Origin of the sequence: Lysobacter sp. 5GHs7-4, assembly GCF_021284765.1 — a bacterium.
Classification (GTDB): Bacteria; Pseudomonadota; Gammaproteobacteria; order Xanthomonadales; family Xanthomonadaceae; genus Lysobacter.
This window is the reverse complement of record NZ_CP089924.1, coordinates 2,958,131-3,073,473: the sequence shown is the minus strand read 5'-3', so window position 1 is coordinate 3,073,473 and position 115,343 is coordinate 2,958,131. Positions and strand designations below refer to the sequence as shown.

Genomic DNA, 115,343 nt, shown 5'->3' with positions numbered 1-115,343 from the left:
GGTGTGAGCCGCGATGGAACTCGGCTACCGGTGGACAGGCCGATGCACCGCCCAATCCCGGCCCCAAAACGCAACGACCCGGCCGAAGCCGGGTCGCCGATACCGCGTATGCAGCGCCTGCGCTTACTGGCGTACCCAGGTCTGGGTGCGGCCCAGCAGCGAGAAGCCCATGAAGCCGCGCACGTCCAGCTTCTTGCCGCCGTCGACCGGCGTGATCTTGACCGAATAGACCTTGCCGCTGGCCGGGTCGAGAATCTTGCCGTCTTCCCAGCTGTCGCCGTGCTTGCGCACGCTCCACAGGATGACCATGCCCTCGACCGGCTTGTTCTTGCGGTCGCCCGAGCACTTGTCGCAGACCGGATTGGGGCCGCGGTCGGACTGCAGCACCTTGGTCACGCGGCCGGCCAGGCTGCCGTCCTTCGCCTCGTAGATTTCGACCGTCGACTTCGGCTTCTGGGTCTTGTCGTCGATCGTCACCCAGGTGCCGACCGGCGTGTTCTGCGCGAACGCCGCCATCGGCAGCGCGAGCAGGAGCAATGCAAGCAGTTTGGTACGCATGTTCCCCTCCCAGGGATAGGCATGATTCCGACCGGGCGGCGCCCGCGCGGCTGACCTTCTTTATACCGCATCCGTCGGCGTATGGAAGGCCGGGCCAGCGCGGCCCGGCGGCCGGCGTTTAGGCAAAAAGAAGCCCGGCTTGCGCCGGGCTTCTGGGGACAACGTAAAGCGTGGATCAGTTGAACTTGTACTCGACCTGGGCCGAAATTTCGCGGCCGGTCGGGCTGAACGAACGCCAGAAGTACGGGTAGCTGTTGAAACCGCGATCTTCCGGATGCAGCTTGTTGAAAACGTTGTTCACGAACAACGTCAGCTCCAGCTTGTCGGTGATCTGCTTGCTCACGTTCGCGTTCCACACGATGTACGGTGCGATACGGCCGGTTTCCTGCCAGTTCGGCAGGCTGCCGTAGCGGATCATGAACAGATTCGAGGTCCAATCGCCCTTCGACCAGCCCATCGACGCACGGATGCGGCTACGGAAATCGAAGTTGCCCGGATCGTCGCGCCAATCCTTCTCGACCGGATCGGTCGCGACCAACTGGCGCTCGCTCTTGAGCGTGTGCGAGTAGGCCAGGTTCCAGCGGAAGTCGCCCCAGCGGTCGGTGTCCATGCGGTAATCGACTACCGCATCGATGCCCGCCACATGCAGCAGCGACTGGTTGACCGGGCCGCTGCGGATGTTGGTCACGCGGTCGGTCGGTTCGCCCGGCGCCGGAGTACGGGTGACGCGGCTCAGGATTTCCTGGCAGAACGCCGAGTTCGACGCGAACGGGAACGGCCTACGCGTACGGGTCAGGCCGGTACGGCAGCCGCCCTCGTTGTCGATGATGTAGGTGCTGCTCAGCGTGGTGACCGCGCCTTCCAGTTCGATGTCGTAGTAGTCCACGCTCATCGACAACGAATCGCCCAGATCCCACACGAAGCCGGCGCTCCACGACTTGCCCTTCTCTTCTTCCAGCGAGGGCTCGCCCTGGCTGGTGGCGAACATCGAGTAGGTGTAGGTGGTGGTGGTGCAGCCCGACTGGCCCGGGGTCAGGCCGGCGTTCAAGCAGCGATAGGTATCGAGCACGTTGCTGAAGCTGCCGCTGCCCTCGTTGTAGACATAGTGCATGTCCGGTGCCTTGAAGCTGGTGGCGTAGTTGCCGCGCACCAGCAGGCTTTCGAGCGGACGCCATTCCAGACCGGCGCCCCAGGTACGGGCATCGTCGACGTTGGTGATGTCGTCGTACTTGTCGTAGCGGCCGGACAGGCTGAGCTTCAAGGAATCCAGCACCGGCACGGAGAACTCGACGCCGAGCGCGTAACGGTCGCGATCGCCGCCGCCGTTGGTGCCGGTCAGGTTGTACACGGTGCGGTTGGTCGGCAGGATGCCGTCCGGCGACTTGAGGTCATAGCCCTGCTGGGTGCCTTCCAACGTGGCGGCGAAGCCCAGCGGGCCGGCCGGCAGATCGAACAGATCGCCCGACAGCACGAAGCTGCCCTGGGTGACCCAGGATTCGGCTTCGTACTTCAGGATCGACGACATCGAGCGGTACTGCTCAGGCGTCAGCGGGGTGTAGAAGCGATCCAGGTTGATCAGGTAGCGCGGCGTGCCGGTGGTATTCAGGCGCGGACCGAAGAACCAGTCGGTCAGAGCCGAACCGTCCAGGCGCGGACGGGTGCGGTCGGCGCGATACTCGGCGCGTCCCAAGGTGAAGTCCCAGTCGAAGCGCTCGCCGAAGGTGCCGCGCGCGCCGACCGCCAGGTCGATCGACTTCTCGTTGAACTTCTGCATCGTCGCTTCCAGGCCGCCCACTTCCTGCGGCGTGAGGATGCGCTGCAGGGTGACGTTGGTGTTGATGCCCGGGTTGGTCGCGAAGATCGTGGTGAAAGTGCCGGTGCCGTCGATGTGCGGACCGTTGAAGAACTCGACGCCGCCGCTCAGCTTGGACTTCGAGTTATAGCCCTGCAGGCTGCCCCACAGCTCGATGCCGTTGTCCAGGTTGTAGGTGCCGTAAACGTAGGCGGAGAGGTCGCGGTTGCCGTTGGCGATGGTCTGATAGCCGACATCGTCGTAGTAGCCGCAAGCCTGGCCCAGCGTGGTGACCACGCCGGTGGTGGTGTTCTGCGAGCGGAAGGTGTGGTCCACATATTCGCCGCCGAACTTGGCGCAGGTGCCGGCCGGCGGAGCGAAGTAGGAATTGGCACCGCCGGTGGAGCGGCTGATGCGCAGGGTGCTGGCGGGCTGGTTGCCCAGGAAGCCGGGGAACGGGTTGTCGCGGCGCGAATCCATGAAGTCGCGCTGGTAGGCCCACATCGGCTCGTCGGCGAAGTACTCGAACGCGTAGGTCACGCTCCAGTTGTCGCCGGTCTTGCCGCCGACCCACTGGATATCGCCGAAGTCGCCACCGCCTTCGCTGGTGGTGCCGCCGCGGACCTTGACCGTGTTGCCCTCGTAGTTGGTCTTCAGCACGACGTTGACCACGCCGGCCACGGCGTCGGAGCCGTAAATGGCGGACGCGCCGCCGGCCAGCAGCTCGATGCGGTCGACCGCGGCGGCCGGGATGGCGCCGAAGTTCTGGAAGTTGCTCTGGCCGTTGTACGGGAACGGATAATCCGCCGCGCGGCGACCGTTGATCAGCAGCAGGGTGCGGCCCGGGCCGAGGCCGCGCAGGTTGACCGGGCTGCCGTTAGGCGTGAAGCCGCCGGCCGAGTTCAGTTCGTTCTGAACCGCGCCGCCGTTCTGGGTCAGGGTTTCCAGCGCGTCGAAGACGGTGGTGAAACCTTCCTTCTCGATCTGCGCCGAACTGATGATCGTGACCGGCGACGGACCTTCGATTTCCGCGCGCTTGATGCGCGAACCGGTGACGACGACGCCTTCGATGTTGGTCGGCTTGTCGCTGCCGGCCGGGGGCGTCGTTTGTTGCGTGTCCTGAGCAGCCGCCGCTCCGGCGGTGGTCAGGACCAAGGCGCTGATGAGCGCCGCCGTCAGCCTGCTGCGCTGCAGGCCGTGTGCGTTGCGAACTGCCATTAGGTTGTCCCCCAAAGTGAACTTGACGTGTTGCTCTGTTTGCCGACCTTGGCATGAAGCTGTCCCCTTATAGGCGAACTTAACATGGGGTTAACGTCCATGTCATCACGCCATCACACTTTTTTGGCATGCGCGAGGCGTTATGTAATATGTTGTTTTGTATGGATTTTATGCTTTATGGCAATGTGAAGTTGTAATTTTGTGCACTCGTAACGACGAGGTTGGGCCGTGGGAGCGTATTGAGCCGGCCCAGCTCGCCTGATCGGGCGCACACCGCCGGCCGTTGGGGGCGCTTGCGACCCTCACCCGGTGCCTTGCGGACCCGCATGCATCGCGCCCATAAAAAAAGCCCGGCTTGCGCCGGGCTTTTTCTGTTGCGTTTTGCTTGGATCAGAACTTGTACGACAGGCGCAGGAAGAACGCGCGGCCGTACGGGTCGGCACCGATGAACGGGTTGAAGAACGGATAGCCCGTGTTGCTCGGATCCTTGCGGTGGGTGTTGTCGAGCACGTTGTTGACGACGAACGCGGCTTCCATGTTCTCGCCGAACTTCTTCTCGATCGACAGGTTGTAGAGCATGTACGGCTGCAGACGGGCGCCGTAGTACACGCCCGTCACCGCATCCCGACCGGAGGCTTCGGCCGCATTCGGCGCCGAACCCAGACGCTGACCGAACACGGTCGTCGTCCAGTCGCCCTTCTCCCAGGTCACGCTGCCGCGCACGCGGCTGCGCTGGTTGTCGTTGTCCAGGCGGTCGCGGTAGTCGATCAGATCGTCTTCCTCGAACTGCCTGTACTTCTCACCCAGGCTCAGGCTGTAGGCCAGATTGAAGTCGAAGTTGCCCCAACGGTCCGTGTCGAAACGGTAGCGCCAGGTCGCGTCGATGCCGGTGTTCTCCGAGCGCGACGCGTTGATGTAACCGGCGCGGACGTTGACGACGCGGCCGTCCGGGTTGCCCGGGGCGACCTGACGGGTGACGCGCGACACGATGTCCTGGCAGAACGCCGAGTTCTGGCCCTGCGGGACCGGCGAACCGTCCGGCAGCGTGCCGAGACGGCAGTTGGCCTCGTTCTCCAGGATGTAGTCCAGGCTCAGGCCCGTGGCCTGGTCGTCCAGGACGATCTTGTAGTAGTCGACGGACATCGACATACCTTCGATCAGGTCCAGCACGAAACCGGCGGTGAGCGACTTGCCCTTTTCTTCCTGCAGGTCGGGGTTGCCGACGGTCTGGTTCAGCGTCTGGTACTGGCTGGGGTGGTTGTTGGCACGGCACTCGGTGACCGTGTCTCCGCCACGGCGGCAGCCGTAGTAGTCGACGATGCCGGCGAACGAGGCGACGCCTTGCGCGAACACCAGCGGCATGTCCGGCGCGCGGAAGCTGGTGGAGTAGTTCGCACGCAGCAAAAGGCGCTCGATCGGACGGAACTCCAGGCCCAGGCCGTAGGTGAATGCGCCGTCCACCTGGGTGATGTCGTCGTACTTGTCGTAACGGCCGGCCAGCTGGGCGCTCAAGGTATCCAGCAGCGGCACGCGGAACTCGGCGCCGATCGCGTAACGGTCGCGTTCGCCCTGGATGTTGCCCGAGCTGACCAGGTTATACGGCGTGCTTGCGTCCGGCGTACGTGCGGGATCGGTGCGCGGATCGCTCTTGAGGTCGATGGTCTGACGGCCGAACTCCATGGTGCCTGCGAAGCCCACCGGACCGGCCGGCATGTCGAACAGATCGCCGCTGATGACGAAGTTCGCCTGCGCCGACGTGGTGTGGCCCTTGTTGACCACGCGGGTCGACATGCTGCGGTACTGCTCCGGGGTCAGCGGCGTGTGCCAGCGATCCAGGTTCAGGGTGTGGTGCGCATAACCGTAGTCGTCGATGGTCTGCGGGCCGAGGAAATAGTCGTGCACGGCCTTGGCGAGCAGGCGCGGCGAGTCCGACTTGTAATCGTAGCGGCCGTAGGAGGCCGACAGATCCCAGTCGAAGCGGTCGCCGAAGTCGCCGCGCAGGCCGGTGGCGAAGTCGTAGCTCTTTTCCTTGTACTTGGTCACCACGGCGGTGTTGCCGCCGACTTCCTTCGGCGTCAGCACGCGCTGCAGCTGGACATAGGTGCCCAGGCCTTCATCGAAGTAGAAGCTGGCCGGCAGGAACGGGTCGCCGGCGGTGCCCCAGAACTCGGTGCCGCTGCTGGAGGTCGACTCAGAGTTGTTCAGCATCAGGCTGCCCCAGCCCTGCATGCCGTTGCTGAAGTCGTAGGTGCCGTAGGCGTAGCCCGACATGGCTTCGCGCTTGTTGGACAGCGAGCGCGATGCGACGGAGTCGTAGGAGCCGCAGATCTGGCCGCGGGTGGCGGACAGGTAGGGCGAGAAACCGAAGCGGTCGCAGACGGCGTCGCCCGGGTAGTACGCGGCGCGGTTGCGGTTGAGCAGGTCGATCGCGACCAGCGACAGGCTGGGGCCGACGCGGTTGCCGCGCGGACCGTCGCGCAGGTCGTCCATGAAGTCGCGCTGGGAGGCGAAGATCGGCTCGTTGTAGCTGTACTGCAGCGCGTAGGTCGTGCTCCAGTTGTCGCCGACGCGGCCACCCGAGTACTCGAGGTTGACGCTGTCGCCGCCGCCCGCGCCGGTCGTGCCGACCGTGCCGCGCAGCAGGTTGCCGTCGAAGTTGGTGCGGGTGACGATGTTGACCACGCCCGCGACCGCGTCCGAACCGTAAATGGCCGAGGCGCCGCCGGCCAGCACTTCCACGCGCTCGATGATCGAGGACGGGATGGCGCCGACGTTCACCGAGGAACGGTCGCTGTTGTAGGGCTGCGGGTAGTCGGCGATGCGACGGCCGTTGACCAGGACCAGGGTGTAACCCGGGCCGAGGTTGCGCAGGTTGACCACCTGGGCGTTGGGCGTGAACCCGTTGACGGCGAGGTCGCCGGTGAACGAGTTGGTGGTGTTCTGGGTCAGCGACGACAGCATGTCGGAGACCGTCTGGAAGCCTTGCTTATCGATGTCGTCGCGGCTGATGACGGTGACCGGCGCCGGGCCTTCGATCTGCGCGCGCTTGATGCGCGAACCGACCACGGTGACGCCGTCGACGTCGGTCGGCGTGTCGCTGGCAGGCTGAGGCTGGGCAGGCGCGGCGTCCTGGGCGAACGCACCGCCGGCGGCGGGCGCGATCAAAGCCGCCAAAAGTGCTGCAGTCAGACGGCTGCGCGGCAGCCGCTTCTCGGTTACTTCCATGAGTTATCCCCTAACTTTTTGGATGGTGGGCCTGTCCTTGGCCATATCTATGTCAGTCAATCCCCCCGACAAGGCCGAACGTAACATGGCCTTAACGTAGTTTGCATGTGCTTATCGAACGGACAGACTAGGCAAAGTGTGCCGAACCGTTTTGGCGCAACGGGGTGGGGGGGTGATGGCCGCGTTCCGTTGCGCGCTCAGCGAGGCTTGCATTAATCGGTCTGAAGAAAAGGACTCAATGGGGAGAATGTGTGCCGGCAGGCCACGGCGGTCGAGTGCGTGCCGGAGCGAGTGTCCCAACCTGGGCACTGCTATCGCTGCGTCGGGCGACAGGTGGATGCGTAAATAACGTACCGAACCTTTTATGGAATGCACGTCCGCCGACGGATTAACTTCCCGCCGGAAAAAAAATGAGCGATGGCGCGCAGGCGGTTTCAGCGGGCACCCAACTGGGGTCGATTCTTCGAATAAGGAAAGCGCTCGGCGATAATGGTTCGGGCGATACCGAATGCAGCCGGCGGTTCGCGTAAACGCCGCGTGCGGTGGGTCTGGATCGCAACGGCGCACCACGCCAGCGGTGTCTAGCGCTGCTTAATGCTTCGCGATTCGAGGGGCGTGCGATCGTTCCGCTATCGGACTCGACTGACCGGAGGAAGCGCCGCGCTATCATGGCGTCTCGCGTGCCCAAATGCTGTCCAGGCACATTCGATGCGCTTCCCCCTAGGTGATTCGTTGAACGAACAATTGCAAACCAGGATCGCGGCGCTGCCGCTGTCCGACACCGCATTCAGCCTCGCCGAGGCTGGCGTCAAAGTGCGTGCCGCGGATGCGGACGGCCGCGTCGCCGTGTCCATCGGCGCCGGTTTCCCCTTGCAGGGCCTGGAGGCGGACCTGCGCGAGCGCATCGCTGCCGTGCTCGCCGCCGAAGGCAAAACCCTGGCCACCCTGGAACTCACCACCCGCATCACCTCCCACGCCGTCCAACCCAACCTGTCCCCGCTGGAAAACGTGCGTAACCTGATCGCGGTCGGGTCGGGCAAGGGCGGGGTGGGCAAGTCGACCACGGCGGTGAACCTGGCGCTGGCGCTGGCGGCCGACGGGGCGCGGGTGGGGGTGCTGGACGCCGATATCTACGGCCCCAGCGTGCCGACCATGCTGGGCCTGAGCGGCAAGCCAGACAGCCCGGACGGTAAGACCATCGAGCCGATGCGGGCGCACGGGATCGCGGCGATGTCGATCGGGCTGCTGGTGGAGCAGGACACGCCGATGATCTGGCGCGGGCCGATGGCGACCTCGGCGCTGACCCAGTTGCTCAACGAGACGCGCTGGGGCGAGCTGGATTATCTGATCGTGGACCTGCCGCCGGGCACCGGCGATATCCAGCTGACGCTGGCGCAGAAGATTCCGGTCGCCGGCGCGGTGATCGTGACCACGCCGCAGGACGTGGCCACGCTGGACGCGCGCAAGGCCTTGAAGATGTTCGAGAAAGTGCAGGTGCCGGTGCTGGGCCTGGTGGAGAACATGGCGGTGCACGTGTGCTCGAACTGCGGCCATGCCGAGCATGTGTTCGGCGAGGGCGGCGGGGCGCGCATGGCGGCGCAGTACGAGGTGCCGTTGCTGGGCAGCCTGCCGCTGGAGCTCGCGATCCGCGAGCAGGGCGACGCCGGCGTGCCGGTGGTCGTGGCGGCGCCGGACTCGGCGGCGGCACGCGCCTACCGGGCCGCGGCGCGCAATCTGGCGGTGCGGCTGGCGCTGCGGCCGCGGGTGGCGCCTTCGATTTCGGCGTCCTTGCTGGGCTGAGCCCGGCCGGCGGGCCGGCCCCGGGCCGGCTCGCTTACAATCGCCGGTCACGGCGCTTTCGCCCCCGCACGCCCCCGAGACCCCTGCATGAGCATCAAGTCCGACCGTTGGATCCGTCGCATGTCCGAGCAGCACGGCATGATCGAGCCGTTCGAGCCCGGTCAGGTCAAGCATGCCGCCGACGGCCAGCGCATCGTCAGCTACGGCACGTCGAGCTACGGCTACGACGTGCGCTGCTCGCGCGAGTTCAAGGTCTTCACCAACATCAACTCGACCATCGTCGACCCGAAGCACTTCGACCCGGGCAGCTTCGTCGACATCGAGAACGACGTCTGCATCATCCCGCCCAATTCCTTCGCGCTGGCGCGTACCGTCGAGTACTTCCGCATCCCGCGCGACACGCTGGTGGTCTGCCTGGGCAAGAGCACCTACGCGCGCTGCGGCATCATCGTCAACGTGACCCCGCTGGAACCGGAGTGGGAAGGCCACGTGACTCTGGAGTTCAGCAACACCACGCCGCTGCCGGCGCGCATCTACGCCAACGAAGGCGTGGCGCAGATGCTGTTCTTCCAGTCCGACGAAGTCTGCGAGACCTCGTACAAGGACCGCGGCGGCAAGTATCAGGGCCAGACCGGCGTGACCCTGCCGCGTACCTGAGCTGCAGCACCACGGTCGCAAGGAAGGCGTACGCATGGTCGAAGACGAGAATCCCTACCGCAGCCCGCAGGCGGCGCTGTCGGATCCGGTGACGGAGGACGGCGAGCTGGCGAGCCGCGAGGGACGGCTGGGCGCGGCGATTCTGGATACGATCATCGCCCTCGTCATCACCCTGCCGATCATGTACTTCGGCGGCTATTTCGATCAGATCGAAACCAACAGCGAGGCGGGCCAGATGTTCATGCCGATCGGCGTGCTGGCCCTGTGGGGCGCGATCGGCTTCGCCTTGTTCGTGCTGATCCAGGCCTATCCGCTGCATGCCAGCGGCCAGACCTGGGGCAAGCGCGTGTGCAAGATCAAGATCGTGCGCATGAATGGCGCCCAGCCGAGTCTGGGACACCTGTTGCTGCGCCGCTACCTGCCTATCAATGTCATTTCCATCGTGCCGGTGCTGGGCAATGTGTTCGGCATTGTCGACGTGCTGATGATTTTCCGCGCCGACCGCCGCTGCGCGCACGACTGGATCGCGGACACCCGGGTGGTGCGAGCGCACTGAGCGCGCTCACGCAAGCCGGCGGAGCCATCGCGACTCACGTCGCTCCCACAGAAAGCGAAGGCGTCGCTGCTGCCCCGGGAGCGTGCGGCTCAGGGCTTCTGGTAAGTCACGAAGAAGCCCTGCAGGTCGCCGTTCTCGATGTAGGGCTCGACGCTGACCACGTTGTAGCCGCGCGTGGTGAAGGCCTGGTGGGCGCGGCTGAGGTTGTTGGCGGCGCCTTGATTGCGAAAACCCCAGCTGGCGTCGACCCACAGGGTGACGGCACGCAGATCCTTGGCAACGGCTTCCTGCGCGACCTGGTCGGGGTTTTTGTCGAACAGGCCGGCATGGGCGGCGGGCAGGGCGAACACGGACAGGGTGCAGAGCAGGGCGGCGGACAGGCGAGGATGCATGGCGTTCTCCAGGGGATGCGATGGGGCATGTTCGCTGCTGGCGGGAGAACGGGAGCGGAACGCGGTCGCGATTTACGGCGTTGTGTGCGCCGAGCGCGTAGCCGATCTCGCTCTTTGCGGGGATTTGCCTTTCTTCGCAGCAAATCCCCCTCAATCCCCCTTTTTCAATGGGGGAAGACAAGCGCGGTGCCAAGGTTAGCGTTCGCTGCCAGCAGCGATGCAGGGGTTCACCTACGTCCCTACGCCATCACGCGCTGCAATTCCCCCCTTTGAAAAAGGGGGGCTAGGGGGGATTTGCTTTTGCTTGGAGCAAATCCCTCAACCCCCCTTTTTCAAAGGGGGAAGACCAGCAAAGGGGTGGATCAGTGCTCGCTGCCCGCCGCGATGCGCTGATCCACGCGCACCGTCAAGGCGGTCGCCAGCGCGATGCGCAGGCCTTCGACCACGGTGTCGACCGACAGGCTGGGTGCGCCCGGATGGCGCGCGGCCTGGTCCGGCGAGTAGGGAATGTGCACGAAGCCGCCGCGCACCGGGCCGTCGCGCAAGGCGTGCATCAGGCCGTAGAAGACGTGGTTGCAGACGTAGGTGCCGGCGGTTTGCGAGACCTCGGCGGGGATGCCGGCCGCGCGCAGCGCCGCCAGCATGGCCTTGATCGGCAGACCGCTGAAGTAAGCCGCGGGGCCGTCGGCGATCACCGGTTCGTCGATCGGGCGCGCGCCCTCGTTGTCGGGGATGCGCGCGTCGTCGACGTTGATGGCGATGCGTTCCAGGGAGAGCTGCGCGCGGCCGCCGGCCTGGCCGATGCACAGCACCAGCGCGGGTTCGCTGTCGGCGATCGCCTGGCGCAAGGCCTGCAAGGATGCGCCGAACGCGACCGGCAGGCAGCGCGTGACGACGCGATGGCCGCGGATGGATTTGCCGGCCAAGCGCTGCACGGCCTCCCAGGCCGGATTGCTGTCCTCGCCGCCGAAGGGCGCGAAGCCGGTCAGCAGTACCGTCGGTTTGCGCGCGCTCATCGGAACGCGATCCAGTACATCAGCAGCACGTTGCAGGCCAGCAGCAAGGCGCCGGTGGGCCATTGCGCGCGGATCACGCCGTAGGGATCCTTCAGTTCCAACAGTGCCGCCGGCACCAGGTTGAAATTGGCCGCCATCGGCGTCATCAGGGTGCCGCAGTAACCCGAGAGCATGCCGATCGCGGCCAGCGAGGCGGCCTCGGCGCCGTGCTGCTGCACCAGCAGCGGCAGGGCGATGCCGGCGGTCATCACCGGGAACGCGGCGAAGGCGTTGCCCATGATGATGGTGAACAGCGCCATGCCCAGCGCGTAGGCGACCACCACCACGAAGGGGTTATCGACCGGAATCACCGAGCGCACCACCGCCGCCGTGGCCTGGCCGACGCCGCCGGCCTCGAACACGCTGCCCAGCGAGGCCAGCAACAACGGCAGCAGCGCGGCCCAGCCGATCGAATCGACCAGGCGGCGCGATTGTTCTACGCCGCTCCACGGAGTCTGCCGGGTCAGTCGGCACGCGGCCGCCAGCGCGATCACGCAGGCGACCGCCAGCGAGACCAGGGTGACGTTGGCGGTTTCCAGCAAGGGCGTGGCGCCGAATTGGATGCGCTTCAGGCCCAGCGCGCCGATCAGGGTCACCGCCGGAATCAGCAGCGCGGGCCAGAACAGGCGATTGCCCAGGCGCCGCGCTTCGGTGTGTTTTTCCTCGGCGCTGCTCTGGTGGTAACGGCCCATACGCAGACCGCCGAAGCCGGCCAGCAACGCCAGCAGCACCACGATCGCGCCGACCAGCTTCGGCGGCAGGCGTTCGGCGGCGAACAGCAGGAACGACAGCAGGCCCCAGAACAGTGCGGTGGTGTGGCGGCGCGCATTGTCGCGGTCGCGCCAGCCGCGCCAGGCCAGGGCGGCAAGGTAGGCGCCGAGCAGCCAGTAGACGTGAGTGAGGGTGATCATGCCGGCGGCGCCTTCGCGTCGGCCGCGGCGATGCGCTTGGCCAGGCGGCGCTCGAAACGCAGGATGCGCACGGTGTGTATGGCAAAGGCGCAGACCGCGGTGGGGATGCCCCAGAACGCGATCTGCAGCGCGTCCAACTGGATGCCGTGTTCGGCGTAGAAACTTTGAATCAGCAGCACCGCGCCGAAGGCGATGAAGATGTCCTCGCCGAAGAACAGGCCGACGTTATCGGTGCCGGCCGACATGGCGCGGATGCGCTGGCGTTCGTCCTCGGGTAGTTCGCCGTGGCGGACCTGGGCCGCGCCCTCGGCCATCGGCGCCAGCAGCGGGCGCACGGTCTGCGGATGCCCGCCCAGGCTGGTCAGGCCCATGGCGGAGAACAGCTGGCGCATCAGCAGGTAGGCGATCAGCAGGCGGCCCATGGTGGCGCCGCGCAGTCGGGCGATCCAGGCCTGGGCGTGTTCCTTGAGGCCGTGGCGCTCGAGCAGGCCGATCACCGGCAGGGTCAGCAGGAACAGCAGCAGGAAGCGTTTGTCGGTGAAGGCCTTGCCCAGCACTTCCAGCACGTCCAGCGGCGACAGCTGCGCGGCCAGGCCGGTGATGAAGCCGGCGGCGACCACCACCAGGGCGGGATTGAGGCGCAGGGCGAAGCCGAGTACGACGGCGGCGACGCCCAGCAAGGGCCAGTAGTTCATGTGCGAATCCTGCTAGCGAAATTTTTTGGTCGACTCAAAACGTTTACGGGCAAGCTTGACCCTATGCTGCGATTTCCTTGCCCCGTCATTCCCGCGAAGGCGGGCTTCGCTTTACTTCGACGGAGTCGAACATCCAGTGCCTTCAGAGCGTGGCGCCACGCATGTCTACGGTTCCATCGAAGCGATGGCGTTTGAGAGCAAGTCGCTCCAGTGGTCGCGTCATTGCATCCGAGCTACTGGCTAAAGTCCCTGGATTCCCGCCTTCGCGGGAATGACGGCAAAGAAAAGAGCGCTGAGCTCTCGGAGTGCAATCATTCGCGACGGTAATCACGGGCGATCGACCGCCAGGATGCGCACGCCATCGGCCTCCAACGCGGCGCGCACCGCGCGCGCGAACGCTGGCGCGTCGGCGCGGTCGCCGTGCAGGCACAGGCTGTCGGCGCGCAAGCGCAGGACGCTGCCGTCGGCGCAGATCACTTCGCCGCGCGTGGCCAGGCCGTGCACCTGCGCGATCGCCTCGTCCAAGGTCTCCAGCACGGCGCCCGGTGTGCCGCGCGGCAGCAGGCGCCCGTTGGCGGCGTATCCGCGCTCGGCGAACACTTCGTGCACGGCATGTAGGCCGGCGGCCTCGGCGGCGGCGGTGAGTTCGGAGCCGGACAGGCCGAACACCGACAGCGTGGGATCGAACGCGGCGACCGAGCCGACGATGGCCTGCGCGACGATGCGGTCGTCGGCGGCCAGGTTGTAGAGCGCGCCATGCGGTTTGACGTGGCTCAGGCGCAGGCCCTCGTCGTCGGCGATCGCAGCCAGGCGCGCGAGCTGGCTCAGCACCAGCATGCCGATCTCGTCGCGGTCCAGCGGCAGCACGCGGCGGCCGAAATGCTCGCGGTCTTCGTAGCCCGGATGCGCGCCGATCGCGACGCCGTGCTGGCGGCACAGGCGCAGGGTCGCGCGCATGGTCGCCTCGTCGCCGGCATGGCCGCCGCAGGCGATGTTGGCCGAACTGACGTAGGGCAGGATCGCGGCGTCGTCGCCGCAGCCCTCGCCGAGGTCGCAGTTGAAGTCGATGCGGGGGCGGTCGGAATCGGTCACTCCGCGATGATGCCTCAAAGCGGCGTGGACACGCCTTAGTTGTCCTGGCGGCGATTGCGCCTGAACAGCAGGCTGATGCCGACCACGATCAGGATCGCCGGCCACCAGGTACGCATCAGTTGGCCCAGATGGAGATCGGTCAGGCCGAGATTGTTGAGCAGAAAAATGGTGCCAACCACGATCAGGACGATCGGGGCGATCAGATGCGGTCTCATCGCAAACTCCGTTTGGACGCTGTCGGCAGGCTAAACCAGACGGGCCGCCGGTGGGCGGCCCGTCGGTCGGATTCAGCCGCCTGCGGCCGGCTTGGCGGCCGGTGCGGCCTCGGCCGGAGCCGCTTGCGCGGGCGCGGCGGCCTGCGGCGCCTGCCACAACTTGGCCTCGGCAGGACCGCCCATCATCTGCCCGCGCACCAGCGGCACCGGCGGGCCGCCGTAGCTCAGGAACTGGTCGTGGAAGGCCTTCCAGCCGCTGCGGCCGCCGCGGCTGGCGGTCCAGTCCTCGCGCAGCTGCATGATCATCAGCTTGCCCAGGGTGTAGTTGAGGTAGCCCGGATCGTAGGTGCCGCGCGCGGCCTGCTGACGGGCGTTGCCCGGGTCCTGGAAGGCCTTGTCCTTGAACATCTGCTCGGACTGGGCGACGGTCATGCCGCCGGTGTGCAGGCCGATCGCCGAGATGAAGCGCACGTCGCGCAGCAGGGCATTGCTGAGCTGGCCGATGTGGATCTCCGGCGTGGCGCCGCCGACGCCGGCGTCGTACATCATCTCCTCGGTGTAGTGCGCCCAGCCTTCGGCATAGGCGTAGCCGACGAACAACTGCGCGAACTTCCACTGCGAACGATTGGCGTGCAGGAACTGCAGGAAGTGGCCCGGCCAGACCTCGTGCGCCGAGGTGAACAGCAGGTCGGCCTTGCCCGGCACGTAGGCGTCCTGCTCGGCCTTGGGCCACTTCGGATCCGGCGGGGCGATGTAGTAGACCGAGGGCAGGTTCTTCTCGTACGGGCCCGGGATCTCGATGTAGGCGAAGTTGGTGCGGTTGAACGGCGGCGCTTCCTCCACCCGCGCTTCCTCGGTGCCTGGAATCGTGACCAGGTCCTTGTCGACCAGGAACTTGCGCAGATCGACCAGCTGCGCGCGCGCGCCTTCGACCGCGCCGCCCTGCGGCTTGTCGGCGTTGACCTTCTCGATGCAGGCGTTGATGGTCTGGCCGGCGGCGTACTGGTCGCAGGCGGCCTTCAGCGCGGCCAGATTGCGCGCCAGGTCGGCCTCGCCGATCGCCTTGAGCTGGTCCAGCGGAATGTCGACGCGCTCGGTGGCTTTGAGCATCTTGGCGAAGCGCTCGGCGCCGATGGCGTAGTCCTGGGTGGCCTGCGGCTTCTGCGCGCTCAGCCAGTCGGACAGGCCCTGCATCGCCTCGATGGCCTGGGCGTTGGAGGCCTTGAAGCGCGCCTGCAGCGCGGCGTCGGGCACTTCGGCGAAGGCCTTGGGCGCGTCGTTCTTGAAGAACTCGGCGAGTCCGCCGAAGACGATGTTGCCGAACTCGATATAGCTGGCCGGCAGCGGGCCCTTGAGGTTGGCGCGGATCTGCTCGGCGGCCTTGGGCAGGGCTTCCTGGTACGCGGCGAACGCGGCCATGCGCTGCGGCAGCGGCGCGTAGGGCCGGGTCAGGTACATGCTGGGCGAGAGGTCGCCGGCGTAGAAGGCCGGGTTCTTCTGCGGAAAGCCCGAGTCTTCCAGGTAGAACAGCTGGCCGTCGATCACCGACAGCGCGTACTCGCGCTGGAAGCGCTGCGCGGGTTCGAGTTTGTCGTCGCCGAAGCCGACCAGCTTGGCGCGCTGCTCCTTCAGCCAGGCGCCGGTGGCGGCCATGGCCTGCGGCGACCAGTCGGGCAGCTTGCCGTCGAATTCGTGTTTGCCGGCGTTGGCGGCGGCGGTGGGGTAATGCTGGAAGTAGCCGTCGATGAAGGCGTCGACCGCTGGTTGCCAATCGGCGTTCGCCGTCGCGGTCGCCGCAGGGGCGGTGGCGTCGGTGGCGGGTGCGGGCGTTTCGGGCTTGCAGCCGGCGACTAGCGCGACGGCGATACAGGCGGACAGCGACAGCAGGCGCAGGCTGGGCATTGCGGTTCTCCGGTAAGAACGGCGGGGCGTGAGCGGCGGAACTGAGCGGCCGACCGGTCGCAGGACCGGTACCGCCGCCGATCCTCGGCGCCCTGACCGCGCTTGACCAGTGTCTTTCAGCCTATCCGGCGCTCACCGCGTTGCGCGCGGGAGCGGTGCAGGCGGCGGCTTTGCGGTTGGTTTCTTCGATGTCGGCGCCTGCGATGAAGCCATCCTCGACCGCGTTCGGCAACCGGCCGCGGCCTTGCAACCCGTCGCGGTACGCGTGCACCGCCCGCGCGATCGGCGCATTGGGCGTCAGTGCGGCCGACGCGATGCGGACCGCCTCGGCCAAATCCGCATCGGCCTGCCCGCGGCGGCAATCGCGCAGCGCCAGCACCGAGCGATAGGTCAGCGCTTGCGTCAGCAGCCCCGCATGAACGCGCTGGTTACGGTCGCTTCGCCGCGCGTCCGGCGCCGCGGGCAGGAAGCCGCGCTCGCGTTCGACCACGGCGGCGAAGCCCGCGTCGGCCTGGGCATCACGGCCGCGCCGGAACAGCAGCAGTTGCTCGTAGTAGGCCGCCTGCGAGGGCTGCGCGTCGCCCTGGGTGGCGTAGCGCCGGGTATCGACGCGCGATTGGATGAGCTGGCGTTCGGCTTCGTCCCATTGCGTCGGCGCGCCGTACAGCAACAGGCCGCGCACCAGTTGTATGCGGTCGTAGGGCGCCGGCAGGCCCAATGCCTGTTTGCCGGCGATCACGCGCCGCAACAGCGCGCTGCCCTCGGCGATGTCCTGTGGCCGGCGGTAGCGGTCGGGCAGCAGCAGGAGATCCTTGCCCAGATTGCCCTGTGCGTTCAGCGTCAGCTCCGCGCGCGGTCCCTGGGTGCGTTCGAGGATGCCGATGGCCTCGGGCAGCAGGCGGACGTTCTCGCGCGGATCGCGTGCGATCGCCCAGGCGCTGGCCGACAACGCCCAGCCGTACTCCGGGTGTTCGCGGCCGTAGGCGCGCTCTATCGTCGCCAACGCGGCGCGCAGCGCCGCCGGCGATTCGACCTGCGGATAGCGGCTCAAGGCCACGCGCACGCGGGCGCGGGCTGTCGAGGGGTGGGCATCGCCCAGACTGTCACGGCGGCGCTGCAGCAGGGCGTCGGCCAGCGTGCGCTCGTGCGGACTGATGCGCCGGGCGTTGAGCAGCACGCGCTGCTCCAGCGCATCGTCGGCGAGGACCGGGTGGGTCGAACGGACCAGGGCGATGGCTTCCAGCGCGTCGCGATCGGCCTGCTCGAACCGATACAAACGGCTCAGGAAGTTCGAGCGCAGTATCAGCACCTGCGCCAGCCACTCCCGATGGCCGGCGCCCAGCGCGCGCATCTGCCGCACCAGGTCGTCGGCCGTGGCCAACGCGGCCAGGGTCTTGCCCTGGCCCCACTGCGCGCGTGCGAGTTCGGCGCCGAAGGTCACCCGGGTCATGCGCGCCTCGGTGCTGCTTGCCTCGCCCAGGCGCTGCAGGCGCGCCAGCGCGCGCCGTTCGGCCTCGGCCTGGCCGTTGCCGGTATTGAGCATCGCCACCCAGGTCGCGGCGACGAAGTCGCCCTGGTCTTCCGCGTCGCCGAGCGCGGTTTGCGCCTGCGCGGCCAGGGCTTCGGCGCGGCGGTACTCGCCGATGACGGCGTAGCTGCGCGCCAGCGTGGCGAGGCTGCGCGCGCGCAATTGCGGCTGATCGTCGAGCGGCAGCTTGCGCAGCTCGCGTTCGGTGCGTTCCAGCAGCGCGCGCGACGAGAACGGCACCGATCCCAAACCCGACAAGGTCGCCGTGCCCAGGGTCGAGGCGAACAGCTGACTCACCGCCTGGCTGGCCTCGAACGCGCGCGCGGCCCGGCGTTGCTGCCAGTAGGCCGCGCCGATGCTGGCGCACACCGCCAGCAGCACGGTGACGCCCAGCGCGGCCGCGATCGGATTGCGCTGACGCCATTTGCGCGCACGCGACCGCCAGCCGCCCGGTGCGGCATGCACCGGTCGGTGCGCCAGCCAGCGCTGCAGGTCGTCGGCGAACTCGCGCACGCTGGCATAACGGTCCTGCGGTTGCGGTGCGACCGCCTTGAGCGCGATGGCCGACAGATCGCCGGCCAGCGCGCGCCGCAAGGCCGAGACGCTGGCGACGTCGCGTCGCGCAGCGAGCGCCCGGTCGTCGTCGCCGAGCAACCGTTCCATGGGCTGCGGCGCCGGCCACTGCGGGAGTGCCGCGGCTGCCGGCAGCAACTGGCGCAGGTCGTGCATGGGCACGGGCCAATGGGCGCAGAGCAGGCGATAGGCGAGCACGCCCAGCGCGTACAGATCGGTCGACGGCGCGCCCGCGCGGCGCCCGCGCATTTCCGGCGCCGCGTAGTCCGGAGTGACCGCGATGCTTTCGCCGGGGGTGGCGAAATGCGTGGCGATGCCGAAATCCAGCAGGTGCACGCGGCCGTCGTCGTCGACCAGCAGGTTGGAAGGCTTGATGTCGCCGTGGACCACGCCCTGCGCATGCGCGTAGGCCAGCGCCTCGCAGGCCTGGATCAGCAGTTCGACGCGTCCGCGGACGGTCGTGCGGCGGCCGTCGCACCACGCGTCCAGGGGTTGGCCGTCGACGTAGCGCAGCGCGAACCAGGGTTGCCCGTCGTCGCCGACGCCGCCGTCTATCAGCGGGGCGATGCCGGGGTGGTCCAGGCGTGCCAGCAGGTTGCGCTCCTCGCGGAACGCGGCGACCAGCCGTGGCGTCGCCAGTTCGGCGCGTATGCATTTGAGCGCGACGCGCCTTTCGTACTCGCCATCGTCGCGCCGCGCCTCGTACACGGTGCCCATGCCGCCGCGTCCGATCACGCGCTGCAGTCGCCAGGCGCCCAGGCGCGTGCCCAGGCGCGGATCCTGCGCGGGTTCCGTCGCGTCGTCGGGCGCCGGTTCGGACTGTTTGCCGGCGAGCACCTCGGCGGGCGATCGGTCCAGCACGCCGATCTCGTCTGCTTCCAGCAGCGAGCGCAGGGCGGCGTGCAAGGCCGGATCGCGTTGCATCAGTTCCCTGAGCGCGCGTTCGCGTTCCGCCGGTGGCAGGTCGGCGTACTCGTCGAACAGCGCCAACGCGCGGGCGGTCGGCGCGGTCACGGCCCGCGACGCCGGCTCGTGCGCCGCGGCCTCGGCCGACCGGGGCCGGCACGCTGCGCTGCAAGAAGACGCTTGCTCAGAGCGTCACCCCCGGACCCGCCGCGCGTCCAGCGGCTGTCGGGTACGGACCGATGCAATGGCGTGCGCGTCATGTCCGGATGGCTGGGTCATCGGCGATGTGTCTATGGATTGGGCCGTGATTTGCCTGCCGTGATACGCCTATTGACGGCGGTTTGTCCAATGCGTGCCCGCCGCCACGGATGCGGTGTGGAAGGAAGGCGTCGCGCTGATGTCGGGCGCGCATGTGCCGGCACCGGTTGGGCGCGCAGGTGCTGGATTTCGAGTGCGTTGCGCGTGATGCGCGCTGGACTATGCGGCGCGAATTACGCGCCCAGGCGCGTTGCAATGGCCCATTCCAATCGCGCACGCTGCGCGCGTGCGGCGGCCGCGGCGGCCTGCGCTTCGGCCGCGTTGCAGGCGCGGAATCGCAAATGCTGGTTGGGGCGCAACTGCGCCAGCCGCGGCAGATCGGCGGCGATCACATGGCCCAGGCGCGCGTAGCCGCCGACCGTCTGCGCATCGGCCAGCAACACGATGGGGCGGCCGTCGGAAGGCAGTTGGATCGTGCCCGGTGCGACCGGCTCGGACAGGCCGCCGGCGTCGGGCGCCTGCAGCGCCGCGCCGTCCAGGCGCAGGCCCTGGCGGTTGCTGGCGGCGTGCACCTGCCAGGGCTGCCGCGACAGCTCTTGCGCGGGCGAGCGCATTGCCGCGGCTTCGCTTGCGATGTAGCGGATCGGTTCTTGCGCAAGCTGGCCGGCGCGCGGGTCGATCCACCACGCGGTCGCCTGTGGCGCGGCGACGTCGATGCCGGTGTGCGCGCCGATCGGCAACCGGTCGCCCTTGCGCAAAGCGCGGCCGTCGACGCCGCCGAAGCCGCCGCGCAGATCGGTGGCGCGGCTGCCCAGGACCGGCGGCACGTCGATGCCACCGTACACCGCCAGCCAGGCGCGCGCGCCCTCGCGCATGCCGCCCAGCGCGAGCGTGCCGGCGGGCAGCCCGACCGGGCGCGCCAGCGGCAGCGCTTGGCCGTCGAAGCGCGCTTCGCAGGCGGCGCCCAGCACCGCGATGCGCAGCGGTTGCGGCAGGCGCAGCGTCGGCCCTTGCAGGGCGAATTCCAGCACCGCGGCACCGGCATGGTTGCCGACCAGCGCATTGGCCAACGCCGCGCAATCCGGGTCCAGTGCGCCGCCACGGCCGACGCCGAGATGGCGCCAGCCGTCGCGGCCCAGGTCCTGCACCAGGCTCAGCGGGCCGGCGTTGAGCACCTCCATGCAGGCGTCGTCACGCTTGCGGGCCGTACTCACGGCGCGGCTTCCAGGTGCTCGAACTCGGCTGGGTCGATCGACCGGAAACGCACACGGTCGCCGGGTTGCAGCAGGCTGGGCGCGGCGCGCGCGGCATCGAACAACCGCAGCGGCGTGCGCCCCAGCAATCGCCAGCCGCCGGGACCGGGGCGCGGGTAGATGCCGGTCTGCGCGCCGCCGATGGCGACGCTGCCGGCCGCCACATCGGTGCGTGGCGTGGCCAGGCGCGGCAGCGCGAGTTCCGGCGCCAGGCCCGACAGGTAGGGGAAGCCCGGGGCGAAACCGATCATCGCCACAGTGTAGAGCGCGCCGCTGTGGCGTTCGGCCAGCGCCTGCGGCGACAGACCCAACTCCTGCGCGCTGGTGTCCAGGTCGGGGCCGTAACGGCCGCCGTAGGCGACCGGAACATCTACGGTGCGTCCCGCCGCGGCGGCCGTGGCGGCGTCGCCGGCCGCCGCGCATTGCATCAGCAACCACTCGCGCGCGTCATCGGCGCCGACCTGGGCGGGGTCGAAGAACAGCGCCAGGCTGGCGTAGGCGGGCACCAGGTCGCGCAGCCACGCCGGTGCGCACGCACGCAGCTGCGCGCACCAGGCATGCACGCGCGCGTTCGCGTCCGCATCGATGGCCGATCCCAGGCGCAACAGCCAGGCGTCGTCGGCCAGCGCCTCGCAGTCCGGCGCGGCGGCGCTCACGTCGCCAGCGCGTCCTGCAGGGCGCGGATGCGCCGCACCAGCGCCTCGGGCGAGTAGGGCTGGGCGGTGGCCATGCCCCACACCGGGCGCGGCCAGGCGATGTCCTCGCGGAAGCGCGCGATCACGTGCACGTGCAGCTGCGGCACCAGGTTGCCCAGCGCGGCCACGTTGAGCTTGTGCGGCGAAAACGCGTTCTGCAGCGCGCGGCTGGTCACGGCGATCTCGCGCATCAGCTCGATCTGCTGCGCCTCGTCCAGATCGATCAGCTCCACCGCGTCCTCGACGCGCGGCACCAGGATCAGCCAGGGGTGGTTGGCGTCGTCCATCAGGCGCAGCTCGCACAGCTTGAACTGGGCGATCGGGTGGGTGTCGTCCGCCAATTGCGGGTGCAGGTGCCAGGCGTTCATTTCAGTGCGTCCGCGAAGAAGTCCAGGGTGCGCCGCCAGGCGAGCTCGGCGCTGTCTGCGTGGTAGTCCGCGCGCAGATCGCAGTTGAAGCCGTGGCCGGCGTTGTAGAGATAGATCGGTGCGGTCGGCAGCGCCGCGCGATGGGCGTCGATGGCCTGCGGCGGGATGCTGGCGTCGCGTTCGCCGAAGTGGAACAGCATCGGCGCGCGCGTGGGTTCGCCCAGGAACGGCACGGTGCGCGCGCCGTAGTAGCTCACCGCGGGCAGGCCCAGGCGGGTATTGCACAGGAAGGCCAGACTGCCGCCCCAGCAATAGCCGACCGCGCCGGTGCGCAGGCCTTCGTCCTGCAGCCGGTGCGAGGCCACGCCGGCGATATCGATCGCGCGGTCGAAGCCGACCGCGCTGCGCAGCTCGCCGCCGCGCGCGGCGTCGTCGCTGCCGTAACCCAGCTCGACGTGCGCCTGCACCGGGGCGAACAGGTCCGGCGCCAGGGCGACATAGCCGGCCTGGGCGAAGCGCTCGGCCACGGCGCGGATGTGCGCGTTGACCCCGAAGATCTCCTGCAGCACGACCAGCGCGCCGCGCGAGGGGCCGGTGGGTTCGGCGCGCCAGGCCGCGACCGGGCCGTGCGGGGTGTCCAGATCGGTCCAGTGGCCCATGGGCGGCCTCCGTTCAGCTGCGGGAATCCAGTCCAGTTTAGCGCCAGGGCTATAATTCGCGACCCCGGCCGCGTAGTTCCGCCCGCAGCCGCGTTACCGCCTTCCTCACTCAGCCAGTACGTCCGGCCTCGCGCGCATGCGCAACCGCGCGTCCCGCCAGGCCTTACCGCATGTCCCTAGCCAATCCCAAAGTCGGTTTCGTCAGCCTCGGTTGCCCCAAGGCCCTGGTCGATTCCGAGCGCATCCTCACCCAGCTGCGTGTGGAGGGCTACGACATCGTGCAGAGCTACGACGCCGCCGACGTGGTGGTGGTCAACACCTGCGGCTTCATTGACTCGGCGGTGACCGAGTCGCTGGACGCGATCGGCGAGGCGATCGCCGAGAACGGCAAGGTCATCGTCACCGGCTGTTTGGGCAAGCGTTCGGAGCTGATCCGCGAAACCCACCCCGACGTGCTGTCGATCAGCGGCCCGCAGGACTACGCCAGCGTGATGACCGCGGTGCACAGCGCGCTGCCGCCCAGGCACGACCCCTTCGTCGACCTGGTGCCGCGCCGCGCGTTCGAGGGCGAGGAGGGCATCGGCGTCAAGCTCACGCCCAAGCACTACGCCTATCTGAAGATTTCCGAAGGCTGCAATCACCGCTGCAGCTTCTGCATCATTCCCTCGATGCGCGGCGACCTGGTCTCGCGCCCGGTCGACCAGGTGCTGCGCGAGGCCGAGAAGCTGGCCATGGGCGGCGTGCGCGAGCTGCTGGTGATCTCGCAGGACACGTCGGCCTACGGCGTGGACGTGAAGTACGCCGAGCGCGAATGGCGCGGCAAGACCTACCAGACCCGCATGAAGGCGCTGTGCGAGGGCCTGGGCGAACTCGGCCTGTGGACGCGCCTGCACTACGTCTATCCGTATCCGCACGTGGACGAGATCATTCCGCTGATGGCGCAGACCGGCGCCAACGGAATGCCGATCCTGCTGCCGTACCTGGACATCCCGTTCCAGCACGCCAGCCCGCGCGTGCTCAAGCTGATGAAGCGGCCCGGCGCGGTCGACAAGACCCTGGAGCGCATCCAGCGCTGGCGCGGCATCGCGCCGGACATCACCATCCGCAGCACGTTCATCGTCGGATTCCCGGGCGAGACCGAGGCCGAGTTCGAGGAGCTGCTGGACTTCCTCGACGAGGCCCAGTTGGACCGCGTCGGCGCGTTCGCCTATTCGCCGGTGGACGGCGCCCAGGCCAATGCGCTGCCCGATCCGCTGCCCGAGGAGGTCAAGCAGGAACGTCTGGCGCGCTTCATGGAGCGCCAGGCCGAGATCTCCGCGGCCAAGCTGGAGGCGAAGGTGGGCAGCGTGCAGCGTTGCATCGTCGACGCGCTGGACGGCGAACTGGCGATCGCGCGCAGCATGGGCGACGCGCCCGACATCGACGGCCTGGTGCAGATCCAGAACGGCTTTGAGGCCGGCTTGCAGCCTGGCGAATTCGTCGACGTGCAGATCATGGGCAGCGACGAACACGACCTCTACGGCGAGGTCGCGTTCGAGGATTGAGCCGGTTCTAGGCGGTGGCCCAGGTCGCCGCGGCCGCCGCCGCGGCCATGCCCGCCAGGCCGGCGCCCACATGCAGCGCATAGCGGCGGTTGCCGCTGGCGAAGGCCAGCACGGTCTTGGCCGCGGCGCTGGCCGCGAGCAGACCGACCACGCCCCAGCGCGCATGGTCCAGGCTCAGATCGCCGGCCTGGGCGAGCTGGGCCACGCTGGCCGCGGCCGCGTGCAGTTCCGCCAGCGCCACCAGCATGGCGGTGACCAGGGCGCCGGTATCGCCGAACAGATGGCGCATCCACGCCGACAGCAGCAACACCGCCGCGATCACCGCGGCCAGCAACAAGGCCTGGCCCAGCCGGAACGCGCGTGCGGGCGGCGCCTTGGGCAGCGCATCGCTGCCGGCGCCGCGGTGCAGTCCCAGCGCGGCGGCGACCACCAGCACCGACGCCGCGGCGGCCAAGGGCCAGGCGCTGGCGCGCAACAGCGTCGGCGCGGCGGTGCCGATCACGCCCGCGAACAAGGCCAGCGACGCCAGATTGGCGAGCAGCACCGCCGCCGCGGATACGCCGGTCAGACCGGCCTCGCCGCGGCTGCGTTCGCCGAAACCCGCCACCGCCGCGGTTGAGGACGCGAAGCCCGAGAAGAAACCGGCCACCGGCAGTCCCCAGCGCGCGCCGACGCCGCGCAGGGCGATATGCCCCAGCATGCCCACCGCCATTACCAGCACCACCAGGCGCCACAAGGCCGACGGCACCAGCACGCCCCAGGGATCGACCGGTGTGTCCGGCAGCAGCGGCAGCACGATCAGCGCCGCCGCGGCCAGCAGCAGCGCATCCTGCAGTTCGCGCTCGGACACGACCTTGCGCGCGAAGGCCTGCAGCGGCTGCTTGGCGAACAAGAGGCCGGCGACGATCACGCCCAGGCCCGCGGCCACGGCCGGCTCGCCTTGCGCGTAGGCGGCGAGCAGCGCGGTCGCCGGCAGTGCGACTTCGCCGGTCAGGCCGGGATCGTCCCCGCGCGTGGACAGATAGCTGGCCAGCGACAGCGCGCCGATCACTACCACCAGCGCCGCCAGCACCGCGGTGCCCAGCGGAACGGCGACGGCGGCCGCGATCGCGACCACCGCATGCGTGCGCACGCCGGCCACGGCGGTGCGGTCGCCGGCATGGGCGCGCTCGCGCACGACGCCGATCAGCAGGCCGATCGCGATCGCGCTGAGCAGGCCCTGCCATCGGGCGTCGAATTCCAAATCGCATCTCCGGTTGTCGCGGTCATCTTAGGCGGCGCGCGGCGTGGCGGTCATCACCGGCCTGTCCTGGACGATCCCGATTTCGCGTCAACCAGGGAAGCGGCGCAGGCGTAGGATCGGCGCCAGGGACCGGCACAGGGGATGGACGATGCAGCGCGCTATGACGATGTGGGTGGGGATGGGGCTGGTGCTGGCGTTCGCCGGCGCGGCCTGGGCGCAGGAGCCCAAGCTGGAGCCGATGACGACCCAGATGTTGCTGGACTATCTGCCCGACGACTCGCACGTCGAGAATCGCCTGGACGGCGACTTCAATGGCGACGGTATCGGCGACACCGCCTACGTCGGCGGCAACGACGAGAAGCGCCTGCTGAAGGTGATGCTGGGCTACAAGGACGAACTCGACTGGGGCCATTCGCCCACGGGCGAGGCCGAACTCGAAGTCGCACCTCTCGGATCGGCCTCGCTGTCGTTCAAGAAGGGCGTGCTGATCGTCGAAGACCTGACCGGCGGCACCACCGCCACCGCGACCACCTACCGCTATCGCTACGACGCGCAGACCCAGCGCATGCGCCTGATCGGCCTGGACGCGGAGCGCTACAGCCGCACCAACAGCCACGACAGCCTGAAGTTCAGCTGGAACCTGTTGAACGGCGCGCGCATCGTCCAGCGCGGCCACGTCAACGACAGCGGCCAGGGCGACGAAGCCTATCGTTACGGTCCGGAGCGCAAGCTGTCGAGCAAGTCCGCGCCGGTGTACATGGAGGACACGCCCAGTCCTGATGCGTTGTTGGATGCGGAGGCGGGCGCGGGCGGTTAGCCCGCTCGTTCGGTCGCCCGATTCGCCGACGCTGTCCTTTATTCGCGACGCCCTTCCAATCCGTCATCCCCACGAACGCGGGGGTGCCGTGACTTCAGCGCCATCTCTCGATCCGTCATCCCCGCGAAGGCGGGGATCCAGTGACTTTAGCGCGCCGCCATGCTCTCGCGGCTCAACTGCCCTCGTACCGCACTTCGACGATCGCAAACCGCGTCGCGCCGCCCGGCAGTGCCGCCTCGAATTCGTCGTCGACGCGCTTTTTCAGCATCGCCCGCGCCAGCGGCGAATCGATGCTGATATGCCCCAGGCGCGCATCGGTCTCGTCGGGCCCGACGACGCGATAGCGCTGCAGATCGCCGCTGGCGACATGCTCCACTTCCACCCAGGCGCCGAAATACACCGCGTCCGGATCGCTGGGCGCGGTCTCGACCACCTTCAGCGCGGGCACGCGCTTGCTCAGATAGCGCACGCGGCGGTCGATCTCGCCCAACTGCTTCTTGCGATAGGTGTACTCGGCGTTCTCCGAGCGATCGCCCTCGGCCGCCGCGGCGGCCAGGGCTTTCACCACTTCAGGACGTTTGACGCGCCATAGCTCGTCCAACTCCTGTTTGAGCCGGTCGAAGCCCTCCCGCGTGATCAGCGCGGTGCTTTGCTGCGCGGGAGGTCGCCATCGGCCCATGCGCGCTTACTGCGCGGCCTGGCGCTTCAGGCTGAGGTTGGCCTGGCTCTCGATGGCCTTGCCGTCCTTGTCCAGCGCACGGATCTCGTCGGCCGAAACGACCTGGTACAGGCGGTCTTCGTCGCTCTTGCTGTTGGGGTCCAGGCGGATGCGCGCGCCGGCTTCCTCGGCGGTCCAGGTGCCGTCGCCCTTGGTGTTGCCGTCCTTGCGGTCCTGATAGACGTCCTCGACGGCGTAGGTGCCATCGGCCTTGAGTTCGAGCTTGGTGTCGATGCCCGGGCAGTCGGCGCAGGGCAGGGTGCCGCTGAAGGTGCCGGCGAAGGCCTTGGCGTCCAGCGCGGGCACGGCCGGCGGCGCCGGTTCCGGCGTCGCGGCCGGGGCCACGGCGGCATCCGCCGCGGGCGCCGCTGCGACGGGTTCGGCCGGCTTCTTTTCGCAGGCGGCCAGAGCGATCACGGCGGCGCTGGCGAGCACGAGCAACTTCGGATTCATACGGTCAGGCTCCTTGTGGACGATCGGAACAGGGGTTGGGGGAACGGATGGCGGCGCGGCCTTACTTGCGCCCGCCGAAAATGCCGCCCAGCAGTCCGCGCAGGATCTGCCGGCCGATCTGATTGCCGACGGTGCGCGCGGTCTGCTTGGCCATGGTCTCGACCATGCCCTGACGGCGCTTGGTGCCGAACACCGCGTCCTTGACCGACTGGCCGAAGCCGCCTTCCTCGGCATCGTCCTGTTCGCGGGTCTTGGCCGGCGGGGCCTTGGCCTGGACGGCGGCGGTTTCGGCGCGCTTGCTCAGCATTTCCGCGGCCGACTCGCGGTCGATCGCATTGTCGTACTTGTGCCCGACCGGGCTGCCGGCGCGCACCTGCGCGCGCTCGGCCTCGCTGATCGCGCCCATGCGGCAACGCGGCGGCGCGATCAGGGTGCGTTCCACCGGCATCGGCACGCCCTTGTCCTGCAGGGTCGACACCAGCGCCTCGCCGGTGCCGAGCTTGGAAATCGCCTCGGCCACGTTCAGCGCCGGATTCGGCACGAAGGTCTCGGCCGCGGTCTTGACCGCCTTCTGATCGCGCGGCGTGAACGCACGCAGCGCGTGCTGCACGCGGTTGCCGAGCTGGCCGAGGATGTCGTCGGGCACGTCGTCGGGGAACTGCGAGCAGAAGTACACGCCCACGCCCTTGGAGCGGATGATGCGCACCACCTGTTCCACGCGCTGCTGCAGCGCCGGCGGCGCGTCGTCGAACAGCAGGTGGGCCTCGTCGAACACGAACACCAGCTTGGGTTTGTCGAGATCGCCGACCTCGGGCAGGTTCTCGAACAGCTCCGACAGCAGCCACAGCAGGAAGCTCGAATACAGCCGCGGCTTCATGATCAGCTGTTCGGACGCGAGGATGTTGATCATGCCGCGGCCGTTGGGCGCGGTGCGCATCAGGTCGGTCAGTTCCAGCGCCGGTTCGCCGAAGAAGGCGTCGCCGCCTTCCTGCTCCAGGCGCAGCAGCGAGCGCTGAATCGCGCCCACCGACTGGGTGCTGACCAGGCCGTAGGACGTCGAGATGTCCTTGCGTTCCTCCGCCACCAGCGCCAGCAATGCGCGCAGGTCCTTGAGGTCGAGCAGCAGCAGGCCGCGGTCGTCGGCCAGCTTGAACACGATGTCGAGCACGCCGGACTGGGTGTCGTTGAGTTCGAGGATGCGCGACAGCAGGGTCGGGCCCATCTCGCTGACCGTGGTGCGCACGGGGTGGCCGAGCTTGCCGAACAGATCCCAGAACACGGTCGGGCTGGCTTCGGAGGTGTAATCGGGTACGCCGAGTTCGGCGACGCGCGCCAGCAGCTTGTCGTTCGGGGTTCCGGCGACGGCCAGGCCGGCCACATCGCCCTTCACGTCGGCCAGGAACACCGGCACGCCCAGGCGCGAAAAGCCTTCGGCGATCGTCATCAGGGTCACGGTCTTGCCGGTGCCGGTGGCGCCGGCGACCAGGCCGTGGCGATTGCCCAGCTTGGCCTGCAGGTAGACCGGGCCGCTCTCGGGCGTGGTGACCGCCTTGCCCAGGAGGATGGCGTTCTGCGTCGAGTCCATGTCCGCGTCCGTTGGAAGATGCGCCGATTCTAGCCTCAGCCCCGCGGCGGCGTGGCGTGGCTGGAGCAGGCAGGATGAACCGGCACAGTGTCCGTGCTCACGCTTCCTTGCCCCGCATGGACCCCGCGGCTACCCTGCCAGGACCTTCGCTGCCCTTGTCGTCCATGCCCGCATTTGCCTCTGCTTGCCGCGCCTTCGCGCCCGTCGCCGTTCTCGCCCTGACCGCGCTGTCCTTCGATGCCAGCGCCCTGTCCAAACGCGATCAGGCCGCCGTGGACGCGCTGAACCAGCGCATGCAGGCCGCCGAGGCCAAGTACGGCGCCGCGCTGGTGCAGATCCGCAACGCCAACCCGGAGGGGCAGAAGCTCAGCGACGCCGCGCTGGAGGACATGGAGGACGTGATCGCGGCCTGCAACAAGCAGAAGGGCTGCCAGCTCACCACCTTGCTGACCAGCTACAAGCGCCTGCTCAAGGCCAATACCGATGCCGAATCGCGCGCGCAGGCGGGCGACGAGGACGAAGAGGCGCCGTTGGGCGAGGACTCGTCGCTGGCCGCGGACGTGCCGCAGGCCGCGCGCGCGGCCGCGCTGCTGAACGCCGACGGCCAGCGCTTCGTCAAGATGGTGCAGTACAACCCGGCGGTGCAGGCCGGCATCCGCCGCTGGCTCACCGACATGCGCGGCTCGCTGATCCAGAGCCATGAGAACTACCAGTACCTGCGGCAGATGATGTGGCCGCAGTACGAGCGCGCCAACCTGCCCGAAGCGCTGCTGTTCGGCATCATGGCCAAGGAGTCCAACGGCCGCGTGCATTCGACCTCGCGCGCCGGCGCCGCCGGCCCGATGCAGTTCATGTACGCCACCGGCAAGCGCTTCGGCCTGGGCGACGACGGCACCGGCTTCGACACCCGCTACGATGCGCGCGCCTCGGCCCAGGCCAGCGCCGAATACCTCAACGAGCGCCTGGCGGTGCTCAACAACAGCATCGAGATGTCGCTGGCGGCGTACAACGGCGGCGAAGGCCGCGCCCAGCGCGTGTTCAACGCCAGCGGCGGCGGCAACTTCTGGGAAGAATCGGTGTACAACCAGTTCCCGGCCGAAACCCGCGACTACGTGCCGATGGTGATCGCGGCCGCCTGGCTGTTCCTGCATCCCAAGGAATACGGCCTGAGCTTCCCCAAGATCGATCCCAAGCCGGCCACTTTGCGCCTGAGCCAGCCCAGCTCGATCTACCAGCTCACCATCTGCCTGGGCAACGGCGGCACCCGCGACGGCTATATGCGCGCGCTGCGCAACCTCAACCCGCGCTACCAGGCCGACAGCTACCTGGCCGCGGGCACCAGCCTCAACGCCACCACCAAGATCGTCGGCCTGTACAACCGCTGGTGCCTGCAGGGCGCGCGCGCCGATCTGGCGCGCACCCTGATGCTCAGCGACCCGAGCACGGCGATCGTGCGCACCGGGCCGGTGACCATGGTGGCCTCGGCCGAGGCGGGGGATCTGGGCGATGTCAGCGCTGGAACGCTGACGGCTCAGGAGGCGGCCAAGGCCAAGCCTCGCGACAAGGAAAAGGCCAAGCCCAAGACCTATCGCGTGCAGCGCGGCGAAACCCTGACCTCGATCGCGCAGAAGTTCCAGTGCGACACCGGCCAGCTGGCCAAGCGCAACGGCCTGAAGGCGCCGCGCTATGCGATCCGTCCGGGGCAGGTGCTGAAGGTGGACGGCTGCAAGTGATCGCGTAGCGATGACGTCCGCCGAATCCGAGCCTGGCGAGGCGCCGGCCACACCGGTCGCGCCTTTGTCCGAGCGGGCCAACCGGTGGATGCGGCACCTGTCGGGCGCATTGTTGGGCGTTTGCGCTGTCGGCGCCTTGTGGGCGTGTTACGGGGCTGTTGCGTCGCATGTGCGGAACTCCGAGCTCCTCGCCGCCTTAGGGCTGTGGCTAGTGATGTCGGTCGCCGCAGTCGCGATCCACGAGTTCGGACACTATCTCGGTGCCCGCATGACCGGCATGACCGTACTGGCGGTAGCGGTGGGCGCGGTCGAGGCGGTGCCGGTGGTGGGCGGCTGGCGCTTGCAGTCGCGTTCGCCGCATGCGACGTCCGGCGAGGCCGGCGGCTACGTGATCGCATGTCCGGATCCCGAGCGCCGATCGCGCGCCGACACCGCGATACTGCTGTTGGCGGGGCCGCTCTCGAACCTATGCGTCGCCGTCGTCCTCGCCGTGGCGATGCTGAGCTTGCCGTCGTCGCCCTGGCAATCGGCATGCTTCGCGTTCGCGCTGCTGAATTTCGCCGGTTTCGCCTGCAATCTGCTGCCTTATCGCACCAGGACGCTGTTCACCGACGGCCTGCAGTTGCTGTACCTGCGTCAACCTCGGTCCGAGATGGAACCGATCGCGGTCGCTTGGCGTTTGGTCGCGCGCTCGTACCGCGGCGACACCGCTGAGGAGTTGCCCGAGGACGAGTTGCGCGTACTGTCCGATCACGCCGATCAGCTGCCGCTGTCGTACGAGTGGTATCGGCTCAAGGCCTCGCAGAACCTGGGCCAGTGGCAGCACGTAACCGAGTGGGAGAGCGCCGTGAACCGCCAGGTCGCGCAGGTCAGCGACGCCGCGCTGGCGCAGTTGAGCCGGGCCTTCCTGCCGCTGCTGCGGGCCGAGATCGCGTTCAGTCGCAGCATGGCCAGCGGCGATGCGGGTTACGTCGAGGCGGTCGGGCTGGCGCGGGATGTGCAGCGCGAAGCGCCGCATCTGATGCCGCGCCTGCGTGCACTGGCGGCCGGTCTGCGCGGCGATGCGGCCCGCGCGGCCCGCGAGCTGGAACTGTCCCGGCAGGCGGCGGAAACTTCGATCCAGGTCGCGCTTCGACGCAGCGAGGCGCGACTGCGCGCCTACGTGCAAGCGACCATCAGCGCTGATCCCGACGCACACTGACAGGAGTCCGTTGTGTCCCATTCCGAGTACGACCGTGCCGCCTCGAACCGCGGCTGGCTGATCGCGGTCGCGAGCGTGGCCGCGTTGGCCATCGCCGGCGCGATCGTCCCCTGGCCCTGGCTGCACTACCTCGCCAAACCCAGCGCGACCTTGCTGGTGCTGGCGATGGTGGCGCGCACGCCGTCGACCGAGCGCGGCTACCGCCTCGGTCTGCTGATGGGCCTGGCGCTGTCCACCTTGGGCGACGTGTTCCTGATGCTGCCCGGCGACTGGTTCGTGTTCGGCCTGGGCAGTTTCCTGTGCGCGCATATCGCGTACCTGCTGGCGCTGACCCGGCGCGCGCGCCTGTTTGCGGCGACCTGGCCGTTCCTGGCCTACGCCGTCTTGGCGGGCATCGTGTTGTCGGTGTTGTGGCCGCATCTGCCGGCCGAATTGCGCGTACCCGTGGTGATCTATGTCGCCGTGCTGGCCGCAATGGCGGCGCAGGCCGCGGCGGTGTGGTGGCGCCGACGTACGCACGCGACCGCGCTGGCGGCGCTGGGCGGCCTGAGCTTCGTCGCCTCCGACGCGACTTTGGCAATCGACCGTTTCGCTGCGCCGTTCGCCTATGCGAGCGTCGCCGTGTTGGCGACTTACTGGGTCGCGCAGAGCTTGATCGGCTTATCGGTGCGCGAGCGCTGAGCGCCTTGTGGCGGGTCGCCTGCCATCGCTGGCCTTGAGGCGACGCGTGCCCGCAATCGTGCTGCACGGCGCTAAGGCGCGTTTCTTGCGCCTGTTTGCGGGCTTGTTTGCTGCGAGAAGCCCGTGATACTACTGCCGCACCGACCGGAGCTTCGGTGCTATGGCTACAGGACGTGATTTTGCTTGGTTCGCGCTCGCGGCGCTGCTGGCACTGCCGGCCTGCACCGCCCATCCGCCTACAGGCGCCGCCGCCGCGGCAGCTTCGGTCGCCGAGTTTGCGGGCGACTGGGGCTATCGCCAGTCCTGCGGCTGGCAGCACAGCGCTCATCTCGAACTCAAGGCGGCCGGCGCGGCCGTGACCGGCAGCTGGGACGACGGCACCCAGACCAGCGGCGACAGCGGCCAGCTGCTGGGCTCGCTGCGCGAAGGCCGCCTGTATCTGCGCTTCTGCAGCGAGGATGTGGCGGCCGGCAAGCCCGGTGCCTGCCCCGACTTCGGCCGTGAATCCGACTATCTGACGCGCGAAGGCGACACCCTGGTTTGGTTCCGCGCATCCGGCACAGGCCATCAGCCGTACTTGAAGCTGCATCCCACGGACAGCGGCCGAGCGCCGCCCGACGACACCCGCGGCTGCGAAGACGCCGCCGACTGACCGCGCAAGGCCAAGGAGGCCCGGCGATGAACCGACCCGCAGAGCAAGTCGCACCCGATGCCGCCGCGGCGGCGGCGCGCCCGCTGACCGACGCCGATATGCGTGCGGTCGCCTATTTCGCCATCGGCGTGGGTTCGGAGGGCAGCGTCGCCGGCCGCGACGTGTCCAACCGGCTGTCCTTCGCCGGCAACCGCGACTCCGCAACCGGACGCATGACGCCGGTAGGCAACAGCGGCTACTCGATCGGCACCCTGCAAACCGATCTGGGCGCGCACCCCGAAGTCGTGCCTTCCTTGCTGGATGCCTATCAAACCTGGGCGGCGACCCAGCCGCCGGGCATGGCGCTGACCGCGGCCGAGCGCCGTCAGGCCACGGCCGATTTGGGGCGCAACGGCGATGCGATCAGGGAGCAGGCCGGTCGCCCGATGGATGCGCGGATCGAGCGCAACCTGGGTACTTTCCTGCGCTCCGATGCCGGCATTACCTATATCCACGACCGCGACGTCGCCCAGGTCGAGGAACTGATGACCGGCACCTTGGCGCAGGTGCGCCAGACCGCCTTGTTCCGCAACTCCACACCCGACGACCAGATCCGCCTCGCGGCCATGGTCGCCAAGGTCGAGAATCAGAGCGGCGACCGCTGGGCGCCGGGCCTGCTGCGCGACATGAACAACGGCACCCACGACAGCGTCGACGACGTCAGCCGCGCCGTCGACCGCATGCGGCCGCGCGCGACCGGCGACTACATGGAAACCGGCCGCGACGCCACCCTGGCCGGAGCCGAAGTAGTGATCGCGTTACGCAACGCCGATCAGCGCAGCCCCTTGCACGGTCCCTGGCAGAACGTATTGGCCAATCCGCTGATCAGTCCGTTGCAGACGGGACAGGATCAGGCGCGCCCCAACCTGAGCGCCGAATACGGCACGATCAAACAACTGTTCCTGCAGAAGGAGCAGGCGCCGGCGTTCATCGATGCGCTGGATCGCGGCGCGGGCTACGCCTATGGGCGGCCGCAGCGCGAGGGCAACAGCAACGCCACCGCGGGACTGTACGCTCAGGGCGATGATTTCGTGTTGTGGAACCGCGACGGGCCGGGTCGCGCCTACCTCGATGGCCAATGGTCCGAGGTGTCGCGCAACGACCTGAGCCGGGTGCGCAACCGCGACGGCACCACCGATTTGAACCTGAGCCACGACGGCAACCGCAGCCAGCTGCTGCACGTGGATCCGCGCGTGCCCGGCTTGCGCGCCAGTCTGGACGCGAACTCGCCGACGCTCGAGGAGCGCGCCGAGCATCCGTTGCTGCGCCAGGCTCGGGATCAAACGCGGGGCTTGGACGGCCAGTTGGGCGCGGTGAACGCCGATGCGCGCGCCTGCCTGGATCTCAATGTGGCCTGCCTGGCCGCGCAGAACAGCATTGGCCGCATCGATCACGTGCTGCTGGGGCGGGCGGCGCAGGGGCAGGAGCAGAACCTGCTGGTAGTGCAGGGCGAGCTTGCCGACCCCGCGCGGCGGATCGCGGCGATGCCGCTGGGCGAGGCGTTGCGTGGTCGCAGCGAGGAGTTGCAGCAGCGCCTCGACGCCGCGCCGCTGCAGGCCGAGACTCAGGAACAGCAGCAGACGCAGCGCGCTAGCCGTTCCATCTAAGGCGGTTGCGGGCGCAACGATGACCGCAGGTTTCGGCGGCGCGTGTGGCTGCGCCGCGAGCCGCGCTTGTGCAGCTTTGCGCATTCAGCCGCGACGCAGAGGAAACCGTCCGAAAACGGCGAGTAAACCCTAGGGCACGGGCGCATACAGAGCGCGCGTCGCTGCAACGCGGCGCGCATCTCTATCGACACGTCCACGCCGATCGCGCTCGCGCATCGCGACGACCGCGTTCGGCCCGAAGGAGCCCGATCATGAAGCGTTCGCTGCCCGTTTCGTTGTTGAGTCTGAGCCTGTTCGCCGCCGCTGCCGCGCAGGCCGCGCCGCCGCGGTACCGCATCGACTATCTGCCGTCGTTGGGCGGGTCCAGCACCGCCACCAGCATCAACGACCTGGGCTGGGTGGCGGGCCGCTCGACCCTGACCGCACCGCCGCCGTCGCACCGTCATGCCGTGCTGTGGCGCGGCGGCAAACTCACCGACCTGGGCACGCTGGGCAGTCCGGAGCGGCAAAGCGCCGTGGTGTGGCCGGTGAAGAACGTGCGCGGCCTCGTCGCCGGCATCGCCGAAACCGATGTGGTCGACAGCGAGGACGAGAACTGGAGTTGCTCGGCCTTCCTGCTCGGACGTCCGGCCGGCGCGCCGCGCTATCAGTGCCTGGGCTTCGTCTGGGAGGGCGGACGCATGCGCGCCTTGCCCACGTTCGGCGGCACGCACGGCTTCGCCACCGGCGCCAACAACTTCGGCCAGGTCGTGGGCTGGGCCGAAACCACGGTGCGCGACCCGGTGGGCTGCACCTTGCCGCAGAAGTTCCAGTTCCGCGCCGCGCTGTGGGAGCCGCGCCGCAACCGCCTGCGCGAACTGCCGCCGGTGATCGCCGCCGGCGACACCGTGAGCGCGGCGACTGCGATCAACGACCGTGGGCAGGTGGTCGGCATTTCCGGCATCTGCGACGACGCAGTCGGCAAGTTCAGCGCGATCCGAGCGGTGCTGTGGGAGCGCGATCGGCCGACGGTGCTGGGCGATATCGGCGGCCAGGCCTGGAACACGCCGATGGCGATCAATCCGCAGGGCGACGTGGTCGGCTTCGGCAATCAGTCGGTCACCGAGGAAGGCGCTCCGGATTGGGGGGCGTTCCTGTGGACGCGTCACGACGGCATGCGCGCCTTGCCCAAGCTCGCCGGTCATCTCAACGCGCAGGCGAACGGCCTGAACCTGTGGCGGCATGCGGTGGGGCGGTCGTGCACCGATGCCGGCATGTCGGTCTGCGATGCCGTGCTGTGGCGCGACGGCGGCGTGCATCGGCTGCGCGATCTGATCGCGGACTTTCCCGCCGCCGGGCCGCGCCTGACCACCGCGACCGATATCGACGATTTCGGCCGCATCAGCGGTCAGGCGATCGATCCGCAGACCGGCGCGGGTTTGGCCTACGTCGCCACGCCGGTGTACTGACGCCTGGCGACGACGCCTTGGTCGCGCGCGCGGCCAAGGCGCCAGCGCCAGCGTGGGCGCCGTTACCGCGCAAGCTCGCTCAGTCGGCTCGCGTGGCCAGCACCTGTCCCAGGCGCACCGCGGTTTCCGCCGCCAGCGCCGGCGACAGCGTCGCCACACCCGGCGGCAGCAGCACGATCACGGTCGAGCCGTAGTTGAAGCGCGCCATCTCGGCGAAACGCTCCAGCGCGATGTCGGCACCACGATAATCCTTGACCGTCACGGCGTCGCCGTAGCGCGGAATCTCCACGCCGCTCCATACCGTCTCCACGCCCGAGACCAGCAGCGCGCCGACCATCACCAGCGCCATCGGGCCGAAATCGGTATCGAAGTGGCAGACCAGGCGTTCGTTGCGCGCGAACAGCCGCGGCACGTTGCGCACCGCATCCGGCCCGACCGAAAACAGGCGGCCGGGCACGTGCACGGTTTCGCGCAGGCGGCCCGCCCACGGCATGTGCACGCGGTGGTAGTCCTTGGGCGAGAGGTACACGGTGGCATAGACGCCGTTGGCGAACGGCTCGGCGGCGGCCTCGTCGCCCAGCAGTTCGGCGGCGGTGAAGGACTGGCCCTTGGCCTGGAAGATGTCGCCGTCGACGATGGGGCCGCACTGGCTGATGCGGCCGTCGGCGGGCATCAGCAGGCTGCGCGGATCGGCGTCGGGTACGCGCGCGCCGGGCTTGAGCGCGCGGGTGAAGAAGGCGTTGAAGGTCGGATAGGCGCGCGGATCGGGTTCGGCGGCCTCGGACAGATCGACGCCGAACTTGCGCGTGACCGTGTCGATCAGCCACTGCTTGGTCGCCGGACGGTCGGAATAGGCCAGCGCACGCGCGATCGAGGACAGCAGGCGGTGCGGCAGGACGTAGGTAAGCGTGGTCAGCAAGCTCACGGCGTGGCCTCGGTCAGTGCGGCCATGTCCGCGGCGATGCCCTTGGGGTCCAGCGGCGGCTGGATCAGGCCGGCCATGCGGCCCTGCGGGTCCAGCACCGCCATCGACGCGCTGTGATCGACCGAGTACTGGTCGGCGCGCGCGCCTTCCGGCGGCGGCACCTTGGCGAACACCATGCTCAGCGATTTGGCGAAGCGCTCCAGCGCCGGCAGGTCGGCGGTGGCGGCCAGGGTGTCCTTGTGGAAGGCGTGCGCGTACTCGCCGATGCGGTCGGGCGTATCGCGTTCCGGGTCCACCGACACGAACAGCACGCGCGGGCGGCGCGCCTCCGGAATCGACGCCCACTGTTTCTGCGCCTGCGCCATTTCCGCCAGCGTGGTCGGGCAAATGTCGGGGCAGTGGGTGAAGCCCAGGAACACCAGGGTCCAATGGCCCTTAAGCTCGCCGGGCACCAGCGGCGTGCCGTCGGACTGCCGCAACGAGTAGTCGGGCAACTCGCGCGGCGGCGAGAACAGGCGCACGACCTGGGTCTGCGGCCACTGCGAGGGGGTGGCCGAGCCGAAGTGGCGCTGCGCGGCCCACAGGCCCAGTGCGGCGGCCAGCGCGGCGACGAGGACGATGACGGTGGTGCGATTGAACATGATCGGTCCGGCGAGGGTATCGCCGCCATGATACCGGCCCGGTCGCCCGGGGCGGGTGCGGCATAGCGCCGCAGCGTTAGTGGCGGCGGTCTTAGCCCTGCGGCCGCGTGTCGGCCGCGGCGCGCGAAGCGTTCGCCCGAGGTGTTTGCAGCGGCTCGGAAATATCCCGCGCGGCGGCTTTCGCTGCGCTCGATCTCTGTCTTTCGAGTGCACTTTATAAGGTTTCAAAGGTGTTTCGACATTATGGTCGTGGCATCGTTTGGCACTTAATAAAAGTAACGATTAAACGCTTTGTCCGCGTCTGCGCATTGCGGCAGAAAATATCCCTTGCGCCGCGCTGAAAAACCCGGCACAACTGGGGTCGTATCGGCGCAGTCCAAGGGATTGGCTGCGCATAAATTGATTAATGTTTGAGTATTAATTGCGCATTATCTTGGCGCGGTCCTGGTGCGAAAGGAGAAGCTGATGAAAGGGACGATTCACGAGGCGAGGCGTCGAGTGGCGAGGCGCAAGCGCCGTTGCGCGATCGCGATGCTGCTGCTTTTCGGTTTGGCCTCCGGCCCGGCCGCGGCGCAACTGGTGGTGCAAGACCCCACCCTGATCGTGGGCCAGGTCCGGCAGACCTTCGCCGACGCCAAGGAGTTCGGCCTGCAGGCCAAGCGCTGGGGCGAGACCTACGACCACTACAACAAGACCTACAACCATTACCGGCAGCAGCTGATCCGTCTGCAGCGCCTGAACTTCGGCGACCCGCAGATGGAGGACGGCTTCCCCGAACGCGACCTCAACTACGGCATGGAAGACCTATGCCCGGCCCAGGGCAGCGGCGAAGGCGGCATACGCGAGATCGCTACGCGCGTGTTCAAGCCCGCGCAACCGCAGATGGACGGCGCGGTGCTGGACGAGCAACAGAAGGTCTGCCAGCGCCTGGTGCAGGCCGAGAACGCCAAGTACAACGAATCGGCGCGCATGCTCAAAACGCTGATTCAGCGCAATCGCGATTTCCAGGCGTTGCAGCAGCAGCGCGACCGCGTCGGCCAGGAGCAGGGAGCGCTGGCCGCCAACGACAACGAGGTCCAGCGCTTCGTCGCCCGCATCACCATGGACCTGGACTACTGGCAGGCCCGCATGACCGCCTACCACAGCTACATCGAGTCCTTGAAATGGGATCAGGCCCGCCTGGCGAAGCGTGCGATGCGCGGCAAGAAGGGGCAGGGGCTCGACGGCATCGTCGGGCATGTGGTTCAGGCCGCGGCGTTGAAGGCGGCCTTGAGGCCTTGATGCCGACGCGGCGCGCGCAGCGCCGCGACATCTTTCGTTCCAGGGAACCCGCACCGGCAGGGAGTGCAGGATGCAAACAGCGATGGACTGGGGCCGTGGCATCGGGCTGGGCTGGGACGCGTGGTCGCCGCGCGTGGCCGGCATCGGCGACTTCGCCTTCTTCAAGCTGGTCAACGACTACCTGAGCGTGAAGGTCGATCAGTTCGGCCTGGCACTGATGGGGCGTTTCATGGCCTGGGCGACCAGCATCGCGCTGACCCTGGTCACGCTGTGGATCCTGATCGTTGGCTACCGCATCGTCACCGGCCAGTCGCGCGAGTCGATGGTGGCGCTGATCACCCAGCTCACGCGCATCGCGGTGATCGTGGGCGCGGCGACCACCATGTCGGTGTTCGGCGGCGATCTGCATCGCGGCTTCACCCACGACCTCGACCGCGAGGTGCACGGCATATTCACCGGCGACAACGGACGCAGCTCGGCCGATGCGATCGACGAGAACCTGGCCTACATGCAGGTGGCGCTGGGCGCGATCGACGCGGTGCAGATCGTCGACGGCGACCAGCAGATGTACGACGAGAAAGCGCGCGCGATGCTGTTCGCCGGCCTGGGCACCGCCAGCCCGCCGATGACCGCCGGCGCGATGCTGCTGCTCTACAAGTTCACCCTGGCCTTGTTCGTCGGCCTTGGCCCCTTGTTCATCCTGTGCCTGATCTTCGACCAGACCAAGGACCTGTTCCGGAAATGGCTGATGTACGGGCTGGGCACCTTGTTCTCCATGGCCATGCTCAGCGCCGTGACCGCGATCGCGCTGGAACTGGCCTCGCGCGTGGCGGTGGCGTTATGGATGGCCAAGGCGGTCAACGGCATCCTGGGCACCGACGTCGAAGGCCTGACCACGCAGGCGATGCAGCAGGGCGGGATCGGGCTGCTGCTGACGGTACTGATCGTTACGGTGCCGCCGGCGGCGGCGATGTTTTTTCAGGGGACGGTGGGGAGTTTTCAGTCGTTTAGCGCTTTTGGCTCTGGTGGTACATCGTCAACGCAGCGAACTCACGATCAAGCGATGCGAGGGAATGCTCCTGCGACTTCATCTAGTGGCGATGCGAACTCACAAGTCTTGCCGGGTCTCGCGCATCGGAACCCGAGCGTGCCTGCTGCTAACATAGGGAGAAGTGCGTGATGAGTGTGCTGTTTCGCCTTTGTGCCGCATTTTTTCTTCTCGCGCTTCTTGGAAATGCATCCGCAGAGGGCAATTGTCCGCCAGGCTACTATCCGACGAGTGGGCCTCAGAGTCCTGTACAGGGGTGTGCTCCTATCCCAAACGAGTCCAGTTCTGCCTGGACTGGGCAAGGTGCGACGAGCAGTTGGGGCGCAATCGCTATAGATCTGGGTTCAAGTAATGTAGGGATTGGGGTCTCAGTCGCTGCCAAGAGCAAGCGGCAGGCTACACGGGAGGCGTTGAGCAGTTGCCGAGCGAAGGGTGGTAGGGCTTGCAAAATTAACCTTACCTACAGCAATCAGTGTGCCGTGGTGATCGCGGGCGTTCCGTATTCGAAAGCTCAGGCTGGCCCCACGGTAGAAGTTGCCGCGGCATATGGACTTCGCCTCTGTGAGGAGGCCGGGGCTGCCCAGTGCCAGATTTACTACAAAGCCTGCAGCCTGCCAGAACAAGTTCAGTAGCCGCGACGCCCCCTTTGGCCGCCTGACGCGATACAGTGCTACTTCGACCTTGGCCCGGGAATCCTGAGCGAGTCGTCGAACCATCACGGAAAGACCCCAGGGCATCAAACGGACCATGGCCCCCAACGACCCCAGCCCGAATCAAGCCGCCGACCTCGACTGGTCGGCCTCCGCGCGCACCGTCGAGGGCGGGGTGCTGGCCGGCTTCGCGGTGCTGCTGCTGGCGATCGCGGTGGCGGTGCTGGGCATCAGCGGGACCAATCTGAACGTGGTCGAGCTGTCCAAATGGGGCGCGATCACGGCCGGGATGCTGCAAATCCGGGCTTCGGTGCTGGCGACCTGCCTGGTGGCCCTGGCCGGTCGGCGGTTGCTGGGCAACCCGGAGCAGGGCGAGGTGGCCGGCGCGGCGCGGTCGTTGCGGGCGGCCCGCAAGTTGGTGGCGATCGCCTGGCTGTTGGCGCTGGCCATGGTCAGCCTGCCGCTGATGATGGAGCTGCCGCTGCACGTGCCCGAGACCGGTGTGGTGTTCGGCCTGCTGTTGCTGGCCGGTGCCGCGCAGGTGGTGGTGGGGGCGATGGTGTACCGCTCGCTGGCCGCGCTGGTGACCGGGCAGACGGGGGCGGCGCCCTTCGGATTGCGCTTGTAGGGCTTCATGGCCTGGCGGTCGGCGATGCGAAGTGCCGGCCCGATCCCCGTATCGAGGCGATGCGCCGGCCACGCTGCCGGTCGCGACCCTACGCATATAAGGGCGATCCCGGCCGCAGCGGCCGTCCGTCGGCCCCTGGCCGCTATAATGCGCGGCCCCATTACGTTTCCGGACCCGCCGTGCCCTCCGTCACCTTCGAGCAACTGACCGTCATCGACCTGATCCGCTACGGCGCCAGTCGCTTCAATGGGGCCGGGCTGACCTTCGGTCACAGCTACGACAATGCCCTGGACGAGGCCACCCAACTGGTCCTGCATGCGCTGCACCTGCCGCACGATCTGAGCCCGGTCTATGGCGCCTCCAAGGTCACCACGGACGAGAAGGATGCGGTACTGGCGCTGTTCGAGCGACGCATCGGCGAGCGCATTCCGGCCGCCTACCTGACCGGCGAGGCCTGGTTCGCGGGGCTGAGCTTCAAGAGCGACCGCCGCGCGCTAGTGCCGCGCTCGCCGATCGCCGAGCTGATCGAGTCGGGCTTCGAGCCCTGGCTGGGCGGCCGCCAAGTCGAGCGCGCGCTGGACCTGTGCACCGGTTCGGGCTGCATCGCCATCGCCACCGCGCACTACCATCCGGATTGGACGGTGCACGGCGCCGACATCAACGACGAGGCGCTGTCGCTGGCTGCGGAGAACAAGACCCGCCTGCACGCCGACAACGTCGAGCTGCGCAAGTCGGACCTGTTCGACGGCCTGCAGGGCGAGGTTTACGACCTGATCGTGACCAATCCGCCCTACGTGACCAACGACGAAACCGACGCGCTGCCCAAGGAGTATTCCTACGAGCCCGACCTGGGGCTGCGCGCCGGCTTCGACGGCCTGGACCTGGCGCTGAAGATCCTGCGCGACGCGCCCGATCACCTGAGCGAGCACGGTCTGCTGATCTGCGAGGTCGGCGAGGCCGAGCGCGCGCTGGTCGAACTGCTGCCGGAGCTGCCGCTGGCCTGGGTCGAGTTCAAGGTCGGGCAGATGGGCATCTTCGTCGCCGAGCGCGCGGACCTGGTCGAGCACCACGAGCGCATCGTGCAGCTCGCGGGCCAGCGCGGCGGCTGATCCGGCCGGATGGACAGGAAGGCGCGCATACTGGCACCGCTGGATGCGCGCGGCCGCGGCCTGGAAATCGGGCCTTCACACAACCCCGTCGCGCCCAAGCGCGCGGGCTACGCGGTCGACATACTCGATCACGCCGATCGCGCCGCGCTGGTGGAGAAGTACCGCGACCATGGTGTCGACCTGGATGCGATCGAAGAAGTCGATTTCGTCTGGAACGGCGGCAGCTACGCCGAACTGACCGGGCGCCGCGGCTACTACGACTGGATCATCGCCTCGCACGTGATCGAGCACATGCCCGATCTGGTCGGCTTCCTCAACGACTGCGACGCGCTGCTGGGCCAGGGCGGGGTGCTGTCGCTGGCGGTGCCGGACAAGCGCTATTGCTTCGATCGGCTGCGCGCGCCGACCGGGCTGTCGCAACTGATCGACGCGCACCTGCAAGGCCGCAGCAACCACACGCCGGGGCAGGTCGCCGACTATTTCCTCAACGTGGTCAAGCTGGACGGCCGCATCGCCTGGGACGCCGCGCTGGCGCAAGGCCGCTCGCTGGACGCGGTCGAGTTCGTGCACACTGCCCAGGACGCGAGCGCCGGCATGGACGCGGTGCGCCAGCACGGTGCTTATCTGGACATCCATGCCTGGTGCTTCACCCCGAGCGGGTTCCGTCTGTTGCTGGACGATCTGCACCGGCTGGGATTGGTGGCGCTGCGCGAGTCCGCGTTCGGCGACACCCACGGCCATGAGTTCTACGTGGCCTTGTCCCGCGACGGCGCGGGCCCGGGTCGCGACCGCCTGGCGCTGATGCGCGAGGCCGAAACCGAAATGGCGGCGTGCGCGCTGTGAATCGCGCGCGCCGCGGCTGACGAGAGAGACGCATGTCGAACAACACCTTCGGCCGCCTGTTGCGGGTCACCACTTTCGGCGAGAGCCACGGTCCGGCGATCGGCTGCGTGGTCGACGGCTGCCCGCCGGGGCTGGCGATCGCGCCGGAGGAGTTCCGTCGCGACCTGGATCGCCGTGCGACCGGCAAGACCCGCCACACCTCGGCGCGGCGCGAGGCCGACGAGATCGAAATCCTCAGCGGCGTGTACGAGGGCCGCACCACCGGTACTCCGATCGCGCTGCTGATCCGCAACACCGATGCGCGCAGCAAGGATTACGGTTCGATCGCCGAGCAATTCCGTCCCGGCCACGCCGATTACAGCTATTGGCAGAAGTACGGCCTGCGCGACCCGCGCGGTGGCGGACGTTCGTCGGCGCGCGAAACCACCATGCGCGTGGCCGCCGGCGTGATCGCCAAGAAGTGGCTGGCCGAGCGTCACGGCGTACGGGTGCGCGGCTTCATGTCGCAGATCGGCGAGATCTTCCCCAACGGCTACGACTTGGGCGTGGTCGAGGACAATCCTTTCTTCTGGCCCGATGCCGCACAGGTCGCGGAGTTGGAGGCGTACATGGACGCGCTGCGCAAGTCCGGCGATTCGGTCGGTGCGCGCGTGGATGTGGTCGCCGACAACGTGCCGCCGGGCTGGGGCGAGCCGATCTACGGCAAGCTCGACGGCGAACTGGCCGCGGCGCTGATGAGCATCAACGCGGTCAAGGGCGTGGAGATCGGCGACGGTTTCGCCGCGGTGGCCGCGCGCGGCACCGAGCACCGCGACGAGATGTCGCTTGCCGGCTTCGCCTCCAACCATGCCGGCGGCATCCTCGGCGGCATCAGCACCGGCCAACAGCTGCATTGCTCGACCGCGTTCAAGCCCACCTCCAGCCTGCGCCTGCCCGGGCGCGGCCTGGACGTGCACGGCAACGAGGTCGAGGTGATCACCACCGGCCGCCACGATCCCTGCGTGGGCATCCGCGCCACCCCGATCTGCGAGGCCATGGTCGCGCTGGTGTTGATGGACCAGGCCCTGCGTCACCGCGCCCAGTGCGGCGACGTGGGCGAGGTGACGCCGCGCATTCCGGCCGGCGACGCCGATGCCTGATCGCCCGCGCGTCTGGGTCTCGCAGCCGCTGTTCGCCGACATCGTCGGACGGCTGGACGAGTACTTCGACGTGGTCTCCACCACGACCGTGTCGCAGCACGCGCCGGAGGCGGTCGCCGCGGCCCTGCGCGAGGCCGACGGCGCGCTGGTGACGCTCAACGACGCGGTCGGCGCGGCCCAGATCGCCGGCGCCTCGCGCCTGCGCGCGGTCGCCAACGTCGGCGTGGGCTACAACAACCTGGACCTGGCGGCGCTGAGCGCGGCCGGGATCCTGGCCAGCAACACCCCCGACGTGCTCACCGAGACCACCGCCGACTTCGGTTTCGCGCTGATGATGGCGACCGCGCGCCGCATCACCGAGGCCGAGCGCTGGCTGCGCGACGGCCATTGGCGGCAGTGGAGCTTCGAGTCGTTGCTGGGCAGCGACATCCACGGCGCCACCCTGGGCATCCTGGGCATGGGCCGCATCGGCCGCGGCATCGCGCGCCGCGCCGGCGGTTTCGGCATGCGCGTGCTGTACCACAACCGCAGCCGGCTGCCCGACGAGGTCGAGCGTGAGCACGGCGCGCGGTACGTCGGCTTCGAGGCGCTGTTCGAGCAAGCCGATCATCTGATCCTGGTGCTGCCGTACGCGCCCGAGAACTACCATCTGGTCGATGCACGAGCGCTGGCGCGGCTGCGCCCGCACGCCACCCTCACCAACATCGCCCGCGGCGGCCTGATCGACGAGGACGCCCTGGCCGACGCGCTCGCGGGCGGGCGCCTGGCCGCGGCCGGGCTGGACGTGTTCGAGGGCGAGCCGGCGGTCAATCCGCGTCTGCTGGCGCTGCCCAACGTGGTGCTGACCCCGCATATCGCCAGCGGCAGCCTGGCCACGCGCCGGGCCATGGTCGCACTGGCGGTGGCCAACCTGATCGCCGCGCTGGACCGCGGCCCCGACGCCGGGCGCCCGCCGTCGCCGCTCAATGCCGACGCCGTGGCACGGGCGCGAAAACCCGGCGCCTGAACCCGCCGCGTCCGGCGTACGCGCAATGCGAACGCCGATCCTGCATTGATGACGCGCTTAGCCGATAATCGGCGCATGCCTGCAGTGAGCGGCTCCCTTTATGCAACACCCGCCGGAAATGGGTCCGGCGGCCCCCCAAGCCAGGTAAATCGGAACTGATGAACGCCAAGACGTCCTGCAATGTTGCCGTGGTCGGTGCTACCGGAGCGGTCGGTGAAACCATGCTCAAAGTCCTCGCCGAGCGGAAATTCCCGATCGGCAAACTGCATGTGTTGGCGAGCGAGCGCTCGGCGGGCGAGAAAATTCAGTTCGAAGGCAAAACCCTGGTGATCGAGGATCTGGCCACGTTCGACCCGGCCGGCGTCGACATCGCCCTGTTCTCGGCCGGCGGCTCGGTGTCGAAGGAGTACGCGCCCAAATTCGCCGCCGCCGGCGCGGTGGTGATCGACAACTCCTCGGCCTTCCGCTACGACGACGACATCCCGCTGGTGATCAGCGAGGTCAACCCCGAGCAGGTCGCCAACCGTCCGCGCGGCATCATCGCCAACCCGAACTGCTCGACCATGCAGATGCTGGTCGCGCTGGCGCCGATTCACCGCAAGGTCGGCATCGAGCGCATCAACGTGGCGACCTACCAGTCGGTGTCCGGCACCGGCCGGCGCGCGCTGGAGGAACTGGGCCGGCAGACCGCGGGCCTGCTGAATTTCCAGGAGACCAAGGCCGAGGTGTATCCGGTGCAGATCGCGTTCAACGTGATCCCGCACGGCGGCGATTTCACCGACAACGGCTACACCACCGAGGAAATGAAGCTGGTCTGGGAGACCCGCAAGATCCTCGGCGACGACTCGATCGGCGTGAACCCGACCGTGGTGCGCGTGCCGGTGTTCTACGCCCATTCCGAGGCGGTGCACATCGAAACCCGCGAGAAGCTCAGCGCGGCCGATGCACGCAAGCTGCTGGAGACCGCGCCCGGGCTGGAAGTGGTGGACGAAGCGGTCGGCGGCGGCTATCCGACGCCGGTCACCCACGCCTCCGGCACCGATCCGGTTTATGTGGGCCGCATTCGCGACGACATCTCGCATCCGCGCGGCCTGTCGATGTGGGTGGTGGCCGACAACATCCGCAAGGGTGCGGCGCTCAACGCGGTGCAGGTGGCGGAGCTGGTCTGGGCCGAGCAGCGCGCGCAGAACGCGGCCTGAGCGGCCGTGCGCAGCGTAGTGTGGCCGTGTGACGGCCGCATTGCGTATTAACCGTGGCGGCGGCTAGAGTCGCCGCCAGGGGACAGGGAGTGGGTATCAGAGTGAAGCATCGTTTCGCGCGCACCGCGTTGGCATTGGCGCTGGCTCTGGCCAGCGGCGGCGCCTGCGCGCTCGGCCTGGGGCAGATCGAGGTCAAGTCGCGCTCCGACCAGCCCCTGCTGGCGGAAATCCCGATCGTCTCCAGCGACCCCGCCGAGCTCGAGCAGCTGCAGGCGCGCCTGGCCTCGCCGGAGACTTTCGCCCGTATCGGCCTGATGCCGCCGACGGGCATCGTCTCTGACCTGCAATTCCAGGTCGCGCTGGACGCGCGCGGCAACCCGGTGATCCGGGTCACCAGCGAGCAGCCGGTGAACCAGCCGCTGGTGACCTTCCTGGTCGAGGTCGATTGGGGCCAGGGCCGCCTGGTGCGCGAGTACTCGGCGCTGATCGACACCCCCAAGACCGTATCGGCGCCGTTGCAGCCGCCGATCGAGGCGCCGGTGTCGGCGCCGTCCAACCTGATCGAACGTCCGCTGGACCCGGCCGCCGTGGTCGCCAGCGACACGCCGACCGATCCCGCCGCGGTGGTGCCGGACCCGGCCGCCGTCGACGCCGTGCCGGCCGCGCCCGTGCATGCCTTCCCCGAGCGGCCGACCGCGATCGCGATCGCGCCGCCGGCGCCGTCGCCCGTGCCCTCGGTGGCGGTCGCCCCGGCCAACGCCGAGACCGCGCGCGACGGCGCGATCGAAGTCAAACGCGGCGATGCCTTGTCGCGCATCGCCAGCGGCCTGGAACTGGGCGAGGGCTACAGCCTGGACCAGACCATGGTCGCGCTGCTGCGCGCCAACCCCGACGCCTTCATCGGCGGCGACGTCAACCGCCTCAAGCAAGGCGCGATCCTGCGCGTGCCCAGCGGCAACGAAGTGGCCAGCATCGACGCCGGCGAGGCCAGCGCGCTGGTGCGCAGCCAGGTGCAGCAATGGCGCCAGGCGCGCAGTCCGGCGCCACAGCCGGCGGTGGAGCCGGTGCCGCTGGCGACCGCGCCGCGTGCGAACGCGGCCGGCACAGGCGCCGCGACGGACGCGACGGCCTCGTCCGGCGCGCGTCTGGAAATCGTTCCGCCGGGCGCCAGCCGCGCCACGCGGGCGGGTACACAGTCCGGCATCAACGCCGGAGGCGAGGGCCAGATGCTGCGACAGGAACTGCAAGAATCCAACGAATCGCTGGCCGCGCGCGAGGCCGAACTCACCGACCTCAAGGGCCGGGTGGCCGAGTTGGAGCAACTGCAGAAGCAGCAGCAACAGCTGATCCAGCTCAAGGACACCGAACTGGCCGCGGCGCAGCAGCGCCTGGCCGAATCCAATCAGAAGCAGGCCGCCGCCCAGGGCGGCGCGATGCTGCCGTGGGCGATCACCGGCGCGGTGCTGTTGCTGGCCGTGCTGGGCGGTTGGTTCATGCGCCGGCGTCCGGCCAAGCCGGTGTTCCGCGCGCCGGGCGCGGCGGCGCCGTCGATCGCCGACGCCTTCGCCGAACCGGCCTCCGAACCCGCGGCTCCGGCCGTCGAGGAGGCCGCGACGCCCGCGGCGTCCAAGCCGACCCAGGCGCCGTTCTGGACCACCGCGCCGGCCGCGCCGGCCAACGAGCGCAAGGTGCCCGCCTGGCACGTGGCCGCCGTCGGCCACGGCGAGTCGCCGGCGCAGGAGCCCTTGCTGGCCGCGCAACCGGGCCAGGAGCGCCTGGAACTGGCGCGCGCCTACATGGACCTAGGCGATCACGAAAGCGCGCGCCAGCTGCTGGGCGAAGTGGCGGTCAACGGCGATCTGGCCGCGCGCCAGCAGGCCGCGCGGATGCTGCGCGAGCTGGAGTAAGGCGTGACGGTCGAGGTTTCGACGACGCCCGCCGCGGCCGCCACCACCGCCCAGGATCCGGCCGCGACGCGGCGCTACGCCGTAGGCATCGAGTACGACGGCAGCGCGTTTTCCGGCTGGCAGCGCCTGAACCGGCCGGGCGAACCCGAATCGCGTAGCGAACCCACGGTGCAAGGCGCGGTCGAGGAGGCGCTGTCCTTCGTCGCCGGGCGCCCGATCGAGGTGACCTGCGCCGGCCGCACCGATGCCGGCGTGCATGCGTCCTGCCAGGTGGTGCATTTCGACGGCCCGGCGCAGCGCGAACCGCGTGGCTGGGTGCTGGGCACGACCTCGCGTCTGCCGCCTTCGGTGTGCGTACGCTGGTGCGTGCCGGTGGCCGACGATTTCCATGCGCGCTTCTCGGCGCGCGCGCGCCGTTACCGATACCGCATTCTCAATCGCCCGGTGCGCCCCGCGTTGCAGCGTCAATACCTGAGCTGGGAGCGCCGTCCGCTGGACGCCGACGCCATGCACCGCGCCGCCCAGGCGCTGCTGGGCGAGAACGACTTCTCCGCGTTCCGCACCGTGCACTGCCAGGCGCCGCACGCGCGCCGAGATCTGCAGTACATCGCCGTGCGCCGCGACGGCGATGTCGTCGAGATGGAAGTGCAGGCCAACGCGTTCCTGCATCACATGGTGCGCAACATCGTCGGCAGCCTGTTGCCGGTGGGCCGCGGCGAGCAGCCCGAGGCCTGGATCGGCGAGTTGCTGGCGGGCCGCGACCGCACCGTGGCCGGGCCGACCGCGCCCTCGGCGGGCCTGGTCTTCATCGGTCCGCGTTACCCTGCGGACTGGCCGTTGCCGGCGGAGGTGCTGTTGTGAGTCATCCGACCAAGACCCTGTTCCGTACCCGCATCAAGTTCTGCGGCTTCACCAGCCCCGGCGACGTGCGCCTGGCATGCGAGCTGGGCGCCGACGCGATCGGCTTCGTGTTCGCCGAATCCAGCAAGCGCCGGGTCGAGGCCGAGGAAGCGCGCGCGATGCGCCAGGCGCTGGCGCCGCTGGTCGACGCGGTGGCCTTGTTCATGGACAACCCGGTCGACCAGGTGCGCGAAGTGGTGCGCCAGGTGCGGCCCAGCCTGCTGCAGTTTCACGGCGACGAGACCGACGCCTTCTGCCGTTCGTTCGGCGTGCCGTACATCAAGGCGGTGGCGATGGGCGAGGGCGGCGACACCGGCGCATCGGCGGGCCTGGCCCTGCATGCGCGCTATCCCGCCGCGGCCGGCTTCCTGCTCGACAGCCACGTCGCCGGCGGCAGCGGCGGCAGCGGCAAGACCTTCGACTGGTCGCGCATTCCCGGCGGCATGCACAAGCCGTTCCTGCTCGCCGGCGGTTTGGTGCCGGACAACGTGTTCGACGCCATCATGGCCACGCGCCCCTGGGGCGTGGACGTCTCCAGCGGCATCGAAAGCGCACCGGGCCGCAAGGACGGCGACCTGATGCGGCGCTTCGTCGAGGAAGTGCGGCGCGCGGATTGCCATTCCGATTGAGGCGTTCCGGCTTGCGTCGAAACGATGCGGGCACATGCCCCATTCCACACGGCCAGCGAAGCAGGATGCGGTGACAACCGCATCGACGCGCTAACCGAGAGTCGCGGTAGTGCGGTTCGCTACGCTCACCGCACCCTACGGCTTCGCCGGCGTCATTCCGACTGATCCATCCGCGCTCAAACCTGCGCCAACGCCTCGCTCAACCAAGCCGCCAACTCCGCCGCGCGCGCATCCTCGCGCCGGCGCGGCGTGCACAGCACCCAACGCGCATCGGTGTCGACGAAGCCCCACGGCGCCAGCAGGCGCCCAGCGGCGATGTCCTCGGCCACCAGCGGCTGCGGCGCGATCGCCACGCCCAAGCCGGCGTTGGCCGCTTCCAGCAGGTAGTAGAGGTGGGCGAAGCCCGTGCCGGGACGCAGCGCCGCCGGGTCCAGTCCGGCCCGTGTCGCCCAGTCGCTCCAGGCCTGCGGGCGCGAGGCGGTGTGCAGCAATTCCAGCCCCTGCAAAGCCTGCGGCGGCGCCGTGCGCAAGGCCGCGGCACCGGGCCAGCGCGGGCTCAGCACTGGGCCGATGCGTTCCACGGCCAGCTCGCGCACCTGCCAGTCGGCCGGCCACGGCGGCGCGGCGATCAACAGCGCCGCGTCCAGGCCGGTGAGCGCGGTATCGGGCGCGGTGTCGTTGGCGGCCAGGTGCAGGCGCAGCGCCGGGCGCTGCTGCGCCAGGCGCTCCAGCCGCGGAATCATCCAGCGCGCCAGCACGCTGCCGGGGCAGCCCAGCACCAGCGGCGCCTGCGTCGGCCGCCGTTGCAGTTCGGCCCAAGCCGCGCGCAGCGGCGCGAAGCCGTCGGCCGCAGCTTCGTACAGGCGTTGCCCAGCCGGCGTCAGCGCCAGACCGCGGCCCTCGCGCAGGAACAGCGCCGTGCCCAACGCCTCCTCCAGCACACGCAGCTGGCGGCTGACCGCACCGTGGGTCACGTGCAGTTCGGCGGCGGCCCGGCCCACGCCGTCCAGGCGCGCCACCGCCTCGAACGCGCGCAGGGCATTGAGCGGGGGCAGGTCGCGGCTCATCGATAGGTGAGTTTTTCTGACGGATAGCGCCGATATTATTCGTTATCGGCGCCCTTTGCCTGCGATAAAGTGTCGGACGTCTCCCCGCCAGCCCCGCCCGTGACCGCCATTACCGATTACCACGCCTATCCGGACGCCTCCGGCCATTTCGGCCGCTACGGCGGCCGCTTCGTCGCCGAAACCCTGATCGGGCCGCTGGAGGAACTGGCCGCGGCCTACGACGCCGCGCGCGTCGATCCGGCCTTCATCGAAGCCTTCGACCGCGACCTGGCCCACTACGTCGGCCGGCCCAGCCCGATCTACCACGCCCAGCGGCTCAGCGACGAAGTCGGCGGCGCGCGCATCCTGTTCAAGCGCGAGGACCTGAACCACACCGGCGCGCACAAGATCAACAACACCATCGGCCAGGCCCTGCTGGCCAGCCGCATGGGCAAGCCGCGCATCATCGCCGAGACCGGCGCCGGCCAGCACGGCGTGGCCAGCGCCACCGTGGCCGCGCGCCTGGGCCTGGAGTGCGTGGTCTACATGGGCGCGACCGACATCGAGCGGCAGAAGATCAACGTCTATCGCATGAAGCTGCTGGGCGCGACGGTGGTCCCGGTGACCAGCGGCTCGGCCACGCTCAAGGACGCGCTCAACGAGGCCATGCGCGACTGGGTCACCAACGTGCGCGACACCTTCTACATCATCGGCACCGTCGCCGGCCCGGACCCGTACCCGCGCATGGTGCGCGACTTCAACGCCATCGTCGGCCGCGAGGCGAGGGCGCAAATGCTGGCCGAGTACGGCCGCCTGCCCGATGCGATCACCGCCTGCGTCGGCGGCGGCAGCAATGCGATCGGCCTGTTCCATGCCTTCCTCAACGATGCCTCGGTGCGCATCGTCGGCGCCGAAGCGGCCGGCGACGGCATCGACAGCGGCCGCCACGCGGCCTCGCTGGCCGCCGGCCGCCCCGGCGTGCTGCACGGCAACCGCACTTACGTGTTGTGCGACGACGAAGGCCAGATCATCGAAACCCATTCGGTCTCCGCCGGCCTGGACTATCCCGGCGTCGGCCCCGAACACGCCTTCCTCAAGGATGCCGGCCGCGCCGAGTACGTCGGCGTCAGCGACGACGAAGCGCTGGCCGCGTTCCACCAGCTCGCGCGCACCGAAGGCATCCTGGCCGCGCTGGAATCCAGCCACGCCATCGCCCAGGCGGTGAAGCTGGCGCGGACCATGCCCAAGGACCAGATCGTGCTGTGCAACCTGTCCGGCCGCGGCGACAAGGACGTGCACACGATCGCCGGACGCGAGGGCATCGTGTTCTGAGTTTTTCCTTCTCCCTGTGGGAGAAGGTGCCCGTAGGGCGGATGAGGGTGCGGCGCGAGTACGGCGCCGCGCATCCGCGCCGAACCCTCACCCCAACCCCTCTCCCGACGGGAGAAGGGCTACCAGCAGAAGCCGCAGTCATCGCATGAACCGCATCGACATCCGTTTCGCCGCGCTCAAGGCGCACAACCGCAAAGCCCTGGTTCCGTTCTTCACCGCCGGCGATCCGTCGCTGGAGGCGACCGTGCCGGTGATGCACGCGCTGGCCGCCGCCGGCGCCGACGTGATCGAGCTGGGCGTGCCGTTCTCCGATCCCATGGCCGACGGCCCGATCATCCAGCGCAGCTCCGAGCGCGCGATCGCGCGCGGCGCCGGCCTGTCCTACGCCTTGCGCTGTGTGGCCGAATTCCGCCAGCGCGACGCCGACACGCCGGTGGTGCTGATGGGCTACCTCAACCCGATCGAGATTCGCGGCGCGGCGCGCTTCGCCGCCGAGGCGGTCGCGGCCGGCGTCGACGGCGTGCTGCTGGTCGACCTGCCGCCGGAGGAAGCCGCCGAGCTGCGCGCCGCGTTCGATGCGGCCGGACTGCAACTGATCCTGCTGGCCTCGCCGACCACCACCGACCAGCGCCTGGCGCTGCTGTGCGACGACGCCCAGGGCTATCTCTATTACGTCAGCTTCGCCGGCGTGACCGGGGCCGACCGTCTCGACGCGGTCGCCGCCAACCAGCGCCTGAGCGAGATCCGCCAGCGCAGCCGGGTGCCGGTGGTGGCCGGCTTCGGCATCAAGGACGCCGCCAGCGCCACCGCGATGGCGCGCGAGGCCGAGGGCGTGGTGGTGGGCAGCGCCTTGGTCGCGGCGTTGGCCGCGACCCATGTCGAAGGTGCCGTCGCGGCGATCGCTGCGACCGATGCCGCCACCGCGTTCCTGACGCCGCTGCGGCAGGCGCTCGACGCGCCGGCCTGAGCCCGGTGGGCGTTGCCGTCGCCCCTGCCTGACGCAAACCCGGCTGCGCTAAACTGGACCGCTAGGGAAAGTCCGGACGCGTCCCTCCAGGACGGGTACGGACTCTCGCTGGATCAAGCACTTGCGTGCTCGATCCACGAACGCGCCATGCTTGGCGCCTAGGCCGGGTTCCGCCACGGACCGTGGACCGGCCCCTCCAGCAGCCTGAACGGGAAAAACGCAACGCATGTCCTGGCTCAAAAAACTCATGCCCGGCAGCCGCACCGGCATCCGTACCGACTCCGCCGGCGCCAAGCGCCGCAGCGTGCCCGAAGGGCTGTGGGAGAAGTGCGACCGCTGCGGCGCCGTGCTCTACCGGCCCGAACTCGAGGAAAACCTCGAGGTCTGCCCCAAGTGCAGCTTCCACATGCCGATCCGCGGCCGGGTGCGTCTGAACGCCCTGTTCGATGCCGGCAGCACCAGCGAGATCGCGGCCGAACTGGGCCCGACCGACGTGCTCAAGTTCAAGGACCAGAAGAAGTACTCCGACCGCATCAAGGCCGCGCAGAAAGCCACCGGCGAGCGCGACGCCCTGATCGCGATGCGCGGCACCCTCAAGCAGCGGCCGCTGGTCGCCTGCTCGTTCGATTTCGCCTACATGGGCGGCTCGATGGGCTCGGTGGTCGGCGAGCGCTTCGCGCGCGCGGCCGAGGCCGCGCTGGAGATCGGCTGCCCGTTCGTGTGCTTCTCCGCCAGCGGCGGCGCGCGCATGCAGGAAAGCCTGTTCTCGCTGATGCAGATGGCCAAGACCTCGGCCGCGCTGGGGCGCCTGCGCGAGGCCGGCCTGCCGTACATCTCGGTGATGACCCATCCCACCACCGGCGGCGTCTCGGCCTCGTTCGCGATGCTGGGCGACATCAACATGGCCGAACCCGAGGCCCTGATCGGCTTCGCCGGCCCGCGCGTGATCGAGCAGACCGTGCGCGAGAAGCTGCCCGAAGGCTTCCAGCGCAGCGAGTTCCTGGTCGCCCACGGCGCCATCGATCAGATCTGCGACCGCCGCGAACTGCGCGAGCGCCTGGCCCACTTGTTGGCGATGCTGATGAAACAGCCGCAGCCGGAAGACGACGCGGAGGCCGCCGCTTGAGCCGCAAGTACTTCGGTACCGACGGCATCCGCGGCCGGGTGGGCGAGGGCCCGATTTCGGCCGATTTCGTGCTGCGGCTGGGCAACGCTTACGGCCATGCGCTGGCGCGGCGCGACTGGCGTAAGCCGGTGGTGATCATCGGCAAGGACACGCGCATTTCGAACTACATGTTCGAGGCCGCGCTGGAGGCCGGACTGGTCGCGGCCGGCGTCGACGTGCAGCTGATGGGCCCGATGCCGACCCCGGCGGTCGCGCACCTGACCCATTCGATGCGCGCCGACGGCGGCATCGTGATCTCGGCCTCGCACAATCCGCATTACGACAACGGCATCAAGTTCTTCTCCGCCGAAGGCGAGAAGCTCGACGACGCCACCGAACTGGCGATCGAGGCCGCGCTGGAGCAGCCGTTCCGCACCGTGCCCTCCGAAGAGCTGGGCAAGGCGGTGCGCACGCGCGACGCGCTGGGCCGCTACATCGAGGCCTGCAAGGGCTCGGTGCCCAAGGGCTTCGACCTGGGCGGCATGCGCATCGCCATGGACTGCGCCAACGGCGCGACCTATCAGCTCGGCCCGCTGGTGCTGCGCGAGCTGGGCGCGCGCGTGGACGCGATCGGCATCGACCCCAACGGACTCAACATCAACGACGGCGTCGGCTCGACCCATCCGGAAACCCTGGCCGAACGCGTCAAGGCCAGCGGCGCCGACCTGGGCATCGCCTTCGACGGCGACGGCGACCGGGTGCTGTTCGTCGACGGCGACGGCACCGTGCGCGACGGCGACGACCTGATCTATGTGCTGGCCTGCGACTGGCAGGACAGCGGCCGCCTGCGCGGCCCGGTGGTCGGCACGCTGATGACCAATTACGCGCTGGAGCGCGCGTTCCAGCAACGCGGCATCGGTTTCCTGCGCGCCAAGGTCGGCGACCGCTACGTGCACCAGCAACTGATCGCCAACGGCGCGGTGCTGGGCGGCGAGGCCTCCGGCCATCTGCTGTGCCTGGACCGCACCAGCACCGGCGACGGCATCGTTAGCGCGCTGCAGGTGCTGGAGGTGCTGCGCCGCCGCGGCATCAGCCTGGCGCAGGCGCTGCAGGGTTTCGTCAAAGTCCCGCAGAAGACCGTCAACGTGCGTTACGAAGGCGGCGCCAAGCCGGCCGAGGCACCGGCGGTGCAGGCCGCGCTGGCGCAGGCGCAGACCGCCGTGGCCGGCCGCGGCCGCGCCTTCCTGCGCCCCTCCGGCACCGAGCCGGTGGTGCGCGTGACGGTGGAAGCAGACGATCGTCAACTGATGCTGGATACACTGCAGCGTCTGGCCGAAGCCGTGCGCACCGCCGCGCAGTGAGCCGCGGCCAAAGCGCCATGGCTGGCGCGCGGAACCGCTGAATGGTCAGCGGCTCCGAACTCATGAGACCGAACGAGATGACTTCGCAGATTCCGACCTTAGATATCCGCCGCTTCGACACTGATCGCGACGCCTTCGTCGCCGAGCTCGGCGCGGCCTACCGCGAGTGGGGCTTCGCCGGCATCCGCGGCCACGGCATTCCGGCCGAGCAGATCGACCAGTCCTACGACCTGTTCAAGCGCTTCTTCGCGCTGCCGGAGGAGACCAAGCGCCAGTACCACGTGCCCGGCAGCGGCGGCGCGCGCGGCTACACCCCGTTCGGCGTGGAGACCGCCAAGGACTCCAAGCACTTCGATCTCAAGGAGTTCTGGCACGTCGGCCGCGAGATTCCGCGCGACTCCAAGTACGCCGAGGCGATGCCGGCCAACCTGTGGCCGGACGAGATTCCCGAGTTCCGCGAGCAGGCTTACGGCCTGTACCAGGCGCTGGATTCGCTGGGTTCGCGCGTGCTCAGCGCGCTGGCCCTGCATATCGGCCTGCCGGAGAACTATTTCGCCGACAAGACCGACTCGGGCAATTCGATCCTGCGCCCGATCCACTATCCGCCGATCACCGCCGACGACATCCCCAACGAGCGCGCCGGCGCGCACGAGGACATCAACCTGATCACGCTGCTGGTCGGCGCGAGCTCTGAAGGCTTGGAAGTGAAGTCGCGCAAGGGCGAGTGGGTGCCGTTCACCGCCGACGCCGACACCATCGTGGTCAACATCGGCGACATGCTGCAGCGCCTGACCAACCACGTGTATCCGTCGACCACGCACCGCGTGGTGAACCCGCCGGGTGAGAAGGCGCGCCAGCCGCGTTATTCGACGCCGTTCTTCCTGCACCCGAATCCGGATTTCCTGATCGACGTGCTGCCCTCGACGATCACGCCGGACAACCCCAGCCGCTATCCCGAGCCGATCACGGCGCAGGGCTATCTGGAAGAGCGCTTGCGCGAGATCAAGCTCAAGTAAGCCGGTTCGCGCCGCCGGTTCGGCATTGCCCTAGCTCTCGCACAGAGAAGCTCCGGGGCTTAGTCGGGGCATGGCGCTGAAGTCACTGGATCCCCGCCTTGCGCGGGGATGACGGATCGGGACAGCGTGGCGTCTCGGGGCCTCGCGGCTTCGGCCGTCCCTCGGCTCGTCGCCATCGCGACTTTGGCGGTCGCTTCCTCTCGTCGCCTTCGCGCTTTGGCCGTTGCTTTTGCTCGTCGTCCTCGCGAACGCGGGGACCCAGGGCTCCACCGAGGTAGGGCACCGAAGTCTCTGGATCCCCGCCTTGCGCGGGGATGACGAATCGGGGCCGCGCGGCGTCTCGGCGCCTCGCGGCTTCGGCCGTCCCTCAGCTCGTCGCCATCGCGACTTTGGCGGTCGCTTCCTCTCGTCGCCTTCGCGCTTTAGCCGTTGCCTTTGCTCGTCGTCCTCGCGAACGCGGGGACCCAGGGCTCCACCGAGGTAGGGCGCCGAAGTCTCTGGATCCCCGCGCGCGCGGGAGATAACGCATCGGGGTCGCTACCCGCGACTCCTAATCGCGAGTCCCGAACCCAACTCCCCGTTCCTCAGCACCCCACCACGTTGCACAGCGGGATCAGATTGTCGTCGTTGAAGCGCGCGCCCACATAGGCCGAGCCGAACGCGCCGATGTGCGGCCCGCTGACCACGCTGTTGACCTGATTGCCGCCGTGCGAGTTCGGCGTGTAGTTCATCAACCAGCCGCCGCCGCTGCTGCCGTAGGTCATGTCGCAGCCCTGGACCAGCACATTGGTGCCCTCGTTGGCGGAGCTGTAGGTCTGGCCGGCGCAGATGTTGGTGTACTGCGTGCTCATGTCGGCCGAGTAGCCGATCGAATACATGAACTGCGAATAGCCCTGGTTCCAGGCGCGGCCCAGCCAGCCCACGTAGTTGGTCACCGGCTGGCCGGTGCTGACCTCGCCGGTCAGGCGGATCAGGCCCAGATCCCAGCGGCGGCCGCCGTTGCTGACCCACTGGCTCGGCACCGTCGCCTGGGCCCAGCGGTAGCTGCCGTAGGGCGCCACGCCGTAGCGTTCGGCCGGCACGAACACGAAGTTGGAGTTGAAGCCGGCGCCGCGCGTGTAGACGCAGTGCGCGGCTGTCGCCAGCACCGAGTTGCCGCTGACCACGTTGGCGGTGCAGTACGAGGAGCTGCCGTCGGGCTTGGTGAAGTAGAGCTTGCCGATCTTGTTCCACGGCGCGGCGGTCCACTGCGAGGTGTAGTAGTTGCCCGGGAAACGCGTGTAGCCGTAGTGGGCGCCGTCCTGGGCTTCCACGTCGCCGGCCTGACTGATGCGGTTGCCCTGCTTGGCTTCCAGCGCATCGACAGCCTTCCAGGCCTCGGCGAACTGGTTGCGTGCCTGGTAGTTGGCGAACGACGGCGCGGCGCCGCCTTCGCTGCGCGCGGCCGGGCCCAACACGCGGGCCTGCGGCTCGGGCTTGAACGCCTCGGCCTTGTCTTGCGCCCACAACAGCGGCTTGACCGCTGCGCGCTGCTGCGCGGTCGCGAACGGCGCGGGCAGGGCGCCCTTGGCGAGGCTGAGGGTCTTGGGGGCGTTGGCGACGGCGACGTCGCCGTGCGCGGTGCGGACGATCTTGACGTCGGTGGCGTGGGCGGCCAGAGGCAGGATCAGGCTGGCGACCAGCGCGGCGAGCGTGGGGGAAGAAACGTGGTGCGACTTCATGTGCAGCTCCTTGATGGGTGTTGCGTCCATATGGCGCGTCGGGCCGTGGGGTTAGGGGAATCGCCGCGCGCGGCCCGGCGCACGGAGAAAGTCGCGAGCTGGGCGCTCCATCGGCGCAGCGAGGCCCGTTCCGCCGATCGGCGGATCAGGTCAGGGTGCGGTCGGAGGAGGCGCGTGATTCCGCGGCTCCCTGCTATCAACGTCGTGGCGGGCGCGCTCAGGACAAAACACGCGATGCGTATTGCTGAATCGGCGCCACAGCGGCGTAACGCATGACGCAAGCAACGCGCGATCGCCCGCGCTCGCGCCGCTTTCGTCGTGCGCTATTCGTCGTGCGCTATTCGTCGCGCAACGCGATGCCCGCCGCGCTCAGGCCTTCGCGCCAGGCCTGCAGCTTGTGCTCGGGCCGTTGCGACGCGTTGGCCGGACTGGTCGAAGGCAGTCTGAGCAGCGCAGGCCTTGGCGTCGCCAAGCCCGGCAACACCAACCGGCGGAAGCTGGTCTCCGCCTGCGCGCCGTTGAACAGCACTGTGCGCACCTGCGGGTGCGCGGCGAAGAACGCGGCGAAATCGTTCGCCTGCGGCGCGCGGATCGCGGTATCCAGGCTGCCCACGCGCTCGCAGCTGGCCAGCACGTCCCACAGCGCGATCCTGGCGTCGATCAGCCGCTGCAATCGCTGTTCGTAGGGCAGGGCGGGCGCGGCGCCGACCAGCGCGCCCATGATCGGCCAGAAGCGGTTTTGCGCATGCGCGTAGTAGCGCACGGCCGTCAGCGAGGCCTCGCCCGGCATGCTGCCCAGCACCAAGGCGCGCGCATCGGCGGCCGCGACCGGCGCGAAACTGCGCACGCGCGTGCCGTTCGCGTTCATTCGGCGTCGCGGAAATCGCCGGAACGGCTGGCGACCAGGGCCATGGCCACGCGCTCGGGCAAGACCTTGGCCAGGCCGGCGATAAAGCGGTTGGCGCCGCCGGTGATGCAGCGTGCGTCGCCGCGCTCGACCGCGTCCACGCCCAGGCGCGCCACCATCGCCGCGTCCAGCCACAGCCACTTGGGCAGGCGCGAGATGCGCTCGCGCATGCCGTTGACGTCGTGGAACTCGGTGTAGGTGAAGCCCGGGCACAGCGCGGTCACGTGCACGCCGCGCGGCTTGCTTTCCAACGCCAGCGACTGGCTGAAGCGGATCACGAAACTCTTGGCCGCGCCGTACAGCGTGTGCCCGGCCGAGGGCGGCGCCAGCCCGGCCAACGAGGCGATGTTGAGGATACGGCCGTGGCCGCGCCGTTCCATCTCGGGCAGGTAGCGGTGGGTCAGCTCGGCGACCGCGGTCACCATCACCTGCAGGAAGTCGGCGTGGACCTTCCAGTCGTCGGCCAGGTAGCGCCCCGGCACGCCGTAGCCGGCGTTGTTGACCAGGTGCCCGATCGCCAGGCCGCGGGCCTGGGTCTGCGCGTGCAGCCAGGCGGGGGCGGCCGGGTCGGCGAGGTCGGCGGCGATCACCTCCACCGCGACGCGGTCGCGCAGTTCGGCCGCCAGCGCCTGCAGGCGCTCCTCGCGGCGCGCGGTCAGCACCAGCGGCACGCCGCGGCGCGCGTACTCGCGGGCCAGCGCGGCGCCGATGCCGGCCGAGGCGCCGGTGATCAGGGCGTAGGGGGTGTTTGCGGTTTCGGGCATGGTGGGGTTCGTGGGCGGTCGTGTCGGGGGCCGGCGCGGCGCGCGGCGCGGGGGCTGCGGTAAACTTGCGTCCTTTCGTACCACGGAGTGGCCATGCGCCGCAGGATCGTCGCCGGAAACTGGAAGCTGCACGGCAGCCGCGAGTTCGCCTTCGGGCTGCTGGACCAGGTGGTCGCCGCCGCGGCGCCGGCCGGGGTCGAGCGCATCATCCTGCCGCCGCTGCCCTATCTGGGCGAGCTGATCGAGCATTACGCCGCCCGCGGCCTGGGCTTCGGCGCCCAGGACGTGAGCAGCAACGAGAAGGGCGCCTACACCGGCGAAGTCTCGGCGTCGATGCTCAAGGACGTGGGCGCCGGCTACGGCCTGGTCGGCCATTCCGAGCGCCGCCAGTACCACGCCGAGAGCAGCCAGCTGGTGGCGCGCAAGTTCGCCGCCGCCAAGGCCGCCGGCCTGGTGCCGATCCTGTGCGTGGGCGAGACCCTGGCCGAGCGCGAGGACGGCCAGACCGAGTTCCGCCTGCAGGAACAGCTGGCGCCGGTGCTGGAAGGCCTGGGCGTGGCGGCGCTGGAAGGCGCCATCCTGGCCTACGAGCCGGTCTGGGCCATCGGCACCGGCAAGACCGCCAGCCCGGAGCAGGCGCAGGCCGTGCACGCATTCATTCGTAGCGAAATCGCCGCGCACGATGCTAGAATTGCTGGCTCGCTACCCATTCTGTATGGCGGTAGCGTGAAGGCCGACAACGCCGCCGAGCTGTTTTCCCAGCCGGACGTCGACGGCGGCCTGATCGGCGGGGCCTCCCTGGTGGCCGCCGATTTCAACGCCATCGCAGCCGCGGCGGCATCCTGACGAACTTTCGGGCCCTCCCGGCGGTCGTCACAACGTAGCCAAAGAAAAGAATTCGACGATGCTGTTGTTCCTCAACGTCATCTATGTGTTGATCGCGATCGCCATGGTCGCGCTGATCCTGATGCAGCGCGGCGCCGGTGCGCAGGCGGGCTCGGGCTTCGGCGGCGGCGCTTCGGCGACGGTGTTCGGCGCGCGCGGTTCGTCCAACTTCCTGTCCAAGGCCACCAAGTGGCTGGCGATCGCGTTCTTCGCGATCAGCCTGTTCATGGCCTGGCAGGCCTCGCGTGGCGCCGCAGGCGGCGCCGCTCCGGCCTCGCAGGACGCCGGCCTGGCCGCCGAGATCGCCAACACCGCGAGCAAGCCCGCTCCGGCGCCGGCAACCGGCACCACGGTTCCCAGCGTTCCGGCGCAGACGGTGCCGGCGGCTCCGGCCTCGACCGTGCCCAGCGCTCCGGCCAGCACCGCGCCGCAGGCGCCAGCGGCCAGCGGAACCACGGTTCCGGCCGCTCCGGCCCCGCAGCAGGCCCCGCCGCAGCAGCAACCGGCTTCGGGCGGCTGACAAAGCGCGGTAACATATCGGTATGAGTCAAGCGGCCCGGAACGGACGACCGGGGCGCGGTCAGCAATGACCGAAAGGGTTTCGCGCGGTACTGACGAAGCGACGGCCAGGATGGCCCAGGTTTGATTGCCCAGATGGCGGAATTGGTAGACGCACTACCTTGAGGTGGTAGCGACGTAAGTCGTGGGGGTTCGAGTCCCCCTTTGGGCACCACACCTAAACTGCAGCAACACGCACCAACTACCCTAAGGTGCGGCACGCACGGCGGGCCGCGCCGCTGGCCTGATCGGCATAGTCGAACAGGACCGGACCGCCGAGCCAAGGCTGCACAAACGCAGCCAAGTAGCCGAGAGAACACCGAGTGCTGGCCGAATACCTGCCGACCCTGCTGTTCCTGATCGTCGCCAGCGTCATTGGCGTCGCCCTGTTGGTGGTAGGCAACACGCTCGGGCCCAAGCGCCCGACGGTGGAGAAACTGTCTCCATACGAATGCGGCTTCGAGGCCTTCGAGGCCGCGCGCATGCAATTCGACGTGCGCTACTACCTCATCGCCATCCAGTTCATCATTTTCGACCTGGAAATCATCTTCATCGTGCCCTGGGCCACCGTGTTCCGCGAACTCGGTGTGATCGGCCTGATCGAGATGGGCATCTTCGCCAGCATGCTCCTGCTCGGCTTCGTCTACGTCTGGAAGAAGGGAGCGCTCGAATGGGAGTGATCCAAACCGTCAGCGACACCGTTTCGGGTCTGATGCACAACCCGATTCCGGAAGGCCGCCTCGACGACATCCTGCGCCCGGAAGGCGACAACCCGCTGCTGCAGCAGGGGTTCGTCACCACCAATCTGGACACCCTGTGGAACTGGGCGCGCACCGGCTCGATGTGGCCGATGACCTTCGGCCTGGCCTGCTGCGCGGTCGAGATGATGCACGCCGGCGCCTCGCGCCTGGACCTGGACCGTTACGGTGTGGTGTTCCGCCCGTCGCCGCGCCAGTCCGACGTGATGATCGTGGCCGGCACCCTGGTCAACAAGATGGCCCCGGCGCTGCGCAAGGTCTACGACCAGATGCCCGACCCCAAGTGGGTGATCTCGATGGGCAGCTGCGCCAACGGCGGCGGCTACTACCACTATTCCTACGCCGTGGTGCGCGGTTGCGACCGCGTGGTCCCGGTGGACGTCTACGTGCCGGGTTGCCCGCCTACCGCCGAAGCGCTGGTCTACGGCATCCTGCAGTTGCAGCGCAAGATCCGCCGCGGCACCAACTTCGGCGAGCACAAGCAGGGTATGCGCTGACATGACGCAGACCGTTAACGCTTTCGCCGACAGCCTGCGCGCGCGCTTTCCCAATGCCGCCGTGGTCGTAGCGCTGCCGCGCGGCGAAGTGACGCTGGAAACCAGCGCCGCCGACTGGCTGGACGCGGCGCGCGCGCTGCGCGACGAGTTCGGCTTCGAACAATGCGTCGACGTCAGCGGCGTCGATTACCTCAGCTACGGCAGCGACGAGTGGGACACCGACGTGTCCTCGGAAGGTTTCTCGCGCGGCGTCGAAGGCAAGAGCGCCGGCCGCTTCGTCTGGGGCGAGTCGCCCAACGGCGCGCCGACCGCGCCCGCGCGCCGCTACGCCGCGGTCGCGCACCTGCTGTCCTACCAGCACAACCGCCGCCTGCGCCTGCGCGCGTTCGCGCAGAACGACGACCTGCCGACGGTGGCCTCGCTGACTCCGATCTGGCCGGGCGTGAACTGGTTCGAGCGCGAGGCGTTCGACCTGTTCGGCATCGTCTTCGAAGGACACCCGGACCTGCGCCGCATCCTCACCGACTACGGTTTCGTCGGCCATCCGTTCCGCAAGGACTTCCCGCTGATCGGCAACGTCGAAGTGCGTTACGACGCCGACAAGCGCCGCGTGGTCTACGAGCCGGTGTCGATCGAACCGCGCGTCGGCGTGCCGCGCGTGATCCGCGACGACGCCCGCTATCAGACGGCCGTCGGCGAAGCCGCGCAGCGCGCGGAGGTGAAGAAGTGAGCGCACTACCGACCGGCAAGGCCAGCAGCACGTCGGGCCTCAACAACGCCGAGATCCGCAATTACACCCTGAACTTCGGTCCCCAGCATCCGGCCGCGCACGGCGTGCTGCGCCTGATCCTGGAAATGGACGGCGAGGTCGTGCAACGCGCCGATCCGCACATCGGCCTGCTGCATCGCGGCACCGAGAAACTGGCCGAGTCCAAGCCCTTCAACCAGTCGATCGGCTACATGGATCGCCTGGACTACGTGTCGATGATGTGCAACGAGCACGCCTACGTGCGCGCGATCGAATCCCTGCTGGGGATCGAGGCGCCGGAGCGCGCGCAGTACATCCGCACCATGTTCGACGAGATCACCCGCATCCTGAACCACCTGATGTGGGTGGGGTCCAACGCGCTCGACCTGGGCGCGATGGCGGTGTTCCTGTATGCGTTCCGCGAGCGCGAAGAGCTGATGGACTGCTACGAGGCGGTCAGCGGCGCGCGCATGCACGCGGCGTACTACCGTCCAGGCGGCGTCTACCGCGACCTGCCGGACCGCATGCCCAAGTACCGCGAATCGCCGTGGAAGAAGGGCGGCAGCCTCAAGCGCTTCAACGAGTGGCGCGAAGGCTCGCTGCTGGACTACCTGGACGCGTTCACCAACGACTTCCCCAAGCGCGTCGACGAGTACGAGACCCTGCTCACCGACAACCGCATCTGGAAGCAGCGCACCGTCGGCGTGGGCGTGGTGTCGCCGGAACAGGCGCTGGCCTGGGGCATGACCGGGCCCATGGTCCGCGGCTCCGGCATCGCCTGGGATCTGCGCAAGAAGCAGCCCTACGCCAAGTACGCCGAGGTGGATTTCGACATTCCGGTCGGCGTCAACGGCGACTGCTACGACCGTTACCTGGTGCGGATCGCGGAAATGCGCGAGTCCAACCGCATCATCAAGCAGTGCGTGCAATGGCTGAAGGCCAATCCGGGCCCCGTCATCGTCGACAACTTCAAGGTCGCGCCGCCCAGGCGCGAGGAAATGAAGGACGACATGGAAGCCCTGATCCACCACTTCAAGCTGTTCTCGGAAGGCTATTGCGTGCCGGCCGGCGAGACCTACGCCGCGGTCGAGGCGCCCAAGGGCGAGTTCGGCTGTTACCTGGTCTCCGACGGCGCCAACAAGCCGTTCCGCTGCAAGCTGCGTGCGCCGGGTTTCGCGCACCTGTCTTCGATGGACGAGATCGTGAAGGGTCACATGCTGGCCGACGTGGTGGCCATGATCGGCACCTACGACGTCGTGTTCGGCGAGATCGACCGCTGATCGCCCCCGGGGCGAGCGGCGATCACTGAGGAATAGAGCGAATGAAGGCGACTGGCAATTTCGAAACCGCGCAGCATGTCGATCCGATGGCGGTGCTGTCGGACAAGACGCGCGCGCATATCGATCACTGGCTGAGCAAGTTCCCGCCGGACCGCAAGCGTTCGGCGGTGCTGCAGGGTCTGCACGCCGCGCAGGAGCAAAACGGCGGCTGGCTGAGCGACGAGCTCATCGCCGGCGTCGCCAAGTACCTGGGCCTGCCGCCGGTGTGGGCCTACGAGGTCGCGAGCTTCTACTCGATGTTCGAGACCGAGAAGGTCGGCCGCCACAACGTCGCCTTCTGCACCAACATCAGCTGCTGGCTCAACGGCGCCGAGGACCTGGTCCGGCACGCCGAGAAAAAGCTGGGCTGCAAGCTCGGCGAGTCCACCGCCGACGGCCGCATCTTCCTCAAGCGCGAGGAAGAATGCCTGGCCGCGTGCTGCGGCGCGCCGGTGGTCGTCGTCAACGGTCATTACCGCGAGAAGCTCGACACCGCCAAGGTGGACGAGATTCTCGACGGGTTGAAGTGAGGCAGGGCCCGATGGCGCACCACGATCACCACGACTATTCGCAGGGCTACGGCCCGGTCGGCCCGGCTCCGCAGGAGCATCAGGTCGTCTACACGACCCTGCATTTCGACACGCCCTGGTCGTACGAGAACTATCTCAAGACCGGCGGTTACGCGGCGCTGCGCAAGATCCTGAGCGAGAAGATCGACCCGGCCCAGATCATCGACATGGTCAAGGGTTCGGGCCTGCGCGGCCGCGGCGGCGCGGGCTTCCCGACCGGCCTGAAGTGGAGCTTCATGCCCAAGGGCAGCGGCACCCAGAAGTACATCCTGTGCAACTCGGACGAGTCCGAGCCGGGCACGGCCAAGGACCGCGACATCCTGCGTTACAACCCGCATTCGGTGGTCGAGGGCATGGCGATCGCCTGCTACGCCACCGGTTCGACCGTGGCCTACAACTACCTGCGCGGCGAGTTCCATCACGAGCCGTTCGAGCATTTCGAGCAGGCGCTGAAGGAAGCCTACGAGCACGGCTGGCTGGGCAAGAACGTGCTGGGCAGCGGCGTCGACATCGACATTTACGGCGCGCTCGGCGCCGGCGCCTACATCTGCGGCGAAGAAACCGCGCTGATGGAATCGCTGGAAGGCAAGAAGGGCCAGCCGCGCTACAAGCCGCCGTTCCCGGCCAACTTCGGCCTGTACGGCAAGCCGACCACGATCAACAACACCGAGACTTACGCCTCGGTGCCGGCGATCATCCGCAACGGCGCCGAGTGGTTCCTCAACCTGGGCAAGCCCAACAACGGCGGTCCGAAGATCTTCTCGGTGTCCGGCCACGTCGCCAATCCGGGCAACTTCGAGATCCGTCTGGGCACCTCGTTCGCCGATCTGCTGCAGATGGCCGGCGGGATGCGCGACGGCCGCAAGCTCAAGGCGGTGATCCCGGGCGGTTCCTCGATGCCGGTGCTGCCGGGCGAGACCATGATGGCGCTGACCATGGATTACGACGCGATCCAGAAGGCCGGTTCCGGCCTGGGCTCGGGCGCGGTGATCGTGATGGACGAGACCACCTGCATGGTGCGCGCCTGCCAGCGCATCGCGCGCTTCTATTACAAGGAAAGCTGCGGCCAGTGCACGCCCTGCCGCGAAGGCACGGGCTGGATGTACCGCATGCTGACGCGCATCGTCGAGAAGCAGGCCACGCTGGACGACCTGCAGATGCTGCGCGCCGCCGCCGGACAGATCGAGGGCCACACCATCTGCGCGTTCGGCGAGGCCGCCGCGTGGCCGGTGCAGGGTTTCCTGCGCCACTACTGGAACGAGTTCGAGTACGCGATCGTGAACAAGCGTTTCCTCGTCGACGATCAAGCCGCCGGTACGGTGGTCGAGAAGGTGGCCGCATGAGTGCGCAGCCGGTCAATCCGAACCTGCCGCCCGACCACGTCACCGTCTTCATCGACGGCGTCGAGACGGCCGCGCCCAAGGGCTCGATGATCATCCAGGCCGCGGACAAGGTCGGTATTCCGATCCCGCGCTTCTGCTACCACGACAAGCTCAGCATCGCGGCCAACTGCCGCATGTGCCTGGTCGAAGTCGAGAAGATGCCCAAGCCGGCGCCGGCCTGCGCCACGCCGGTGATGGACGGCATGAAGGTCGTCACCCGCAGCGAAAAGGCGCTCAAGTCGCAGCGCAACGTGATGGAGTTCCTGCTGGTCAACCACCCGCTGGACTGCCCGATCTGCGATCAGGGCGGCGAGTGCGAGCTGCAGGACCTGTCGATGGGCTACGGCCGTTCGGTCAGCCGCTTCGCCGAGCGCAAGCGCGTGGTGCCGGACGAGGACATGGGCCCGCTGGTCGCCACCGAAATGACCCGCTGCATCCAGTGCACTCGCTGCGTGCGCTTCACCGCGGAAGTCGCCGGCACCTACGAGCTGGGCGGCATGTACCGCGGCGAGAACCTGCAGATCGGCACCTACGACGGCAAGCCGCTGACCACCGAGCTGTCCGGCAACGTCATCGACGTCTGCCCGGTCGGCGCGCTGACCAACAAGGTGTTCCAGTTCCAGGCCCGTCCCTGGGAACTGACCGCGCGCGAGTCGCTGGGCTACCACGACGCGCTGGGCAGCAACCTGTTCCTGCACGTGCGCCGCGGCGACGTGCTGCGCGCGGTGCCACGCGACAACGAAGCCGTCAACGAATGCTGGCTGTCGGACCGCGACCGTTATTCGCACCAGGGCCTGTACGCCGAAGACCGCGCGACCGCGCCGATGGTCAAGGACGGCGGCGAATGGCGCGAGACCACGTGGGAGGACGCGCTGGCGCGCGCCGCCAAGATACTGCGCGACAACGGCGCCGACGCGCTGGGCGTGCTCGCGCATCCGGCGACCTCGAACGAGGAGGGCGCCTTGCTCGCGCGCCTGGCCGACAGCCTGGGCACCGGCAACCTCGACCACCGCATCGGCCAGCACGATCTGTCCGACGGTGCGGTCGCCGAAGCCTTCGCGATGCCGGTTGCCGAGTTGTCGCAGGCCGACGTGATCGTGATCGTGGGCAGCAACCTGCGCCACGAACTGCCGCTCGCGCACCAGCGCGTGCGCAAGGCCTGGACCCGCGGCGCCAAGGTGCATGCGGTCAATCCGGTCGATTTCGACTTCACCTTCGAGCTGGCCGGCAAGCGCATCGTCGCGCCGTCGCAGCTCGCCGCCGCGCTCGCCGATGGCGAGCTGCGCGACGCCGCCAAGGCCGGCACGCGCGTCGCCATCGTGCTGGGCGCGCTGGCCGAGAACGGTCCGCACGCGGCCGCGATCCGTGCCGCCGCCGCCGATTTCGCCGCCGCCACCGGTGCCGCGCTGTGCCGCATCCCGCAGGGCGCCAACGCGCTGGGCCTGAGCCGTCACGGCGTGCTGCCCAGCGCGCGCGACGCCCGGGGCATGCTCGCCGATGCGCGCAGCGCCTATGTGATCTACGGCATCGAGCCGGGTCTGGATTTCGCCGACACCGCGACCGCGCTGAAGGCGCTGGGCCAGGCCCAGGTCGTGGCGTTCAGCCATTACGCCTGCCGTTCGACCCGCGCTGTCGCCGACGTGATCCTGCCGATCGGGCTGCTGCCGGAAATCGACGCCAGCCTGACCAACCTCGACGGCCGCGACCAGAACGCGAACGCCGGCGGCAAGCTGCCCGGCCAGGCGCGCGCCGGCTGGCGCGTGCTGCGCGCCCTCGGTGGCGAGCTGGGCGCCAACGGTTTCGATTTCACCGATCTGGCCGGCCTGCGTGCGGGCATCCAGACGCGCGACCTCAAGCCGGTGGCCGGCAAGGCCGCGAACGTGGCGGGCGAGGGCTTCGAGGTCGCCGCCAGCATCGCGATCTACCGCAGCGACGCCACCGTGCGCCGCGCGGCCGCGCTGCAGTCGCATCCGCTCAATCTGGAACCGCGCGCCGTGCTGCATCCGCTCGACGCACAGGCCGTCGGCCTCGCCGATGGCGTGGTCGGCAAGTTCGGCACCGCCGCCGGTACCGCGACCCTGCCGGTCGCCACCAGCGACAAGGTCGCGCGCGGCACGGTCTGGATCGAAAGCGGCCACGGCGCCACCGCGCCGCTGGGCGCCGGTCGCGTGCAGGCGGGGAGGGCTTAAGCCATGACGGACGGTATGTTCACTAGCCAACTGGTCGACCCGACCCGCGAATGGTTCCTGTCGTTCGGCAACGCCGGCGCGGTCGCCTGGATCGTGCTGAAGATCCTGCTGATCGCCATGCCGGTGATCATCACCGTGGCGTTCTACGTGGTCTGGGAGCGCAAGCTGATCGGCTGGATGCACGTACGCCGCGGTCCGATGTACGTGGGCATGGGCATCCTTCAGGCCTTCGCCGACGTGTTCAAGCTGCTGTTCAAGGAAGTGATCCAGCCGGCCCGCGCCGAGCCCTTCCTGTACAAGCTGGCGCCGCTGCTGACCCTGGCGCCCGCGTTCGCGGCCTGGGCGGTGGTGCCGTTCGATACGCAGCTGGTGCTGTCCAACGCCAACGCTGGCCTGTTGTACCTGCTGGCGATGACCTCGCTGGGCGTGTACGGCATCATCCTGGCTGGCTGGGCCTCGAACTCGAAGTACGCCTTCCTCGGCGCGATGCGCGCCGCGGCGCAGGTCGTGTCCTACGAGATCGCGATGGGCTTCGCCATGGTCGGCGTGATGGTCGGCGCCGGCAGCCTCAACCTCACCGACATCGTGATGGCGCAGTCCGGCAACGCCGGCGCGCTGGAGTGGTTCGCGCTGCCGATGCTGCCGCTGTTCGTGGTGTATTTCATCTCCGGCGTGGCCGAGACCAACCGCGCGCCGTTCGACGTGGTCGAGGGCGAGTCCGAGATCGTCGCCGGCCACATGGTCGAGTATTCGGGTTCGGCGTTCGCGCTGTTCTTCCTGGCCGAATACGCCAACATGATCCTGATCAGCTTCCTGACCTCGATCTTCTTCCTCGGCGGCTGGCTGAGCCCGTTCCAGGGCCTGGGCATCCCGTTCCTCTCGGTCGACGGCTGGTGGTGGCTGTTCGCGAAGGTGTTCTTCTTCGCCAGCTGCTTCATCTGGTTCCGCGCCTCGTTCCCGCGTTACCGCTACGACCAGATCATGCGCCTGGGCTGGAAGGTGTTCATTCCGCTCACCATCGCCTGGATCTGCGTGGTCGCGGTGATGGCGTACTACGGCGTGTTCGAGCCCGGCGTGTAAGGACAGGCCTCCAAAGACATGAATCGCATCGTTTCCTACTTCAAGAGCCTGCTCCTGATCGAGCTCGCGCAGGGCCTGGGGCTGACGCTCAAGTACCTGTTCAAGCCCAAGTACACGCTGATGTACCCGATGGAGAAGACGCCGCAGTCGCCGCGTTTCCGCGGCGTGCACGCGCTGCGCCGCTATCCCAACGGGGAAGAGCGCTGCATCGCCTGCAAGCTGTGCGAGGCGGTGTGCCCGGCGCTGGCGATCACCATCGACTCGACCAAGCGCGAGGACGGCACCCGCCGCACCACGCGTTACGACATCGACCTGTTCAAGTGCATCTTCTGCGGTTTCTGCGAAGAGTCCTGCCCGGTCGACTCGATCGTGGAAACCCACATCCACGAATACCACTTCGACCAGCGCGGACAGAACATCGTCACCAAACCGCAGCTGCTGGCGATCGGCGACCGTCTCGAATCCGAGATCGCCGAGCGCCGCGCCGCCGACGCCGCCTTCCGCTGAGTGCCCGATATGGATCTCGCCCAGATCGCTTTCTACGTCTTCGCCTTCGCGGCCACCGCAGCCGCGGTGGCGGTGATCAGCGTCAAGAACCCGGTGCACGCCGCGCTCAGCCTGGTGCTGACCTTCTTCTCGGTCGCCTGCGTGTGGATCATCGCCGGCGCCGAGTTCCTCGGCGTGGCCCTGATCCTGGTCTACGTCGGCGCGGTGATGGTGCTGTTCCTGTTCGTGGTCATGATGCTGGACATCGACGTGGCGCCGCTGCGCGAAGGCTACGTGCGCTATCTGCCGGTCGGCCTGCTGGTGGCGGTGGTGATGCTGGTGGAGATGCTGACCCTGATCGGGGTCAAGGCCAACGTCGCCGTGCCGCTGACCGCCGATCCGTCCGGCGGCGAGAACACCAAGTGGCTGGCGCGCGCGCTGTTCACCGACTTCCTGCTGCCGTTCGAGGTCGCCGCGGTGATCCTGACCGTGGCGGTGATCGCCGCGGTGATGCTGACCCTGCGCCGCCGTCCGGGCGCCAAGCACCAGAACCCGTCGGAGCAGGCGCGCGTGCGCGCCGGCGACCGCCTGCGCATGGTCAAGATGGAGGCGACCAAGCCCTTGTCGGTCGAATCCGAACCCGAGCCCGAAGCGCCCGCCCAGGAGGCCAAGCCGTGAGCGAATTCTTCGGAGCCGGTCTGGCCCTGGGCCACTACCTCGCGCTGGGCGCGGCGCTGTTCTGCATCAGCGTCGCCGGCATCTTCCTCAACCGCAAGAACGTGATCGTGCTGCTGATGTCGATCGAGCTGATGCTGCTCGCCGTCAACATCAACTTCGTCGCGTTCTCGCGCCAGCTGGCCGATCCGGCCGGTCAGGTGTTCGTGTTCTTCATCCTGACCGTCGCCGCCGCCGAGGCCGCCATCGGCCTGGCGATCCTGGTCACGCTGTTCCGCAACCGGCGCACGATCAACGTCGCTGAAATCGACACGATGAAGGGCTGACCGGCATGCAACCCGTCGTACTTTCCAAGTCCGTCCTGCTCGCGATCGTGCTCGCGCCCCTGCTGGGCGCGATCGTCGCCGGTCTGTTCCGCCGTCAGGTCGGCCGCGCCGGTGCGCACACCGTCACCATCCTGGGCGTGGCCGCCAGCTGCGCGCTGTCGTGCTACGTGCTGTGGCAGCTGGTCGCGCAGGCCGCGCTCCCGTTCAACGAGAACCTCTACACCTGGTTCCAGGTCGGCGGCATCGAGGCCAACGTCGGCTTCATGGTCGACAAGTTGACCGCGATGATGATGGTGGTGGTCACCTTCGTCTCCTTGCTGGTGCACATCTACACCATCGGCTACATGGCCGAGGATCCGGGCTACCAGCGTTTCTTCAGCTACATCTCGCTGTTCACCTTCTCCATGCTCATGCTGGTCATGAGCAACAACTTCCTGCAGCTGTTCTTCGGCTGGGAAGCGGTGGGCCTGGTGTCGTACCTGCTGATCGGCTTCTGGTTCAAGCGTCCGACCGCGGTGTTCGCCAATCTCAAGGCCTTCCTGGTCAACCGCGTCGGCGACTTCGGCTTCCTGCTCGGCATCGCCGGCATTCTGTGGGCGACCGGTTCGCTCGATTACGGCGTGGTGTTCGCCAAGGCCAGCGACATCGCCGGCCGCACGATCGGCATCTGGGGCGGAAGCCTCAGCCTGTTCGGCCACACCTGGGCGATCACCGCCGAGCCGGTGATCTGGTCGGCGGCGACCGCGATCTGCATCTGCCTGTTCATCGGCGCCATGGGCAAGTCGGCGCAGGTGCCGCTGCACGTGTGGCTGCCGGACTCGATGGAAGGCCCGACCCCGATCTCGGCGCTGATCCACGCCGCGACCATGGTGACCGCGGGCATCTTCATGGTGGCGCGCATGTCGCCGCTGTTCGAGCTGTCGCAGACCGCGTTGAACTTCGTGCTGTTCATCGGCGCCACCACCGCGTTCTGGACCGGCCTGATGGGCATCGTGCAGAACGACATCAAGCGCGTGGTCGCGTACTCGACCCTGTCGCAGCTGGGTTACATGACCGTGGCGCTGGGCGTGTCGGCGTACTCGTCGGCGGTGTACCACCTGATGACCCACGCCTTCTTCAAGGCGCTGCTGTTCCTGGCCGCCGGCTCGGTCATCATCGGCATGCACCACGAGCAGGACATGCGCAAGATGGGCGGCCTGCGCAAGTACATGCCGATCACCTACTGGACCAGCCTGCTCGGCACGCTGGCCCTGGTCGGCACGCCGTTCTTCTCCGGCTTCTACTCGAAGGACACCATCATCGAGGCCGCGCACCACGCCGCCAACGGCGCGCACGCGACCTGGGTGTCGCAGTACGCCTACTACGCGGTGTTGCTGGGCGCCTTCGTGACCGCGTTCTACAGCTTCCGCCTGCTGTACATGACCTTCCACGGCAAGGAGCGTTTCCGCGACGCCCATGCCGACCACGGTCACGATGCGCACCACGATGCGCACGACGCGCATAAGCACGACGGCCACGCCCACGACGAGCATGCGCACGACGACCATGGCCACCACGGTCCGCACGAGCCGCACGAGTCGCCGTGGGTGGTGACGCTGCCGCTGATCCTGCTGGCGATCCCGTCGGTGCTGATCGGCTACTTCACCGCCGGCCCGATGCTGTTCGGCACCGACTGGACCGGTCATGTGCAGCAGCTGCCGTACTTCCTGGGCGCGATCGACCTGGCGCCGCTGCGCGACACCGTGGCGCTGGTGGGTAAGGAGGCGTGGGAGCACGGTCCGACCGGATTCGCGCTGCACGGCTTCGTCGCGCCCGCGTTCTGGCTGGCTTTCTCCGGCTTCGCCCTGGCCACGATCATGTACTGGTGGAAGCCGGAGCTGCCGGCCAAGGCGCGCAAGCTGTTCGCGCTGCCGATCCGCGTGCTGGAAGAGAAGTTCTACTTCGACAAGCTCTGGATCGACGGCTTCGCCGCCGGCGGCGTGCGCATCGGCAAGGCCTCGCGCGAGGTCGACAGCCGCCTCATCGACGGCGGTGTCGTCGAAGGCAGCGCGCGTCTGGTCGACTTCGTCGCCGGGATCGTGCGCCGCGCGCAATCCGGTTACCTCTATCACTATGCCTTCGCGATGATCCTCGGCCTGATTGCACTGCTGGCCGTGCTGATTCGCTACTGGCGCTAACCCGACAAGGACCGAGACGTGAGCCCCGAGCCCTTGCAGAGCACCGTACCCTTGCTGAGCACCTACTTGCTGTCGGCGATCATCTGGCTGCCGATCGTCGGCGGTCTGGCCACCCTGGCGTTCGGCCACCAGCGCGCCGGTTCCGCGCGCTGGTTCGCGCTGGCCATCGGCCTGGTCACGCTGGCGCTGAGCGTGTTCCTGTTCAGCGGTTTCGACCACGCCAACCCCGGCATGCAGTTCCTCGAGGACCGCGCCTGGATCCCGGCCTACGACATCCGCTACCACCTGGGCGCCGACGGCATCTCGGTGGCCCTGATCGGCCTGACCACGCTGACCACGGTGCTGGTGCTGATCAGCGCCTGGGGTTCGATCGACAAGCGCGTCAACCAGTACTACGCGGCCTTCCTGATCCTGGAAGGCTTGATGGTGGGTGTGTTCTCGGCCATGGACGCGATGCTGTTCTACGTGTTCTTCGAGGGCATGCTGATCCCGATGTTCATCATCATCGGCGTCTGGGGCGGCCCGCGCCGCGTCTACGCCGCGGTGAAGTTCTTCCTGTACACCTTCCTCGGCTCGGTGTTCATGCTGGTCGGGCTGATCTACCTGTTCCTCAAGAGCGGTAGCTGGCAGCTGGCCGACTGGTACGCGCTGTCGCTGACCGCGACCGAGCAGATGTGGTTGTTCTTCGGATTCCTGATCGCCTTCGCGGTCAAGGTGCCGATGTTCCCGGTCCACACCTGGCTGCCGGACGCGCACGTCGAGGCGCCGACCGCCGGTTCGGTGATCCTGGCCGCGATCATGCTGAAGATCGGCGGCTACGGCTTCCTGCGCTTCACCCTGCCGGTGGTGCCGGACGCGGGGCAGGAGTGGGCCTGGCTGGTGATCGCGCTGAGCCTGATCGCGGTGGTCTACGTGGGCCTGGTCGCGCTGGTGCAGGAGGACATGAAGAAGCTGATCGCGTATTCGTCGGTCTCGCACATGGGCTTCGTCACCCTGGGCACCTTCATTTCCTTCGCCCTGGTGCGCGACTACGGCAACGTCGACGCCGCCCGCCTGGGCCTGCAGGGCGCGATGGTGCAGATGATCAGCCACGGCTTCGTGTCGGGCGCGATGTTCACCTGCGTCGGCGTGCTCTACGACCGCATGCACAGCCGCATGATCAAGGACTACGGCGGCGTCGCCAATGTGATGCCCTGGTTCGCGGCGTTCGTGGTGCTGTTCGCGATGGCCAACTCCGGTCTGCCGGGCACGTCGGGCTTCGTCGGCGAATTCATGGTGATCCTGGCCGCGTTCCAGAAGCATCCGATGATCGGCTTCGTCGCCGCCACCACCCTCATCATCGGCGCCGCCTACACCCTGTGGCTGGTCAAGCGCACGATCTGGGGCGAGGTCGGCAACGCCCATGTCGCCGAACTGGAAGACATCAATCCGCGCGAGGCGCTGGTGCTGGGCGTGTTCGCCGCCGGCGTGCTGCTCCTGGGCGTCTATCCCAAGCCGCTCACCGACCTGATGGAACCGGCGATCGCCAACCTGGCGACGCAGATCGCCACCTCCAAGCTGCCGATGGGGCTGTAACGCATGAACATGCCTGTACGAGGACTCGCCGACCTGATGCCCTTGCTGCCCGAGCTGGTGGTGATCGTCGGCGCGTTCGCGCTGCTGATGATCGACCTGTTCGTGCCCGAGCGCCGTCGCATCGTCAGCCACGCCTTCGCGATCGTCGTGCTGATCGTCGCCACCGCCCTGATCGCCTTCGGCGTGGGCGGGCAGGGCACGGTGCTGGGCGGCATGTTCGTGCGCGATACCGCCGCCGACGTGCTCAAGCTGGCGATCGGCGTGGTCAGCGTGCTGTCGATGATCTACACCTGGTCCTACCTGCGCGAGCGCGAGCTCTACAAGGGCGAGGTCGCCGTGCTGATGCTGTTCGCCACCGCCGGCATGATGCTGTTGGTCTCGGCCGGCAGCCTGGTGATGGTCTACCTGGGCCTGGAAATGCTGGCGCTGTGCTCCTACGCGCTGGTCGCGATCGACCGCGACAGCCCGCTGGCCTCGGAAGCGGCGATCAAGTATTTCGTGCTGGGCGCGCTGGCCTCGGGCCTGCTGCTGTATGGCCTGTCGCTGATCTACGGCGCCACCGGCTCGCTGGACCTGGGCCAGATCGGCGCCAGCGCCTACGGCAATCCCTCGTCGCTGATGCTGATCACCGGCGTGGTGTTCGTGGTGACCGGCATCGCCTTCAAGTTCGGCGCCGCGCCGTTCCACATGTGGCTGCCCGACGTCTACCAGGGCGCGCCGACCCCGATCACGCTGTTCATCGGCTCGGCGCCCAAGCTGGCCGCGTTCGGCATGACCTACCGCCTGCTCGAAGTCGGCGTCGGCCCGCTCGACGATCACTGGCGCCTGGCCCTGGCCTGGCTGGCCGTGATGTCGCTGGCGATCGGCAACCTCAGCGCGCTGGTGCAGACCAACCTCAAGCGCCTGCTGGCGTATTCGACCGTCTCCCACGTCGGCTTCCTGTTCCTGGGCATCGCCGGCGGCGGCGAGCAGGGCCTGGCGGCGGCGATGTTCTACGCGATCAGCTACTCGCTGATGTCGGCCGCGGCCTTCGGCGCGATCGTGGTGCTGTCCAGCCGCGGCTTCGAGGCCGACCGCATCGACGACTACAAGGGCCTCAACGCCCGCAGCCCGTGGATGGCCGGTCTGGTCCTGTGCGTGATGGCCTCGCTGGCCGGCCTGCCGCCCTTCCTGGGGTTCTGGGCCAAGCTGGCGGTGCTGCGCGCCGCGCTGCAGGGCGGGATGATGTGGCTGGCGATCGTCGGCATCGTGTTCGCGGTGATCGGCGCCTTCTACTACCTGCGCGTGATCAAGGCCATGTACTTCGACGAGCCCGACGGTGCGCAGCCCGCGCTGCGCGAGGACCGTCCCTTGAACGTGGTGTTCGGCGTCAACGCCCTGGCCCTGTTGGCCCTGGGCCTGGCCTGGAACCCGATCATGGCCTGGTGCCAGCGCGCTTTCGCGGGCTGATCGGCGGACTGAAAATAAAGGCGCGGCCGGCGCTTGAAAGCCGGCCGCATGCCTACATGTTGTGTGTCGCGGCAAAGCCCCATCACTGGATGTAGAAAAAAAAAGTGAATGCGGGCTTGCAGGAAGTTTAGTCGGCCGTTATGATGGTCGGCCTGATGCGGGGTGGAGCAGTCTGGCAGCTCGTCGGGCTCATAACCCGAAGGTCGCAGGTTCAAATCCTGCCCCCGCTACCAGCTTCGGTTCGAAGCCGCCGGTTCAACGGCGGTCAGTAAGGAAGCCTCTTCACCGAGGCTTTTTTATCGAACCAGGTCGGGCTTTGTGAAGGCGCTCTGCTCGCGCCGTCACACCGAAATCCAGTTGTACGGACAAGGGGCCCACCGGGCCCCTTGTTGTTTTTCGCGTTCGTGTTTTCGCATCGGTTCGTCCGAAACACCGTTCAACGTAACGATCGATCCCGCTACGCCGTCGATCCTAAGCCGCAGGAGTCAGCGCTTGTCGGATAAAGCCGTCCAAATCGCCGCGATGCTCGCCCCGACGATCCGTTCGCTGGGCGTGGAATTGCTGGGCGCCGAATACCTGCCGTCGCCCGGCAGCGCGGTGCTGCGCCTGTACATCGACGTGCCCGCCGACGACGCCAGCGGCGCCGACGGCGAGCCGCGCATGGTGACGATCGAGGATTGCGAGGCGGTGAGCCGCGAAGTGTCGGCGCAGCTGGACGTCGAGGATCCGATCAGCGGCAACTACACCCTCGAAGTGTCGTCGCCGGGCATCGACCGCCCGCTGTTCGCGCTGGACCATTACGCGCGCTTTGCCGGCCAGACCGCCAAGGTCGGCCTGAAGCTGCCGCATGAGGGCCGTCGCAGGCTGCAGGGCGAGATCGTCGGCGTCGAGGGCGCGCAGGTGGTGTTCGCGATCGACGGCGCGCGTTACAGCGTGCCGTTCTCCAACATCGACAAGGCGCGGCTGGTGCCGGACTGGGCCGCGCTGGGACTGGCGCCGACCAAGCCGGGCAAGGCCAAGCCCAAAGACGACAAGAAAAAACCGGCGAAGCCCAAGACTTCATAAGGGCGCGGGCTTCGCGACGCATTGGCAATCCAACGAGCATTAACCAACCCTAGAGCCGGCGGCCCGCGAGCCGACCCGTGCGGAGTGACGAGATGAGCAAGGAACTGTTGCTGGTAGTTGACGCGGTCGCCAACGAGAAGGGCGTGCCGCGCGAGGTCATCTTCGAGGCCATCGAGGCCGCGCTGGCGTCCGCCGCCAAGAAGCGCTACCACGACGAGGACGTGCTGGTGCGCGTGTCCATCGATCAGAAGGACGGCAGCTACGAAACCTTCCGCCGCATGGAAGTCGTGGCCGACGACGTGGTGATGGAGTCGCCGGACCGCCAGGTGCGTCTGATGGATGCCGTCGACGAGGTCGAGGGCGTCGAGGTCGGCGACTACATCGAAGAGCAGATCGAAAACCCGGATTTCGGCCGCATCGCCGCCCAGGCCGCCAAGCAGGTCATCGTGCAGCGCGTGCGCGAGGCCGAGCGCGCCCAGGTCGTGGACGCCTGGAAGGATCGCGTCGGCGAGCTGGTCACCGGCATCGTCAAGCGCGTGGAGCGCGGCAACATCTACGTCGACCTGGGCGGCAACGCCGAGGCGATCATTCCCAAGGACAAGGGCATTCCGCGCGACGTGCTGCGCGCCGGCGACCGCGTGCGCGGCTACCTGTTCGACGTGCGCACCGAGCCGCGCGGCCCGCAGCTGTTCATCAGCCGCGCGGCGCCGGAATTCATGATGGAGCTGTTCAAGCTGGAAGTGCCGGAAGTCGGCCAGGGCCTGGTTTCGATCAAGGCCTGCGCGCGCGATCCGGGCGACCGCGCCAAGATCGCCGTGCTCGCGCACGACAACCGCACCGATCCGATCGGCGCCTGCATCGGCATGCGCGGTTCGCGCGTGCAGGCGGTGTCCAACGAGCTCAACGGCGAGCGCGTCGACATCGTGCTGTGGTCGGACAACCCGGCCCAGTTCGTCATCAACGCGATGGCGCCGGCGGAAGTGCAGTCGATCATCGTCGACGAGGAAAAGCATTCGATGGACCTGGCTGTGGCCGAGGACCGTCTGGCCCAGGCGATCGGCAAGGGCGGCCAGAACGTGCGCCTGGCCAGCCGCCTGTCGGGCTGGCAGCTCAACGTCATGACCCAGGACCAGGTCACCGCCAAGTCCGAAGCCGAGCAGAATTCGGCGCGCCAGCTGTTCCAGGACAAGCTCGAGGTCGACGAGGAAATCGCCGGCATCCTGGTCTCGGAAGGCTTCAGCACGGTCGAGGAAATCGCCTACGTGCCGGTCGGCGAGCTGCTGGCGGTGGAGGGCTTCGACGAGGACATCGTTGAGGAACTGCGCGCCCGCGCCCGCGACGCCCTGCTCAACGAGGCCCTGGCGGCCGAGGAAGAGCTGGACGAGCACCAGCCGGCCGAGGATCTGCTGTCGCTGGAAGGCATGGACGACGAGCTGGCGTTCGTGCTGGCCGGCCGTGGCGTGGTCACGCGCGACGATCTGGCCGACCTGGCGACCGACGAGCTGACCGACATCGAGGGCGTGGACGAAGCCCGCGCCGCGGCCCTGATCATGGAAGCGCGCAAGCACTGGTTCGAGTGAGGAATTAGCTTCAGGTCGGAAGAGGCCCCTGGCGGGCGTCTTCCGGCACCCCGGATCGCGGCTGGCGCCCCGATCCGGCTTCGCAGGACCGGGCATGGGCCCGGTCCGCGGGCAGGCCATCCGGGCCTGCGCGATGCCGGGGTGTTAGGCGTTGCGCGGGGCTAGAATGGCGCCATCACGCGCGGGATGCGTCCCGCGCCACGAAGGAAACGGACACCGAATGTCGCAGCAAACCACCATCCGCAAGCTGGCCGAACTGGTGAACACGCCGGTCGAGAAGTTGCTGGAGCAGCTGGCCGAGGCCGGCATGAGCTTCAGCGGCCCCGACCAGGTCGTGACCAGCATCGAGAAAGTCAAGCTGCTCGGCTTCCTGAAGCGCTCCCACGGCAAGGCCGACAAGCCGGCCGACGAGAGCGAGGCGGCGAAGAAGATCACGCTCAATCGCAGCCGCAAGCAGGAACTCACCGTCGGTGGCGGCAAGAACCGCACCACCGTCGACGTGGTCGTGCGCAAGAAGGTCACCCTGGTCAAGCCCAACGAGGCCCAGGGCGAGCCGACCGACGAGCGCGCCGAGATCCTGCGCAAGCTCGAAGAGTCCAAGCAGCGCAATCTCGCCGAGCAGCAGAAGCTGGCCGAGGTCGACAAGCGTCGCGCCGACGCCGCCGAAGCCGCGCGCCGCGAGGCCGAAGAGGCCGCGCGCGCCAAGGCCGAGGAAGAGCAGAAGGCCAAGCTGGCCGATGCCAGCGCGATCGTGCCGGCCGAGGACGACGAGGCGCCCGCGCGCAAGCCGCCGACCACGCACGGCCACGGTCATCCGAAGCCGGCGCCGGCGCGTCCGGAACCGGCGCGCGTCGACCACAACGCGCCGCGCCACAAGACCCGCGGTTCGCACGCGATGGTCGCCGGCGTCGAGGACGACGATGCCGCCAACCGCTTCGCCGGCCAGCTGCACCTGAGCGCCTCCGACCGCGCCCGCCGCACGAGCAGCGCGCGCGGCAAGTCCAAGCCGCGCCGTCAGGCCGAGCAGAGCCGCTCCGGCGGCGGCGCCCACGGCTTCTCGCGTCCGACCGCGCCGATCGTGCGCGAAGTCGCGATCGGCGAGACCATCACGGTCGCCGACCTGGCCCAGAAGCTCGCCCTCAAGGGCGGCGACGTGGTCAAGGCGCTGTTCAAGATGGGCGTCATGGCGACCATCAATCAGAGCATCGACCACGACACCGCGGCGCTGGTGACCGAGGAACTCGGCCACACCGTGATCAAGGCCAACGCCAACGACGCCGAGGACGCGCTGATCGCGCATACCGAGGAACAGCAGGGCGATCGCGTCGCGCGTCCGCCGGTGGTCACCATCATGGGCCACGTCGACCACGGCAAGACCTCGCTGCTGGACTACATCCGCCGCACCAAGGTCGCTTCCGGCGAAGCCGGCGGCATCACCCAGCACATCGGCGCGTATCACGTCGAAACCGACCGCGGCGTGATCAGCTTCCTCGACACGCCCGGCCACGCCGCCTTCACCTCGATGCGCGCGCGCGGCGCCAAGCTGACCGACATCGTGGTGCTGGTGGTCGCGGCCGACGACGGCGTCAAGCCGCAGACCCGCGAAGCCGTGCAGCACGCCAAAGCGGCCGGTGTGCCGCTGATCGTGGCGATCAACAAGGTCGACAAGTCCGACTCCGATCCGCTGCGCGTCAAGAACGAACTGCTGGCCGAACAGGTGGTCGCCGAGGACTTCGGCGGCGACACCCAGATGGTCGAGCTGTCGGCCAAGACCGGTCAGGGCGTGGACAGCCTGCTGGACGCGATTTCGCTGCAGGCCGAGGTGCTGGAGCTGTCGGCGGTGCCGGTCGGCCGCGCCACCGGTACGGTCATCGAATCCGCGCTGGACAAGGGCCGCGGCCCGGTCGCCACGGTGCTGGTCCAGCAGGGCCAGCTCAAGAAGGGCGATTACCTGGTCTGCGGCGTGCAGTACGGCCGCGTGCGTGCGTTGTTCGACGAGAACGGCAAGCAGGTGGAGTCGGCGGGTCCGTCGATTCCGGTGCAGGTGCTGGGCCTGTCGGGCGTGCCGGATGCCGGCGACGATTTCGTGGTGGTCGAGGACGAGCGCCTGGCCAAGGACGTCGCGCAGCAGCGCGACGCCAAGCGCCGCGAATCGCGCCTGGTCGCCGCCGCCGGCAACCGCATGGAAGACATCATGGCCCAGATGGGCAAGGGCGAGGGCCAGCTGAGCCTCAACCTGGTCATCAAGGCCGACGTGCAGGGTTCGGTGGAGGCGCTGCGTCAGTCGCTGATGGCGCTGTCCAACGACCAGATCCGCATCAACGTGATCAGCTCCGGCGTGGGCGGCATCACCGAGTCCGACGCCAATGCCGCGGCCACCGCCAAGGCCACGGTGATCGGCTTCAACGTCCGTGCCGACGCCTCCGCGCGCCGCATCATCGAAGGCAACGGCGTCGACCTGCGCTACTTCTCGATCATCTATGACGTGATCGATCAGGTGAAGCAGGTGGCCTCGGGCATCCTCGGCGTCGAGATCCGCGAAGAGATCATCGGCATCGCCGAAGTGCGCGACGTGTTCCGCAGCTCCAAGTTCGGCGCGGTCGCCGGCTGCATGGTCGTCGAGGGCGTGGTCAAGCGCTCCAAGCCGATCCGCGTGCTGCGCGACAATGCGGTGGTCTTCGAGGGCGAGCTGGAATCGCTGCGCCGCTTCAAGGAGAACGTCGACGAAGTGCGCAACGGCACCGAATGCGGCATCGGCGTGAAGGCGTACAACGACGTCAAGCCGGGCGACCAGATCGAGTGCTTCGAGCGCATCGAGGTCCAGCGCACGCTGTAACCGTCATCGCGGCGGGCGGAGCGATCCGTCCGCCGCATCATCAGTGGATATCGATGCCTAGCAACAAATCGTTCCATCGCACCGACCGCGTCGCCGCGCAGCTCCGCCGCGAGCTGGGCACGCTGGTGCGCGAGGCCGTGCGCGAGCACGGCCTGCCGTCGGTCAGCGTGTCCGACGTGGAGATCACCCGCGACCTGGCCCACGCCAAGGTGTTCGTGACCGCTTTGCAGGAGGAACGCTCCCGCGAGGCGGTCAAGGCGCTGAAGGAGCTGTCCAAGGAGCTGCGCTACCAGCTGGGCAAGGCGATGAAGCTGCGCCACGTGCCGGAACTGCACTTCCACTACGACGACTCGGTCGACCGCGGCGAGCGCATCGACAACCTGCTGCGCGATCTGCCGCCGCAGGCGCCGGAGTCCGAGCAGGACTGAGCCGGCATTCGGCCTTGGGGTAGGAGCGGCGTGAGCCGCGACCGCGCCCCTACGGCCACGTCGACCGGCCCGGTCGTTCGAGGCATCCCGGTCGCGGCTCACGCCGCTCCTACCCCAAAGCCGGTCCTATCAACCTCGAACGCCGATGCGGTTCAGCCGCTCGGCGGTCCGTCTTCGTCCTTCGCGACCGCCCGTCCGCCGCTACTGGCCGTCGCCCGCATCGCTCCTACAATGCCCGCATGAGCAAGAAGCCCCGCACCGTGTTCCGCGCCCTGGACGGGCTGTTGCTGCTCGACAAGCCGCCGGGCCTGAGCTCGAACCAGGCCTTGCAGCAGGTGCGCCACCTGTTCCGTGCCGACAAGGCCGGCCACACCGGCAGCCTGGATCCGCTGGCGACCGGCCTGTTGCCGCTGTGCTTCGGCGAGGCCACCAAGATCGCCGGCCTGTTGCTGGGTGCGCGCAAGGCCTACGAGACTCAGGCTGTGCTCGGCACGGTCACCGACACCGACGACGCCGACGGTGCGGTCCTGCTGCAGCGGCCGGTGCCGGAGCTCGACGACGCGGCGATCGAGGCCGCGTTGGCGCCTTTGCGCGGCGACATCCGCCAGCGCGCGCCGATCTATTCCGCGCTCAAGCAGGGCGGCGAACCGCTGTACGCCAAGGCCCGCCGCGGCGAGACCATCGAAGCGCCCGAACGCGAGGTCAGCGTGCATGCGCTGCGCGTGCTCGAGCGCGACGGCGCGCGCCTGCGCCTGCACGTGGAGTGCGGCTCGGGCACTTACGTGCGCAGCCTGGTGCGCGACCTCGGCGAAACCCTGGGCTGCGGTGCGCACGTGGCCACGCTGCGCCGGCTATGGGTCGAGCCCTTCGCCCAGCCGCGCATGTTCACGCTCGACGAATTGCGTGCGCTGGCCGAGCAGGGCGAGGCCGCGCTCGACGCCTGCCTGCTGCCGATCGAAGCCGGCCTGGCCGGGTTCGAGCGCGTGCAGGTCGACGCGGAGGCCCAGCGCCGCATCGGTTACGGCCAATCCGTGGCCTGCGCCGAGGGCGAGCCGGGCCTGGTCGCGATCTTCGACACGGACGGCCGCTGCCTGGGCCTGGGCCAGCGCGATGCGCAGCAGCGTCTGCAGCCGCAGCGCCTGTTCCGCTGGGCGGTGTTGAGCGGCAGCCCGGCAGCGGTTACGGTCGCGACGGATCCGGCCTCCGATCGGGATGCCTGAGGCCGCACCGGCACCGGCGCGCGCGACCACGACCGAGGGACTGATGATGAAGCGATCCAATCCGATGCTGGCCGCGGTGCTGCTCCTGGCCGCGATGCCCGTCTGCGCCGCCGCTGCGCCGCCCCAGGGCGCCGCGCCCGTCGACAGCACCCGCCCGCAGGCGGTGATCGACGCCTCCGCCGAATGCAGCCGCCGCCAGGACTGGCGGTGCCTGGCCGGTCTGATGGATCCGGCCGCCCTGACCGACCTGCGCGGCCTGCTCGGAGAGCTGGTCGAGGGCACCGGCACCGCCAATCCGCGCCTGCTCGCGCTGTTCGGCGGCCAGACGCCCGAGCAGATCCGGCGCCTGGACGATGCCGGGTTCTTCGCCGCGTTCATGAGCGGCACCATGAAGAATCTGGGCGGCATCAGCATCGACAGCGTGCAGGTCGTCGGCGCCATTCCCGAGGGCGACGACCAGTACCACGCCGTCACCCGTACCGTCATGCGCTCCGGGCTCAGCGACACGCCGGTGACCACCATGGACATCGCCAGCCTGCGCCGCATCGACGGCCGCTGGCGCCTGCAGCTCAAGGCCGACGTGAAGGCCATGACCGACGGCCTGCGCCGCATGCGCGCCGATCGCGGCGCGGCCGCGAGCGGGCAGGGCGCAACGCCGTCCAGCACCGATGCGCGGCGGCCCCAGCCGGAAGCCCTCAAGCAGCGCCGTCTCGAAGCCGTGCGGCAGGCGCAGGACGCGGCGCGCCCGGCACAGGGCGAGGACACCGAAACTGAACGCGACTCGGCGCGGGACTGAAAGGCCGGCGGTCGGGGCGCGGCCGGCCGTAATCGCGGTCGCATTCGCCGCCACGGGCTGTTACAATTCCGCCGCTTTTCAAGCACTTCGCCTGCACCAGGGCTTGAACGGCATCCCACCTCACTAGCAAACGGCGAGCCAGGCGGTGCGTCGGAGCGGCAATGCCGCGACCGATTCGCTTCTGCAGGCCACGCATCGGAAGAGAAAAATGTCCATCGACACCAGCAAGATCATTGAAGACAACAAGCGCGGCGCCAACGACACCGGTTCGCCGGAAGTCCAGGTCGCCCTGCTCACCGCTCGCATCGAGCAGCTCACCGGTCACTTCAAGCAGCACAAGCAGGATCACCACAGCCGGCGCGGCCTGCTGCAGATGGTCAACCGCCGCCGCAGCCTGCTCGACTACCTGAAGCGTAAAGACAACGAGCGTTACAAGGCCCTGATCGAAAAGCTCGGTCTGCGCCGCTAACCGATACCGACCGCGGCGCAGCGATGCGCCGCGGTTTCTTTTGCGGGACCGGAATCTTCGGAACCGCGCCCGCGGCGATGCAGGATGCAGCGCCAGCCGATCGGCCCGGGACCGCTTTGGTCCGGACCGCCACGGCCCAGGTCCGGCAGTCCGGACCGCGTGACCGGCCGGGGCGGATGCCCGGGCCAGGGTGCACACCAAACCGCAGGCCGTTACGGCGGCCGACCGGGTGGGGCAAGGGCCCCCACCGGAACGTATCGAACCGAAGGAACCCAACGTGGCAAAAATTACCAAGACCTTCCAGTACGGCAACCACCAGGTAACGCTGGAGACCGGCGAGATCGCTCGCCAGGCCAGCGGCGCCGTGATCGTCAAGATGGACGACACCGTACTGCTGGTGACCGCCGTCGCCGCCAAGAGCGCGCGCGAGGGGCAGGATTTCTTCCCGCTCACCGTCGATTACCAGGAGAAGTTCTACGCCGGCGGCCGCATCCCGGGCGGCTTCTTCAAGCGTGAGGGCCGCGCGACCGAGAAGGAGACGCTGATCTCGCGTCTGATCGATCGCCCGATCCGTCCGCTGTTCCCGGAGGACTACAAGAACGAAGTCCAGATCATCGCCACCGTGATGTCGATGAATCCGGAAGTCGACGGCGACATCCCGGCCCTGATCGGCGCCTCCGCCGCGATGGCGCTGGCCGGCACCCCGTTCCAGGGCCCGATCGGCGCGGCCAAGGTCGGCTACAAGAACGGCCAGTACCTGCTGAACCCGACCGTGAGCGAGCTGGCCGATTCCGAGCTGGAACTGGTCGTCGCCGGTACCTCCAACGCGGTGCTGATGGTCGAATCCGAAGCCAAGATGCTGTCCGAGGACGTCATGCTGGGCGCGGTGATGTTCGGCCATCGCGAAATGCAGAAGGTCATCAACGTCATCAACGAGCTCGTCGTCGAAGCCGGCACCAAGGCCTCGACCTGGGAAGCTCCGGCCAAGAACGACGCCCTGATCGGCGCGCTCAAGGAAGCCGTGGGCGACCAGCTCGCCGCCGCCTTCCAGGTGCGCGACAAGCTGCAGCGCCGCGACGCCATCGGCGCGATCAAGAAGGACGTGCTGCAGCGTCTGGCCGGCCGCGCCGAAGCCGACGGCTGGGCCACCGCCGAGCTGTCCAAGGAATTCGGCGAGCTCGAGTACCAGACCATGCGCAACTCGGTGCTGAGCACCAAGGTCCGCATCGACGGCCGTGCGCTCGACACCGTGCGCCCGATCGCCTCCAAGGTCGGCGTGCTGCCGCGTACCCACGGTTCCTCGCTGTTCACCCGCGGCGAGACCCAGGCCATCGTGGTCGCCACGCTGGGCACCGCGCGCGACGGTCAGATCATCGACGCCGTCTCGGGCGAGTACAAGGAACACTTCCTGTTCCACTATAACTTCCCGCCCTTCTCGGTCGGCGAAGCCGGCCGCATGATGGGTCCGAAGCGCCGCGAAATCGGCCACGGCCGTCTGGCCAAGCGCGGCGTGCTGGCCGTGATGCCGACGATGGAAGAGTTCCCGTACACCATCCGCGTGGTCTCGGAAATCACCGAATCGAACGGTTCGTCCTCGATGGCTTCGGTCTGCGGCAGCTCGCTGGCGCTGATGGATGCCGGCGTGCCGATCAAGGCGCCGGTCGCCGGTATCGCGATGGGCCTGGTCAAGGAAGGCGACAACTTCGTCGTCCTGTCCGACATCCTGGGCGACGAGGATCACCTCGGCGACATGGACTTCAAGGTCGCCGGTACCTCGGAAGGCATCTCGGCGCTGCAGATGGACATCAAGATCCAGGGCATCACCGAAGAGATCATGAAGGTCGCGCTGGGCCAGGCTAAGGCCGGCCGCCTGCACATCCTGGGCGAGATGGCCAACGCCATCACCACCTCGCGCTCGGAGCTGTCCGAGTACGCGCCGCGCCTGCTGACCATGAAGATCCACCCGGACAAGATCCGCGAAGTGATCGGCAAGGGCGGCTCGACCATCCAGGCGATCACCAAGGAAACCGGCACCCAGATCGACATCCAGGACGACGGCACCATCGTCATCGCCTCGGTCAACGCCGCCGCCGCGCAGGCCGCCAAGGCGCGCATCGACCAGATCGTCTCCGACGTCGAGCCGGGCCGCATCTACGAAGGCAAGGTCGCCAAGATCATGGACTTCGGCGCCTTCGTCACCATCCTGCCGGGCAAGGATGGTCTGGTCCACGTCTCGCAGATCTCCAACGAGCGCGTCGAGAAGGTCAGCGACAAGCTCAAGGAAGGCGACGTGGTCAAGGTCAAGGTGCTGGAAGTCGACAAGCAGGGCCGCATCCGCCTGTCGATGAAGGCCGTGGAAGAAGGCGAGGGCGTCGCGGCCGAGTGATCGCCGCGCACCACGCTGGATCCGAGAAAAAGCGGGCTACGGCCCGCTTTTTCTTTGGGCGCCGGTCGGCGGGTGGACGTTTCGGCCGGAAGCCGGGCTCCTTGCGCGGGATATGGCGGGCGGAAAGAAGGCGGTGGCCGAGATGAGCGGATGCATGTCCGGTTTAGCTCGCACATGGCGATAGGTTCTTTTAACTATGCCAGTGCTGGCTGATTCAGGGGGCCGCGATGATTACCGCCGTTCGTGTCGAAGAGTGCGTCATGGAGTCGCCCATCAGCGGTGAGGACGTAGCGCGCACCAGGGCCTCGGCGCTCGCGCCGAATGCATACGCAGCGTGCCAGGTTGTGACTAGGACCGCGTCTAGAAAGCGTGGATTGCTGACGCGATGGGGCTGGATGGCGAGCGCCGTGGCCCTGGGCATGCTTCTGGCCGCTCCGGCCTCGGCGCAGGCCGTCCGCCAATGCGTCGCGGCCAATGCGCAGGCGGCCTGGACGCCTGCCGGTGCCGGCAGCTATTTCACCTCCGGCCCGGACGTCACCCGCGCGCCTTCCGCGGCAGCGGCGATCACGCGGTACGGCACAGGCGCGAACGGCACCATCGTGATTACCGGCAACATGAGCTGGACCGAAGCGAATCCGGCGATCAATAACGATCAGACCGCGATTCTGATTCTCATCAACGGCACTCAGTACGCCCGTTTCCTGTCCGGGCAGACCGTCGGCGGCAACGCTTCGGTTACGGCGTCCAACGGGGCCACGGTGGTTTGGAACGGCGGGACCACGGCGCCCGCGGGCGGTTCGCGTGCCTTCACGCTGACGCTACCTGCCAGCGTCACCCAGATCGCCGGGTCTGGCTTGACCGTACGCTATCAGGACGTTGCCGGGCGCCAGGGCGACGACTGGAACTTCAACAACATTACCGCCTCGCAATGCACTGCGCGCCTGGCCGTCACCAAGGCCACGCTCGGCGGTGCCGGGCGGCTGGGTACGGAGCAATTCACGCTCGCCATAACCGGCAACAACCAAACCGCCGCGTCCTCCTACACGACCGGCGGCGCGGGCACCGCGGTGACGGGCGGTCCAGGCCTCGTGCAATGGTTCGACGCGGGCACGCAATACAACCTGAGCGAAACGATCTCCGCCAATGCCGGCGTCTACAACACCACTTTCGCCTGCACCAATGCGGCCGCCACCGCGACGGGTACCGTGTTGCCGAGTGGCACCGGCACCAGCTTCAGTCTGACGCCAAGCTCGGGCGACAACATCACCTGCACCTACACCAACACGCGGATCGCGCAGAACCTCAGCCTGGCCAAGACCTGGGTGAACGGCACCGCCGGACATACGGCGAGCGCGACGACCACGGGCGGCACCAACAACGCCAGTTTCGCCTCCACCGCGCCGACCAATACGACCGGGACCGCCGTGGCGGTAGCGGCCGGGAGCCTGGTCACTCTGCCGGCGGAAACCTTCGGCGGCGGCGCGTCGGCGGCGTCGTACGCCACGACCGTCGCCTGTACCGGCGGCACCACGTTGGCGGCGAGCGTGCCGCCGCAGACGATCACCATCACCAACAGCACGACACCGACGGTCTGCACCTACACGAACACGCGTACCACCACGTTGCAATTGGCGAAGCAATGGGCGGCCGGCAGCATCGCCGGCCATCAGGTGACCATCGGCGCCACGACGGGCGGGACCAACAACACCGTGGCGTTCAACGCCACCGCTCCGACCGCCGCCAACAGCGGCGCACCGGTGACGGTGACGACCGGCAACGTGATAACGCTGCCAGCCGAAACCGGAGCGAACGCAGCGAACTACACGACAACGGTGGCTTGTACCGGCGGCCACACACTGTCGGGCACGAACGGCAAGCAGGCCAATACCTTGACGATCACCAGCGGCAACGCCGCGGTATGCACGTACACGAACACTTTGCGCTCGTCCGACCTGTCGATCAGCAAGACCAACAACGTCACGACGGTCATCGCGGGCGCGCAGACGGTCTACACGCTCGTGGTTTCGAATGGCGGCCCTTCCGCCGCCGACGCTGCGGTGGTGCGGGACACCCCGACTTCCGGCCTGAGCAACTGCCAGGTGACAGCGTGCTCGGCGGCAGGCGGCAGCGTGTGTCCCGCCACCCCCGCCGACCTGTTGACCCCGGCAGGCGTCGTGCTGCCGACCTTTCCGGCGAACGGCTCGGTGAGTTTCAGCGTCGCGTGCACGGTCGGGAACTGAGCGGCGGAGGAGTTCGGCTGTGGCGGCCGTCGCGCCGGCGTTCCGGCGAGCCAAGTGCCAAGGGCCGGCCGATCGGCATGCCGCGCTCGGCTAATGAGCGAGCGGCGGCGTGTCCTCATCCCGACTCTCGTCGCCGACGCGGCCGTCGCAAGTGGTCTCGATCGACCCGCACAGGCCGCGGAACCAGGCGCGTTTCGGCGATCGCGGATCGCCGAAGTCGATCCGCGCCCACTCTCCGGAACAGTCGCTGATGCCGATCGCGTCGTCGAGAACGACCCCTCCGTCCTGCTGGATCAGCGCCGGGCTGTTCGGATCGGGCCGTTCGAAGCCGGCCTCGGTTTGCAGGGCGTAGCCGACCTTCTTGCCGCTGACCCAGCCGCTGATCGCGGAGGCCTGGTGGGCGCCGCTGCCCGGGTCTGGAATCGATACCTCGGCGATGCGCACCCAACCGTTGCGCGCCTCGACGATGGTGAATCCGACCGGGAGATGTCCTTCCAGCTCGTCGTCGGGCCCCGGCGGCTTCCAGCCCGGCAGGGTGGCCAGGATGGGCGCGTCGATCGACGGGCCGGAGCGGACATTGAGCCCCTTGGGATCGGTTTCCTTGGAGTACGCGTCGAGCTCGCAAGCCGGCTTGCCGGCCTCGCGGGTACTGGCAGCGGGTGCCGGCGCGGCGGCGCTGGCGAGCGCCAGCGACAGAACGACCAGGGGGGCGATATGCGTGAAGCTCATGCTCGTCTTCCTTGATTGCGAGGGAACTGCGCCAGGCGAAACCCGAAGCCGTCGGGCCGCGTTCGATTATGGGGCCCGCACATCGTCCAGGCTCAACGCGGCCCGTGTTGGCGCGATTCTGCGGCGTTTCTGTAACTGGGCAAGAGCTACGAACGGCCCGTGTTCCGGCCAGCTGGGGCGCCACAGGTGACGCGGCGTAGCGTAGCCCGCACCCGCCGGTAGCGTAATGCTCGACCCCTGCGATCGCCGTCGGGCGCCGCGGCGAAGCTGCTAGATTCGCCGCGTCCACTCAGGAGAACAGGGCATGGCGGCGGGAACCCAGGAACTGGAGCTGTTCGTACGCGAAGCGCTGATGCGCGGCCAATCCAAGGAGGCGATCGCGCAGGCCTTGGGCAAGGCCGGTTGGACCGCGGAGCAGACGCGCGGCATGCTCGATGCCTATGCCGACGTGGGCTTCGTGGTACCGGTGCCGAAGCCGCGCGCCTCGCTGTCGGCGCGCGAGGCCTTCCTCTATCTGGTGCTGTTCGCGACCTTGTATTTCGTCGCTTTCAGCCTGGGTAGCCTCTTGTTCGATCTGATCAACCGGATGTGGCCGGACGCCGCCAGCGGTTACGACGCCAGCGCCGCGATCCTCGGGCCGAGCATGCGCTGGTCGGTCGCGGCTTTGACCATCGCTTTCCCGGTGTTCGCCTTCGTTTCGGCCTACCTCGCACGCGAGGTCGCGCTGCATCCGATCAAGCGCCTGTCGCCAGTGCGCCGCTGGCTGACCTATTTGACCCTGTTCGTCGCGGCGTCGGTATTGATCGGCGACATGACCGTGCTGGTCTACAACCTGCTCGGCGGCGAGCTGAGCGTGCGCTTCGTGCTGAAGGTGCTGGTGGTGGCGACCATCGCCGGCACCGCCTTCGGCTATTACTTGCGCGATCTGCGTCGCGAAGAAGTCGAGGGCGCGGGCGGCAGGCCGGTGGGGCGCGGTCTGTTGGTCTCGACCGCGGCCGTGATCGTGGCGGCGTCCGTCGCGGCGATCGTGACCACTGGCGGTCCCGCGGTGCAGCGCGAGCAGCGCCTGGACGCGCGTCGCGTGCAGGATCTGACCCGTATCACCTATGTGGTGAACAACTACGTGCGCCAGCACGACCGTTTGCCGCCTGACCTCAAGGCTTTGGCCGCTCAGCCCGGCATGAATCTGTCGATCGTGGACCCGGTCGACGGTACGCCTTACGTCTATCGCGCCGGCGAGGACTTGGACTACCAGTTGTGCGCGCGCTTCGTTACCGACACGGCCAGCGATGAGGACGAGTACGGCAGCGACAGCGATTGGTTGCACGATGTGGGCGAGCATTGCTTCGATCGTGAGGCCAAGCCCTGAGGCAGGCCCGCTCCCGCCTCCGCCTTTGCTTTTGGTCTCCCCCTTTGAAAAAGGGGGATTAAGGGGGATTTGCTCTTGGGTGTGGTGAGCGGAGAAAAGGAGATCAAAAGCAAATCCTCCCTAGCCCCCCTTTCTCAAAGGGGGGAGCTTTCAAAGGGGGATCAACGCAGGGGCGCTCTTTCGCGTGGAACTTGCGACCCGCATGCCAGGCGCGTCGCGACGGCGATGGCATGATGCAGGCTGATCCCCGCCGCACCGTCGCATGCCGCCTGTCGCTCCGCCCCATTCGATCCCGCTGCGGTGCCCGCTGAGCGCCGCCTACGCTCTGGCCTTGCTCGCCCTGAGCGCATCCGCATCCGCGCAACAGGTGCAGACCCAAGCGCGCACCCTGGACACGGTCGAAGTCGTCGCGCCGCGGCGCGCCTTGTCCGCGTTCCCCGGCGCGGTGACCGCGATCGACGGCGACACCCTGCGCGCGGGTCAGCGCCAGGTGAACCTGTCCGAGGCGCTGGCGAGGGTGCCCGGCATCAGCGTGCTGGATCGCCAGAACTACGCTCAGGACTTGCAGATACAAAGCCGCGGCTTCGGCGCGCGCTCGACCTTCGGCATCCGCGGCATCCGCCTGATCGTCGACGGCATCCCAGCCTCGGCCGCGGACGGGCAGGGGCAGGCGGCGAACTTTCCACTGGATGCCTTGGATCGGATCGAAGTGCTGCGCGGCCCCTTGGCCCTGCAATACGGCAACGCCGCCGGCGGCGCGATCGTCGCCGCGACCGATCTGGAGCGCCTGCGCGGCGCCAGCCTGCAGGCCTGGGGCGGCGCTCACGGCAGCGCCCGCGTGAGCGCGGTCGTCGATGGCGCCAGCGATGACGGCCGCTGGCGCGGGCGGGCCGGCGCCAGTTATTTCGAAACCGACGGCGAACGCGCGCATGCGGCCGCGCAGCGGTCGCAGTTCGACGCCGTGGCCGAGTGGGTGCCGCGCGAGGGCGAGCGTCTGCGTCTGGTGCTGAATTCGTTGGTCCAGCCCGACACGCAGGATCCGCTGGGCTTGGACCGCGCCGGCCTGCGCGCGGACGCGCACGGCACCGACGCGGTCGCGCGCAGCTTCGATACTCGCAAGCGCATCCGGAACCATCAGGCCGGCTTGCGCTGGCAGCGCGACTACGCGCCGGGCCGTGAGTTCTGGATCGGCGGCTACCGCATCGAGCGCGACGTGCTGCAGTACCTGGCGTTGCCGGTGTCGGCGCAGGCCGCATCGGGCAGCGCCGGCGGCGTCATCGATCTGGGACGCAGTTCGCTGGGGCTGGATGTCGGTCATCGCTGGCGCGGCGCGCGTGGCGCGTTCGCGCTGGGCATCGAAGCCGCGCGGCTGGACGAGGACCGGCGCGGTTACGAGAACTTCGTCGGCAACCGCCTCGGCGTGCGCGGCCGCCTGCGCCGCGACGAACGCAACCGCATCGACGACCGCGAGCTGTACGCGATCGGCGACTACGCGCTGACGCCGCAATGGACCGCGCTCGCGGCGCTGCGGCATGCGCGCCTGGATTTCCGCTCCCGCGACCGTTATCTGGCGCCTGGCAACGGCGACGACAGCGGCGGCGCCGACTACCGCGAAACCTCGGCCGCCGTGGGCGTGGCGCGCGCGTTCGGACGCGGCGAAGTATTCGCCAGCGTCGGCCGCGGCTTCGAAACCCCGACCGCGACCGAGCTGGCCTACCGCGCCGACGGCAGCGCCGGGTTCAACAGCGCCTTGCGGCCTGCGCGCCACGACAGCGCCGAAACCGGCCTGCGCTGGCGCTACGACGGCGGGCGCGCCAGCGTGGCGGTCTATCGGGTCGACGGCGAGCACGAGATCGTGCCCGCCGACAGCCGCGGCGGCCGCGCCAGCTTCGCCAACGCCGGCCGCACCCGCCGCGACGGCGTCGAGCTGGGCCTGGAAGGCGCCTGGGGCGAGCAGTGGCGCTACGCGTTGGCGGCCAACTACGTCGATGCGCGCTTCGAGCAAAGCTTCGCGTATCGCGTGCAGGGCGCGACGCGCACCGTTGCCGCCGGCAACCGCGTGCCCGGTGTGCCGCGCGCCGACGGTTATGCCGAGCTCGCCTGGCGTTCGCGCGACGGCGCGCTGGGTACGGCTCTGGAAGCGCGCTTCAGCGACCGCATCGCGGTCGACGACCGCAACACCGATGCCGTCGCCGGCAATGCGCGCTATGCGTTAAGGCTGGACTGGCGGCCGCGCAACGCGCGCGGCTGGCGCGGCTTCGCGCGCATCGACAACCTGTTCGACCGCGACTACGTGGGTTCGGTGATCGTCAACGAAGGCAACGGGCGTTACTTCGAACCCGGCGCCGGGCGCGGCTTCACCCTCGGACTGGCCTGGGACGCCGCGCCGCGCGCCGACTGAAGCGCGAGGTTCACGCCAGCCAGCGCGCCAGCAGGCGATACACGCCGGCGTCGCCCAGCAGCTCCAGATGATGCACGCCGTAGGCGATGTGCTGGCGGGTCTTGGCGATGCGCAGGTCGTAGGCGCGCTCGGGATGGCGTCCCAGTGCGCTGGCAACGGGCACCAGGCCGTCGCCCTTGGGCAGAGCGGCGTCCTGATCCGGTGCAGCGGGCGCGCGCGCGGTGCTGGCGGCGATCGCATAGCTGCGCACGCCCTTGGGCAGCGGCGAGGGCCGACGGCCGTCGTGGCGGCCGTCGCCGTCGCGGTCCCGCCAGTCCTCGTCGCGCACGTTGCCGTGGCGCAGGTCCTGGATGCCGGCGCTGCGCACCTTGCCCAGGCGCGCGAACGGCGCGGTGTAGGGGCTCACGGCGATCAGTGCGTCCACCCAGCTGCCGGCGCGTTCCAGCGGCGCGCCATGGTGCGGCGTGCCCAGGAATACCAGCCGGTCCAGGTGTTGCAGCCAGTCCGACCCGCGCTGTTGCGCGACCACGCAGGCGCTGCGCGCGACCAGCCCGCCCATGCTGTGGCAGAGGATCGCCACGCGCTCGACCGGCACCGGCCATTGCTCGATCAAGCGTTCCATCAGCGCGTCGAACTCGCGCCCGTTGACCGAGATATGGCGGCCGCTGTTGTAGTGCAGATACAGCGGCGTGTAACCCAGCTCGCGCGCGAGCGCCGCGCCGTGATCGTGGCCGCCGTACTGCCATTGCAGGTCGTTCATGCACAGGCCGTGCACCAGCACCAGAATCTTGCCGCCGGCCTCGGGCAGCGCCGAAGCCAGCGCTGCGCGGCGCAGGGTCGGCGCAGCGCCCTGGTGGCGCAGGCGCATCTCCACCGCGAGCGGATTGCCGGTGGCGTCCAGATGATCGCCCAGCACGCCGTTGAGCGCGGCGATCACCGCCTCGCGCTGCGGCGGCGGCCGCACCACGTCCAGCAGCGGCGCGAGCTTGGCGAAGGCCAGATCGAGGCCGTCGCCGACGAAGCGGGTAACGCCGCGCACGCTGCGGTAGACCAGGCCGGCGATGCCCGGCGCTGGGCCGGCCGCGACCGCGCCGAGCACGCCCGGAAACCGGCTGATGTTGGCGTGCATGGCCTCGACCAGATCGGTGACGCCGGTGATCGCGTCGATGGTCAGGCGGTTGACGCCGCGCAGGTCGCGGCCGTTGCCTGCATTGCGGCGGTCTGGCGCTACGGCGGGTGTCGGCATGAGGTTCCGAGTGCGGCGTGGACGCGGGCCAGCGTACAATAGGCCGGGGCTGGCGTCGGCGTCCGCCTCAGACCAGCCCGGTCGAGTAGTACAGCCCGATCACCACGAACACCGCCAGGGTCTTGACCAGGGTGATCGCGAAGATGTCCTTGTAGGCCTGGCGATGGCTGAGGCCGGTGACGGCCAGCAAAGTGATCACCGCGCCGTTGTGGGGCAGGGTGTCCATGCCGCCGGAGGCCATCGCGGCGACGCGGTGCAGCACTTCCATCGGGATACCGGCCGCGTTGGCGTTGGCGATGAAGGTCTCCGACATCGCCGCCAACGCGATGCTCATGCCGCCGGAGGCCGAACCGGTGATGCCGGCCAGCGCGGTGACGGTGACGGCCTCGTTGACCAGCGGATTGGGGATCGAGCCCAAGGCGTTGGCCACGATCAGGAAGCCCGGCAAGGCCGCGATCACCGCGCCGAAACCGTACTCGGACGCGGTGTTCATGGCCGCCAGCAGCGCGCCGCCGATCGCCGACTTGCTGCCCTCGGCGAAGCTGGCCATCACCGGTTTCCAGGCGAAGGCGAGCACGCTGAGGATGCCGATCAGCAAAGCGCCTTCCACGGCCCAGATCGCCGCCACCTTCGCCACGTCCTGCACCACCGGCGCGGCCTCGCCGATCACCGCCGGGTCGAAGCTGTGGCTGGCGCCGTAGTAGGCCGGGATCCAGCCGGTGAGCAGCTTGTTGGACACGCCGACCAGCAGCAGCGGCAGGATCGCCAGCGCGGGATTGGCGAGCTTGCCGCCCACGAACGGCGCCGGCTCGTTGAGCAACTGGTCGCCATAGCCTTCGCCGGCCTTGAGCGCGCTGCGCCGGCGCCAGTTCAAATAACTCAGGCCCACGATCAGGATGAACACGCCGCCCAACGTGCCCAGCCACGGCGCGGCCCAGGCGTTGGTGCCGAAGAACGAAGCCGGGATGATGTTCTGGATCTGCGGCGTGCCCGGCAACGCGTCCATGGTGAAAGTGAACGCGCCCAGCGCGATCGTGCCCGGGATCAGGCGCTTGGGGATGTCGCTTTGGCGGAACAGTTCGGCCGCGAACGGGTAGACCGCGAACACCACCACGAACAGCGACACGCCGCCGTACGTCAGCAGCGCGCACACCACCACGATCGACAGCATCGCGCGCTCGCGCCCGAGCAGGCGGATGGTCGCGGCCACGATCGCCTTGGAGAAACCCGACAACTCGATCAGCTTGCCGAAGATCGCGCCGAGCAGGAACACCGGGAAGTACAGCTTGAGGAAGCCGACCATCTTGTCCATGAACAGGCCGGTGAACATCGGCGCGACCAGGGCCGGATCGGTCAGCAGCACCGCGCCCAGCGCCGCCACCGGCGCGAACAGGATCACGCTGTAGCCGCGGTAGGCCACGAACATCAGGAAGCACAGCGCGGCCAGCACGATCAAGAACGCCATCTAACGATCCCCATTCCCTCGGGTGCCCCCCGAACGGCGCGCGGGCGGACTGTGGCCCCGCACGAGGGCGCAGTGTCCGCGCCCCGGCGTTCGACGGGCATTGTCCGAAGGTACAGCTGCCGGGCCGCACCGCCGCCTTCTAGTCTGTGCGCCATGACGGGAACGCCCGTCCGCCGCCTGTCGGTCGTACCGCCGCCGGCGTCACCTTGGGGAGGAGAGCATCGTGATCGGACGTACCACCATGAGCCGTCGCAGTCTGAGTCTGGCCATCGCCTGCGCGCTGCTGGCGCCGACCGCCTGGGCCCAGGATGCCGCGCCCGCCGCCGAGGGCGAACAGGCCAAGACCCTGGGCTCGGTCACCGTCACCGCGCGCAAGCGCGAGGAGACGCTGCAGGAGGTGCCGGTCGCGGTCACCGCATTCACCGCCGAGTCGCTGGATCGCCTGGCGGTGGAGGATCTCAGCGATCTCGACGCGCAGGTGCCCAACCTGACCATCTACGCCGCGCGCGGTTCCAGCAGCACCATCACCGCCTACATCCGCGGCGTCGGCCAGTCCGATCCGCTGTGGGGCGTGGACCCAGGCGTGGGCATCTACATGGACGACGTCTACATCGCGCGTCCGCAGGGCGCGTTGCTGGACGTGTTCGACGTCGACCGCATCGAAGTGCTGCGCGGTCCGCAGGGCACGCTGTACGGCAAGAACACCATCGGCGGCGCGATCAAATACATCTCGCGCGGCCTGCCGACCTCGTTCGACGGTTTCGCTTCGGTCACGGTGGGCAACTACAACCAGCTCGACGTCAAGGCCGCGATCGGCGGCCCGATCGGCGGCGACGACGCGCTGCGCGGCCGCATCGCGGTGGCCAGCCTCAACCGCGACGGCTTCGGCAAGAACGTGGTCACCGGCCAGGACGTCAGCGACAAGGAAATCCTGGCCCTGCGCGGCCAACTCGGCGCCTACGTCAACGACGACCTCAACATCCAGTTCGCCTTCGACTGGATGGACGACCAGTCCGGCGTGCGCGGCGCCAAGATGCTCGCGGCCAACCGCTTCGCCCCCGGCACGGCGCCGATGAGCAGCCGCTACGACGTGCGCAACGGCATGCCCAACGTCAACGACACCACCATCAAGGGCGCCTCGGCGACGGTCAACTGGAACGCCAACGAGAACTGGGCGTTCAAGTACGTGCTGGCCAAGCGCGAGTCCGACACCGAGACCAACATCGACTTCGACACGCTGCAGAACAAGATCGCCGACGTGAAGGCGTTCTACAGCGACCAGCAGGTCAGCCACGAGTTGCAGGCCAACTACGATGCCGGCGGCCGCGCGCGCGGCGTGATGGGCATCTACGCCTTCGACGGCGAGGCCGGCGGCCAGGTCCTCAATAATTTCTTCAATCTGTCTTTCGGCGACACCCAGGGCACGGTCTACACCAAGAGCATCGCCGCCTACGCCGACTGGACCTTCGATCTCACCGACCGCCTCAAGCTCGACGTGGGTGTGCGCTACACCGACGAGGACAAGCGCGCCAAGGTGCTCAACCGCGGCTATCGCGACGCCAGCTTCACCGTTCCCAACGGACTGGTCGCGGCCAGCTTCGACAAGCGCATCGGCTTCAAGAACACCTCGCCCAAGGTCTCGCTGGACTATCAGGTCACTCCGGACATCCTGCTGTACGGCCTGGCCACGCGCGGCTTCAAGTCGGGCGGCTACAACATCCGCGCGCAGGCCACCGCGGTGCCGCGCTCGGCCGAGCCGTTCGACGACGAGGTCGTCGACAGCTACGAGATCGGCAGCAAGATGTCGTTCCTGGATCAGACCATGTTCCTGAACCTGGCCTACTTCCACAACAAGTACAAGGACATCCAGCTGTCGGTGTTCACCGCCTACGACAGCAACAACGACGGCACCAACGACGCCTTCTTCGGCGACTTCACCAATGCCGGCTCGGGCACCGTCGACGGCCTGGAAGTCGAATACCAGTGGCTGCCGAATCAGAACTGGCTGATCTCCGGCAACGTCGCCTGGCTGGACGCGAAGTACGACGAGTTCCTGTACGCCGGCGTCAACATCGCCAAGGAACAGGAGTTCACCAACGCACCGGAATTCTCCGGCGCGCTCAACGTCGAGTACCGCACCGACCTGTCCAGCGGCGGCAACCTGGCCGCGCGCGTGGGCTACAGCTACCAGAGCGACGTGGTCGCCACCACCGAGATCGTGCGCACCGGCGCGGTGCCGATCACCCAGGACGGCTATGGCCTGATCAACGCCGGCGTGACCTGGAAGAGCGGCGGCCCGTGGACGGTGTCGCTGCAGGGCACCAACCTGGCGGACAAGGAGTACCGCACCACCGGTTACAGCCTGAACTCGGCGCTGGGCGTGTTCACGGGCTTCTACGGCGCGCCGCGCCAGTACACGCTGTCGGTGCGCTACGACTTCTAAGAACGGGGAGCGCAGCTGAGGGGCTGCGGACGGGCCTTCGCTCTTTGGGCGGGGGCTCGTTTTTTTTGGGGAAGGGAAGCAACGGCAAAAGCAAATCCCCCCTGGCCCCCCTTTTTCAAAGGGGGGGAATCCATCGCAAGTGGAGGGGTGAGCGGACACGACGCGCCTGCCTTGTTTGCCTTGCTGTTGTTCCCCCCTTTGCAACAGGGGGCTAGGGGGATTTGCTCTTGCTCTCCCAGCCCGCCAATCCCACACGCTATCCTCCCGCGATGTCTCTGCGCCGCTGCCCATGCTGAGCCTTACCGCCGTCGCCCTGGCCAGCGTGGCCTGGCTGGCGCTGATGTTCGGCACCGCGCTCTACGCCGAACGCCGGCCGACCGTGCTGGCGCGCCACTGGCGGCACATCTATTCGCTGTCGCTGGCGGTGCACTGCACCTCGTGGACCTTCTACGGCACCGTGACCCAGGCCGCGCGCTACGGCTGGCCGCTGCCGCCGACCTTCCTGGGCTCGATCCTGCTGTATGCGCTGGCGGTCGGTTTCATGATGAAGCTGGTGCGTCTGGCGCGCGAAACCAATGCGACTTCGCTGGCCGACCTGATCGCCACGCGCCTGGGCAAGGACGCCTGGCTGGCGGCGACGGTGACCCTGGTCGCGGCGCTGGGCCTGATCCCCTACATCGCGCTGCAGCTCAAGGCGGTGGCGATGAGTTTCGCCATGCTGACCACGCGCTCGCCCGACGCCGCCGCGTCGCCGGCGTGGCAGGACAGTGCGCTCTACGTCGCGCTGGCGATGGCGCTGTTCGCGATGCTGTTCGGCACCCGCCGCGCCAGCGCGGCCGAGCACAATCGTGGCCTGGTGCTGGCGATGGCGTTCGAGTCGGTGTTCAAACTCGCCGCGATGCTGTCGCTGGGGCTGTTCGTCTGGTTCGGCCTGGACGTGCCCGCGGTCGCCGCCGCGCCGACGCCGCCCGCCGATCCGGCCGGCGGCTTCGCGCCGCTGGTGCTGTTGGGCGCGCTGGCGATGTTCATCCTGCCGCACCAGTTCCATGTCGGCGTGGTCGAATGCCGCGACGAACGTGACGTGCGCACCGCACGCTGGCAGTTCCCGTTGTACCTGGTGTTGATCGCTTTGCCGGTGTTGCCGCTGGCCAAGGCCGGTCAGGCGCTGCTGGGCGGCAGCGGGGTGCCGTCGGACTTGTACGTGCTGGCGCTGCCCTTGTCGCAGGGCCACGAAGGCCTGGCGCTGTTCGCGTTCCTGGGCGGACTCAGCGCGGCCACCGGCATGGTCGTGGTCAGCACGCTCACGCTGAGCCTGATGATCGGCAACCACTGGTTCGCGCCCGGTTTGTTGCGCGGCCTGTGGTCGCGCAACGACGGCAGCGATCTGCGCGGGCATGTGCTGGCGCTGCGCCGCAGCGGCATCGTGGCGATCATGCTGCTGGCCTGGGCCTACAGCCGCCTGATCGCCGGCAGCGAGGCGCTGGCCGACGTCGGCGCGGTTTCGTTCTCGGCCCTGGCCACGCTGGCGCCGGCATTGGCCTTCGCGGTGTGGCGGCCGCAAACGCCGCCGCGCGCGGCGGTGATCGGCGTGCTCGCCGGCTTCGCCGCCTGGGCCTGGGTGCTGCTGCTGCCGATGATGCTGGGCGCGCGCGGTGCGGCGCCGGTCTGGCTGGAGGCCGGACCGTTCGGCCTGGGCTGGCTGTCGCCGGACGGATTGTTCGGCTTGACCGGCTGGAGCCGGCTGGGGCGCGCGGTCGGCGCCAGCCTGTTCGTGGGCACGTTGACGACCGTGATCGCGGCGGTATGGCGGCGCGAGGCGCCGCGGCGCATGCAGCGCGGTCTGGACGTGCAGACCCTGCGCGATACCGGCCTGCGCTTCCTGCCGCGCGAGCGCGTCGCGCAACTGCTGCAGGGCGTGCCCAGCGGCGAGGCCGTGGCCGCGCAGATCGAGGACCGCGTCGAGCGCGAACTGGCGGCGGTGCTGGGTTCGGCCTCCGCGCGTGTGCTGCTGGATGCTGCGCGCCGCGACGCCGGTCGCGATCTGGACACGGTCGCGGCTATCGTCGGCGAGGCCTCGGCCGACCTGCGTTTCAACCAGCGCGTGCTCGAGGCGGCGCTGCAGAACATGAGCCAGGGCATCAGCGTGGTCGACGCGCAGTTGCGGCTGGTGGCCTGGAACCGCCGCTATGCCGAGCTGTTCGATTTCCCACCCGAACTGCTGCAGGTCGGGCGGCCGATCGCCGAACTGTCGCGCTGGGCGCTGCAGCGCATGCCGCCTTCGGGGCGGCCGCTGCAAGGGCAACTGGAACGCGCGCTGGAACGCAGGCTCGCGTTCATGCGCGCGGGCACGCCGCATCTGTCCGAACGCGTGCTGCCCGACGGCAGCATCGTCGAGATCCGCGGCAATCCCATGCCCGGCGGCGGCTTCGTTGCGACCTTTACCGACGTCACCGAGTTCCGTCGCGCCGAGGCCGGCCTGATCCAGGCCAACGAAACCCTGGAACAGCGCGTGATCGAGCGCACCACCGATCTGGAAATCGCCAAGGGCGAGGCCGAGCGCGCCAACGACGCCAAGAGCCGCTTCCTGGCCGCGATCGGCCACGACCTGATGCAGCCGCTGCACGCCGCGCAATTGTTCGCCGACGCGCTGTCGCAGCAGGCGCTGGGTGCGCAGCAGCGCGAGACCGTGGCGCAGATCAGCGGCGCGCTGGATTCCACCGGCGATCTGCTGACCGGGCTGCTCGACATGTCGCGCCTGCAGGCCGGCGGCCTGGTGCCGCAGCCGCGCGATTTTCCGCTGGCCGAGGTGCTGGAACCCTTGGCGTCGGAATTCGGCGCGATCGCGGCCGCGCGCGGTCTGCGCTTCCGCTATGTCGCCAGCGACGCCTGGATCCACAGCGATCCGCAATTGCTGCGGCGGGTGTTGCAGAACTTCCTGGCCAACGCGGTGCGCTACGCCGTGCGCGGCAGCGTGCTGCTGGGCGTGCGCCGCGACGGCGCCCATCTGCGCATCGAGGTGCACGACACCGGCCCGGGCATCGCCTTGGAGCATCAGGGCGCGATCTTCGAGGAGTTCCGCCGGGGCGAAGACGCGCCGGGGCAGGGCCTGGGCCTGGGCTTGTCGATCGCCGACCGCATCGCCCAATTGCTGCAGGCGCCGTTGAGCTTACGCAGCCATCTGGGCCGCGGCACGGCGTTCGCCGTACGGGTGGCGCGCGTGGCCGCGCGCGGTTCGCACATGGGCGCGCAGCGCGCGCGAGGCGGCCGCACCGGCCTGCGCATGCTCGCGGTCGACAACGATCCGCAGGCGTTGGCGGCGCTGGCCGAGTTGTTGCGGCGCTGGGGCTTCGAGGTCGATACCGCGGCCGACGGCGTGCAGGCGCAGCGGCTGATGAGCGCGGCGCCGGCCGCGCTGTGGCTGTTCGACTATCACCTCGATGGCGGCGACACCGGCGTCGCCCTGGCGCAGCGCCTGCGCGAGACGTTCGGGCCGCGGCCCACGCTGATCCTCAGCGCCGACAGCGGCGAAGTCGTGCGCCGTGCCGTGCACGAGGCCGGCCTGTCGTTGCTGACCAAGCCGCTCAAGCCGCTGGCCCTGAAGTCGGCCTTGGACCGCATGCTGGCGGCGCGCGAGTTGTAGCGCGGCTGACTGGCGTCGCGCCCGATGATGCGATGCGTCATCGCCGGATCGTGAATGCGCCGATTTTCTTGCGCTGCGTCGAGGAATCGCGCGCGATGCGCGCGTTGGTTGGCGACTCGCGGCCGGGCTGGGCTAAGGTCCGGCGGGCAGGGGGTTCGCGTTTCAAAGGAGAGGAACGATGAAGACCACGGCTACCGTGTGTTCGTACGCGTTGGTGTTGGGCCTGGGCCTGTTCGCGGCGTTGCCGGCGCAGGCCTCGTGCCAGAGCATCTGCGTGCGCCTGTACAACCTTTGCCTGGCCAGTGGCGAGTCGCCGGCCTCGTGCGAGGCCGAACGCGCCGCATGTTTCGCCGATTGCGGTTCGGGCAGCAAGGCCTTGAGCCTGCAGCCGCGCGAACGGGCCTGCACGGCGTCCGCGCAACGGCTGCAGTGCGACTATCGCGCGCCGGCGCGGCCGCGTTTGACGGCGGGTTGATCGGCGAAAGCGAAACGCCGGGAGCGGTGCCGATGGCGCCGCTCCCCTTAGCGTACGCGCCCGTGCTCCCTGTAGGAGCGGCGTGAGCCGCGACCGCGACACTTCGGCTACGGCGTATTGGCCGATGCTGGCCTGGCGGTCAATAGCATCCGGGCTGCCGTCGCGTCGACGGCTTGGCTAGTGCATCGCGGCTTACGCCGCTCCCACAGAAAGCCGACGCAGTTTGAGAGTGTTCGGCTGGCGGGGTGGCGTCGTTACGGGGGTGTCGCGGTCGCGGCTTGCGCCGCTCCCACAGAAAGCCGACGCGGTTTGAGGGTGTTCGGCTGGTGGGGGGGGCGTCGTTACGGGTGTGTCGCGGTCGTGGCTTACGCCGCTCCTGCCCCACAGCTGCGGCGCGGGTTCAATCGGCGATCTGGCGGGCGGGGTCGCTGAGTTCGAGTTCGCGCAGGACCACGCCGGCCTGGGTGCGGTTGCGCACGCCGAGACGGTCGAAGATCGCCGAGAGGTGGGCCTTGACCGTGCGTTCCTGCACGTCCAGGCGGTCGGCGATCTGTTTGTTGAGCAGACCGTCGGCAACCAGGGTCAGCACGCGGAACTGCTGCGGCGACAGGCTGGCCAGGCGCGCGGCCAGGGCGGCGTCGGCGCTGGCGCTGTCGGTGCGCGCGACCGCGGCGCGCAGCGAGGCCGGCAGCCATTGCTCGCAGGCCAGCACGGCGCGGATCGCGTCGCGCAGTTCGTCCAGGCCGGCGCTCTTGGGCAGGTAGCCGGCGGCGCCGTGATCCAGCGCGCGGCGGACCACGCGCGGGTCGTCGTTGGCCGATACCACCACCACCGCCACGCCCGGGTACTGGGCGCGGATCGCGGCCAGGCCGGCCAGGCCGTGGTTGCCGGGCATGTGCAGGTCCAGCAGGACCAGGTCGATGCCGGGCTCGGCGTCCAGCGCGGCCAGTACGCCGTCCAGCGTGTCGGTTTCGCGCACCAGGGTGTCGGCCACCGCGTCGGAGGCGGCCTGGCGCAGCGCGGCGCGGAACAGCGGGTGGTCGTCGGCGATCAGTAGGGTCGGCATCGCCGCTAGCCTAGCGCACCCGGCCGCGCGCACGGGCGGGGCTGTACGAAAGTACGATGAGCTCGTGCGCGCGGCTTGCTAGGCTCGCGGAATGAATCCGTCCAATTTCCGCGTCGCGGCCGCGTGCGCCGCACTGGCCGTTCCCTTCCTGCTCGCCGCCTGCGCCGGCGGCGCCCGTGTCGCGAAGGAGTCCGCACCGATGTTCAGCGCGCAACGCGTCAGCGAACACCGCGGCAGCGACGACCTGCTCACCGCCGGGCTCGGCCTGGCCGGCCTGCGCGCGCTGGCGCCGCCCGCGTTTGCGCAGGCCGATGCGCCGACCGTCGCCGAACTGCGGCGCCGCGCGATCTGGGCCAACTGGCGCGGCATCGCCGACCTCGCCCCCGGCGGCGGCTACGGCGAGCTGTACGGCAGCACCGCCGGCGTACCTGGCCGCGAATTCAGCGCGCTGGCGACCGTACCCGGCGCGAGCAAGCCGCACCGCGTGCTGGTGCAGGTGCCCGACGCATTCGACGCCGGCAAGCGCTGCGTGGTGGTCGCCGCTTCGTCGGGCTCGCGCGGCATCTACGGCGCGATTTCGGTCGCCGCTGCCTGGGGCCTGCCCAAGGGCTGCGCGATCGCCTACACCGACAAGGGCGCGGGCACCGACTACTTCGATCTGGACGCCGGCGAGGGCGTGCGCGCGGACGGCACCGTGGGCGCGCGCGACGCGACCCTGGCGTTCCCGCCCGATGCCGGCGTCGGCGTCACCGGCATCGCCTTCAAGCACGCCCATTCGACCGACAACCCCGAAGCCGATTGGGGCCGGCATGTGAAGCAGGCCGCGCAGTTCGCGCTGCAGGTGTTGGACGAGGCGCTGCCGCAATCGGCGCCGTTCACCTTCGCCAACACGCGCGTGATCGCGGTCGGCATCTCCAACGGCGGCGGCGCGGTGCTGCGCGCGGCCGAGCTGGAAGGCCGCGGCGACGAAGCCGGCTGGCTGGATGCGGTGGTCGCCGGCGAACCCAGCGTGCTCGCGCAGGACGGCCGCGCGCTCTACGACTACACCACCGAAGCCGCGCTGCTGATGCCGTGCGCGCTGCTCGATCCGGCGCTGGGCCCGCTGCCGCAACCGCCGCTGGCCGCACAGGTCGCGCCCTTGTGGACGCAGCGCTGCGCCTCGCTGAAAGCCGCCGGCCTGGTCGAGGGCGGCGACACCGCCGCGCAGGCGCGCTCTGCGCACGCGCAGCTCAAGGCTCAGGGCTGGACCGACGAAGCCCTGCGCGCCGGCGCGCTGTCGGTCGGCTTCGACCTGTGGCGCGCGGTCGCGGTCACCTACGCATCGGCCTACGGACGTTACCGCGTCGGCGAGCATCCCTGCGGCTATTCGTATTCGGCGCTGAATCCGGATTTCAGCGCGCGCACTGCCACCGCCGCCGAGCGTGCCGCATGGTGGGCCGACGGCAGCGGCATTCCGCCGGGTGCGGGCGTGGGCATCGTCGACACGCGCATGCAGGCACCCGATCCCGGCTTCGCCGGACTGCAATGCCTGCGCGCCTTGTGGCAAGGGCAGGGCGTCGATGCCGACCGCGTGCGCAAGGGCGTGGCCGAAACCCGCGCTGGCCTGCCGCGCGAAGGCTTGCCGATCATCGTGATCCACGGCCGCGACGACGGCCTGATCCCGCCGGCGTTCACCAGCGCGCCCTACGTGCGCCAGGCCCAGGCGGCCGGTCGCGAAGTGCGTTACTGGCAGGTGCGCAACGCCCAGCACTTCGATGCCTTCCTGGGCTTGCCCGACTACGGCGCGCGTTATCTGCCGCTGCTGCCTTACGTGTACGAAGCGCTGGACCGTGTTTCGGCGCGGCTGGACACGGGCGCGGCGCTGCCGGCGGACGCCGTCATCGACACCGTGCCGCGCGGCGCGGGCAAGCCGGTGTCGGCCGCGAACCTGGCGATGCCGCGCTGACGACGCCACCGGCTATCGGACGGGCTTGGACGCGACCTGAGCCGTCACCCGCAGGCTGACGGTCGCGACTCACGTCGCTCCCACAAGCCGCCACGCATGCTGGACTTGGAAACGCGGCGCGGTCGCGCATAGCGGGCGCCGCCGCCTTCCCGCCGATTCGTCAAGGTCTTGCCTGTCTCGCCCCGGCTTTGGCAGGCTGTGACTTTCCACCTCCGGCCGCCGTCCGCGGCGCCCGGTCCAGGAGCGCCGCATGCAGCGCCATTTTTCGATGCTCCGCGACTTCCATCTCGCGGACTGGTTCACCCTCGCCAACGCCTTCTGCGGCACCGGCGCGATCTTCGCCGCGATGCGTTTCCTGCAAGAGGGCGGCGTGCGCGACCTGATGATCGGCATGGCGCTGATCCCGCTGGCCTTTATCTTCGATGCGCTCGACGGCCGCGTCGCGCGCTGGCGCAAGTCTTCGTCCACGCTGGGACGCGAACTGGATTCGCTGGCCGACGTGATCTCCTTCGGCGTCGCGCCGGCCGCGCTGGCTTATGCCTGCGGCTTGCAGGGCGGTTGGGACTGGGCGGTGCTGAGCTACTTCGTCGGCTGCGGCGTGAGCCGCCTGGCGCGCTACAACGTCACCGCCGAGGCGCTCGCGGGCGACGACGACAAGGTCAAGTACTTCGAAGGCACGCCGATCCCGACCAGCCTGCTGCTGGTGGTGGTGCTGGCGGTGGCGGCATGGCAGGGCGCGATCGGCGCGAACCTGTGGTTCGGCGTCGTCCAGCTCGGCCCCTGGCAGTTCCATCCGCTGGTGCTGATGTTCGCGCTATCCGGCTCGCTGATGATCAGCAAGACGATGCGCATTCCCAAGCCCTGACCGCGGTTCAGGTTCGATACGCCACAGCGCGTTCGCGCCGCTTCCTGTGGAAGCGACGCGAACCGCGATCGTGCGCCCCGCGCAAGCCGGGTCACCCACACGCGCAGGTACGGAGACGCGGCGCTGCCGTGCCGTGAGGCACAGGCTGACGCCGCGCAACACGGCGTTGTTATGATCGGACCAAACTTGGAGGGTGCGATGGCCAATCACGGATTCGGGCAAGGCGGCGTTGGGCAGGGCGGTTTCGGGCCTGGCGGCTTTGGACAGGGCGACTTCGACGCCGTCGCGCGCCAATACTGGAACGCCTGGGGCGAACTGATGCGCGGTGCGCCGGCGCCCACGGCGACTGCGGCGCCGGGTTGGAACGAGGCCGTGCAGTGGTGGTCGCAGCTGGCCCAGGGCGGACGCAGCGACGCCAACGAAGCGCTGGAGCGTTTCAACAGCCAGGCGCGCGGCTGGTTCGGGCAGATGCAGCAACTGGCGGCGCAGTTCGCCGGTCGCGACGCGTCCGCCGGCGACATCGCCCAGGCCTGGAAGCAGGCCCTGGGCGGTGGCGGCGCCAATCCTTTCGCCGAGGTGTTCGGCAGCATGCGCGGCCCGGGGCAGAACGATTTTTCGCAATGGTTCGAACAGGCCGCGCCCTATCTGCAGCAATGGCAGCGCGACGGCCAGTCCTGGCTGGGCGTGCCCGCCTTCGGTTTCGCGCGCGAGCACCAGGAACGCCTGCAGGCGCTGGCCCTGGCGCATTCCAACTACCAGCAGCAAAGCCAGGCCTACAACGCGCTGATGGCCGAGGCCGGCCAGAACGCCTTCGCGCGCTTCGAGGACAAACTGGCCGAACGCAGCGAGCCGGGCCGCCAGTTGCAGTCGGCGCGCGCGCTGTTCGATCTGTGGATCGACGCCGCCGAGGACGCCTACGCCGAGATCGCGCTGTCGCCGCGCTTCCGCGATGCGTACGCGGCGCTGGTCAATTCGCAGATGAAACTGCGCGGCGCGATCCAGACCGAGGTCGAGCACGCGACCGGGCAGTTCGGCATTCCTACCCGCACCGAGATCGACGCCGCGCACCGCAAGATCGTGCAGTTGGAGCGCGAAGTGCGACGCCTGCGCGACGCTATCCAGGCGTCCGCGCCCGCGCGCGCGACAGCGACAGCGCGCAGCGCCGAGCCCGCGGCCAACGACGCGCCCCGCGCCAAGCCGGTGCCGGCCGCGCCGAAAGCGGCCGCGGCCAAGTCGGCCAGCGCCAAAAAACCTGCGGCGAAGAAGTCCGCGATCGCGCGCCCGCAGCCGCCGGCGCGTCCGCTCGCAAGTAAGGTCGCCGCCAAACAAACCGCCAAGCCGACCAAGGTGAGCAAGCCGGGCACGAGCGGCAAGAAGCAGGGAGCGCGCTGAGATGACCGGACCGATCCAGTTCACGCCCGAATCGCTGGCGCAGGAAGCCATGCGCACCCAAGCCAAGCTGCGCGCCGGCCTGGACACCTTGCGCGAGGTCGACGACGTCGATTACGGCGCGACCCGCAAGGAAGAAGTCTGGCGCGACGGCAAGGTCGCGCTGTACCGCTACCGCGGCGAAACCGCGCCCACGGCCAAAGTGCCGCTGCTGATCGCCTACGCGCTGGTCAACCGCCCGTACATGGTCGATCTGCAGTCGGACAAGTCGATCGTGCGCGGCTTGCTCGAGCGCGGCGAGGACGTCTACATCCTAGACTGGGGCTATCCCGACCGCTCCGACCGCTACCTCGAGCTGGAGGATTACATCCAGCGCTTCCTCGGCGGCGCGGTCGATTATCTGCGCGGCGCGCACCGCATGGACGCGATCAACCTGCTCGGCATCTGCCAGGGCGGCGCGTTCTCGCTGTGCTACAGCGCGTTGAACCCGCGCAAGATCCGCAATTTCATCGCGATGGTCACCCCGGTGGATTTCCACACCGGCGACAACATGCTGTCGAACTGGACCCGCAACCTCGACGTCGACCAGTTCGTCGACACCCTGGGCAACGTGCCGGCCGACCTGATGAACTGGTGCTATCTCACGCTCAAGCCCTGGCGGCTGTTCGTGCAGAAGTACGTGGGCCTGGTCGACATCCTCGACGACAAGCGCGCGCTGGAGGATTTCCTGCGCATGGAGAAGTGGATCTTCGACTCGCCCGACCAGGCCGGCGAAGCCTTCCGCCAATTCATCAAGCAGTTCTACCAGGGCAACGGCTTCGTCAAGGGCGGCATCGACATCGGCGGCCGCGCGGTGGACCTGGCTTACCTGGACATGCCGGTGCTGAACATCTACGCCGAGCAGGACCACCTGGTTCCGCCCGATGCCTCGCGCGCGCTGCGCGACCTGGTCGGCACCACCGACTACACCGAGCTTTCGTTCAAGGGCGGTCATATCGGCATCTACGTCTCCAGCCGCGCCCAACGCGAAGTGCCCAGCGCCATCCACGACTGGTTGGAACAACGCTCACGCTGAGCGACGGCGTGCATTGTTGAGCCGCGCCACCGCCGAGCGGCGGCGCGAACTGCGGTCCCGCGTTCCGGCGAAGGCCGCGATCGCTGCGCTTGGCGTCTAGGCAAGAGAAGCAGGCCCTTGCTTTAGCTGTCGTCCCCGCGAAGGCGGGGATCCCAGTGCCTTGAGCGCCATGCAACGCCCACTGTCGCCGCCTCTGCTCTGCCGTCATTCCCGCGAACGCGGGAATCCAGCGCCTTCAGCGCTATGCAACGTCCGCCGCCGCTTCAGCTGTTTTTGCCGTCATTCCCGCGAACGCGGGAATCCAGCGCCTTCAGCGCCATCCAACGCCACCCTCAGCCGGCACCACAGGCCTCTCGGCAACCACCACGCCAGCGCGCTAGGCTAACCCCTGGTCCGTCTCGAGCCCCCACGCATGCGTCTTCCGCTCGCCTCGCTGCTCCTGATCCTGCTCGTCGCCTGCCAAAGCACGGCGCCGTCCGCCGACGCCGCGAACGCAGCGCCCGCGACCCCGGCGGCGCCCGCCGCCCCGGCCACCGCCGCCCCCGACTCCTCCCAATTCGAAGCCGACATCGCCGCCTTCGAAGCCGAGGACAGCCGCGTGCGCCGCATGCCCGGCGCGGTGGTGTTCGTCGGCAGCTCCTCGTTCCGCCTGTGGACTACGCTGAACGAGGACCTGCCCGGCATCGTCGCGATCAACCGCGGCTACGGCGGCTCGCGCGTGTACGACTCGGTCCACTACGCCGATCGCATCGTCACCCCGTACCAGCCGCGCGCGGTGGTGTTCTACGCCGGCGACAACGACCTGCAGGAAGGCCGCACCCCGCGTGAGGTCGCCCGCGACTTCGCCGCCTTCGTCGAGCGCGTGCGCAAGGCACAGCCCAAACTGCCGGTCGCCTTTGTCTCGATCAAGCCCAGCCCCGTGCGCGCCCATCTGCTGCCGCAAGTGCGCGCCGCCAACGCCCTGATCCGCGAGTACGCGGCGTCCCAACAGGTCGCCTATCTGGACGTCTACACGCCCATGCTCGACGCCCAGGGCCAGCCGCGCGAAGAATTGTTCGTCGCCGACCGCCTGCACATGAACGAAAAGGGCTACGCGATCTGGACCAGCGTGATCGGACCCTGGCTGCGTGGGTTGTAATGCACACATGAAGCCGCGCCTGCCCATCCTCGCTCTCGCGCTGTCGGTCTGTTTCGCCGTGCCGGCCCTGGCCGCGCCGCCGCCGCAGGCCGAGCGCGAGATCGAACAGCTGATCGCCACCCTGGGACGCTCGGGCTGCCAGTTCCAGCGCAACGGCAGCTGGTACGACGCGGCCCAGGCCCAGGCGCATCTGCGCAAGAAGTACGCGTATCTGCGCAAGCGCGACATGGTCGCCAGCGCCGAGCAGTTCATCGAGCGTGCCGGCAGCGAAAGCAGCATGAGCGGCCGCGCCTACCAGATCCGCTGCGGCGCCGCCGCGGCGATGCCGTCCGCGGCCTGGCTGCGCGCGCGCCTGAACGAGATCCGCGCCAAGCCCGCCGCCGCGCCGCCCGCGCGCTGAGGCGTTAAACTGCCGGCGTCGCCGCCAGGAGCCAGCCGTCATGAGCGAAGCATCGCGACCCTTCGTCCGTTCGCGCCACGACCGCATGATCGCCGGCGTGGTCGGCGGCATCGCCCAGCGTTTCGGCTGGAACGCGACCCTGCTGCGCGCGATCTACGTGATCGTGTCGATCGCCTCGGTGGCGTTTCCGGGCCTGCTGGTCTATCTGATCCTGTGGCTGCTGATGCCGGAAGAGGGCACCGCCTGAAACCCTGGCTGCGCGTCGCCGGGCAGGCGCTCGGCATCCTGTGGGCGGCGCCGGTAAGCCTGCTCGGCCTGCTGGCCGGCGTCGTCGGCATGGCGCGCGGCGCGCACGCGCATGTGCGCCGGCGCGACCTGGCCTTGGTTTTTCATCGCTGGCCATGGGGCCCGGGCGGTGCGATCACGTTGGGCAACGTGATCCTGCACACCGGCGACAGCCTGGACTCGCCCTGCGTCACCTATGCCCATCGCGCCGGCCATGGCGACGAGGCCGAGATCCAACTCGCCGACCATGAACGCGCGCACGTCTACCAATACATGGTGCTGGGCGCGCTGTTCCTGCCGCTGTACTTGCTGTGTGGCGGCGTCAGCGTGCGCAACCCCTTCGAACGCGCGGCCGACCGCTACGCACAGACCGGCCATGGCTGGTGGCCCTGGGGCGCCTAAGCCGCGACATCACGGAATTTTGACCGCGGCCTAACGCCGCCGCGCGTACGGTGGCAGCGTCGGAGAAAAACCAACGGACGCGAGTCCGATGTAAACCGCTCCGACACGGAAGGCCCAGCCACCCGAGGGACACCTCGAAGCCTGGGCCTTCTCATTGGGGATGCGCCGCTGACCGACCTTCGCCCTCTGTGGGAGCGGCCGCGCTAGCGGCATGGGTCGAGCTTGCGCCGTCGTCCGCGGCTGCACGATCGCGGCTGACGCCGCTCTCACAGACAGCGATCTGGCTCAGCGCCGCAGCGGCAACACCGCCGCGGTCTCGCCGCCCGGCGCGGCATCGGGACCGTAACGGCGTTCGACGAAGACGATGGATTCGTGGCCGACCAGCACGATGGTGCTGCAGCGGGTGCCGTAGCGTTCGCCGCGCACGAACGGCGGCGACAGCACGCGCTCCAGTTCCAGGCCCACGCCGGTGTCCGGCAACGCCGCATCCGGCGCGGGCGTGGTGTCGGCGAGTGCGGCGAACAAAGGCTGCAGCGCGGCCGCGTCGGGCGCGGCCTGTTCGGAGGCGGGCGAATCCAGCCACGCCGTCAGCGCGCGCGTGGCGTGGCCGCTCTTGGGCCATTGCGCGTCGAAGGCGCCATTGGACATGGCGTGCATGCCCGCTGCGATCGGCGATTCCAGGTAGTGCGGGTAATTGCTGGCGAAGCTCAGTTCGTCGCCGTCCCACAGCACCAGATTGAAGCGGCCGTAGTCGGGTGCCTGCTCGCGCACCGTCGCCAAGGTGTCGCGCGCCGATGTGTTGCCGCGCACGAAACCGCGCACCAGCGCGCCGCGCGAACGCGGCGCGGCATCGGGCGCGAGGCCGGCGCGCACGTTGGTCACCGCGGCCAGGCGGCCGCGCGTGGACACCATCAGCCAGCCGCCGCCCTGGACCAGGTCGCGGCCGCCGTAGACATCGGGCGTTTCGGGATCCGGACCGGCCGCGGCGGCGGCGCGCGCGTGCGATTCGTCGCGGTTGGCGATCAGGGCGAGCGGGTAGCGCGGATGGCTACGCCAGGACAGGGCGATCAGGCACATGCGTCATGCTACCCCGGACGCGGCGCGGCCGCGTCCGTAGAGCGTGCGTCAACGATGGCGAATGATGCGCGGGTCGCTCAACAGGCGCGCCAGGTAATCGCGCCGGTCGCGCGATTGCGGCATCGGCTGCTGCGATACCGGCAGCGGCACGGCGGGTTGCGCGGCCATGCTCATGGCGCCGCCCTGCAGCGCCAGGTCGGTGCCTTGGACGATGCCCAACGGCGTGTAGCCGCTGTAGCCCGGGAAGACCGTGCTGAGCTGGTTGTGGCCCATGCGCCGGACCAGGATTTCCGAGAGCACGCGGCGATGGTCGGTGGTCACCGGCACGTCGCCGTAATAGGCCGACAAGGTTTCCGGATTCAGGCCCGGCCACTGGCCGTAGAAGCGGCGGCCGTTGACCGCGCCGCCCAACACCATCACCGGATTGCCGTAGCCGTGGTCGGTGCCGCGGTTGGCGTTCTCGCGCACGCGGCGGCCGAATTCGGACTGCACCACCGTGGTCACGCGCGAGAGATGCCCGCTCGCGGCCAGTTCGTTGTGGAACGCGGCCAGCGCCGCCGACAGCTCGGCGATTTTGTTCTGGTAGTAGTGGTAGCCGGTGCCGGCGCTGCCTTGGCCGTCGTGGGTGTCCCAGCCGCCCAGGTCGAGGGTGGCGTAGCGCAGGCCGAGGTTGAAGCGGATCGACTGCGCGATGGTCCACAGCTGCTCGGCGAAATTGCCGGTTGGCCAGTTGGCGGGCAGCGCGGCGTAGCTCTGTTGCGCGATCACGCGCAAAGAGCCGTCGGCGCGTTTGCCGGCGTCTTCCAGGCCGGTGCTGCCGTTCCACAGCGCGGCCAGGGTTTCGTTGACGCCGCGCAATCCCGCCGGCGAGTCGTTGCGCGTCTTCTGCCATTGCCACGCGCCCGCGTCGAGGGCGAAGTCCGAAGGCCGGCCCATGGTCAGCGCACGCGTGGTGCCGTTGAGATTGGCCGGCTGGCGATTGTTCACCGCCAACGCCGGCATGGGCTCGGCGCCGCTGGTGCCGGGTTGGCTGTTCATCGCGCGCGCCAGCCAGCCCACACCGCCGCCTTGGCCCGGCGTGCCGAGATCGATCGACAGCTGTGCGTCGAAATGGCTGCGCGTGACCGAAGTCAGCAGCCCGCAGGCGTGCACGATCGCCAACTGGCCGGTGTTCCAGATATCGCGCAGACCGGTCGCCGACGGATGCAGGCCGAAGCCGGTCGCCGCGCCGCCGGCCAGGGTCAGCGGCAGCGCGCCGTAGGTGCCGCTGGTGGCGATCTGCAGCGCCGGGCGCGCTTGTTCGTAGAAGGTGCGGTCTGCGCCGTCGACGGGCACGACCAGGTTGAGGCCGTCCATGCCGCCGCGCAGGAACAGGAACACCACGGTGTCGTGCGCGTTGGCCGCCGCTTCGGCGGCGCTGGAAAACAGCAGGGTGGGGCCGACCGCGCCTACCGCGGCGGTGGCGGCGCAGGCCTTGAGGAAACCGCGCCGGCTGAGAGTGATCGAAGACATGGCGGGTTCCTCAGCGGCTCAGGAATTCGGGCGTCATCAGCACCAGCGACACCATGCTGCGCAGGCGTTGCTGGTTGTAGTGGCGCTTGAGGTCGGTACCGGCCCAGGTGTCGGTGTCGGTGATGACATAGGTGGCCGGGTCGCCGTTCTGCGCCATGAACGCGATCAGCGTCTGCCGACGCGAGGCTTCAGGCAGGTAGCCCAGCAGACGCTGGCACCAGTAGTCGACCAGGTTGGGCGCGGTCCACGTGGCCACGTTGCTGCGAGTGAGCTGCAGCACAGGCAGCAGCGGCACGCTGGCCTCGCTGGTTTCGGTCAGCCAGTTGAGCATCTTCCAGGTGGTGGCGTAGGTGCTCGCGCCCGACCAGGCCAGGCCGGTGTCGGGGTAGCCGTTCGGTGCCGGCCACTCGTAAGGCGCGTGACCGGTGAAGCCGTAGCGATAGAGGAAATCCTCCGACTTGGAATGCGCCGGCCGCAGCGTCCAATCGCTGCCGGCCGCGCGCATCGCCGCGACGATGGCCTCGAACGGTCGGCGGTTCTTCTGGCCCCAGGCGCTGCTGAACGCGGCCGAATTG

At 68.7% G+C, this 115,343-nt stretch carries 97 protein-coding genes and 2 tRNA genes (1 of these 99 cut by a window edge); 67 read left to right on the top strand and 32 right to left on the bottom strand.

Annotated elements, in window-relative coordinates; all coding sequences use genetic code 11:
- Positions 1–123: 123 nt before the first annotated feature.
- The 3 genes from LVB77_RS13870 to LVB77_RS13860 form a co-directional block, all read right to left on the bottom strand.
- Positions 124–558, bottom strand: coding sequence for a DUF2147 domain-containing protein (locus LVB77_RS13870; protein WP_232906685.1), 435 nt, complete (start codon positions 556–558; stop codon positions 124–126).
- 175 nt (positions 559–733) lie between these two features.
- Positions 734–3,568 carry a TonB-dependent receptor gene (locus LVB77_RS13865; protein WP_232906684.1) on the bottom strand — a complete coding sequence of 945 codons (2,835 nt, stop codon included), beginning with the start codon at positions 3,566–3,568 and terminating at the stop codon, positions 734–736.
- Positions 3,569–3,958: 390 nt separating this feature from the next.
- Positions 3,959–6,793, bottom strand: coding sequence for a TonB-dependent receptor (locus LVB77_RS13860; RefSeq protein WP_232906683.1), 2,835 nt, complete (start codon positions 6,791–6,793; stop codon positions 3,959–3,961).
- A 732-nt stretch (positions 6,794–7,525) separates the two neighbouring features.
- Between LVB77_RS13860 and apbC the strand changes: the two genes are divergently transcribed.
- The 3 genes from apbC to LVB77_RS13845 all read left to right on the top strand — a co-directional run bounded on the left by apbC (position 7,526) and on the right by LVB77_RS13845 (position 9,806).
- Entirely contained in the window at positions 7,526–8,593 is a 1,068-nt protein-coding gene (apbC, locus tag LVB77_RS13855) for an iron-sulfur cluster carrier protein ApbC (RefSeq protein WP_232906682.1), read from the top strand.
- A gap of 87 nt (positions 8,594–8,680) precedes the next feature.
- Positions 8,681–9,250, top strand: coding sequence for a dCTP deaminase (dcd, locus tag LVB77_RS13850; protein WP_055899878.1), 570 nt, complete (start codon positions 8,681–8,683; stop codon positions 9,248–9,250).
- Between the two features lie 34 nt (positions 9,251–9,284).
- Positions 9,285–9,806 carry an RDD family protein gene (locus LVB77_RS13845; RefSeq protein WP_232906681.1) on the top strand — a complete coding sequence of 174 codons (522 nt, stop codon included), beginning with the start codon at positions 9,285–9,287 and terminating at the stop codon, positions 9,804–9,806.
- A gap of 89 nt (positions 9,807–9,895) precedes the next feature.
- Here the strand turns inward: LVB77_RS13845 and LVB77_RS13840 are convergent, their stop codons facing one another.
- The 12 genes from LVB77_RS13840 to LVB77_RS13785 all read right to left on the bottom strand — a co-directional run bounded on the left by LVB77_RS13840 (position 9,896) and on the right by LVB77_RS13785 (position 22,308).
- Entirely contained in the window at positions 9,896–10,198 is a 303-nt protein-coding gene (locus tag LVB77_RS13840) for a hypothetical protein (RefSeq protein WP_232906680.1), read from the bottom strand.
- Between the two features lie 362 nt (positions 10,199–10,560).
- Positions 10,561–11,214: a pyroglutamyl-peptidase I gene (pcp, locus tag LVB77_RS13835; RefSeq protein ID WP_232906679.1), complete on the bottom strand. Its 654-nt coding sequence runs from the start codon at positions 11,212–11,214 to the stop codon at positions 10,561–10,563.
- Positions 11,211–12,164 carry a DUF979 domain-containing protein gene (locus LVB77_RS13830; protein WP_232906678.1) on the bottom strand — a complete coding sequence of 318 codons (954 nt, stop codon included), beginning with the start codon at positions 12,162–12,164 and terminating at the stop codon, positions 11,211–11,213. Before LVB77_RS13830 ends, pcp begins: the two co-directional genes overlap by 4 nt.
- Entirely contained in the window at positions 12,161–12,859 is a 699-nt protein-coding gene (locus LVB77_RS13825; protein ID WP_232906677.1) for a DUF969 domain-containing protein, read from the bottom strand. Before LVB77_RS13825 ends, LVB77_RS13830 begins: the two co-directional genes overlap by 4 nt.
- Before the next feature lie 327 nt (positions 12,860–13,186).
- Complete coding sequence (locus LVB77_RS13820; protein WP_232906676.1) at positions 13,187–13,951, bottom strand: 5-oxoprolinase subunit PxpA; 765 nt, start codon at positions 13,949–13,951, stop codon at positions 13,187–13,189.
- A gap of 35 nt (positions 13,952–13,986) precedes the next feature.
- Complete coding sequence (locus tag LVB77_RS13815; protein ID WP_232906675.1) at positions 13,987–14,166, bottom strand: DUF5668 domain-containing protein; 180 nt, start codon at positions 14,164–14,166, stop codon at positions 13,987–13,989.
- A gap of 72 nt (positions 14,167–14,238) precedes the next feature.
- On the bottom strand, positions 14,239–16,068 hold the full coding sequence (locus LVB77_RS13810; RefSeq protein WP_232906674.1) for a DUF885 domain-containing protein: 1,830 nt from the start codon (positions 16,066–16,068) through the stop codon (positions 14,239–14,241).
- Between the two features lie 121 nt (positions 16,069–16,189).
- Complete coding sequence (locus LVB77_RS13805; protein WP_232906673.1) at positions 16,190–19,183, bottom strand: serine/threonine-protein kinase; 2,994 nt, start codon at positions 19,181–19,183, stop codon at positions 16,190–16,192.
- A 383-nt stretch (positions 19,184–19,566) separates the two neighbouring features.
- Positions 19,567–20,547 (bottom strand): biotin-dependent carboxyltransferase family protein, encoded by a 981-nt coding sequence (locus tag LVB77_RS13800; RefSeq protein WP_232906672.1) that lies wholly within the window; start codon positions 20,545–20,547, stop codon positions 19,567–19,569.
- The gene (pxpB, locus tag LVB77_RS13795; protein WP_232906671.1) at positions 20,544–21,242 is read right to left on the bottom strand and encodes a 5-oxoprolinase subunit PxpB; all 699 of its coding nucleotides are present in this window, start codon (positions 21,240–21,242) and stop codon (positions 20,544–20,546) included. The genes LVB77_RS13800 and pxpB overlap by 4 nt, the downstream gene beginning before the upstream one ends.
- Complete coding sequence (locus LVB77_RS13790) at positions 21,239–21,649, bottom strand: HIT family protein (protein WP_232906670.1); 411 nt, start codon at positions 21,647–21,649, stop codon at positions 21,239–21,241. Before LVB77_RS13790 ends, pxpB begins: the two co-directional genes overlap by 4 nt.
- Entirely contained in the window at positions 21,646–22,308 is a 663-nt protein-coding gene (locus LVB77_RS13785) for a dienelactone hydrolase family protein (protein WP_232906669.1), read from the bottom strand. Before LVB77_RS13785 ends, LVB77_RS13790 begins: the two co-directional genes overlap by 4 nt.
- A 170-nt stretch (positions 22,309–22,478) precedes the next feature.
- Between LVB77_RS13785 and rimO the strand changes: the two genes are divergently transcribed.
- The gene (rimO, locus tag LVB77_RS13780) at positions 22,479–23,852 is read left to right on the top strand and encodes a 30S ribosomal protein S12 methylthiotransferase RimO (RefSeq protein WP_232906668.1); all 1,374 of its coding nucleotides are present in this window, start codon (positions 22,479–22,481) and stop codon (positions 23,850–23,852) included.
- A gap of 7 nt (positions 23,853–23,859) precedes the next feature.
- Here the strand turns inward: rimO and LVB77_RS13775 are convergent, their stop codons facing one another.
- Positions 23,860–25,095: a DUF4010 domain-containing protein gene (locus LVB77_RS13775; RefSeq protein ID WP_232906667.1), complete on the bottom strand. Its 1,236-nt coding sequence runs from the start codon at positions 25,093–25,095 to the stop codon at positions 23,860–23,862.
- Positions 25,096–25,255: 160 nt separating this feature from the next.
- On the opposite strand from LVB77_RS13775, the gene LVB77_RS13770 reads away from it, so the two are divergent.
- Entirely contained in the window at positions 25,256–25,912 is a 657-nt protein-coding gene (locus LVB77_RS13770; protein WP_232906666.1) for a hypothetical protein, read from the top strand.
- Positions 25,913–26,084: 172 nt separating this feature from the next.
- Here the strand turns inward: LVB77_RS13770 and greB are convergent, their stop codons facing one another.
- From greB to LVB77_RS13755, 3 genes are all read right to left on the bottom strand, one after another.
- A complete protein-coding gene (gene greB, locus LVB77_RS13765; protein ID WP_232906665.1) occupies positions 26,085–26,591 on the bottom strand; it encodes a transcription elongation factor GreB in 507 nt (168 codons plus the stop codon).
- 6 nt (positions 26,592–26,597) lie between these two features.
- Positions 26,598–27,083: a copper resistance protein NlpE gene (locus LVB77_RS13760; protein ID WP_232906664.1), complete on the bottom strand. Its 486-nt coding sequence runs from the start codon at positions 27,081–27,083 to the stop codon at positions 26,598–26,600.
- 61 nt (positions 27,084–27,144) lie between these two features.
- Entirely contained in the window at positions 27,145–28,668 is a 1,524-nt protein-coding gene (locus tag LVB77_RS13755) for a helicase HerA-like domain-containing protein (protein WP_232906663.1), read from the bottom strand.
- Positions 28,669–28,832: 164 nt separating this feature from the next.
- Here LVB77_RS13755 and LVB77_RS13750 point away from each other — a divergent pair, with 164 nt between their 5' ends.
- From LVB77_RS13750 to LVB77_RS13725, 6 genes are all read left to right on the top strand, one after another.
- Positions 28,833–30,401 carry a transglycosylase SLT domain-containing protein gene (locus LVB77_RS13750; protein ID WP_232906662.1) on the top strand — a complete coding sequence of 523 codons (1,569 nt, stop codon included), beginning with the start codon at positions 28,833–28,835 and terminating at the stop codon, positions 30,399–30,401.
- 10 nt (positions 30,402–30,411) lie between these two features.
- Positions 30,412–31,602 (top strand): M50 family metallopeptidase, encoded by a 1,191-nt coding sequence (locus LVB77_RS13745; RefSeq protein WP_232906661.1) that lies wholly within the window; start codon positions 30,412–30,414, stop codon positions 31,600–31,602.
- Between the two features lie 12 nt (positions 31,603–31,614).
- The gene (locus LVB77_RS13740) at positions 31,615–32,283 is read left to right on the top strand and encodes a lysoplasmalogenase (protein ID WP_232906660.1); all 669 of its coding nucleotides are present in this window, start codon (positions 31,615–31,617) and stop codon (positions 32,281–32,283) included.
- Positions 32,284–32,443: 160 nt separating this feature from the next.
- A complete protein-coding gene (locus tag LVB77_RS13735; RefSeq protein ID WP_232906659.1) occupies positions 32,444–32,935 on the top strand; it encodes a hypothetical protein in 492 nt (163 codons plus the stop codon).
- Positions 32,936–32,961: 26 nt separating this feature from the next.
- Entirely contained in the window at positions 32,962–34,581 is a 1,620-nt protein-coding gene (locus LVB77_RS13730; protein ID WP_232906658.1) for an XVIPCD domain-containing protein, read from the top strand.
- A gap of 251 nt (positions 34,582–34,832) precedes the next feature.
- Positions 34,833–36,029, top strand: a complete 1,197-nt coding sequence (locus LVB77_RS13725; RefSeq protein WP_232906657.1) for a hypothetical protein — start codon at positions 34,833–34,835, stop codon at positions 36,027–36,029.
- Positions 36,030–36,108: 79 nt separating this feature from the next.
- On the opposite strand, the gene asd is transcribed toward LVB77_RS13725, so the two are convergent.
- Positions 36,109–36,954, bottom strand: a complete 846-nt coding sequence (gene asd, locus LVB77_RS13720; protein WP_232906656.1) for an archaetidylserine decarboxylase — start codon at positions 36,952–36,954, stop codon at positions 36,109–36,111.
- Complete coding sequence (locus LVB77_RS13715; protein ID WP_232906655.1) at positions 36,951–37,595, bottom strand: SCO family protein; 645 nt, start codon at positions 37,593–37,595, stop codon at positions 36,951–36,953. The genes asd and LVB77_RS13715 overlap by 4 nt, the downstream gene beginning before the upstream one ends.
- 531 nt (positions 37,596–38,126) lie before the next feature.
- Between LVB77_RS13715 and LVB77_RS13710 the strand changes: the two genes are divergently transcribed.
- The 11 genes from LVB77_RS13710 (at position 38,127) to LVB77_RS13660 (ending at position 49,934) form a co-directional block, all read left to right on the top strand.
- Positions 38,127–38,876, top strand: coding sequence for a hypothetical protein (locus LVB77_RS13710; protein ID WP_232906654.1), 750 nt, complete (start codon positions 38,127–38,129; stop codon positions 38,874–38,876).
- A gap of 70 nt (positions 38,877–38,946) precedes the next feature.
- On the top strand, positions 38,947–40,056 hold the full coding sequence (locus LVB77_RS13705; RefSeq protein ID WP_232906653.1) for a type IV secretion system protein: 1,110 nt from the start codon (positions 38,947–38,949) through the stop codon (positions 40,054–40,056).
- A gap of 615 nt (positions 40,057–40,671) precedes the next feature.
- Positions 40,672–41,202: a hypothetical protein gene (locus LVB77_RS13700; protein ID WP_232906652.1), complete on the top strand. Its 531-nt coding sequence runs from the start codon at positions 40,672–40,674 to the stop codon at positions 41,200–41,202.
- Positions 41,203–41,381: 179 nt separating this feature from the next.
- Complete coding sequence (gene prmB / locus LVB77_RS13695) at positions 41,382–42,311, top strand: 50S ribosomal protein L3 N(5)-glutamine methyltransferase (RefSeq protein WP_232906651.1); 930 nt, start codon at positions 41,382–41,384, stop codon at positions 42,309–42,311.
- A gap of 9 nt (positions 42,312–42,320) precedes the next feature.
- Positions 42,321–43,154, top strand: a complete 834-nt coding sequence (locus LVB77_RS13690; RefSeq protein WP_232906650.1) for a methyltransferase domain-containing protein — start codon at positions 42,321–42,323, stop codon at positions 43,152–43,154.
- Between the two features lie 32 nt (positions 43,155–43,186).
- Positions 43,187–44,293: a chorismate synthase gene (aroC, locus tag LVB77_RS13685; RefSeq protein WP_232906649.1), complete on the top strand. Its 1,107-nt coding sequence runs from the start codon at positions 43,187–43,189 to the stop codon at positions 44,291–44,293.
- On the top strand, positions 44,286–45,299 hold the full coding sequence (locus LVB77_RS13680; RefSeq protein ID WP_232906648.1) for a D-glycerate dehydrogenase: 1,014 nt from the start codon (positions 44,286–44,288) through the stop codon (positions 45,297–45,299). Before aroC ends, LVB77_RS13680 begins: the two co-directional genes overlap by 8 nt.
- Before the next feature lie 158 nt (positions 45,300–45,457).
- On the top strand, positions 45,458–46,498 hold the full coding sequence (locus tag LVB77_RS13675) for an aspartate-semialdehyde dehydrogenase (protein ID WP_232906647.1): 1,041 nt from the start codon (positions 45,458–45,460) through the stop codon (positions 46,496–46,498).
- Between the two features lie 101 nt (positions 46,499–46,599).
- Positions 46,600–48,405 carry a FimV/HubP family polar landmark protein gene (locus LVB77_RS13670; protein ID WP_232906646.1) on the top strand — a complete coding sequence of 602 codons (1,806 nt, stop codon included), beginning with the start codon at positions 46,600–46,602 and terminating at the stop codon, positions 48,403–48,405.
- A gap of 87 nt (positions 48,406–48,492) precedes the next feature.
- On the top strand, positions 48,493–49,266 hold the full coding sequence (gene truA, locus LVB77_RS13665) for a tRNA pseudouridine(38-40) synthase TruA (RefSeq protein ID WP_232910294.1): 774 nt from the start codon (positions 48,493–48,495) through the stop codon (positions 49,264–49,266).
- A complete protein-coding gene (locus LVB77_RS13660; RefSeq protein ID WP_232906645.1) occupies positions 49,263–49,934 on the top strand; it encodes a phosphoribosylanthranilate isomerase in 672 nt (223 codons plus the stop codon). The genes truA and LVB77_RS13660 overlap by 4 nt, the downstream gene beginning before the upstream one ends.
- 176 nt (positions 49,935–50,110) lie before the next feature.
- Here LVB77_RS13660 and LVB77_RS13655 read toward each other — a convergent pair whose 3' ends face one another.
- On the bottom strand, positions 50,111–51,001 hold the full coding sequence (locus LVB77_RS13655; protein ID WP_232906644.1) for a LysR family transcriptional regulator: 891 nt from the start codon (positions 50,999–51,001) through the stop codon (positions 50,111–50,113).
- A gap of 99 nt (positions 51,002–51,100) precedes the next feature.
- On the opposite strand from LVB77_RS13655, the gene trpB reads away from it, so the two are divergent.
- The 5 genes from trpB to LVB77_RS13630 all read left to right on the top strand — a co-directional run bounded on the left by trpB (position 51,101) and on the right by LVB77_RS13630 (position 56,761).
- The gene (gene trpB / locus LVB77_RS13650) at positions 51,101–52,312 is read left to right on the top strand and encodes a tryptophan synthase subunit beta (RefSeq protein ID WP_232906643.1); all 1,212 of its coding nucleotides are present in this window, start codon (positions 51,101–51,103) and stop codon (positions 52,310–52,312) included.
- Between the two features lie 145 nt (positions 52,313–52,457).
- The gene (gene trpA / locus LVB77_RS13645; protein ID WP_232906642.1) at positions 52,458–53,279 is read left to right on the top strand and encodes a tryptophan synthase subunit alpha; all 822 of its coding nucleotides are present in this window, start codon (positions 52,458–52,460) and stop codon (positions 53,277–53,279) included.
- Positions 53,280–53,505: 226 nt separating this feature from the next.
- Positions 53,506–54,405 (top strand): acetyl-CoA carboxylase, carboxyltransferase subunit beta, encoded by a 900-nt coding sequence (gene accD / locus LVB77_RS13640; protein ID WP_232906641.1) that lies wholly within the window; start codon positions 53,506–53,508, stop codon positions 54,403–54,405.
- Complete coding sequence (gene glmM / locus LVB77_RS13635; protein WP_232906640.1) at positions 54,402–55,745, top strand: phosphoglucosamine mutase; 1,344 nt, start codon at positions 54,402–54,404, stop codon at positions 55,743–55,745. Before accD ends, glmM begins: the two co-directional genes overlap by 4 nt.
- A 77-nt stretch (positions 55,746–55,822) precedes the next feature.
- Positions 55,823–56,761 (top strand): 2-oxoglutarate and iron-dependent oxygenase domain-containing protein, encoded by a 939-nt coding sequence (locus LVB77_RS13630; RefSeq protein WP_232906639.1) that lies wholly within the window; start codon positions 55,823–55,825, stop codon positions 56,759–56,761.
- Positions 56,762–57,345: 584 nt separating this feature from the next.
- Here LVB77_RS13630 and LVB77_RS13625 read toward each other — a convergent pair.
- The 3 genes from LVB77_RS13625 to LVB77_RS13615 all read right to left on the bottom strand — a co-directional run bounded on the left by LVB77_RS13625 (position 57,346) and on the right by LVB77_RS13615 (position 60,153).
- Positions 57,346–58,482 carry a trypsin-like serine protease gene (locus tag LVB77_RS13625; protein ID WP_232906638.1) on the bottom strand — a complete coding sequence of 379 codons (1,137 nt, stop codon included), beginning with the start codon at positions 58,480–58,482 and terminating at the stop codon, positions 57,346–57,348.
- 337 nt (positions 58,483–58,819) lie between these two features.
- Positions 58,820–59,350, bottom strand: coding sequence for a DNA-deoxyinosine glycosylase (locus LVB77_RS13620; protein ID WP_232906637.1), 531 nt, complete (start codon positions 59,348–59,350; stop codon positions 58,820–58,822).
- Positions 59,347–60,153: an SDR family oxidoreductase gene (locus LVB77_RS13615; RefSeq protein WP_232906636.1), complete on the bottom strand. Its 807-nt coding sequence runs from the start codon at positions 60,151–60,153 to the stop codon at positions 59,347–59,349. The genes LVB77_RS13620 and LVB77_RS13615 overlap by 4 nt, the downstream gene beginning before the upstream one ends.
- Positions 60,154–60,246: 93 nt before the next feature.
- Here LVB77_RS13615 and tpiA point away from each other — a divergent pair, with 93 nt between their 5' ends.
- From tpiA to LVB77_RS13480, 27 genes are all read left to right on the top strand, one after another.
- The gene (tpiA, locus tag LVB77_RS13610) at positions 60,247–60,999 is read left to right on the top strand and encodes a triose-phosphate isomerase (RefSeq protein WP_232906635.1); all 753 of its coding nucleotides are present in this window, start codon (positions 60,247–60,249) and stop codon (positions 60,997–60,999) included.
- A 58-nt stretch (positions 61,000–61,057) separates the two neighbouring features.
- The gene (secG, locus tag LVB77_RS13605) at positions 61,058–61,558 is read left to right on the top strand and encodes a preprotein translocase subunit SecG (RefSeq protein WP_232906634.1); all 501 of its coding nucleotides are present in this window, start codon (positions 61,058–61,060) and stop codon (positions 61,556–61,558) included.
- 128 nt (positions 61,559–61,686) lie between these two features.
- Positions 61,687–61,771 (top strand) — tRNA-Leu (locus LVB77_RS13600).
- A 148-nt stretch (positions 61,772–61,919) separates the two neighbouring features.
- The gene (locus LVB77_RS13595) at positions 61,920–62,276 is read left to right on the top strand and encodes an NADH-quinone oxidoreductase subunit A (protein ID WP_232906633.1); all 357 of its coding nucleotides are present in this window, start codon (positions 61,920–61,922) and stop codon (positions 62,274–62,276) included.
- Positions 62,267–62,851 (top strand): NADH-quinone oxidoreductase subunit B, encoded by a 585-nt coding sequence (locus tag LVB77_RS13590; protein ID WP_232906632.1) that lies wholly within the window; start codon positions 62,267–62,269, stop codon positions 62,849–62,851. The genes LVB77_RS13595 and LVB77_RS13590 overlap by 10 nt, the downstream gene beginning before the upstream one ends.
- A gap of 1 nt (position 62,852) precedes the next feature.
- Complete coding sequence (locus tag LVB77_RS13585) at positions 62,853–63,581, top strand: NADH-quinone oxidoreductase subunit C (protein ID WP_232906631.1); 729 nt, start codon at positions 62,853–62,855, stop codon at positions 63,579–63,581.
- Entirely contained in the window at positions 63,578–64,879 is a 1,302-nt protein-coding gene (locus tag LVB77_RS13580; RefSeq protein WP_232906630.1) for an NADH-quinone oxidoreductase subunit D, read from the top strand. Before LVB77_RS13585 ends, LVB77_RS13580 begins: the two co-directional genes overlap by 4 nt.
- Positions 64,880–64,920: 41 nt before the next feature.
- The gene (gene nuoE, locus LVB77_RS13575) at positions 64,921–65,448 is read left to right on the top strand and encodes an NADH-quinone oxidoreductase subunit NuoE (RefSeq protein WP_091637096.1); all 528 of its coding nucleotides are present in this window, start codon (positions 64,921–64,923) and stop codon (positions 65,446–65,448) included.
- An 11-nt stretch (positions 65,449–65,459) separates the two neighbouring features.
- On the top strand, positions 65,460–66,830 hold the full coding sequence (gene nuoF, locus LVB77_RS13570) for an NADH-quinone oxidoreductase subunit NuoF (protein ID WP_232906629.1): 1,371 nt from the start codon (positions 65,460–65,462) through the stop codon (positions 66,828–66,830).
- Positions 66,827–69,058, top strand: a complete 2,232-nt coding sequence (gene nuoG, locus LVB77_RS13565) for an NADH-quinone oxidoreductase subunit NuoG (protein WP_232906628.1) — start codon at positions 66,827–66,829, stop codon at positions 69,056–69,058. The genes nuoF and nuoG overlap by 4 nt, the downstream gene beginning before the upstream one ends.
- A 3-nt stretch (positions 69,059–69,061) precedes the next feature.
- Positions 69,062–70,138: an NADH-quinone oxidoreductase subunit NuoH gene (gene nuoH / locus LVB77_RS13560; protein WP_232906627.1), complete on the top strand. Its 1,077-nt coding sequence runs from the start codon at positions 69,062–69,064 to the stop codon at positions 70,136–70,138.
- A gap of 18 nt (positions 70,139–70,156) precedes the next feature.
- On the top strand, positions 70,157–70,645 hold the full coding sequence (gene nuoI, locus LVB77_RS13555; RefSeq protein WP_232906626.1) for an NADH-quinone oxidoreductase subunit NuoI: 489 nt from the start codon (positions 70,157–70,159) through the stop codon (positions 70,643–70,645).
- A gap of 9 nt (positions 70,646–70,654) precedes the next feature.
- Positions 70,655–71,302, top strand: a complete 648-nt coding sequence (locus LVB77_RS13550) for an NADH-quinone oxidoreductase subunit J (RefSeq protein WP_232906625.1) — start codon at positions 70,655–70,657, stop codon at positions 71,300–71,302.
- Positions 71,303–71,328: 26 nt separating this feature from the next.
- Positions 71,329–71,625 (top strand): NADH-quinone oxidoreductase subunit NuoK, encoded by a 297-nt coding sequence (gene nuoK / locus LVB77_RS13545; protein WP_196778881.1) that lies wholly within the window; start codon positions 71,329–71,331, stop codon positions 71,623–71,625.
- Positions 71,626–71,630: 5 nt separating this feature from the next.
- A complete protein-coding gene (gene nuoL / locus LVB77_RS13540; RefSeq protein ID WP_232906624.1) occupies positions 71,631–73,802 on the top strand; it encodes an NADH-quinone oxidoreductase subunit L in 2,172 nt (723 codons plus the stop codon).
- Between the two features lie 54 nt (positions 73,803–73,856).
- Entirely contained in the window at positions 73,857–75,377 is a 1,521-nt protein-coding gene (locus tag LVB77_RS13535) for an NADH-quinone oxidoreductase subunit M (protein WP_232910292.1), read from the top strand.
- Positions 75,378–75,386: 9 nt separating this feature from the next.
- Positions 75,387–76,826 carry an NADH-quinone oxidoreductase subunit NuoN gene (nuoN, locus tag LVB77_RS13530; RefSeq protein ID WP_232906623.1) on the top strand — a complete coding sequence of 480 codons (1,440 nt, stop codon included), beginning with the start codon at positions 75,387–75,389 and terminating at the stop codon, positions 76,824–76,826.
- Between the two features lie 156 nt (positions 76,827–76,982).
- A tRNA-Met gene (locus tag LVB77_RS13525) sits at positions 76,983–77,059 on the top strand.
- Positions 77,060–77,318: 259 nt separating this feature from the next.
- Positions 77,319–77,891 (top strand): ribosome maturation factor RimP, encoded by a 573-nt coding sequence (gene rimP / locus LVB77_RS13520; RefSeq protein WP_232906622.1) that lies wholly within the window; start codon positions 77,319–77,321, stop codon positions 77,889–77,891.
- Positions 77,892–77,983: 92 nt separating this feature from the next.
- Entirely contained in the window at positions 77,984–79,471 is a 1,488-nt protein-coding gene (gene nusA, locus LVB77_RS13515) for a transcription termination factor NusA (RefSeq protein ID WP_232906621.1), read from the top strand.
- A gap of 220 nt (positions 79,472–79,691) precedes the next feature.
- Positions 79,692–82,307 carry a translation initiation factor IF-2 gene (gene infB, locus LVB77_RS13510; protein WP_232906620.1) on the top strand — a complete coding sequence of 872 codons (2,616 nt, stop codon included), beginning with the start codon at positions 79,692–79,694 and terminating at the stop codon, positions 82,305–82,307.
- 53 nt (positions 82,308–82,360) lie between these two features.
- Positions 82,361–82,735: a 30S ribosome-binding factor RbfA gene (gene rbfA / locus LVB77_RS13505; protein ID WP_232906619.1), complete on the top strand. Its 375-nt coding sequence runs from the start codon at positions 82,361–82,363 to the stop codon at positions 82,733–82,735.
- Positions 82,736–82,974: 239 nt separating this feature from the next.
- Complete coding sequence (truB, locus tag LVB77_RS13500) at positions 82,975–83,955, top strand: tRNA pseudouridine(55) synthase TruB (RefSeq protein ID WP_232906618.1); 981 nt, start codon at positions 82,975–82,977, stop codon at positions 83,953–83,955.
- Positions 83,956–84,001: 46 nt separating this feature from the next.
- Complete coding sequence (locus tag LVB77_RS13495) at positions 84,002–84,751, top strand: hypothetical protein (RefSeq protein ID WP_232906617.1); 750 nt, start codon at positions 84,002–84,004, stop codon at positions 84,749–84,751.
- A gap of 208 nt (positions 84,752–84,959) precedes the next feature.
- Positions 84,960–85,220, top strand: a complete 261-nt coding sequence (gene rpsO, locus LVB77_RS13490) for a 30S ribosomal protein S15 (RefSeq protein WP_232906616.1) — start codon at positions 84,960–84,962, stop codon at positions 85,218–85,220.
- Between the two features lie 277 nt (positions 85,221–85,497).
- Positions 85,498–87,606 (top strand): polyribonucleotide nucleotidyltransferase, encoded by a 2,109-nt coding sequence (gene pnp / locus LVB77_RS13485; RefSeq protein ID WP_232906615.1) that lies wholly within the window; start codon positions 85,498–85,500, stop codon positions 87,604–87,606.
- Between the two features lie 374 nt (positions 87,607–87,980).
- Positions 87,981–89,846 (top strand): DUF11 domain-containing protein, encoded by a 1,866-nt coding sequence (locus LVB77_RS13480; RefSeq protein ID WP_232906614.1) that lies wholly within the window; start codon positions 87,981–87,983, stop codon positions 89,844–89,846.
- 90 nt (positions 89,847–89,936) lie between these two features.
- On the opposite strand, the gene LVB77_RS13475 is transcribed toward LVB77_RS13480, so the two are convergent.
- Positions 89,937–90,575, bottom strand: a complete 639-nt coding sequence (locus LVB77_RS13475) for an SH3 domain-containing protein (RefSeq protein ID WP_232906613.1) — start codon at positions 90,573–90,575, stop codon at positions 89,937–89,939.
- A gap of 304 nt (positions 90,576–90,879) precedes the next feature.
- On the opposite strand from LVB77_RS13475, the gene LVB77_RS13470 reads away from it, so the two are divergent.
- Complete coding sequence (locus tag LVB77_RS13470; protein WP_232906612.1) at positions 90,880–91,944, top strand: DUF5671 domain-containing protein; 1,065 nt, start codon at positions 90,880–90,882, stop codon at positions 91,942–91,944.
- 262 nt (positions 91,945–92,206) lie between these two features.
- Positions 92,207–94,345: a TonB-dependent receptor gene (locus tag LVB77_RS13465; RefSeq protein ID WP_232906611.1), complete on the top strand. Its 2,139-nt coding sequence runs from the start codon at positions 92,207–92,209 to the stop codon at positions 94,343–94,345.
- A gap of 10 nt (positions 94,346–94,355) precedes the next feature.
- Here LVB77_RS13465 and LVB77_RS13460 read toward each other — a convergent pair whose 3' ends face one another.
- Both LVB77_RS13460 and LVB77_RS13455 read right to left on the bottom strand, forming a co-directional pair.
- Complete coding sequence (locus LVB77_RS13460) at positions 94,356–95,591, bottom strand: GPI inositol-deacylase (protein WP_232906610.1); 1,236 nt, start codon at positions 95,589–95,591, stop codon at positions 94,356–94,358.
- A 67-nt stretch (positions 95,592–95,658) separates the two neighbouring features.
- Complete coding sequence (locus tag LVB77_RS13455) at positions 95,659–97,056, bottom strand: GntP family permease (protein ID WP_232906609.1); 1,398 nt, start codon at positions 97,054–97,056, stop codon at positions 95,659–95,661.
- Between the two features lie 241 nt (positions 97,057–97,297).
- Between LVB77_RS13455 and LVB77_RS13450 the strand changes: the two genes are divergently transcribed.
- From LVB77_RS13450 to LVB77_RS13440, 3 genes are all read left to right on the top strand, one after another.
- Positions 97,298–99,499: a TonB-dependent receptor gene (locus LVB77_RS13450; protein ID WP_232910291.1), complete on the top strand. Its 2,202-nt coding sequence runs from the start codon at positions 97,298–97,300 to the stop codon at positions 99,497–99,499.
- 289 nt (positions 99,500–99,788) lie between these two features.
- On the top strand, positions 99,789–103,139 hold the full coding sequence (locus LVB77_RS13445; protein WP_232906608.1) for a PAS-domain containing protein: 3,351 nt from the start codon (positions 99,789–99,791) through the stop codon (positions 103,137–103,139).
- A 178-nt stretch (positions 103,140–103,317) separates the two neighbouring features.
- A complete protein-coding gene (locus tag LVB77_RS13440) occupies positions 103,318–103,614 on the top strand; it encodes a hypothetical protein (protein WP_232906607.1) in 297 nt (98 codons plus the stop codon).
- Positions 103,615–104,014: 400 nt separating this feature from the next.
- Here LVB77_RS13440 and LVB77_RS13435 read toward each other — a convergent pair whose 3' ends face one another.
- Positions 104,015–104,680: a response regulator transcription factor gene (locus LVB77_RS13435; protein ID WP_232906606.1), complete on the bottom strand. Its 666-nt coding sequence runs from the start codon at positions 104,678–104,680 to the stop codon at positions 104,015–104,017.
- Between the two features lie 199 nt (positions 104,681–104,879).
- Here LVB77_RS13435 and LVB77_RS13430 point away from each other — a divergent pair, with 199 nt between their 5' ends.
- The 8 genes from LVB77_RS13430 to LVB77_RS13395 all read left to right on the top strand — a co-directional run bounded on the left by LVB77_RS13430 (position 104,880) and on the right by LVB77_RS13395 (position 112,179).
- Entirely contained in the window at positions 104,880–106,625 is a 1,746-nt protein-coding gene (locus tag LVB77_RS13430) for a D-(-)-3-hydroxybutyrate oligomer hydrolase (protein ID WP_232906605.1), read from the top strand.
- Positions 106,626–106,875: 250 nt separating this feature from the next.
- Positions 106,876–107,490, top strand: coding sequence for a CDP-alcohol phosphatidyltransferase family protein (locus tag LVB77_RS13425; protein WP_232906604.1), 615 nt, complete (start codon positions 106,876–106,878; stop codon positions 107,488–107,490).
- A 198-nt stretch (positions 107,491–107,688) separates the two neighbouring features.
- Positions 107,689–108,882 (top strand): class III poly(R)-hydroxyalkanoic acid synthase subunit PhaE, encoded by a 1,194-nt coding sequence (gene phaE / locus LVB77_RS13420; RefSeq protein WP_232906603.1) that lies wholly within the window; start codon positions 107,689–107,691, stop codon positions 108,880–108,882.
- 1 nt (position 108,883) lies between these two features.
- The gene (locus LVB77_RS13415) at positions 108,884–109,954 is read left to right on the top strand and encodes a class III poly(R)-hydroxyalkanoic acid synthase subunit PhaC (RefSeq protein WP_232906602.1); all 1,071 of its coding nucleotides are present in this window, start codon (positions 108,884–108,886) and stop codon (positions 109,952–109,954) included.
- Positions 109,955–110,366: 412 nt separating this feature from the next.
- Positions 110,367–111,092, top strand: a complete 726-nt coding sequence (locus LVB77_RS13410) for an SGNH/GDSL hydrolase family protein (protein WP_232906601.1) — start codon at positions 110,367–110,369, stop codon at positions 111,090–111,092.
- A gap of 7 nt (positions 111,093–111,099) precedes the next feature.
- Positions 111,100–111,492: a DUF5329 domain-containing protein gene (locus LVB77_RS13405; protein ID WP_232906600.1), complete on the top strand. Its 393-nt coding sequence runs from the start codon at positions 111,100–111,102 to the stop codon at positions 111,490–111,492.
- 40 nt (positions 111,493–111,532) lie between these two features.
- Positions 111,533–111,739: a PspC domain-containing protein gene (locus LVB77_RS13400; protein WP_232906599.1), complete on the top strand. Its 207-nt coding sequence runs from the start codon at positions 111,533–111,535 to the stop codon at positions 111,737–111,739.
- Positions 111,706–112,179, top strand: a complete 474-nt coding sequence (locus LVB77_RS13395; protein WP_232906598.1) for a hypothetical protein — start codon at positions 111,706–111,708, stop codon at positions 112,177–112,179. Before LVB77_RS13400 ends, LVB77_RS13395 begins: the two co-directional genes overlap by 34 nt.
- Positions 112,180–112,464: 285 nt before the next feature.
- On the opposite strand, the gene LVB77_RS13390 is transcribed toward LVB77_RS13395, so the two are convergent.
- The 3 genes in view from LVB77_RS13390 to LVB77_RS13380 are tightly spaced (at most 48 nt apart) and all read right to left on the bottom strand, a layout consistent with a single transcriptional unit that may run on beyond the window.
- Positions 112,465–113,256 (bottom strand): NRDE family protein, encoded by a 792-nt coding sequence (locus LVB77_RS13390; protein WP_232906597.1) that lies wholly within the window; start codon positions 113,254–113,256, stop codon positions 112,465–112,467.
- Positions 113,257–113,304: 48 nt separating this feature from the next.
- Complete coding sequence (locus LVB77_RS13385; RefSeq protein ID WP_232906596.1) at positions 113,305–114,768, bottom strand: DUF1501 domain-containing protein; 1,464 nt, start codon at positions 114,766–114,768, stop codon at positions 113,305–113,307.
- A gap of 10 nt (positions 114,769–114,778) precedes the next feature.
- A protein-coding gene (locus tag LVB77_RS13380; protein ID WP_232906595.1) for a DUF1800 domain-containing protein crosses the window boundary here: on the bottom strand, positions 114,779–115,343 show its end. 1,253 nt of this gene lie beyond the right edge of the window; 565 of the gene's 1,818 nt are visible here — the last part of the coding sequence; its start codon lies beyond the right edge, outside the window — the gene reads right to left on this strand; it ends in the stop codon at positions 114,779–114,781.

Coding starts and splice junctions, on each gene's coding strand:
- LVB77_RS13415 (WP_232906602.1), top strand. CDS start 108,884: ATGACCGGACCGATCCAGTTCACGCCCGAATCGCTGGCGCAGGAAGCC.
- LVB77_RS13750 (WP_232906662.1), top strand. CDS start 28,833: ATGCCCGCATTTGCCTCTGCTTGCCGCGCCTTCGCGCCCGTCGCCGTT.
- nuoH (WP_232906627.1), top strand. CDS start 69,062: ATGACGGACGGTATGTTCACTAGCCAACTGGTCGACCCGACCCGCGAA.
- LVB77_RS13450 (WP_232910291.1), top strand. CDS start 97,298: ATGAGCCGTCGCAGTCTGAGTCTGGCCATCGCCTGCGCGCTGCTGGCG.
- nuoN (WP_232906623.1), top strand. CDS start 75,387: ATGCCTGTACGAGGACTCGCCGACCTGATGCCCTTGCTGCCCGAGCTG.
- LVB77_RS13825 (WP_232906677.1), bottom strand. CDS start 12,859: ATGAACTACTGGCCCTTGCTGGGCGTCGCCGCCGTCGTACTCGGCTTC.
- LVB77_RS13725 (WP_232906657.1), top strand. CDS start 34,833: ATGAAGCGTTCGCTGCCCGTTTCGTTGTTGAGTCTGAGCCTGTTCGCC.
- greB (WP_232906665.1), bottom strand. CDS start 26,591: ATGGGCCGATGGCGACCTCCCGCGCAGCAAAGCACCGCGCTGATCACG.
- LVB77_RS13445 (WP_232906608.1), top strand. CDS start 99,789: ATGCTGAGCCTTACCGCCGTCGCCCTGGCCAGCGTGGCCTGGCTGGCG.
- LVB77_RS13585 (WP_232906631.1), top strand. CDS start 62,853: ATGACGCAGACCGTTAACGCTTTCGCCGACAGCCTGCGCGCGCGCTTT.
- truB (WP_232906618.1), top strand. CDS start 82,975: ATGAGCAAGAAGCCCCGCACCGTGTTCCGCGCCCTGGACGGGCTGTTG.
- rimO (WP_232906668.1), top strand. CDS start 22,479: ATGTCCCTAGCCAATCCCAAAGTCGGTTTCGTCAGCCTCGGTTGCCCC.
- LVB77_RS13755 (WP_232906663.1), bottom strand. CDS start 28,668: ATGGACTCGACGCAGAACGCCATCCTCCTGGGCAAGGCGGTCACCACG.
- LVB77_RS13705 (WP_232906653.1), top strand. CDS start 38,947: ATGCAAACAGCGATGGACTGGGGCCGTGGCATCGGGCTGGGCTGGGAC.
- LVB77_RS13590 (WP_232906632.1), top strand. CDS start 62,267: ATGGGAGTGATCCAAACCGTCAGCGACACCGTTTCGGGTCTGATGCAC.
- LVB77_RS13390 (WP_232906597.1), bottom strand. CDS start 113,256: ATGTGCCTGATCGCCCTGTCCTGGCGTAGCCATCCGCGCTACCCGCTC.
- LVB77_RS13700 (WP_232906652.1), top strand. CDS start 40,672: ATGGCCCCCAACGACCCCAGCCCGAATCAAGCCGCCGACCTCGACTGG.
- LVB77_RS13620 (WP_232906637.1), bottom strand. CDS start 59,350: ATGAACGCGAACGGCACGCGCGTGCGCAGTTTCGCGCCGGTCGCGGCC.
- LVB77_RS13625 (WP_232906638.1), bottom strand. CDS start 58,482: ATGAAGTCGCACCACGTTTCTTCCCCCACGCTCGCCGCGCTGGTCGCC.
- LVB77_RS13785 (WP_232906669.1), bottom strand. CDS start 22,308: ATGGGCCACTGGACCGATCTGGACACCCCGCACGGCCCGGTCGCGGCC.
- LVB77_RS13715 (WP_232906655.1), bottom strand. CDS start 37,595: ATGTTCAATCGCACCACCGTCATCGTCCTCGTCGCCGCGCTGGCCGCC.
- LVB77_RS13550 (WP_232906625.1), top strand. CDS start 70,655: ATGGATCTCGCCCAGATCGCTTTCTACGTCTTCGCCTTCGCGGCCACC.
- LVB77_RS13735 (WP_232906659.1), top strand. CDS start 32,444: ATGGCTACAGGACGTGATTTTGCTTGGTTCGCGCTCGCGGCGCTGCTG.
- nuoG (WP_232906628.1), top strand. CDS start 66,827: ATGAGTGCGCAGCCGGTCAATCCGAACCTGCCGCCCGACCACGTCACC.
- LVB77_RS13470 (WP_232906612.1), top strand. CDS start 90,880: ATGGCGGCGGGAACCCAGGAACTGGAGCTGTTCGTACGCGAAGCGCTG.
- LVB77_RS13790 (WP_232906670.1), bottom strand. CDS start 21,649: ATGAACGCCTGGCACCTGCACCCGCAATTGGCGGACGACACCCACCCG.
- LVB77_RS13845 (WP_232906681.1), top strand. CDS start 9,285: ATGGTCGAAGACGAGAATCCCTACCGCAGCCCGCAGGCGGCGCTGTCG.
- LVB77_RS13475 (WP_232906613.1), bottom strand. CDS start 90,575: ATGAGCTTCACGCATATCGCCCCCCTGGTCGTTCTGTCGCTGGCGCTC.
- LVB77_RS13865 (WP_232906684.1), bottom strand. CDS start 3,568: ATGGCAGTTCGCAACGCACACGGCCTGCAGCGCAGCAGGCTGACGGCG.
- LVB77_RS13430 (WP_232906605.1), top strand. CDS start 104,880: ATGTTCAGCGCGCAACGCGTCAGCGAACACCGCGGCAGCGACGACCTG.
- LVB77_RS13435 (WP_232906606.1), bottom strand. CDS start 104,680: ATGCCGACCCTACTGATCGCCGACGACCACCCGCTGTTCCGCGCCGCG.
- phaE (WP_232906603.1), top strand. CDS start 107,689: ATGGCCAATCACGGATTCGGGCAAGGCGGCGTTGGGCAGGGCGGTTTC.
- LVB77_RS13745 (WP_232906661.1), top strand. CDS start 30,412: ATGACGTCCGCCGAATCCGAGCCTGGCGAGGCGCCGGCCACACCGGTC.
- accD (WP_232906641.1), top strand. CDS start 53,506: ATGTCCTGGCTCAAAAAACTCATGCCCGGCAGCCGCACCGGCATCCGT.
- LVB77_RS13680 (WP_232906648.1), top strand. CDS start 44,286: ATGCCTGATCGCCCGCGCGTCTGGGTCTCGCAGCCGCTGTTCGCCGAC.
- tpiA (WP_232906635.1), top strand. CDS start 60,247: ATGCGCCGCAGGATCGTCGCCGGAAACTGGAAGCTGCACGGCAGCCGC.
- secG (WP_232906634.1), top strand. CDS start 61,058: ATGCTGTTGTTCCTCAACGTCATCTATGTGTTGATCGCGATCGCCATG.
- LVB77_RS13440 (WP_232906607.1), top strand. CDS start 103,318: ATGAAGACCACGGCTACCGTGTGTTCGTACGCGTTGGTGTTGGGCCTG.
- LVB77_RS13860 (WP_232906683.1), bottom strand. CDS start 6,793: ATGGAAGTAACCGAGAAGCGGCTGCCGCGCAGCCGTCTGACTGCAGCA.
- nuoL (WP_232906624.1), top strand. CDS start 71,631: ATGCAACCCGTCGTACTTTCCAAGTCCGTCCTGCTCGCGATCGTGCTC.
- LVB77_RS13655 (WP_232906644.1), bottom strand. CDS start 51,001: ATGAGCCGCGACCTGCCCCCGCTCAATGCCCTGCGCGCGTTCGAGGCG.
- LVB77_RS13615 (WP_232906636.1), bottom strand. CDS start 60,153: ATGCCCGAAACCGCAAACACCCCCTACGCCCTGATCACCGGCGCCTCG.
- nusA (WP_232906621.1), top strand. CDS start 77,984: ATGAGCAAGGAACTGTTGCTGGTAGTTGACGCGGTCGCCAACGAGAAG.
- infB (WP_232906620.1), top strand. CDS start 79,692: ATGTCGCAGCAAACCACCATCCGCAAGCTGGCCGAACTGGTGAACACG.
- rbfA (WP_232906619.1), top strand. CDS start 82,361: ATGCCTAGCAACAAATCGTTCCATCGCACCGACCGCGTCGCCGCGCAG.
- LVB77_RS13810 (WP_232906674.1), bottom strand. CDS start 16,068: ATGCCCAGCCTGCGCCTGCTGTCGCTGTCCGCCTGTATCGCCGTCGCG.
- LVB77_RS13770 (WP_232906666.1), top strand. CDS start 25,256: ATGACGATGTGGGTGGGGATGGGGCTGGTGCTGGCGTTCGCCGGCGCG.
- LVB77_RS13870 (WP_232906685.1), bottom strand. CDS start 558: ATGCGTACCAAACTGCTTGCATTGCTCCTGCTCGCGCTGCCGATGGCG.
- pcp (WP_232906679.1), bottom strand. CDS start 11,214: ATGAGCGCGCGCAAACCGACGGTACTGCTGACCGGCTTCGCGCCCTTC.
- dcd (WP_055899878.1), top strand. CDS start 8,681: ATGAGCATCAAGTCCGACCGTTGGATCCGTCGCATGTCCGAGCAGCAC.
- LVB77_RS13710 (WP_232906654.1), top strand. CDS start 38,127: ATGCTGCTGCTTTTCGGTTTGGCCTCCGGCCCGGCCGCGGCGCAACTG.
- LVB77_RS13405 (WP_232906600.1), top strand. CDS start 111,100: ATGAAGCCGCGCCTGCCCATCCTCGCTCTCGCGCTGTCGGTCTGTTTC.
- LVB77_RS13690 (WP_232906650.1), top strand. CDS start 42,321: ATGGACAGGAAGGCGCGCATACTGGCACCGCTGGATGCGCGCGGCCGC.
- LVB77_RS13410 (WP_232906601.1), top strand. CDS start 110,367: ATGCGTCTTCCGCTCGCCTCGCTGCTCCTGATCCTGCTCGTCGCCTGC.
- LVB77_RS13400 (WP_232906599.1), top strand. CDS start 111,533: ATGAGCGAAGCATCGCGACCCTTCGTCCGTTCGCGCCACGACCGCATG.
- LVB77_RS13815 (WP_232906675.1), bottom strand. CDS start 14,166: ATGAGACCGCATCTGATCGCCCCGATCGTCCTGATCGTGGTTGGCACC.
- LVB77_RS13425 (WP_232906604.1), top strand. CDS start 106,876: ATGCAGCGCCATTTTTCGATGCTCCGCGACTTCCATCTCGCGGACTGG.
- aroC (WP_232906649.1), top strand. CDS start 43,187: ATGTCGAACAACACCTTCGGCCGCCTGTTGCGGGTCACCACTTTCGGC.
- LVB77_RS13840 (WP_232906680.1), bottom strand. CDS start 10,198: ATGCATCCTCGCCTGTCCGCCGCCCTGCTCTGCACCCTGTCCGTGTTC.
- LVB77_RS13830 (WP_232906678.1), bottom strand. CDS start 12,164: ATGATCACCCTCACTCACGTCTACTGGCTGCTCGGCGCCTACCTTGCC.
- nuoF (WP_232906629.1), top strand. CDS start 65,460: ATGGCGCACCACGATCACCACGACTATTCGCAGGGCTACGGCCCGGTC.
- nuoE (WP_091637096.1), top strand. CDS start 64,921: ATGAAGGCGACTGGCAATTTCGAAACCGCGCAGCATGTCGATCCGATG.
- LVB77_RS13730 (WP_232906658.1), top strand. CDS start 32,962: ATGAACCGACCCGCAGAGCAAGTCGCACCCGATGCCGCCGCGGCGGCG.
- LVB77_RS13385 (WP_232906596.1), bottom strand. CDS start 114,768: ATGTCTTCGATCACTCTCAGCCGGCGCGGTTTCCTCAAGGCCTGCGCC.
- LVB77_RS13495 (WP_232906617.1), top strand. CDS start 84,002: ATGAAGCGATCCAATCCGATGCTGGCCGCGGTGCTGCTCCTGGCCGCG.
- rpsO (WP_232906616.1), top strand. CDS start 84,960: ATGTCCATCGACACCAGCAAGATCATTGAAGACAACAAGCGCGGCGCC.
- LVB77_RS13675 (WP_232906647.1), top strand. CDS start 45,458: ATGAACGCCAAGACGTCCTGCAATGTTGCCGTGGTCGGTGCTACCGGA.
- nuoI (WP_232906626.1), top strand. CDS start 70,157: ATGAATCGCATCGTTTCCTACTTCAAGAGCCTGCTCCTGATCGAGCTC.
- LVB77_RS13465 (WP_232906611.1), top strand. CDS start 92,207: ATGCCGCCTGTCGCTCCGCCCCATTCGATCCCGCTGCGGTGCCCGCTG.
- LVB77_RS13630 (WP_232906639.1), top strand. CDS start 55,823: ATGACTTCGCAGATTCCGACCTTAGATATCCGCCGCTTCGACACTGAT.
- LVB77_RS13455 (WP_232906609.1), bottom strand. CDS start 97,056: ATGGCGTTCTTGATCGTGCTGGCCGCGCTGTGCTTCCTGATGTTCGTG.
- LVB77_RS13460 (WP_232906610.1), bottom strand. CDS start 95,591: ATGCCGACACCCGCCGTAGCGCCAGACCGCCGCAATGCAGGCAACGGC.
- trpA (WP_232906642.1), top strand. CDS start 52,458: ATGAACCGCATCGACATCCGTTTCGCCGCGCTCAAGGCGCACAACCGC.
- LVB77_RS13760 (WP_232906664.1), bottom strand. CDS start 27,083: ATGAATCCGAAGTTGCTCGTGCTCGCCAGCGCCGCCGTGATCGCTCTG.